The sequence below is a fragment of the Sphingorhabdus sp. M41 genome, from assembly GCF_001586275.1.
Taxonomy (GTDB): domain Bacteria; phylum Pseudomonadota; class Alphaproteobacteria; order Sphingomonadales; family Sphingomonadaceae; genus Parasphingorhabdus.
On the sequence record NZ_CP014545.1, the window covers coordinates 946143 to 1061485 of the forward strand.

Below are 115343 nucleotides of genomic sequence, written 5' to 3' on the forward strand. Positions count from 1 at the left end.
TTTGGCCAGCTCTTCCTTGCGTGTCTTTCCCTGCAGATCGATCAGATAGGCGTGGATTGCACCGACATCCTGAGGCGAGAGATGGTCATCCCATTTCGGCATGCCATTGGGTAACAGCAGTCCCTCCAGCACAATCTTGTCGAACACATCATGGGTGGCCGGCTGCATCCGGCGCAGATCAGGGGTGATCGAACGCGGCTGGTTGGAATGGCACAAGACGCAATTGCCGAAAAACAGGCCCTGACCCTTGGCGATCGTCGCCGCAGTCACACCGGGCTTCTGAGCAGGAGGTGCGTCCGCTACTTCCAGCGGCGGCAATTCATCCGGAATATCGACAGGTCCGCCGCCCAGCTTGAACACCAATAGGCGGCCCATATTGCCGCGCTTATAGGCTGCCGCATAGCTGGGCACATAAGGAAAGCCGCCGCCACCCCAGGCCGCCATCACCGCGACATATTGCACCCCGTCGACGCGGTAGGTCATCGGCGCGGCAAGGATGGTGGTTCCGGTTTCGATGGTTTTCAAAAGCTTGCCATCTGCCTTGTCAAAGACGCGCATCTGTCCGGCGAGATTGCCCTGGAACAACAGGCCGGATGCGGTCGTCAGCACGCCGCCGCGATCCTGCCAGCCTTCCATTGGCACCGCCCATTTGGTCTTGCCGGTTAACGGATCAATGGCGCGCAATTCCGATGAATATGGCTTGCGCTTTGCCTCGGCAAAAGCGGGTAGCGCCGCCACCGCAGCTGCGACGGGCGGTGGCAATGTGGGCAGGGCGGCCTCGATATCGGACGTGAAGATCAGCGCTGCATCATTGTTGAGCATCTTGGCCTTGAACGGCTTCTGCCCGGGCGTCATGAACAGCAAATTGCCCATATCCTGCACCGGGGCATAATAGAGGCCGGTTTCCGGATCATAGCTACCCGGATGCCAGTTTCGCGCGCCAGGCGTTGCCGGGAACACGATTTTCGGTCCCCTGGAGTAATCCGCAGCCTCGGGGTTCGGTATCGGTTTGCCGGTCTCCGGATCAATGCCCTTGTTCCAGTTCTGCCGGACAATGGCATTGGCTTTCAGCAGCTTGCCGTCGCGCCGGTCGATTATATAGAGAAATCCGTTCTTCGGCGCATGGATCACAACCGGCCGTTCTTCGCCGTCGATCTTCATGTCCGTCAGGATCATCGGCTGGGTCGAGGTGAAATCCCAGTCATCATTGGGGGTTTCCTGATAATACCATTTGACCCGACCGGTCTTCGCATCGAGCGCAACGATGGAAGCGAGGTACAGCTGGTCGCCGCCTTTGGGCGAGCGTTTCTGGCTATGATAGGGGCCGCCATTGCCGGTGCCGACCAGCACATAGCCGGTTTGCGGATCATAGTTGATCGCATCCCATGGGGTGCCGCCGCCGCCGATATCCCAGCGGCTGTCGGGATCCCAGGTCTTGACCGCCGCTTCCAGATCGGGATGGTCCTGCGGCCCCAGTTTGGGATCGCGCGGCACGGTGTGGAAGCGCCAGACGAGCTTGCCGCTGTCCAGATCATAAGCGCTGACATAGCCGCGCACATCATATTCGGCGCCGCCATTGCCGATCACCACAACATCGCCAGCGACTTCTGGCGCGCCCGTAGAATTGACGCCGCGAGCGGGGTCATCAACCGTGTCGGCTTGCCAGACTATTTCACCGGTCTTCGCATCAAGCGCGTACAATTGGGCATCAAGCGCGGCGACATAGACTTTGCCATTGGCGACAGCGACACCTCTATTGGCCATGTCGCAGCAAACTGTCCGGTTGACCTGCATGTCCACCTCCGGTTCGAAACGCCACAATTCCGCCCCGGTTGCCGCGTTGAATGCATAGGCCCGGCCAGCCACGCCGGATGTGTACATGATCCCGTCAATGACGACCGGTGTCGCTTCCAGAACGCGATTGGTGCCGAGATCCGCAGACCAGGCGAGACCGAGAGTTTCGACATTTTCCCGGTTAATGTCGGTCAGCGATGAATGATGGGATTTGCCGATGTCGCCTCCCGTCGTCACCCAGTCATCGGCGCTGGTTTCGGTTCCGTCCGGCTGGCCCGAGCAACTTGCCAATAGCAGCAGAAAAGCAGCGGCAAATTTCCTCATAACGCATCCCAGGGACTGGGCATATGGTAAGGCACGGTGATGAAATTGGCTTCGATCTGGCAGATCATCCCGTGGTCGATTTTGAAAATCTCCGCCAGATAGAAGCTGTGCGGACGGCGGATGAAGCTCTCGACCCATTTGCCATTGGTCAGCTGGTAGCGATCCAGCGCCCCGCAATGGTCGATAAAGCCATGGGCCATGACGATGCCGCGCTCCTCGTCAATCAGCGGGAACCGCCGGGCCCGCAACCGGTCATCATAGCGGTAGAAGCCCAATCGGAACTGTTCTTCACAACCCATTCCGGTGGTCGGAATGATCCCGGCATTTTCCGGAGCGTTTGTGCTCTGGAAACCATTTTCGACGCGGTTGCAATCGGGATGGAATCTGGTGTGGATTTCGCCATCATTCAGTTCGAGCGTTTCGAAATAGCCGTTGGAAAGGCGCTCCATTTCTGCACGGGACGAAGGGGCTTGGGCATTCGCCTCGAGAATCGGCTTGGTATAGAATTGCGGGTTGGGCAGGACCAGCCCGCTATCAGAATTGCGGACGATGACCATCTCGCTTTCCGACACCTTGCCATCATCATCGACCTTCAGGCGCAGGCTGAATGCCGATTCCTCCATCGGCTCGACTATGGTGCCGAAATATCCGATCCCGCCGGTTTGGCTATCGGCAAAGCGCAGCTGATATTCACCCAGACGGTCGATCGTTTGCCAGACTCCGTCACCGCGTTCGAGCATGACATTATTTTCCGATGTCAGCGGATGGTCGGACCAGTTGACGGCAGAGGCATCGCCTTTATCCAGCGCGTGCAGATAGTCATCAAGCACCTGATAGAGCGCATTCCGGTCCATTTTCATCCTCTCGTATTTTCTGAATTCCACCTTGCATATTCTAACAATTGTTACAATAGTCAAAGGCAGGAGGAGGAGCAAAATGGCGTATAGCGAACAGGAAAAGGCAAATCTCGATCGGGTGCTGGCAATGTACCAGGAGGTGCTTGTCGCGATGAACCCCGATGCCGTCGATGATCATCTTCCTCCCCATTATATCCAGCATAGCCTGCTCGCTGCGCCCGGACTGGAGCCGCTAAAACAATTTCTGGCAAAAGTTCGCGAGGAGAGCCCGGACGCGAAGCAAACGATCCACCAGAGCTTTGCCGATGACGATCATGTCATCGTCCATGTCCATGTAGAACGCTGGCCCGATGATCCGGGCTTGGCGGTAGTTGACATATTCCGTTGCGAAAATGACGAAATTGTCGAGCATTGGGACGTAATTCAGGAAATTCCGGCACAATCCGTCCATAAAAACGGGATATTCTGACCATGCGTTTCACTGGCAAATCGGTCGTCGTTCTGGGCGGCAATAGCGGTATCGGGCTGGCCGCTGCCAGGGCCTTTCAGGCGGAAGGCGCAGCGGTCGCGATCACCGGGCGCAATCAGCAAACACTGGACGCCGTCAGCGCCGAAACCGGCATGCTGGCGGTGCAATCAGACGTTAGCAATGTTGCGGATACAAAGGCAGCGCTCGCAACAATTGCTGCGCAACATGGCGGCATCGACATATTGTTCGCCAATGCCGGGGTCGGCGGTTTTGCAACAATCCCCGAAGTCACAGAGGAATTCTGGGACGGCGTCCATTCGGTCAATCTGCGCGGCATGTTTTTTGCGCTGCAAAATGCGCTGCCGCACATAGCGGACGGCGGCAATATCGTGGTCACGGGATCCATTGGATCGGTGATGGCGCTGCCCGGCAATGCGACATACGCCGCTGCGAAGGCGGGACTGCGCGCAGTGGCCCGGATATTTGCGACCGAGCTTTTGCCACGGAAAATTCGCGTCAATATGGTCTCGCCCGGTCCAACCGAGACGCCGATCGTTCACCGCGATACCAGCGCCGAAGACGCGGAAGCCTTGCTCGCCATCATGCGCGAGGCCGTGCCGATGAAACGGATGGGCGAGGCGGATGAAATCGCCAAGGCGGCGCTATTTCTGGCATCGGATGACGCCAGTTTCATCAATGGCGTTGACCTGTTTGTCGATGGCGGCTGCGTCGAGCTTTAGGCGAGTTCCAGGCCCTCGAATATCGCTTTATGCTCGGCGGACTTGATCGTATTTTCCAGCAGCATGGTCACGGTCATCGGACCGACGCCGCCCGGGACCGGCGTGATCGCCGAGGCTTTCTTGGAGACACCTTCGAAATCGACATCGCCGGCGATCGAGCCGTCGGCGAGCCGGTTTATGCCGACGTCAATGACCACGGCGCCATGTTTGACCATCTGCGGCACGATCAGATTGGGGACCCCCGCAGCGACGATCAATATGTCGGCCAATATGGTGAACTGGGCCAGGTCGCGGGTCTTGGCATGGCAAATTGAAACGGTCGCGTCGCGCGCCATCAGCATCAGCGCCATCGGCTTGCCGACAATATTGCTGGCACCGACGATGACGACATTCTGTCCCTCGATCGGGATATTCTCGTGCTCGAGCAGCTTCACGACACCAAAGGGAGTGCAGGGCGAGAATACAGTATTGCCGGTGACCAGCCCGCCGACATTGTAAAGGTGGAAGCCGTCGACATCTTTTTCCACCGCAATGGTTTCCAATACTTGCGCCATATCGATCTGCGGGGGCAGGGGGAGCTGAACCAATATGCCGTGAACCTCGGGATTGGCGTTCAGTTCGACGATCCGGCCGAGCAGTTCGGCATTGCTGATCGATTCCGGCAGATGTTGGGCGAAGGATTTTATGCCAACGGCTTCGCAAGCCTTTACCTTGCGGCCGACATAGACCGCCGATGCCGGATCGTCACCGATCAGCAGCACCGCAAGACCCGGCGTTACGCTATGTTCCTTCAACGCGGCGACGCGCTCGGCAAAACCTTTGCGCATGGCGGCAGCAAGGCTGCGGCCGTCAATAATCTTGGCAGTCATAACAGCTCCTAAATAGTAAGTAATACATACAATATAGGAGGCGAAGGTCAAACCTAATTTGGGGCGGATTCACGCCTATAACTATTTACCGCATTTCCCAGAAAAACAGTCCGTCCTGCAGTGTCTCGACGGTCAGCCTTTTGCCATGTTCCTCGAGGAAACCACGCGCCAGGACGAAGTCGCTCCAGCCGGTCATGCCGGCAATTTTCCTGCTTTCTGTACCGGAACGCAAATTGCGCCAGAAGTTCGCGTCTTCATGGGCGATATCGATTTTGTGTGCAAAGCGCGCGTTGGCGAAACCTGCGCTAACCGGGTGACGGCTGTCAAAGATGATCAAGTCCGCCGACCGGGACGCGAGCGCCGTGGTGGAACCGGCCGACACGGCAGCGACGGCGATCCCGCTTTTCAGGACATTGCGCCGGGAGATGCTCATTGGTCGGCCTTCGCAAGATATTTGGCGATTGCGTCCAGTTCGGCATCGGTTGCTTCTACCCGGGAAATTCGCGGCATCGCCATCTTGCCATCCCGAACCACGGCCTTTATATAATCAGCGGTCAGATCGGTCCGGTTGGTCAACAGGCCCGTTTCCGGTGGCTCGCCCGCTTTCATCCTTTGTACTGTCAACAGATTGGTCCCCATTCCGCCGGCAAGGTGGCAGGAGCCGCAGCGATTGGAAAACAGATCCGCACCGCTTTTGCCGGCAGTCAGCCTGTCACCCGGCGGCAGCTCTGCTCGCATCTGATAGGGTGGGGGAGGCGGCGGGCCGCCTTCCTGGCCGTTGGCGATCTGTTGGGTATCCGTCGCGCCGGAACCGCAAGCGGTCAACAGGGCAAGAGCCGCGAGACCAAGCCGTCTCATGTCTTGTCTCCTTCGGCATGGTCTCGATAGGCCGCTGGCCATACACCCTGTTTTCCGGGTGCCAATATGCCGTTGGGATCAATCGCATCTTTCAGTTTTTCATTCAAACGGCGTTGGGCACCATCGTTGAAATCATAGGTTTTATTGACCTCGTCCATCCAGCCGATATGGGTGCGATATTCGCCATAGCCCGCTTTGGCGGTGTCGCGGATCAGGGCATTGAACATCGTGCGGATATTCCTGACCTGCTCCGGCTTGTCACGATCATACATCAGCATGTTGATATTGGTCGCGAACCGCCCGCCAATGGTGAAGCTGGCATAGAAATCGACATCATGGTCGGCGATGATCTTGCGGCTGCGTTTCAACTGGCCCAGCACATGTTTGGAGGTCGCCGGCACGACCGGTGAAAAGCCCATATGCGCACCGCGGCCACCAACCCAGTCGCCCATTTGCAGCGCAATTGCCGATGGCATGCCCATGGTCGGATCATATTGATTGATCGGGTCGCCCTGTTTCCACCAGACTTCCATCGGCGGCGTATCGATATGGCGCTTGAACGCCTTTTTGACGATGTCCGCCTTGGCCTTATTGAGCGTCTCGTCGCCGTAGAAGCGGATCTGCACCTGCCAGTAACCGAGCTTATGCTCCTTCAGCAATTCCTGCACACGCCATTCCGGCATCGCGCTTTCCTTGTCCCAGAAATCATTGCGTTGCCCCTTGAGCACAATTTTCCCGAGCCATGACGGAATGAAAACATTCTGTTCGATGACACCGGCTGTCTTGAGCGGCGTAATCGTGTCAACAACCCAGCCGATATCTTCCTCGTTCGGAATATCATAGGTCAGTTGCAGAGACGTTTCCGGTGCTGGCTGCAGCCAGACGCCTGCCTTGGTCACGACGCCCATGTTGGACTGGGTGAACATATGGGTCCAGTCGGGACCATAGCTGAGCGGGAAAAGATGCCAGCTGTGATTATTTTCCATCGCTCCCATGCCGGTGCGCATGACTTCGCCATCGGGTAGCACGGCTTCGATCCCGCAGAGATTGCGCGCATGCTGGCCATAAGGCGTATAGCCCATCCCGTGATCAAGCGCATTGCCGAGGACGGATCCCCAGGCATTGCCGGGAACCGACATCCACAACGGCGCCTTTTCACGCTGGATATGCTCATAGAGATCGAAGAAACTGACACCGGGCTCGATCACGCAATAGCCTAGCTCGGTGTTGAGCTCTTCGATTTTCAGCATCCGGCTCAGGTCCAGCACGATCGAACCGGGCAGGCGCGGCGCGGCTGTGCCATAGCCCAGGTTTTTCCCGCGAGAGACGGGCCAGAGAGGGGTCTTATACTCATTGGCAATGCGGATGATCGCCTGAATTTCTTCGCGCGTCTGCGGCGCTACCGCAGCTGAAGCGGGCCATTCACTTTCCGGGCCGGGTGCGTAAATGTCGGAATAGGCGTCACGATCCTGATCCGTGGAAAGCACCCAATCCTCGCCAACGACGGCAGCATAGGCTTTCAGCGCATTATCAAATTGCGCGGGCGACACCCGCGGCGGCAGTTTGAGTTCCAAGAAACCTCTCCAATCTTATTCTAACAATTGTTAGCATAGTTTCTCGAGTTTGCACAATGTTGATTTGGAGTAAGCCGGCCTCCGTCTGCCAAAAAAAAGGGCGACCCGAAGGCCGCCCAGATTGTTTTGGATCAAAAATGAATGTCGTAAATCAGAATTTCTTTTTGACCGTAAGAGCCCATTCGCGTGGTCTCGCTGGCAGTGCCTTGTCGAAACCGCCACCCGCGCCGAGCAGATTGAACCGGCTGAGGAAATAATATTCATTGGTGATATTCGTAACCTCCAGTGAAATATCGAGATCTTCGTCAGCATTTCTCCAGGTCAGGCGTCCGTTGAGCGTGGTGAAGCTCGGCAGGAATGTTCTGCCGCGTGGTGTAACCGACGTATCTGGTCCGGTATATTGCTTGGCCTGATAAGTGAAATCCAGGCGCGGTGTGATACTGCCGCTGTCCCCCAGTTCTGCCTTATATTGCATGCCGAGATTGGCCTTCCACTTTGGAACCGTTGGCGGATCACTTGGATCGACGCCGCCAGGATTGGTACCAAATGGTGGGATGGCAGCAGCCGGATTGAGACTGCCTTCCTTGAGCTTCTGGTCGATGTAGCTCACTGCACCATCAATCAACAAACCGTCTACCGGTTCCGCTGACAACTCCAGTTCAACGCCCTTGACCACTGCATCACCAGCATTGAACCGCGCGGCACAAGGTGCGCCAGGGCAAGCATTTACCGGAATCTGCAGATCGGTATAGTCGTTGAGGAATACGGAGCCATTGAAGCGTAAGCGATTGTCGAGCAGATCGCTCTTGAACCCGACTTCATAGGCGGTGACCTTTTCCGGATTGAACGGGATCAACTGGTCCGCATTAAACGGCCGCGGATTCGTGCCGCCGCCCTTGAAGCCGGTTGAGACCGAGGCATAGCCAAGAAATGCATCCGAGAAGCGATAGTCGACCGCCACGCGATAATCGAGTCGATCCGCGCTATAATGTGCGGTGTTGCCGCTGAGTGCGCCAGGAGACCCGATCCCGTTTGCCGCGCCAACCGGATCAACAAACCGGTTTACGGTCCCGTCGAGATTGAGACGGAAATAAGTCTGATCCTTGGATTCATCTGTGTAGCGGACGCCAACGTTTATCGTCAGCAGATCGGTGACCTCCCACCCGACATTGGCAAAGACTGCCTTGGCTTCTGCGCTGGTCGGATCCGGCTGACGAAATTGCAGCGGAAAGACCGACACATAACGGATGTCCTGGAAAGAGTCATAGACCGAATCCTGCTCGAAATAATAGCCGCCGAGAGTCACGTTGACACCATCCGTCGGTTCCAGATTCAGACGCAGTTCCTGACTGAAGCTTTCGTTGGTGAGGAAGTTGCGGCCGAAATTTGTGTGGATCGGCGTCAGATCGTCATCGGTGAAGAACTCGGTATCAAACTCGCGATAACCGGTGATCGAAGTGAGCTGCATCCAGTCATTGAGTTCGATCTTCAGATTGGCAGAAACGCCCCAGCCGGTATATTTGCTCTGGTCGGTTCCGGACGTAGCGGAGAGAACGGTTCCGGCGGCACCCAGAGGATCAATGAAGACGCCCGGCGCCACTTCAAGTGCTGGCTGCCAGACAATGCCAGGCTGACCGGTTGTCGAATAGTTGCAGAACTTGCCGCAGATGAAATTATTGCTCAACGGCACGCCGTTGTTTGCTGTATTGGGAGCCGGCACCGGACCAGTGTTGAGCAGGACTTCACCAGCAATGGTGCGTTCGTCCTTCACATAGTCGGCGCTGACGGTCAGCTCGACGCGATCGCTGGGAGTCCACTGCATGATGCCGCGCAGTGCCTGATAGCCGATACCGCCCAGCTTGCTGACCACACAGTCGCCGCCGCCGGCATTGGTCGAGGGAATTCCACTGGTCGGGTTTTCGCATCCATAATCGATCCGATCGACATAACCGTCCTGTTCCTTGAACACGCCGGAGATGCGCATTGCGAGATTGTCGGTCAGGCCGAAATCTGCAGCAGCGCGAAGTCCAATGCGGTTGCGCGATCCGTAGGTCGCTTCCACAAATCCGCTATTATCGCCGGTTGGCTTGCGCGAGAAAAATTTGATGGCACCGCCGGCCGAGTTTCGACCGGTAAGCGTTCCCTGGGGGCCGCGCAGAATTTCTACCCGGTCGACGTCGAGCAAATCAAATATCGCGCCGGTCAGCTGAGGATAATAGACATCGTCGATATAGATGCCCACACCAGGTTCAAAAGCAGGGTTGAAATCATTTTGTCCAACACCGCGAATAGAAGCGGTAACCGAAGGTCCGAAAGAAGCGCCTTGCGGACGGATCGCGACATTCGGTGCAGTGTCGGCAACTTGCTGCAAATTGGTTTGACTTTTTGCCTCGATCATTTCTCCGGTAACCGCGGTAATCGCCAACGGAATGTCCTGCAGATTCTGTTCCCGAAACTGGGCTGTGACGACAATGATGTTTTTGCCTTCGTCGGCAGAATCATTGGCGTTCTGAGCCATCGCCGGTGCACTGGATAATGCGACGCCGATTATTGTAGCATATGACAATGTCTTGAATTGCGCGCGCCGTGGCTGTGTTACTTTTGACATAAGTTCATCCTCCCATTTCTTTACCCGAAAAGAGGCGTTTCTCGCCTTCTTGATTGTGTGTAATACATACAATTATCCAAACATCAAGATGCAAACAAATGTTAGGAAGAATTTTATCGAACTTTTCGTGAGCTGTGGCTTTTGAGTATCAAACAGATTAAGTTCATCTGTATGGAAAAAAAGGATGATTCCCAGGTCGCGTCGGATCAGGTCGAAATTCTTGTCGACTTATTGAAGGTCGCAACCAAAATCGGGCGGCCCATGCGCGATGGTGTCGCCGATCCGGAAGACGTCAGCGTGACAGAGCTTCGGATCCTTTTGGCATTGGGCGGAGAGGGGGCGCTAGCAGGAATAGATCTCGCCGAATTGATGGCAATGCAACCGATGAATGTCAGCAGGGCGCTGAACAGTCTCGAAGCCCTGGGTCTGGTTGAACTGACCGACAATGAAAATAACCGGCGCCGCAAGCCTTATCAGCTGAGCAAGGCTGGGCGCACCAAATTCAAGAAAATGAATGAAAGAATGTCGGAAGTGGCAACATTTGTTTTTGGTAAGCTGAACCAGTCGGAGCTTCGCCAGGTCGACAAAATATTGCGCAAAATTGAAGGCCGTCTGAACGAATGGGAATCGCCCCCCGAATTGCAGCATGTGCCGCGTGCCTGAATTTGCAATTCGCGATGTGGCCGTTCAGCTTCCGCGCATGATTCGGCTTTGTCGATAATCAGACACTCTTCGGCAGACGAAAAACATTTTCAGCATTTGTCTGCATCAGCATTTTCTTATGTTCTGCCGATATGCCGATATTGTCATAGACTGCGAGTTCATCTGACGATTGCTGATAGGGATAGTCCATCGCGTAAAGAACGCGCTCCGGTCCCATAACATCCATGCAGAATTTGATTGCCGGTTCCCACCCGACACCGCTCGTCGTGATCCAGATGTTATTGCGGAAATAGTGACTGACAGGATATTTTAGCGTCACCGCTGGCTGACCACCCCGAAAACCCGGGATGCCATCTGCATTGCTTTGCATCCAGTCAAAACGGTAAAGGTGCAGCGGCAGGCATTCACCCATGTGACCAATTACCAGCCGCAGTTTCGGATATTTGTCAAAGGCACCGGAAAAGATCAGACCCATAGTATGCAGCCAGACATCGTGCGGGAAGCCGCCGAGCGCTCCGAATAGTCCGCGATCCTTATAATGCTGCCCATTATAAGGGGCCGTAGGATGAATATAGAGCGCGGCGTCGAGTGCTTCCAATGCTTCCAATATCGGTTCGTAGGCCGGCTCGTCGAGATAGCGTCCCTGAAAATGGGAATTGAGCACCGCGCCGTTGAGGCCGAGCGTGGTATTCGCCCGTTCCAGTTCCTGCACCGATCCTTTCACATCGCGCGGATCAAAGGCGGCTAGGGCTGAAAATCTGTCGGGCCATCTGTTGCAGCTTTCTGCTGCCAGATCATTGGCTTGCCGAGCCAGGGCCGTGCCTTCACTCTCCCGCACGACTTGGACGCCGGGCGACGTCAGCAGCAGCAATTGCCGGTCAATGCCATATTCGTCCATATGGGCGATCCGGCCTTCCCCTATATCCTGCAACATACCTTGCAGTTTCGGCATGGAGGCGAACATGCCCGCCATCCCGAGAGAAGCGTCGTCCGGTCCTTCGCCGCTCTCCAGATAGTCCAGCTGTGCTTTTACCAGATCCGGAAAGGTCCACGCTTCCTCGGTGGCGATGCGTTTATATGGTGCATTGCGATCAACTTCACCGGCTGGCGGAGCCATGCCGATACGGGTGCGTATGCCGCGTTCTTCTGCATGGCCGCGCAGGCCTTTCTCGCTGCCGTCGGGTAGAAGCGTCATTGTTTGAGCTCCTGTCCCAACAGAAGAGCACCGAATTTGGGGTGAGCAAAATGCATCGGAACGTCCTGCCGACTCGGCCAGGTCTTGCGGATATCTTTTTCATCCAGCAGATAGTCGGGACCGATCGGATTGTCGGGATAGCATTCGGTCAGCGGCTGCAAATGGCTGACGGTCTTCGACCAGCCGGCTTCATAGTCGCCCTGCCATTGCATCATATAGTCGAGGCGTTTGATCTTCCAGACATCCCCTTCACGGACATAGTCATTTTCGTAAATGCCGGCTTCCATGAACTGCAGCGGCAGGCCTTCCGGTTTCCATTCGCGCGACTCGTGGCTACCGCCGAACAGCATGCCGCGGAAACGGCCCTTGGCGGTTTGCCGGTCAGGAGCAACGGTGATGATGTCCTGCATCTGGAAATGGTCGAGCAGAAATCCGTCGACTGGGCCTTCGCCGCCATTTTCGAGGAAAAGATTCTGGAACCAGGTGCCATAAAGCCGGAAAATACCTTCATGCCCTTTGAACACGCCGGAGAGAAAGGTGACTTCGCCATCTTCAGCAAATAATTGCGCGACATCGGCGGCCTTGTTGAAGTCAATATAATAGCCATAGGCCCAGTGAAGCCGGCGGATCGCATTGATATCCTCCAGTTCGCCAACACGGTTTTCCAGTTTCTCCAGACGCCCTTCAACATCAGACATTATCGACTCTCCTTGTTTTTATTTGTATGCAACACTAACAAATGATAGCGCAAAAGCGAGAGGAAATTTCATGGAATGGCGAGGTAAGACCGCATTCATTACGGGCGGGGTGTCGGGAATCGGCTTCGGCATTGCCCGGGCCTTCAGCAATGCCGGGATCAAGCTCGTTCTCTCCTATCGCAACGAAGATTATCGCGAGCAGGCCGAGCGCTGGTTCATTGATCAGGGGCGCGTAGCACCCCGATTTGTGAAGCTGGATGTCACCGACCGCCAGCGCTTTGCCGAGGTTGCCGAAGAAATTGGCGACATTCATATATTGGTGAACAATGCGGGGGTCAGCGTATTCGGTCCGACCGACGAAGCCAGCTATGCCGATTATGACTGGATCATGGGCGTCAATTTTGGCGGCACGGTCAATGGACTGGTCTCCTTGCTGCCGGGGATGAAGGCGCATGGCGAGGGTGGCCATGTCGTCAATGTCGCGAGCATGGCAGCGTTTTGCGCAGGACCGCAGGCAGGCATATATACGGCCAGCAAATTCGCGATACGTGGCTTGACCGAGAGCCTGCGATACAATCTGGCGCCTTATGATATCGGCGTCTCGCTAATGTGTCCGGGGCTTACCAATACCAATGCCTGGGATAGTGCGCTCAAGCGGCCGGCCGGATTCGCCGAAAGCGGCTTCGCTCCTCCTGACCGGGATGAGCTGGAGAATTTCGGCAAGGCCTTCGATCTGGGCATGGAGCCGCTGGAAGTGGGTGAAAAGACGTTGCGCGGAATCGTAGAAAATCGCAGTTTGATATTGACCCACCCGGATCATCGCGAGGATTTCGACGAAATATATCGCTGGATGGTTGATGCCCTGCCGGATGAACCGGTGCCCGAAGGCCGTGCCGAAATCGAGCGTCTGCGCCGGGAAGCCAATCGCGATGCCGAAGCGGGCATGCGTATTGGCCTGGATGATTTGACATGAACGAGAAGGAAATGACAGCATGACACCCGAAGGCGTTCTTATCAAAAATACCGACAAAATATGGATTGGCGGCGAATGGGTCCATGCTCATTCGAAACGCGAGATCGAGCTGGTGTCACCCAATAGTGAAGAAGTGATCGGTTCCGTCGCCGAGGCCGACGAAGCGGATATGGATGCAGCGGTCGCGGCGGCGCGCTTTGCTTTTGATGAAGGCCCCTGGAGCCGAATGCAGCCGCAAGAACGCATTGCGCTGCTCAAGAAAATGGCAGTACATCTGCACGGACGAACCGAGGAAATTGCGAAAGCGTGGACTTTGCAAATGGGCGGACTCGCCAGTTTCGCCGGACCAATGACCGGCGGTTCTACGATGAATTTCGACCAGATCATTGCCATGGCGGAGAAATTTGAATTTGTGGAGCAGCGGCCATCCCCGGTTGTTCACACCGCCTTGATTGCACATGAACCGGTCGGAGTCGTTGCCGCCATCGCTCCCTGGAACGGGCCCTATGGTATCATGCTCAACAAGGTCGCCTATGCGCTTGCCGCCGGCTGCACGTTGATCATGAAGCCGTCGCCGGAAACGCCGCTGGAGGCCTATATTATCGCCGAAGCCGCCGAAGCGGCAGGCCTTCCTGCCGGTGTTGTCAATCTCGTCTGCGGTCACCGCGATGCGAGCGATCATCTGGTTTGCAATCCGGGAGTCGACAAGGTCAGCTTTACCGGATCGACCATCGCCGGCAAGCGCATCGCCAGCGTCTGCGGTGAGAGAATTGCGCGCTGTACGCTGGAACTGGGCGGCAAGTCTGCCGCGATCATTGCCGATGACTTCGATATCGATGCAGCCGCGCAGATGCTGACCGGCACCATCACGATGATGAGCGGCCAGGTCTGCGCCATGCTCAGCCGCGTGCTCGTGCCAAAGGCTCGCCATGACCAACTGGCCGAGGCAATTGCCGGCGAAATGAAAAAGGTCGTGATCGGTCCATCGGACGATCCCGCAACACAGCTCGGCCCACTTGCCATGAAACGGCAGCTGGAGCGCGTCGAAATGTATATCGGGGAAGGCAGGAAAACCGCCGATCTTGTCACTGGAGGCGGACGGCCAAGCCATCTTAATCGCGGCTATTTCATCGAACCGACGCTTTTCGCCAATGTCGACAACGCATCGCGGATTGCACAGGAAGAGATTTTTGGTCCGGTGCTTTGCCTCATCCCCTTCGAGGATGAAGAGGATGCGATCCGCATAGCCAATGATTCCAGCTATGGATTGAACGGGTCGGTGCTGACCAATGATGTGGACACGGCCTACCGGATAGCGCGCCGGATCCGGACCGGTGCAGTCGGACAAAATGGTATGAGGATGGACTTTGGCCTTCCCTTTGGTGGCTTCAAACAGTCGGGCATCGGCCGCGAAGGCGGGATCGAAGGCTTGCTCGGCTATCTAGAAACCAAGACCATATTGCTCGATGGCACACCATCCAGCTTTTCGCCTTGACGGGTGGCTCGAGTATAGTAAGTAAAGCATACAAATAAACAGCCTTGGGAGAGGCCCCTATATGAACGATGTTACCCTTTACCATTGGGAACCCAATGCCAATTCGGGAAAACCGATGCTCGCATTGATGGAAAAAGACGTGGCCTTTGACAGCCACTATCTCGACCTCCTGAATTTTGATCAGCATGATCCGAAATATCTCGCGATAAATCCGCAGGGCACGATTCCGGCGATGACCCATGGCAAACTGGTGCTCACCGAATCGACCGCGATCATGGAATATGTCGACGAGGCTTTTGACGGCCCCCGCCTGATGCCAGAAGACGCGAAAGAACAATGGCGCATTCGTTGGTGGATGAAGTTCATGGACCAGTGGCTGGCACCCAGCTTCTCGATGTTCGGCTGGAAATTTTTCGTCGGGCCCAATGCGCGCGAACAGCGTGGTGAAGAAGAGCTGGAAGCCGCAATCAACCGCATTCCGCTACCCGAGCGTCAGGTGGCTTGGCGCAAGGCAGTCTACGGACTGTTCAGCGATGAGGAAATGGCCGAATCAGGGCGCCGCATTGGCGTGGGTATTCGCATGCTTGAGGACGAGCTGGGCAAAAGAGAATGGCTCGCCAGCGACAATTATAGCCTCGCCGATGTGAACGGCTTCAACCTGGCTTATGCGTTGCCCCTGTCGCAGCCGGAGCTTTCCAATGATGAACTGACGCCCAATATCATGCGCTGGTTGCGCGCAATCTATGCGCGCCCGGCAACGAAAGCCTGCTGGGCGATGGGCAAGACCGACATGGTGAAGCGTGTCGACATATTAGAGCAGGATTATATCGCATGAGCATGACCCTATATCACGGCCAGCCCAATGGTCCGTCGCTTACCGTATTGGCGGCATTGTTCGAAAAAGGCTTGGATGCCGACCTGCAATTTATTGATCTCGCGGCTGGTGAACGCCACGCCCAGCCTTGGGCCGGACAGACGGAAGTTGCGATGAGCATCGAAGGCGAAGGCCCGGTATTGCTGGTCGATGGCGAGGCAATGGCCGACAGCGTGTTTGTCGGCTGCTACCTTGATGACATCGGCAGCGGGCCGTTGCTGCGCCCGACTGACCCTTATGCTCGCTGGCAGGTAATGATGTGGTGCCGCCAGATGATCGAACGGCTGGCACCGGCTGCGGGTTATCTCGGTATCCATGAAGCGTCGGCACCGGACATCAGCGATGACGTGCTGGCCGCGATCCAAAGCGAAGACTTGCGCGCGCGCTGGGCGGATTGGCGCAGCGGCAAGTTCGAGGACGAAAAGCTTGAGGATTCGCGGGTCAAGGTGGCTCAGGCGGTCGAGAAATGCGAAGCCCAACTCGATGGCCGGGACTGGCTGTTCGGCGATTTTTCGCTGGCCGATCTGGAAACCTATGCCTGGCTTGCTGCTATGGCGGATATCGTGCCGGATGCCTTTGTCGACGCGCCTCGGACAGCGGACTGGCTGGCAAGGATGAAAGCACGGCCATCAATCGCGAAAGCGCTCGATCTGGCGACTACGGATAAGCCGGAAAAAGCCTGGGCCCCCGGCCCTGAAATAAATCGCTGGGGATAGAGCCGCGATCTTGGGAGAGACATATGCGAACGCCATTATTGTTGATATCTGCCGCGCTGGCACTGGCCGGTTGCGAGAAGGGCATGGATCTGGATGCGCCGGCTGCTATCACTGCGGAGAAGCTTGAGCAGGCTGCGACCAATGATCAGGACTGGTTGAGCTACGGCCGGACCTATGACGAGCAACGCCACTCTCCGCTGGCCAGGATCAACACCTCCAATGTCAAGGATCTGGGCCTCGCATGGTTCGCCGACATGGACACCGCGCGCGGACAGGAAGCGACGCCGATCGTTATTGACGGCAAGATTTATATCACCACCGCATGGTCGAAAGTGAAGGCTTATGATGCCGTAACCGGGAAGCCTCTATGGGAATATGATCCTGAAGTGCCCGGAGAAACGGCCGCGAATGCCTGTTGCGATGTCGTCAATCGCGGACTTGCGGCCTGGGGTGACCGGCTATATTTCGGTACTTTGGATGGCCGGCTTATCGCACTGGACCGGGCTACCGGCAAGCAAGTCTGGTCGAAGCTGACCGTTCCGGCAGGAGAACCTTATACGATCACCGGTGCGCCGCGGATCATCGACGGCAAGGTGATTATCGGAAATGGCGGCGCGGAAATGGGCGTGCGCGGTTATATCACCGCTTATGATGCGGAAGACGGCGAAGAGCTCTGGCGCTTCTATACTGTACCTGATCAGCCCGGCAAGAATACAGCAGCACATCTGAAAGCCGCCGAAGCGACCTGGAAAGGCAGGTGGTGGGAGCTTGGCGGCGGCGGAACCGTCTGGGATGCCATGGCTTATGATCCCGAGCTTGATCTGCTTTATATTGGTGTCGGCAATGGCTCTCCGTGGAACCAGTCTTATCGCTCACCCGGTGGCGGCGATAATCTCTATATCAGTTCCATCGTGGCCTTGCGTCCATCGACCGGTGAATATGTCTGGCATTATCAGACCACGCCGGGAGAAACCTGGGACTTTACTGCGACCCAGCATATCATGCTGGCCGATCTTGAGATCGACGGCAAGGCCCGCAAGATACTTATGCAGGCGCCGAAAAACGGCTTCTTCTATGTTCTCGACCGGGCGACCGGTGAATTGCTGTCGGCGAATAATTATGTCGCGACCAACTGGGCGACCGGCATCGATATGAAGACCGGTCGGCCAATCGAAAATCCGGAAGCGCGGATCGACCAGACGGGCAAGCCGTTTGTGGTGACGCCTGGCCCGGGTGGTGGGCATAATTGGCAACCCATGGCCTATAATCCAGAAGCCGGACTGGTCTATATCCCGGTACAGGAAGCAGCCTTTCCCTATATCCCGGAAGCGAACTGGAAAAGTGCTACCATCGGCTTCAACACCGGCATGGATTTTGCGGCTGGCGCCATGCCTGCTGACGCGAATATTCGCGCAGCCTCTCTGGCGGCAACCAAGGGGGCCTTGGTCGCCTGGGATCCGGTTGCACAAAAGGAGCGCTGGCGGGTGAAGTTTCAGGGACCGTGGAACGGTGGCCTCTTGTCGACAGCTGGCGGTCTGGTCTTTCAGGGCAATTCGGCTTCGAGATTTGCGGCCTATAATGCGGTAAGCGGCGAAATGCTGTGGGATACGCCGGTTCAGACCGGTATCATGGCACCGCCGGTCACCTATAGCGTGAATGGCGAACAATATGTCGCGGTGCTTGCAGGCTGGGGCGGTTCCTGGGCTTTGTCTCCTGGAATTTTCTCCGAGGTTGGCGGCCCGGTTCGCAATATCTCGCGGTTGCTGGTCTATAAATTGGGTGGCACAGCGAAGCTTCCTCCCGAGACTCCATTGTCGCGGCTCCCGATTGATCCGCCGGCTGAAAAAGGTACTGCCGATCAGATCTCTGCAGGTGGGCGTCTGTTTGGTCGCTTCTGCGGTGTTTGCCATGGCGATGCCGCATACGGCAGTACGCTGCTACCCGACCTGCGTCGCAGCGGATTATTGCACGACCCTGACAGCTGGAAAGCGGTCGTTTTCGACGGGATTCTCAAGGACAACGGCATGGTCAGTTTCAAGGAAGTAATATCTGCAGACCAGGCCGAAGCGATCAGGCATTATATCATCAGACGCGCCCACGAAGACAAAGCTCTGGGCGATAAATAGGACAGGAAAAGCACATGGGAATTACTCTATATACCGCCGCAACGCCAAATGGCTGGAAGGCATCTATCACGCTTGAAGAATTGGCATTGCCCTACGAACTCAAGACTATTTCCTTCGACGAGAATGAGCAGAAATCCGACTGGTATTTAAAGATCAATCCCAACGGCCGGATCCCGGCTCTGGTTGATGACGGCTTCCCCATTTTTGAATCGGGAGCGATCATGACTTATCTGGCGGAAAAAACCGGCAAGCTCATGCCGACAGACCTGAAGGGAAAGACCAAGGTCATGCAATGGCTGATGTTTCAGATGGGCGGTGTTGGGCCGATGATGGGTCAGGCCAATGTATTCTTCCGCTATTTCCCGGAGAAGATTCAACCGGCTATTGATCGCTACCAGCGTGAAACCCGGCGATTGCTGGAGGTGCTCGATGGTCATCTGGCCAATAATGAATATCTCGCGGACGACTATTCGATCGCCGATATTGCCAACTGGTCCTGGGTGCATTCCTATCAATGGTCCGGCGTAAACATCGAAGGTCTCGATCATCTGGCGCGCTGGATTGATCTCGTGGGTGCTCGTCCAGCAGTCCAGCGTGGCCGTGACATTCCGACACCGCGTGACCGGGCCGCCGAAGAGGCTGCTGCCGCAAAGACCGGCCCCCAAATGCTGTCATAACCAGATCATCGCAAGCTTTTATTGTATGCAAGGCAAACAATATTTGATAGCTATGCAGCATAATAATTACAGGCATGATCGCAGGAAAGGATGCTCTTATGAATGAGATGTCGACGATATCGCTGGCGCAACACGATTATTCGGATGCCGCAAAAAAGGCATTATCACGCAAGCCTTCGCTATTTATCAACAACGAGTGGGTGAGTTCGTCAGCGGACAAGAATCTGGCGGTTATCGATCCGTCTTCCGGCAAGGAAATTAGCCGGATTGTCGATGCGACCGACTCCGATGTCGACAAGGCGGTTGCTGCGGCGCGTGCCGCTTTCGATGATGGTCGCTGGACCGGTCTGCCTCCCATTGCACGGGAACAGATGATCCATGCTCTTGCGGATCTGGTCGAGAAACATGCCGGCGAACTGGCAGAGCTGGAATCGATCGACAATGGCAAGCCGGTCGGCATGTCTTCGACGGTCGATATTCCTGCTGCGGTCGGAATGTTGCATTATATGGCAGGCTGGGCGACGAAGCTTGGTGCCGATTCCATATCGCCGATGTCGACGCCAAATGGTGCGTTCCACAGCTATGTGCGGCGTGAACCTGTTGGCGTCGCCGGCCTGATCGTTCCATGGAATTTTCCGCTGTTGATGGCCGTTCTCAAGGTGGCTCCAGCGATGGCGGCCGGCTGTACGGTGGTTTTGAAGCCGGCGGAACAGACTTCGCTAACAGCACTGCGTCTTGCGGATCTGATCGCCGAGGCCGGTTTTCCGGCAGGTGTTATCAATGTCATTACCGGCAATGGTCATACGGCGGGTGATCGTCTGGTGCGTCACCGGGATGTCGACAAGATTGCATTCACCGGTTCGACCGAAGTGGGCAAGATCATCAACCGCACCGCAACCGACACGCTGAAGCGCGTCACGCTGGAACTGGGAGGGAAGTCTCCCGTCATCGTTCTGCCGGATGTGGATGTGGCGCAAGTTGCTCCCGGTGCTGCCGGAGCGATTTTCTTCAACGCAGGACAGGTCTGCGTCGCGGGTTCCCGCCTATATGCCCACAGCTCGATCTTCGACAAGGTGGTCGAGGGTATTGCCGAGACAGCAGCATTCTGGGCCCCGCGTCCTTCACTTGATCCTGCGGCCCATATGGGACCGCTGGTTTCGGAAGAACAATATACGCGGGTCATGGACTATATCGACCAGGGCAAGAAAGCCGGGGCATCGGTTGCCATGGGCGGCGATTGTCCGACTTCGGATGGCTATTATGTCAATCCGACGGTGCTGGTCGACGTGAAGCCGGACATGAGCGTTGTACGCGAGGAAATTTTCGGGCCGGTCGTCTGTGCACAGCGTTTTGACGATCTCGATGAAGTTGCAAAGCAGGCCAATGACAGTTGCTTTGGCCTAGCCGCCAGCGTCTGGACGAAGGACGTTTCCGCCATGCATCAAATGTGCGCGAAGCTGAAAGCGGGCACGGTCTGGGGCAATTGCCACGGCGTGATCGACCCGGCCCTGCCATTTGGCGGCTACAAGGAATCGGGCCTCGGACGGGAGCAAGGACGCCAGGGTGTCGAAGCCTATACCGAACTCAAGTCCGTTATCATCCAGCTCTGATAACAGATATCGGGGGAGGGGAAGCGGGCCTGATCTTTGGTCAGACTGCTTCCCCCATTATCCGAACCAGGAGACGATTTAGATGCCGATCGATTTAAGCAAGATCAAAGCCATTGATGTACACGTTCACGCGGAAGTGTCATGCCACGACCCTGAAGATCCGGTGATGGGCAAGTTTTTCGATGCCGCCAGCGCTTATTTCAAAGCCCCGCGCGAGCGTCCGAAAATCCCGGAAATCATCGAGATATATCGCGAGCAGCAAATTGCCTTCTGCCTGTTCACCGTCGATTGCGAAAGCGGGATAGGTGCGAAGCGGGTGTCCAATTACGAGATCGCCGAATATGCCGCCAAGAATGACGACATATGCATGGCCTTTGCCTCGATCGATCCGCACAAGGGAAAAATGGGCGCACGCGAAGCCCGTGACCTGATTGAAAATTACGGGGTCAAGGGCTTCAAGTTCCACGGCATCATGCAGGATGCCCATCCCGCCGACCGCGTTGCCTATCCGATTTACGAAGTGATCGCCGAATATAAATTGCCGGCGATTTTCCACACCGGCCATTCGGGCATGGGCACCGGAATGCCGGGCGGTGGCGGTGTCCGCCTGAAATGGGGTCAGCCGATGCTGATCGATGATGTCGCGGTGGACTTTCCGGATATGAACATCATTCTCGCCCATCCGAGTTGGCCCTGGGTCGACGAAAGCCTTTCGATGGCTTTGCACAAGGACAATGTCTTCATCGATCTGTCCGGCTGGAGCCCGAAATATTTTCAGCCGCAGATCATTCAATATGCCAACGGACAGTTGCGCAAGAAGATGATGTTCGGTTCCGATTTTCCGCTCATCCATCCGCAAAAATGGATTGATGCGGCAAAGACTGTCGGTTTCAAGGACGAAGTGATGCCGGGGATCATGAAAGATAATGCTGCAAAATTGCTGGGGCTGACGTGACAGGTATATCCGGTCGCCATTTCATCATAACCGGCGCATCCACCGGCATCGGTTTTGCGACCAGCCAGATGCTGAGCCGCCGCGGTGCATCTGTGTCCATGTTCGCACGGACCGAAAGCAAGCTTGCCGATGCCGCAGCAAAGATCAATCGCGATGGCGGAAGTACATTTTGCGTGCCGGTCGATGTGTCCGATAAAGACGCCTTGATGGCGGCGTTCACCAAGGCGGAAAGTGAATTCGGACCGGCGGATGGCCTATTTGCCAATGCCGGTTCCGGTGGCAAGTTTTCGATTTTGGCGGACTATGCGGATGACGATTTCGATGATGTCATTCGGACAAATCTGACCAGCGTCTACTGGGCGATCAAGCGGGTTTTGCCTTCTATGATCAAGCGTCGGCGCGGATCGATCGTGGTCACTGGCAGCCTCGCAAGCGAGCGAGGCATGCCGGGAAATATTGCCTATGTTGCATCAAAGCACGGGGTGTTGGGCGTAGCGCGCGCTGCAGCGATTGAAGCCGCGCCGCACAATGTTCGCGTCAATTGCGTCATTCCCGGCCTGATCGAAACACCGATGCTGATGGGGCTCGATCCCGATGCGTCGGCAGAAGCTATTCGCGACAAGCTGGGCAAGGCTGTGCCGCAGGGACGGGTCGGTTCGGCCGCCGAAGTGGCCGAAATGGTCTGTTTCCTGCTGTCCGACGCTGCAAGCCACGTCACCGCGCAATCAATAGCCGTCGATGGCGGCATTCTTGGAACCCAAACTCCTATCTGAGGTATATTATGACGCTCAAATATTATCATGCGGAACCCGCCGCAAACTCGCTGAAATCGATGATTCCGCTCAAGGAAAAAGGGCTGGAATTCGAAAGCATCTATGTCGATCTGCACAAGTTCGAACAGCATAGCGACTGGTTCATTGCGATCAATCCAGAAGGGCAGGTCCCGGTCCTCGATCATAATGGCGCGATCATCACCCACACGACCGTGATCAACGAATATCTGGAAGATGTGTTTCCGGAAATCCCGCTTCGTCCGCGCGATCCGGTCGGTGCGGCGCGGATGCGTTACTGGAATAAATTTGTCGACGAGCATGTAACCAACCAGGTGTCGATGCACGGCTGGCACCGGATGGTGGGTGTGATTGCGCGCAATATCGAAAGCGGTGAATTTGAAAAATTGCTCGAGAAAATTCCGCTTCCGCACCAGCGCGAGAAATGGAAGACCGCACGGTCCGGATTCAGCGAGGCGGATCTGGCGGAATCGACGCGCAAGATCATCTTCGCCTGTGACAAGGTTGAAGAACAACTGGCGGATGGCCCCTGGCTGGTCGGCGACATGTACACGACCGCCGATATCAATTTTTACAGCCATTGCGGCATGATGGTCAATCGCATGTTCCCGGAACTGGAAGTGGACGATAATTACCCGCGTCTTGCCAACTGGCGGGAACGGATGGAGGCGCGCCCGGGTGTCAAAGCGGCACTGGAAATGCCCGACCACACCAATCCAGAATTGAGAACCTTCACGGGTCATGCGAAATAGCGACAATCCGATCGGCCTTCGGGCAATCCGCGCAATGAGCAATATCTGATGGCCAGTTTTATCCTGATTCACGGTTCGTGGCATGGCGGCTGGTGTTTCGATGGCATCAAGGCCTTGCTGGAAAAGCAGGGGCATGAAGTGATTGCGCCTGATCTTCCCGGCATGGGCGGGGATGAAGAGGAATTGCGGGCGGTCACCCTGCAGGGCTGGGCTGATTTTGCAGCCGGACTGTGCAGGAAGGCTACGCAAAAGCCTGTGATATTGGCGGGCCATAGTCGCGGCGGACTGGTTGTCAGCCAGGCGGCGGAAACCGCTCCGGATGCGATTGACGCACTCGTCTATATTTGCGCCATGATGTTGCCCGACGGGATGTCGCGAGCGCAGTTCAAGAAGCTGGAAGGGCCGAACCCGGGCTTTGATGCGATTATCACTTCGGTCGCGAAAGGAGCGGGCACAGCGGTTGACGGGGAAGGGGGGCGAGACATATTCGCGCAGCTTTCACCGGAAGATCTGGTCGACAATGCCATGGAACGACTGGTCGTTGAACCGCATGGCCCGCGATCCGAGCCGCTGAGACTGACCGCCGACGGCTTTGGTTCCTTGCCCAGAACCTATGTCGAATGCACGGAAGATCGAACCATCCCGATCGACAGCCAGCGCAGGATGCAGAAATTGGTACCGGGTGCCACTATCGTCACGCTCGATGCAGACCATTCGCCATTTCTGTCACGACCGGAAGAGCTGGCGGCGGCATTGATCGCCGCCGCCGAGCAGGTCAGTTCTTGAAAACAACCGTCTTGTTCCCGTTCAGGAACACACGATCCGACAAATGATAATGTACCGCTTGCGCTAAAACCCGGCGTTCGATGTCGCGTCCCTTGCTGACCAGAGCTTCCGGTGTATCGGCATGGCTGATCGCTTCCACATCCTGATGAATGATCGGACCTTCATCCAGATCAGCGGTCACATAATGAGCGGTGGCGCCGATCATCTTGACGCCGCGCGCGTGCGCCTGGTGATAAGGCTTGGCGCCCTTGAAGCCGGGCAGGAAGCTGTGATGGATATTGATGCAGCGGCCGGACAGAAAGCTGGCAAGATCATCCGACAATATCTGCATATAGCGGGCGAGGACAACGAGATCAGCTCCGCTTTCGGTGACCAGCGCCTTGATCTGTGCTTCTTGCTGCGGCTTGGTGTCCTTGGTGATCGGAAGATGGTGGAAAGGGACGTCTCCGATCAGCGATATTTTCAGGGCGTCGCGCGGATGGTTGCAGATGATGCCAACCACATCCATCGGCATTTCTCCGATCCGGTGACGATATAGAAGATCGCCCAGACAATGGTCGAATTTGGATACCATCAGCATGACCTTCGGCCGTTCGTCGCTGCCACGAAGCTTCCATTCCATCGGCTTTTCTGTGGCGAAAACGCCCAGCTCGTCGGAAATGGCTGTGACATTGGAGCCTTCCGACAAGTCGAAGACAACGCGCATGAAGAAGTGTCTGGTTTCGCTATCGTTAAACTGTCGCGAGTCGACAATATTGCCGCCATTGTCGGCCAATATTTTTGCAACGCGTGCGACCAGTCCCGGTTGATCGGCACAGGACAATGTTAGAATTTGTCGGTTTGCTGACATGAATATCTCTCCCACCCTAATTTTCGTTTGTGTTACATACAAATATTGATATGGTCCAGCCAGCAAATTAAAAAAATAGGAGGGCGATTTGGCTCATAAAAATCTCGAGAGCGTTCTGGCGGCTGCAGGAAACACGGTGGATATGCTGCGGAACTCAAAAATTGGTGCATATGTCTATCCGGTTGTTGGTTATGAATTTTCAAACTGGCGCACCGAGCAACGGGCATGGCGGGAAACCGCCGTGCTGTTCGATCAGTCACATCATATGGTCAACATCTACGCCAAGGGCCCGGATGCTGTAAAGCTGATGAGCGATTTGTCGATCAACAGTTTTGCCAATTTTCCGGTCAACCGCGCCAAGCAAATGGTGCCGGTCAGTCATGATGGCCATGTCATCGGTGACGGTATCCTGTTCCACCTCGAAGAAAATCACGTCGTCTTCGTTGGTCGCAATCCAACCGCGAACTGGATTCAATTCCAGGCAGAGACCGGCGGCTATGATGTGGAAATCACTTATGACAACCGGTCTCCTTCCATCCCGGATGGCAAGCTGGTGACACGGGAAGAATATCGTTTCCAGATACAGGGACCAAATGCCTGGGAAGTGATCGAGAAACTGCATGGTGGGCCGCTGGAGAAGCTGAAGTTTTTCCATATGTCCCATATGAATATCGCAGGCCGCAAGGTGGCTACCTTGCGTCATGGGATGGCGGGTGCTCCGGGGCTGGAAATCTGGGGTCCCTATGCCGAGAAAGACGAAGTCCGTGATGCGATATTGCAGGCGGGCGCTGAGTTCGGGCTGATACCGGTCGGTTCGCGCACCTATGCCACCAACACCTTGGAGTCCGGCTGGATCCCATCGCCTTTGCCAGCGATTTATACCGGTGAGAAAATGAAATCCTATCGGGAATGGCTGGGCGCTGACAGCTATGAAGCCATGGGTTCGATCGGCGGCAGTTTTGTTTCGGACGATATCGAGGATTATTATCTCAGCCCGTGGGATCTGGGCTATGGAAATTTCATCAATTTCGACCATGACTTCATCGGCAAGGAAGCCTTGCAGGCGATGCAGGACAAGCCGCATCGCAAGAAAGTGACTCTGGCCTGGAACGGCGAGGATGTTGCCAAAATCTTCAACAGCTTTGTCGATGGCAGCGCCGAAAATTACAAATATTTCGATATGCCGCTCGCCAATTATGCGTCATCCAATTACGACGCGGTTTCGGTCGATGGCCAGCATGTCGGCTTCTCCATGTTCACCGGCTATACGATCAACGAACGGACGGTGCTCAGTCTGGCCACCGTCGATTCCGACATCGAGATCGGCAACGAAGTCACCGTAACCTGGGGCGAGCCCAATGGCGGAACCAAGAAAGCGACGGTAGAGCCGCACAAGCAGCTTGAGGTTCGCGCTATCGTCAGTCCGACCCCTTATTCGGAATCCGCGCGAAAGGAATATGCCGACAGCTGGCGCACCAAAGCCAGCTGATCGTCGCCAAAAAACGAGCTCCAGGAGTATCAATGTCCAAGCATCCCATCCATCCCAATTGGGAACGCGCCCCTGTCGGTGTCACCGAAGGCTATTCGCTGGAGATTACCGCAAAGGACATTGACTCCTTGCGCGATGCGGCTCCGCTGATTGCCGCTGACACACCGGTCGCGGTCACGTTTCTGCCAGGTGAAGAACAGGCAGCGCGCGTGGCCGCAGCGGTGGCTGTGCGGGCGCTTGGCTTTGAACCGATGCCGCATTTTTCGGCGCGACGGATATCTTCCAGTGACGAGTTCGAGGATTATTTGCAGGCTGTGGTTCGCAATGCGGGTGTGCAGCGCTGTTTCCTTGTCGCCGGCGATCCACCGGAGCCGGAGGGGCCGTATTTCGACAGCTCGGCGCTGATCGAAAGCGGTGCGTTCGAACGCGCCGGCATCAAGGCCATTGGCATTGGCGGCCATCCCGAAGGCCACCCGGTCATGAGCAAAGAGCAATGCTGGGAGGTGATCGACAAGAAAATTGCCGCAATTGAGAGCAGGGGCATGGCACCCCTGATCGTGACCCAGTTCGGCTTTGACCCTGATATTGTTCTTGCCTGGCTGGAGGAACTGCGTTCGCGCGGCGTTGAAGCTCCGGTGCGCATTGGTATTCCCGGACCAGCCGGCATCAAGCGACTATTGCGTTACGCCAAATATTGCGGCGTCGGTGCCTCCGCCAGCGTGCTGGCGAAATATGGCATTTCATTGACCAGATTGATGGGCAGCGCGGGACCGGACAAGCTGGTTGACCGCTTTTCTGCCGAATTGGGTAGCGAACATGGACGTGTCCGGCTGCATTTCTATCCCTTTGGCGGAATCGACAAGACGGTTGAATGGATCGCCGATTATAACAGGCGACATGATATTTGATGGGATGCAGCGGCGTTTGAGCCGGTCGGTCTAGTCTCCGAAAAAATTGAGCTCCAGCAAGATGCCGTTGGGATCCTGCGTGAATATCTGTTTGAGGCTGACGGCCTCTATTATATTGATCTGATATTCTGTTTTGCGCTCGTCCAGCCGAGCGATCATTTCATCAAATCCTTCACATTTCAGCGCCACATGATGGATGGACCCTGTCGGACCTTCCGTCACTTCGCGGTCAAAAGCACGCGGACAGTCAAGGCTGTTGATATGAAATATCGCGCGGTCGCAACTGTCGAACATCCACTGCGCATTGTCCGGTGTCAGCGGCGGCGGGGCATTGCGCCGTTCAAGTTCGAACATGTCTGCATAATATTCGGCCGTGCGATCCAGGTCGCCAGTGATGATGTTGACGTGATCTAGCGCCTGGACCTGCATTGTCGGATTCTCCTGAGAAAGGACCTGTTTGCTCTATATGGCGTGCTTGGCAGCTTCCCTTGCATCATCATAGCTTTTGCGCCGGAATTTCTCAAACTCGACACGCTTTTCATAGCCGGGGTCGTTCGGATAATCTTTGAAGTCACTCATATAAGTATCGAACAATGCAGCCAGTTCTTCCTTGTGCTCAGGATGCGAGAAAATATACATGCGGTTATCGCGCATGCCATCCAAGACGCGCTCGCCAATCACGTCGGGTTCCATTCCGAAATCATGAAACTCCGCCAGCCGCTTGACATTTTCATGGTCCACCGGCTTGGCACCGTCCATCAATTCCGTGGGACGAATGTCGTCACTGGCATAGATATAGGATTTCACCAGTGCCGGGCAAAGAACCGAAACGCCGATGCGGTGCTTGGCGAGGCTGCAGCGCAGGGATTCGCTCAATCCGCGGACCGCAAATTTTGAAGTATTATAGATGCCGGGCGATCCGCTGGCCTGCCATCCTGCCATTGACGAAGTATTGACAATATAGCCACCATTGCCCGCCTCGATCATCCGCGGGACAAAGGTCATGACGCCGTTAATAGGGCCATTCAGATTGACGCCCATCACCCAGTCCCAGTCAGAATAGCTCGAATCCTCAATGGTTTGGAACAGGTTTACGCCAGCATTGTTGAAGAGCAAAGAAACCGGACCAAATTGGGCTTCGACCTTGTCGGCCGCTTCGGCCATGGCTTCGCGGCTGGCAACGTCGACCTGCACGCCCATGACCTCATTATTGTCGAGCGTCGCCAGCGCCTTGTCGATCGCATCCTGCCTGATGTCCGCAATCGCAACCTTGCAACCTTGGGCGAGCAGCGCCCGGACGATACCGATACCGACACCATTGGCACCGCCGGTGACAAAGGCGGTTCTACCTGCAAAATCGATCATGCTTTCAACTCCTTCTGGCGGGCAATTTCATCGGCCCAGATCGGGCTGTTGAACAGCATCGCAAATGTCTTCTTATATTCCTCATTCTCCGGCAGGTTAGCCGGAACGGAGGCAATCATGGCATTGGCGCGGTCGGTGACGCCTTCCAGAAATTCGCTGTGCGTCAGAATATAGAGCTCATCGTCCAATATGCCGCGCAGCACCCGTTCGCCGACTTCCTCCTTGGTCTGATATAGGTGGAAGAGATTACCGCCGTCCTGCCGTCTTTTGTCCGCTTCGGCATAGCCGGTTTCCGACAGTTCTTCCGGTCGCGTCTCGCCGGCATCGGCAATATTCGATTGCACCGCTCCCGGACAGAAGGCGGAACAAATCACGCCGCGGCTTTCCAGTTCCGGACGCATACACTCCATCATCGTGACCAGCGCTGCTTTTCCGGTCGAATAGATTGTGGTCCCGCCGACCGGAACAATGCCGGACATCGAGCAGGTGTTGATGATATGGCCACCTTCGCCATGCGAAAGAATGCGCGGCAATAAGGTTGTGACACCATTGATCGCGCCGCCGACATTGACGTTCATCACCCAGTCCCAATCGGCAAAGGTCGCCAGTTCGGTCGGGCCAACCACAGCCACGCCGGCATTGTTGCAGAGAATATGGATTTTCCCGAACCTGTCTTCTGCAGCATCGGCCGCCTTGGTGAAATCGTCGCGATTGGTTACGTCGAGCTTGATCGCCAATATCTTGTCGGGCGATCCGAGTTCCTCTTTTGCTTCTGCAAGATGATCATCGCGAATGTCGGCGACGACAACATTCATGCCTGCGCCAAGAAGTGCCTTGGCAATGCCAAGCCCTATGCCGCTCGCGCCGCCGGTAACAAAGGCAGTTTTGCCTTGCAGATTCTGCATATTGGAATTTCCCTCTCTCAAATCTGACTGGTTGTTTCTGTTCCATTTCTTACAAAAGACTGGACAACCATGTCGAAACAATATTGTATCTAACACATACAAAAAAGGCTAGGTAAAAAAACAAAGCCGCTAAAAGTTTTGGGAAGAGGGATTAACGAATGGCAGGCGCATCAACGCCGACGACAGTCGGCATGGAACAACTATCAACAGCGCCGACATCCAAGCTTTGGCCTTCTCAGCCCGCCGCCTACTGGGCTTTGTTTGTCATTGTATTGGCGACTTTTCTTACATTTTTCGACTCAGTCGTTTTCGGCATGCTGGCTGAGCGGATAAAGGCGGATTTCGGACTGTCGGATTCGCAGCTGGGATTTCTCGCCGGACCTGCGAGCATTATCTGCTATTTGTTTGTCGGCATTCCTCTGGCGAGGCTGGCCGACATATTTCCGCGTAAATATGTGCTGGCTGGCGGCGTGACCGTCATCGGGATAGTAACTTGTCTCGGAGGGCTGGCACAGACATTTACCCAGTTCGTCGGTACCCGTGTATTTCTGGCAGCGGGCGGTTCCGCTCATGCTCCGTCGGCCTACTCGCTGCTTGCCGATGCCTTCCCTCCAAAGATCCTTACGCGAGCCTTCGCTTTGCTCCAGTTCGGTTTCATTGGCGGGTCCACTCTGGGGCCGTTTGTCGGCGGGTTGTTGATCGGCATTACCGCTGACTGGGGCCCATCGCATATCGGTAGCCTGACAATATTCGGCTGGCAGTGGATATTGATATGGACCGGCTTGCCCGCCTTCCTCGTCGCGCTGTTATTCTTCACGATAAAGGAGCCGCAGCGCATGCCTCCAGTCGAGGGCGCGCCGCTGCCACCGGAAAATGCATCGACCGGCCGGAATATCATCACCTTCATGGGCTGGGATGCGGCCAAGGCCATTCATGCCAATCGCCGGGTCTATTATCCGATGTTTGGTGCTCTGGCGCTCAGCGCGATCGAGACTTTCGGGCTCGCCTTCTGGCGGGTTCCCTTCATGATCCGGACCTTCGGCTGGAACGAAGTGGAAATTGGCGCCGCGCTGGGCATGACGATTCTCGTCGCCTCGCTTCTCGGCCTTTTCCTTGGCGGTATCTTTGTCGAATGGCTGGCCAAGCGTCATAAGGACGCCAATGTAAGGGCGGCTTTCATATTGTTCTGCGGTACCACCATCAGTTCGATCACCGCCGTCCTGATGCCGACCGGCTGGGGATCAATGATCGCATTCGGATTTGCCGGGATGTTTGGAATCGCCGGCGCGGTGCCGCAAAATGCTGCCATCCAGAGGGTCGCGCCCAATGCGATGCGCGGTCAGGTCACCGCTTTCTACCTCTTCATGTTCACCTTTTTCGGTGCAATGGGCAGCTTCGTAATCGGACTGGTTGCCCAATATGTCATCGGTGATCCGGCCAAGCTCTGGCAAGCGCTGTTGATCACGGCTGGCACGCTGCTGCCGCTGGCCACGTTCCTGATGTTCCGCGCGATCAAGCCATATGGTGAAGAGGTCGTAAGGCTGGAAGCCCTTGAACGGGTTGCAGCAACATCCTGACATCAATCACATCAAATATGTAAATGGAGATACCAAATGTCTGAACGAGAAATTGCAGCGCTGCAGGCGCAGGTCGCAGAACTGATGAAGCGTGTGACGATCTGCGAGGATGAGCAATCCGTGCGCAAGCTGCACCATCTTTATGGCTATATGATCGACAAATGCCTCTATAATGAAGTGGTGGATCTGTTCACCGACGATTGCGAAGTGCATTTCTTCGGCGGCATCTATCGCGGTAAAGCAGGCGCCGCGCGTCTCTATATCGACCGGTTTCAGGCCAATTTCACCCATGGCAATAATGGTCCGATCGACGGCTTTCTGCTCGATCATCCGCAGCATCAGGATGTGGTCGATATTCAGGACGACGGCATCACTGCATTCGGGCGTTTCCGCTGTACCATGCAGGCCGGCCGGCACAAGGATTATGCCGGGGAGGGCCCGATGGAGCAGGCGCGCCAATGGTGGGAAGGCGGTCTCTACGAGAATATCTACAAGAAAGTGGATGGCGTCTGGCGTATCCATGTGCTGAACTATGTACCGCAATGGCATGCCGACTATGAAACCGGCTGGGCGAATACACGCGAGCAATATGTGCCCTTTCTCGACACCGCTTTTCCGGAAGACCCGACCGGTCCGGATGAAATCAAGCCGCGCGAAGATCTGTGGCTCTGGCCGACGCACAAGGTCGTGCCGTTTCACAACACGCATCCGGTGACCGGCAAACCGATTCAACCAGAACGCTGGCAAGGCGATATTGACCGGGAGAAAGCAGCGAAATGACTAATTATCCAGAACTGCACATGATCATCGACGGTGAAAAAATTCCGGTTGGCGACCGGCGGGTGCACAAGGTCGTCAACCCGGCGACCGAAGAGGTTATCGGCGAACTGCCCTTGGCCGATGCAGCCGATCTGGACCGCGCGCTTGAGGTTGCGGAACGCGGCTTCAAGATCTGGCGCAACAGTTCGGCGCAGGAACGCGCTGCCGTGTTGCAAGGCGCTGCGCGGCTGATGCTGGAGCGTCAGGAAGACATCGCCCGCATCGCGACCATGGAGCAGGGCAAGACACTGGCCGAAACGCGTATCGAAGTGCTGATGAATGTCGGCCTGTTCAATTTCTACGCCGGAGAAACCCAGCGTATATATGGCCGGCAACTGGTGCGTCCTGCCGGCATGCGCTCGTCGGTTACCTATGAACCGGTGGGACCTGTGGCGGCTTTTGCGCCGTGGAATTTCCCGATCGGCAATCCCGGCCGCAAGCTCGGCGCGCCGGTCGCTGCCGGTTGTTCGGTGATTATGAAAGCGGCAGAAGAAGCGCCAGCGTCGGCGCTCGCCATATTGCAATGTCTGCTCGATGCCGGTCTGCCCAAGGAAGCCGGGCAAGCGGTCTTCGGCGTGCCCGATGAGGTGTCGCGCCATTTGCTGGCATCACCGATCATCCGCAAACTTAGCTTCACCGGGTCGACGGTGGTCGGCAAGCATCTGGCCAAGCTCGCTGCAGAAGATATGAAACGCACCACCATGGAACTCGGCGGTCACGGACCGGTTCTGGTTTTTGACGATGTCGATGTTGACGGCGTGCTCGATGTCATGGTGCCGGGCAAATATCGCAACGCCGGACAGGTATGCGTTTCGCCGACCCGGTTCATTGTCCAGGATGGCGTTTTTGATCGCTTCCGCGACGGCTTTATCGAACGGGCGAAGGCGATCAAGGTCGGCAATGGCATGGACGAAGGCGTGCAAATGGGGCCGATGGCCAATCCCCGCCGTCCCGATGCGATGCAGCGGATGATCGGCGATGCCGTGACCCGCGGTGCGAAGCTGGGAACCGGCGGCGAACGGATCGGCAATCAGGGCTATTTCTTTGCCCCCACCGTCCTCTCCGATGTGCCGCTCGATGCCGAAATCATGAATGAAGAGCCATTTGGTCCGGTCGCGCTGATCAACCGGTTCTCCAGCGAAGACGATATGATCGCGGAAGCAAACCGGCTGCCCTACGGGCTGGCCGCCTATAGCTGGACCAAGGATGCCGCTCGGCAGAAGCGACTGGCACGCGAAATCGAAACCGGCATGTTCTGCGTCAACACGACAATGCTCGGCGGACCGGACACGCCTTTTGGCGGCGTGAAATGGTCAGGCCACGGGCATGAGGATGGCCCCGAAGGGCTGATGGCCTGTATGGTCCTTAAAACAGTGCATGAAGGATAAGCGATGACGCATGAATTGAAAACCGGCGGCGACAGGGGTTATTTGCGCATCGCCACCGAAGAGGCTTTTGCCACACGCGAGCTGATCGACGTATATCTGCGGATGGTCGCCGACGGAACCGCTGACAAGGGGATGGTCTCCTTGTGGGGCTTTTACGCGCAGAGCCCGTCCGAGCGGGCCACGCAGATCATCGATCGCCTGCTTGATCTGGATGAGCAGCGTATCGCGCATATGGACGAGACCGGCATCGACAAGGCCATTCTCGCTCTGACATCGCCGGGCGTCCAGCCCCTGCTGGATGTCGATGAGGCAAAGGGCATTGCGACACGGGCCAATGACTATCTGGCAGATGCGGTGCAGAAATATCCGGATCGCTTCATCGGGATGACGGCGGTTGTCCCGCAGGACCCCGAATGGTCTGCGGCCGAAATCAGGCGCGGTGCCAATGAACTGGGTTTCAAGGGTGTGCAGATCAACAGCCACACCCAGGGCCATTATCTGGATGAACCGCAATTCGACCCGATATTCCGGGCGCTTTCGGACACCGGCCAGCCGCTCTATGTCCACCCGGCGACGCTGCCCGATGACATGATGGGCGGGATGGTCGATGCCGGCCTGGATGGTGCGATTTTCGGCTTCGCGGTCGAAACCAGCTATCATTTGCTGCGGCTGGTGACTTCGGGGCTGTTTGACCGCTATCCTGATCTGCAGGTCATGGCAGGCCATGGCTGCGAAGCTTTGCCTTATTGGCTGTACCGGACCAATTACATGCATCAGGCAGGGGTGCGTTCAAACCGCTATGAATCGATCAAGCCGCTGAAACATGATCTGTTTTACTATATGAAGAACAATTTTCTTGGCACCTGCAGCGGGCTGCCCTTTGAACCGGCAATAAAATTGATGATTGAGGTGATGGGAGAGGACAGGGTGATGTATGCGATGGATTATCCCTATGAATATGTCGCCGAGGAGGTACGGATGATGGATGATCTGGCAATCAGTCACGCACAGAAGAAGAAATTTTTCCAGAGCAACGCGGAACGCTGGTTCAAATTGTGAGTGAAGGCGCGCAGACGGACGCAAGCAGTCCGGTCATCATCCCGACCAAGATACCCAAGGGCGCTCATTATGCATTGACGCTGGTCGCTCTGACCGGTGCGGTCAGTCTGCTCGATCGTCAAATTCTGGCTATTCTTGCTCCGGCGATCAAGGCGGATCTGAATATCGGCGATGCCGAGATGGGCATGTTGTTCGGGACGGTATTCGCCTTATTTTATGCCGTTTTCTCGCTTCCGCTTGGCCGGCTTGCCGACGGCTGGGTAAGGACGCGGCTGCTGGCCATTTGCCTGACCTTCTGGTCAGGGGCCACGGCTTTGGGAGGGTTCGCAAACAGCTTCGGCCTTCTCGCCGTATCGCGTCTGGGAGTCGGTATTGGTGAGGCAGCCACTCAACCAGCGGGAACCAGCCTGGTCTATGATTATTGGCCCAAACATCGGCGCGGTTTCGTTATGGCGGTGCTGGCATCGGCCATAGCATTGGGTATCGGTGGCTCGCTGGCTCTGGGCGGGCTGGCTGCCGATTGGTGGGATCAGCTTGCCGCTGCAGGCAATGCGCCCGTTGCCCTGAAAGGCTGGCAATTTGCCTTTTTCGTGGCGTCCTTGCCCGGCTTCATTCTCGCGCTGTTCATGTGGCGACTGCGGGAGCCCGAGCGCGGCGTGATGGATGGAATAAAGACACCCCGTGATCCGCATCCGTTTCGCGCCAGCGCCGCGGTATTTGGCGCAATATTGCCAGGCTTCAACTGGTTCAATTTGCGCAGACAAAATGCCGGTCGTCGCGTGTGGAAATTTAACCTTGGCGCGCTGATCATCATCATCGGCCTGATGATGGGTCTCACCTATTTGTCAAACTGGATGTCGCCACGCCCGCCGCTTGAATTGGCTGGTCTGACGCTCAGTGCGCACGCGCTGCAATGGTGCGTTATCGGCTTTGGCCTGTTTGTCATCGTCAATCTTTTGCAGGGCATGAAGCTTTCCGACCGGCAGGCGTTTAACGTGATCAGCAAGTCGCCGACGCTGATCATGGCGATGGCCGTTGGTACACTGCAATCGGTGCTCAATTACGGCATGATGGCATTCAACCCCAGCTTCCTGATTGAAAGCTACGCTATTTCGATGAAGGAAGTCGCCTGGCAATTCGGTCTGGTGGCTGCTGGCATGGGCATTATCGGCCCGCTGATTTGGGGTCCGCTTTCGGATAAATTGCAGCAGACTTTCCCTGGCGCTGGTCGCGCCTATGTCGCGCTCTTTGCGATGGGCATATCACCCTTCCTGTCTCTCTGGGTCTATACCTCGCCGGATTCGGGCAGCTTCTATCTGCGCTTTGTCGTGTACAGCGTCGTTCTGACCGGCTGGATGCCGCCACTATACGCGATCATCTATGATCAGGTGCTGCCGCGCATGCGCGGCATTACCGCCAGTGTCTATTTGCTGGTCATGACGATTTTGGGAATGGGTATCGGACCCTATGCAGTCGGCCTAATATCGGATGCGACCGGCAATCTGCAAATGTCGATGATCAGCATCAACATCGTCGGGATCCCGATCATCATTTTGATGCTGATCATTGCCCGCAGAGCCCAGCGGGATGAGGACGATTTGCTGAAACGGGCGAATGAGGCGTCATAGCAGACGCGCATTGGCTGGGGTCGATTAAGCCGCGAGCCCGATGTCTTCGGCATTGGCCCAGTTGCCATGCAGTCCGAAGCGCATGCGGATCGGGAGCTTGATGGTCGCGATCGGGCCCTTGTCCACTTGCTGCGCATCAAAGAGCAGCAAGTCGCTGCGCTGTTCTTCCAGCCGGTTACAGATCATGACGATCCAGCCGTCGCCTTCGGGCGCGCTTTTGCTGCGCGGAATGAAACAGGGTTCCTGCAAGGATGACACCGGCCCGCACCACCAATGCTGTTCGGCGCCGGTTTCCAGATCCTTGTGGAAAAGACAGTTCATCAGCAATCCACCGGCACTGCCACCTTTCAGCTCCACCGGACGCTTCATGTCCATTTCCAGCATCCAGCCGTGGCGATGTTTCAGTCCGGCAACGCGATCATCGATGCGCGGAAATTCGCCAGCCGTGTCGGTTAGCCGGGTGATGCTGTCAAATTCATCTCCGTTGGACGCCATATCAACCGTCCAGCGGGTGAGATAGCTCATCGCTTCCATGCCGTTAAACGGTTCGCCATGCACATCGGGGAAGAAGGGGAACATATTGTTCTTGGCTTCGGGCGTGTCGAAATGGATTTTCGTGCCTTCCTGATAGGCATTGAGGACATGGCTGGCGAAGCAATTGTCACGCTTGAACCAGCGGATATCGTCTGCTGTTGCGCCTTCGCGGCGCGGCAACACGCCGAGATAGACCGGCATCGTCGTGTCAAAGCCGAAATGCGGCAGGCCTTTTTCAAGCCTGTCCCAGCTGCCGATCGACGGCACGATATGAAACAGCGCATAATCTTCGGTGATCGCGAAGTCGTGCATCATGCAGTAATAAGGCGCCTTGAACCAGATTTCCCGAATCAGTTCGCCTTCCGGCGTCACTTCGTAAAAGGTGCAATCATCGGTGCACAGTCCGGAAGCCGCATAACCAAAGGCGATCATATTGCCGGTGGCCGGATCGATTTTCGGGTGCGCGGTAAAGGTCTGGCCGGTCATCTTGTCATTGAACCAGGTATAGCCATCGGTTTCCATCGTGGCCGGGTCCATGACAAGGGCAGGGGAATCTTCCTTCAGTGCATAAAGCTTTCCGCCGTGAATCCAGGCATTGGTGTTGGCGGTGCCACGAATTTCGCCTTTCACCTCTTCGTCATCGGTGAGCGGATTGCGGTAGGCTCCGAACATCGCCTTTCCGGCCTCATTCTCGATCTTCCATTTGTCCGTTTTCGCCCAGCGCTGACGAAAATCGCACTGACCGTCGTGGATATGGAAACGCGTGATCATTCCGTCGCCATTGAAGGAAATATCATCATCGAGTCGCGGCGGAAATTGGGGGTCTGGCTGAACCCGGAAAAAAGCGCCATTGAGTTCGGGGGGGATAACGCCTTCATGAACCAAATCGACTATGTCGGCCTCAATTCTTGACGGACTGTTGAATCCTGTGAAGTTTAGCGTGTCAGGGAAATTGGCCATCAGTGATTCTCTCGACAATTATTGTATGTTAGACTAACTATCTACAAAAGGGGCAGATATGACAAGACCGAAAGAAATATTGGTGCCAACCACGCCGCATGTCGAAGGCGATGAAGATATTGGTGAAATCAAAAATATTGTCGGCTTCCACATTCGCTTGGCGCACGGCGCTGTCTATCGTCACTTTACCGAAACATTTTCCGATCTCGACCTGACCCAGAAACAGGTTTCGGTGCTCTGGCTGGTGGATGATCATCCCGATATTGCCCAGACTGGCCTGGCGAAACGGATGCGGATGGACCGGGCAACCACGATGGCGATCATCAACCGTTTGCAGAAGCGCGGATATCTGGTTCGCGGCAAATCGAAAACCGATGGTCGCAAGCAAACATTGAATTTGACCGACGAAGGCAGGACGGCTCTGGCTTCCGCGAAAGTGGCGATCCAGGAACATGAAAACTGGCTGAAATCGAGGTTCAAGCAAAAGGAAGTGGATTTGCTGATCGAATTGCTCAGCAAAATTCACGAATAACGAATAATATTGGGGGGGAGAATTTTGTGACGGGCACAGATCCGATAAAGACCATGGACGAAGGTCGCATGCAGACCTGGCAGTGGCTGGCTGTTGGTATGACCATCGCGCTCAATGCACTGGACGGTTTTGATGTCCTGTCGATCAGTTTCGCATCCCCGGGCATTGCCAAGGAATGGGGCGTCGATCAGGGCACTTTGGGATGGGTGCTGTCGATGGAATTGCTGGGGATGGCAATCGGGTCTGTCTTGCTCGGCGGCGTCGCCGACAAATATGGCCGCCGCCCCACCATATTGGGCTGTCTGGTCGCGATGACCCTCGGCATGTGGTTTGCCGGTCATGCGGATAGCGTCACCGAGCTGCTGATCTGGCGGCTCATTACCGGTCTGGGTATCGGCGGGATGCTGGCCGCTATCAACGCCACGGCAGCCGAATTTTCCAACGCGCGCTGGCGCAGCGTCGCCATGTCGCTGATGGTCATTGGCTATCCGATCGGCGGCGTAACTGGCGGCCTCGTTGTGCAGCAATTGCTCGCCGATGGCAGTTGGCGCGATATATTTGCATTCGGGGCCTATGCCACCGCGGCCTGTATTCCGCTGACCTGGTTCCTGATCCCCGAAACCCCTGCTTTTCTCGACCGCAAACGGCCTCCGGGCGCGCTTGAAAAGATCAACAAGACCTTCCGCCGCTTTGGTCATGCAGCTGTCAGCGGGTTTTCCCCGGAAACCGAGGAAACGGCAAAGCAGTCGGTCGCGGATATTTTCAAACCGGCAATGCTCGCGACTACGGTCTTGATAACCTTTGCCTATTTTGCGCATATCACCAGCTTTTATTTCATCATCAAATGGATCCCGCAAATCGTTGTCGACATGGGATATGAACCGCGCGCCGCTGCCGGTATCCTGACCTGGGCCAATGTTGGCGGAGCCGTTGGCGGAGCCGCATTCGGGTTTATCGCGATGCGGGTCGGATTGAAGCTGCTCACCATGATCACGCTGGTGGGTACTTCGATCCTTATCGTCTGGTTCGGGCAGGGAGCGGATGATTTGACCAGATTGGCTATCACCGTTGCCGTCGTCGGGTTCTTCACCAATTCCGCCATTGTCGGATTATACACGCTCTTCGCAAAGGTGTTTCCGACCCATGTCCGGGCAACCGGGACCGGTTTCGCAATCGGTGTCGGCCGTGGCGGCGCCGCGCTGGCGCCGGTATTGGCGGGCTATCTGTTCCTGGCCGGCTATGGATTGCAGACCGTTGCCATATTCATGGGAATGGGCTCGCTGCTCGGGGCGGTGGCGCTGTTGCTCCTCAAGGTGAGGGAAACCGACTAGCTCCCAACCTAGCTCGACTTTAATTCCTCGATCGCCTGCGCCTTGAGCAGATGCTTCTGGACCTTGCCCGAAGCCGTGCGCGGAATTGCGTCGGTTACCACGGCCGTTTTGGGCACCTTGAATTTGGCGAGCTTGGTCAGGCAGTGCTCGATCACCTGGTCGCCGGTGACAGATTGTCCCGGTACCGGGATAATATAGACCCGTCCGACTTCGCCCCAGCGCTCATCCGGTACGCCAACGACCGCGCATTCGCCAACTTCGGTCATTTCGGCAATCGCCGCTTCTACTTCCGCCGGATAGACATTTTCACCGCCGGAAATATACATGTCCTTCTTCCGATCGACGATATAATAGAATCCATCCTCGTCGCAGGTGGCGGCATCGCCGGTCACGAACCAGCCGTCGGGGAAGGCTTTTGCGGTCAACTCCGGCTGATGCCAATATCCGCTCGCGATGCTCGGGCCGCGCAGCCATAATTCTCCGCGCTCTCCGGTTGGCACTTCTTGGCCGTCATCCCCGACAATTTTTGCCTCGATCATCATCAGGGGAAGGCCACAGCTGCCGGCCTTGCTGAGCAGCATGTCCAGATCATGCGGTGGCATGGCGAAATTGGATCCGGTTTCCGACATGCCGAAACCTTCCGATATCCGGACGCCAGCACTGACAAAACGCTCGCTTTGCGCCTTTGGATTGGGCGCGCCGCCAATCGCCCAGGCAACGATATTGTGAAGTTTCGTGGCATCAAATTCGGGCTGATTCCACAAGGTCGCCGCCATTTGCGGAACCGAGAAATAATGCGAGACTTTCCATTCGGGATCGGACAGTCGTGCAAGGGTTTTTTGCGGATCAAAGCCGTGCGAGATAAGCACGGTGCCACCGGCCTGAATCGGCGTTCTGGCTGCTGCGAAAAGCCCGGCGGTATGAAAGAGCGGCATATCGCAAAGGAAGACGCTGCGGCTCGAAACATCATTGCCGTAGATCAGGTTGGAGCAGCCCCAGAAACTGTTGCATTCCGACAGCATGACACCTTTGGGCCGTCCGCTTGTTCCGGATGTATAGAGCAAGGTGGAGACAGATTCGAACGGGCGACGGGCGCTTGCTGGCGGTTTTGCGCCTTGGTTACCCAGTTCCAGCATCTCCTCGATCAGGATAGGCCTTGCGCCGGTTGGCGGTACCATGTCCGGATCATGAAAGACGATTTTTGGTTCTGCATCGGCGGACAGGGCTTCGATTTCCGCGTGGGCCAGCCGCCAGTTGAACGGCACGAAAATCGTTCCGGCACGCGCACAGGCCAGTTGCAGTACCAGCATCTCCGCACAGTTTTTGGCAAGGGTGGCAACGCGCGTTTCGCTCTGTTCGCCAAATTGGTCGACGATCCAGCTGCCCAGCCGGTCAATAACGACATTGAGCTCGGCATAGGTCCACTGGCGGCCGCTCTCGATATCGACAATCGCGAGCGATTCGGGTCGAGAATGCGCATAGGTGCGAACCGGATCAAATAACGTCATATTAGGTCTCCAAAACGTGAAATTGATGATGCGCCGCAAAGCGCTGAATGCGATTGATAGAGCAGGCCATGGTCCATTTCCTGCAAGGCTGATTGTCCGGCCGCCGCGAGATGGCTCGCAATCGGGTCGATAGTTTTTTGACTCTCCAGCCGCGCTCCAATCCAGCCGCAGGCCACATCCGATGCCAGTGCCAGAAAGGCTGTTGCTCCGGCTTCCTGATCGCGCCGTGTCACGCCCGGCGCGCTGAGTGCCAAGGCCACTTCCTCCAACCTGTCCAAAGCCGTTTCCAGCCGGTCGCAGCCGACGGCGTCTTTTCGGGCCGTGGCAATGAAGGCTCGGAAAGCCGCGCCATTTCCCCCGAGCAGGCGGCGGAACAGAAGATCCTGCGCCTGCATGCCCGTTGTCCCCTCGAACAGCGTCAGCACTCTGGCATCACGCAGACATTGTTCCACCGGCCATTCCTTCGTGTAACCGGCGCCGCCGAGGATCTGAATGGCGTCGCTGGCGCAGCTGAAAGCCACTTCTCCGCCCAGTGTCTTGACGATCGGCAGCAGCCATGATGCGAGCGCAGCATGATGATCGCGTGCAACTTGGTCAGGGGATTTTTCCGTCAGATCGAGGGCATTGGCGGTCGCGTGGATCAGCCCTCTCAATGTTTCGATCCGGCCTGCCATTTGCAGCAGCAATCGCTGGATATCGGCATGGTCTTCGATGACGACAGCGATGGTGCCGCTGCCACCTTGCCGCCGTTCGGCCGCATATTGGCGGGCAACGGCATAGGCTCTGGCAGCAATACCGGCCCCTTGGACGGCCGTCGCCAGTCGCATCTGGGCGATCATCACGAACAGCTGCTGCAATCCCCGGCCCGGTTCGCCGAGCAGGAAACCCGTCGCTTCCTCAAAACCGAGCGCGCAGGTTGGCGACAGATGCAGGCCCAGTTTTTCCTCGACCCGGCGGACAGTGATATTGTTCCTGCTGTCGCCAAAACGATCCGGAACCAGAAACAGGCTGATCGCATCGGGATTGCCGTCGACTTCGGTTTTTGCCAGCAGGCAATGACCAATCCGGTCGGTGATGTCCTGATCGCCAAAGCTGATCCAGCATTTTTCTCCGGTCACCAGCCAGTTTCCGTCATCATCCTGTGTGGCGCGCGTGCGGATGCGGCGCACATCGGATCCGGCATCCGGCTCGGAAATGCAGATCGTCGTGGACCACAGGCCCTGCGTCAGCGGATCGACCCATTCCTTCTGGATCGCCGGATCGCCAAACGCCTTGATCAGTCTCAGAGCCGCTCGAATAGGAACGGGCATCATCCCGAAGGCGGGGCAAGCGCTGTCCAGCATTTCCTGCACTGCGCTGGCCAGCGACGAGGGGAGGCCCATACCGCCATCTTCCGGTCTTGCATCGAGCAGCAGCCAGCCGCCTTCGCGGAAAGCGGCCCAGGCCTGCTTGTGTCCGGCAGGCGTCTTGACGCGGCCCTGCTCGAGCCGGCTGCCGACACGGTCCCCGACATGATTGAGGGCGACCAGATGATCGTCGGCAAAGCGGCTGACCGAATGCAATATGTCCGCGACCATCGCTTGATCATGCGCAGCGTCACTGGCCGCTTCAAGCTCGGGCGCGCCATATGCAATGGCGATATGCCTTGCCAATATTTCAGGATTGCTCATGACTTGTCCGTCAAATGTCAGCCCGCTTCGGTCTTCGTCTTGTCATATTCACCAAGGCCCGGCTTGAAGCTCTTGTCATCGAGAAATTGCTTCATGCCTTCATGCCGGCCGTCGGTCTTGTCATGGAAGTTCAACGCTTCCTGCGCGCGGATCAGATAATCTTCGGCATTGTCGAAGGTCATTTCGATGACGCGCTTGACCGCATCCTTCGAAGCCTTGAGCGTATCGAGATTTTTCTTGAGCAGCTTGTTCGCAACTTCGGTAACCCGCGCTTCCAACTGGTCAAGCGGCATGGATTCGTTGACCAGCCCGGCTTCCGCCGCTTCCTGCCCACTCAGATTCTCGCCCATCAACGTATGATACATGGCCTTGCGCAGGGGCATCAGATTGGTAGCCACCTTGGTCGCGCCGCCGCCCGGCAAAATGCCCCAGTTGATTTCGGACAGGCCAAATTGCGCTTCATCCGCACAAAAGGCGAGGTCGCACGCATATAAAGGTCCGTAACCGCCGCCGAAGCACCAGCCATTGACCATGGCAATCGTGGTTTTCTGATACCAGCGCAAACGCTCCCACCATGTATAGGCCTCGCGCTGGCTCTGCCGGATACCGGGAAGGCCTTTTTCCTCGGTTTCGCGGAAATATTCTTTCAGATCCATGCCCGCCGACCAGCTGCTGCCTTCTCCGGTCAGGACGAGGACACCGACATCATCATTGAATTCCAGCTCATCCAGCACCCGCAGCATCTGCCGGTTCAGCTTGGGGCTCATGCAGTTGCGCTTTTCCGGGCGGTTGAATTTCACCCAGGCAATGCCATCCCTGATTTCATAAGCCACGGTATCTTCTTCTTTGCGGTCGGACATGACGACTCCCTGTTGCTGTTTAATTGCTATGATGCATAGCGTTTCACATTGCTATTGCCAATAGCATTTCTTATAGTCGCAAAATGCTGGACCCACTTTCATCATTGCCGGGATATGTCTTGAGCCGAGCTGCCGCTGCTTCTCTTGGCGAATTGAACCGGGGGCTCGCGAAAATAGGCTTGCGACACAGCGATGTCTCGCTGCTGATATTGGTCCAGGCCAATCCCCGGATCACGCAAAGCGATGCCGGCAAATTGCTCGACATACAGCGCGCCAATATGGTGCCGCTGGTCTCCAGGCTGCTGGAGCTTTCCCTGATATCGAAGGAACCTGTCGACGGTCGTTCGCAGGGTCTGCTGCTCACCAGCAAAGGGAAAAAAATATTGAAAGAGGCGCAGGCCGTCGTCGATCATCACGAGGTTAAATTGCTGCTATCGATTCCCGAACGTTTACGGCCTCATCTATTGCCGATATTACACGCACTCTGGGATTCCGGCAGGTCCAAAACCGGCTAAGCCTGTTTTTGGTGGTTGCTTGCAACTAAGCTGTTTATCTTACGGATTATCGTATGTATAACATACAAATATGATCGACTGGTCAGAAGAAGGAAATTAGCAATATGAAGACCCGCGCAGCCGTAGCATTTGAAGCCAAAAAGCCACTCGAGATCGTCGAGCTTGATCTGGAGGGGCCGAAGGCAGGCGAAGTGCTGGTTGAGATCATGGCAACCGGCATTTGTCACACCGACGCCTACACGCTCGATGGTCTCGATAGCGAAGGCAAGTTCCCGAGCGTCCTCGGCCATGAAGGTGCCGGTATCGTCCGCGAAGTGGGTGCCGGTGTGACCTCGGTGGCGCCCGACGATCATGTGATTCCGCTTTACACGCCGGAATGCCGCCAGTGCAAAAGCTGCCTGTCCGGCAAGACCAACCTGTGCACCGCGATCCGCGCGACCCAGGGGCAGGGGCTGATGCCAGACGGCACCAGCCGCATGTCCTACAAAGGCGAAGCAATTTATCATTATATGGGCTGCTCGACCTTCTCCAATTTCATCGTCCTGCCGGAAATTGCGGTTGCGAAAATCCGCACCGACGCGCCCTTCAATACCAGCTGCTACATCGGCTGCGGCGTCACCACCGGTGTCGGCGCAGTGGTCAACACGGCAAAGGTGGAGCCCGGCGCCAATGTCATCGTCTTCGGACTCGGCGGCATTGGTCTGAACGTGCTGCAGGGCGCGCGGATGGTTGGTGCTGACAAGATTATCGGCGTCGACATCAACGACGACCGCGAAGAATGGGGCAAGAAATTTGGCATGACCCACTTCGTCAACCCGACCAAGATCAAGGGCGATATTGTCGAGCATCTGGTGGCGCTGACCGACGGCGGCGCGGACTATACGTTTGATTGCACCGGCAATACCGATGTCATGCGTCAGGCGCTGGAAGCCTGCCATCGCGGCTGGGGTGAAAGCATCATCATCGGTGTGGCCGAAGCCGGCAAGGAAATCTCGACGCGACCATTTCAGCTGGTTACCGGACGGGTCTGGAAGGGCACGGCCTTCGGCGGTGCCCGCGGCCGGACCGATGTGCCGAAAATTGTCGACTGGTATGTGAATGGCAAGATCGAGATTGATCCGATGATCACCCACACGCTGTCGCTGGAAGAGATTAACAAAGGCTTTGACCTGATGCACGCCGGCGAAAGCATCCGCAGCGTCGTGGTCTTCTGATGGACACCGTTTCCGCCAACAGAAGTTTTGCCGGAACGCAGGGGGTCTATTCCCATGCGTCCGTCGAAACGGGCACCGAGATGACCTTCGCGGTCTATGTTCCCGATCATGAGCAAGGCGCAAAGTTGCCGGTGGTCTGGTATCTGTCCGGCCTGACCTGCACCCATGCCAATGTCATGGAAAAGGGCGAATATCGGAGAGCCGCCAGCGAACTGGGCCTGATCATCGTCGCACCCGATACGTCGCCGCGCGGCGAAGGCGTGCCCGATGTCGATTCCTATGACATGGGGCAGGGCGCCGGCTTTTATGTCGACGCCACCGAAGAGCCATGGGCCAAGCATTTTCGCATGCGCAGCTATATCGAGAAGGAACTGCCCGCCTTGATCGCCAGGGAATTTCCGGTCGATATGAGCAGGCAGGCGATATTCGGGCACAGCATGGGCGGCCATGGCGCGCTGACCATCGCGCTGCGCAATCCCGACCGCTATAAAAGTGTTTCCGCTTTCTCACCGATCGTCTCGCCGCTCAACTGCCCCTGGGGTGAAAAGGCGCTGGGCGGCTATATCGGCAGCGATCGGACGGCGTGGCAGGAATATGACGCCTGCGCGCTGATCGAGGATGGGGCGCGCGTCGCCGACATATTGGTCGATCAGGGAACCGCCGACAATTTCCTCGAGGAACAGCTGAAACCGGAATTGCTGGCGGATGCCTGCGACAAGGCCGGAATAAAGCTCAGCCTGAATATGCGCGAAGGCTATGATCACAGCTATTATTTCATCTCCACATATATGGCCGACCATTTGCGCTGGCATGCCGAACGGCTGTGATGGACAAAACGGCACGCCTTGATGAAATTGTCGCGGCCCATGCCGGACGCGATGGGCCGTTGCTGCCGATATTGAATGACATTCAGGCAGAATTTGGCTGCGTTGATGAAGCCGCAAAACGGCATCTCGCTGCCGCGCTGAATTTGAGCCGGGCAGAAGTCCACGGCGTCGTCAGCTTCTATCATGACTTTAAATCTGTGCCTTCGAAACTGCCGGTTCTGAAACTATGCCGCGCCGAAGCCTGTCAGGCGCGCGGCGGCGAAGCTTTGGCTGCAGATATTGCCGCTGCAGCGAAAGAAAAATGCGAAATCGAGGCCGTTTACTGTCTTGGCCTGTGCAGCGTTGGCCCCAATGCGATGATCGGACAGGATGTGCACGCAAGACTCGATGTCCAAAAACTCACGCGCCTGATTGAAAGCCTGTGACTTTGCGCATTGCCATATCCGACGATGCGCTGGCACTGGCCTGTGGCGCTGATGCGGTGGCTGAAGCGATTGCGAAGGCCGCGCCCGATGCAGAGATTATGCGCGTTTCGAGCTGGGGCATGTCCTGGCTAGAGCCGCTGGTTGAAGTCGACGGTATTGGCTATGGACCGGCGACAGTGAGCGATGTTGCAGCGATATTGGACGGATCATCCAGTCTCAATATCGGCAAGATTGCGGACTATCCCTTCATCGCCAGACAGCAGCGCCTGACCTTCGCGCGGGCCGGCATAACGCAGCCGCTTGATCTGGAAGATTATCAGGCGACAGGCGGCTGGCTCGGTCTGGCACAAGCGCGCGAAATTGGTCCGGATGCCATCATCGAAACCGTCACCGGGTCCGGCCTTCGCGGTCGCGGCGGTGCTGGCTTCCCGGCCGGGATCAAGTGGAAGACCGTCGCCGGCGCTGATGGGCCTCAAAAATATATCGTCTGCAATGCGGACGAAGGCGACAGCGGAACGTTTGCCGACCGGATGCTGATGGAAGGCGATCCCTATTGCCTGATCGAAGGCATGGCGATTGCCGGCCTCGCCGTCGGCGCCGACAAGGGCTTTATCTATGCCCGCAGCGAATATCCGCATGCGATTGCCAAGCTGAACGCCGCGATTCTGGTCAGCGCGCATATCGTCGCGCCCTTTGAGATCGAGGTCCGGGTGGGCGCGGGCGCCTATGTCTGCGGCGAGGAAACATCCTTGCTCGAGAGTCTCGAGGGCAAGCGTGGCGAGGTGAGGGCAAAGCCGCCACTACCGGCTCTGGAAGGGCTGTTCGGCATGCCGACGGTCGTCAACAATGTTCTGACCCTCGCGGCCGTGCCCTATATACTGGCCAATGGTGCCAAGGCCTATGCCGATTACGGCATGGGCCGTTCGCGCGGCACCATGCCGATCCAGCTGGCGGGGAACATCAAACATGGCGGCCTGTTCGAGACCGCCTTCGGGATTACGCTCGGCGAACTGGTCAATGACATTGGCTGCGGCACCGAAAGCGGCCGGCCGGTCAAAGCCGTGCAGGTGGGCGGTCCGCTCGGCGCCTATCACCCGGCCAGCGATTTTCATCTGCCCTTTGACTATGAAGCCTTCACGGCAGCGGACGGACTGATTGGCCATGGCGGCATTGTCGTTTTTGACGAGAGTGTCGACATGTTGTCCCAGGCCCGTTTCGCAATGGAATTTTGCGCCGTCGAAAGCTGCGGCAAATGTACGCCCTGCCGACTGGGGTCGGTGCGCGGGATGGAAGTGCTGGACCGGATCAAGGCGGGCGGACGCGCGACGGCGGACCCGATCGAGAGCCTGCCGCAAATGCACAATGCTCCGAAACAGGGACGCAGCGTGGACGAGGAACTGTCGCTCGTTACCGATCTTTGCGAGACGATGAAATTCGGATCCCTGTGCGCGCTCGGCGGTTTCACGCCCTATCCGGTGATGAGCGCCATAAAACATTGGCCCGAGGATTTCGGAAAAGCCGCAGATATGGTAAAGGACAAGTCATGACCTATCAGCCGCAAAAGGATTTTGGCACACCCGCCTCTAAGGCCAGCGATATGGTAACGCTATCAATCGATGGCCGCGACGTCAGCGTTCCCGCCGGCACCAGCGTGATGCGCGCGGCAGCGGAAATCGACAATAATATCCCCAAGCTCTGCGCCACCGACAATGTCAAAAGTTTCGGCTCCTGCCGCCTCTGCCTGATCGAGATCGAAGGCCGCAGGGGCACCCCGGCAAGCTGCACCACGCCAGCCGAAGACGGCATGGTCGTCAGGACCCAGACGCCGCATCTGCAGAAATTGCGCAAGGGCGTGATGGAGCTTTATATTTCCGATCACCCGCTCGATTGTCTGACCTGCAGTGCCAATAATGATTGCGAGTTGCAGGATCAGGCCGCCAATGTCGGCCTCCGCGATGTCCGCTATGGCTATGAAGGCGCCAGCCATCTCGGCGAGGCGAAAGACACGTCCAACCCCTATTTCGACTTTGATCCATCCAAATGCATCGCCTGTTCGCGCTGCGTGCGGGCCTGCGATGAAGTGCAGGGGACATTTGCGCTGACCATGGACGGTCGAGGCTTTGCGTCAAAAATCTCGGCTGGTCTGCCCACCGACGATTTCCTGTCGAGCGAGTGCGTCTCCTGCGGTGCCTGTGTCGAAGCCTGCCCGACGGCAACGCTGCAGGAAAAGACGATGACCGAAATCGGCAAGCCCGACCGGACCGAGATCACCACCTGTGCCTATTGCGGCGTCGGTTGCACCTTCCGCGCCGAAATGCGCGGCGAACAGCTGGTCCGCATGGTGCCGTGGAAAGACGGCAAGGCCAATCGCGGCCACAGCTGCGTCAAGGGACGCTTCGCCTGGGGCTATGCCAATCATCAGGACCGGATCACCAGGCCGATGATCCGCGAAAGCATCGATCAGCCCTGGCGGGAAGTCAGCTGGGAAGAAGCTGTGGGTCATGCCGCCAGCGAGATCAAACGTATCCAGAAAAAATATGGCCGGCTCAGCGTCGGCGGGATTACTTCGTCGCGCTGCACCAACGAAGAAACATTTTTGGTGCAAAAGCTGATCCGCGCCGGTTTCGGCAATAACAATGTCGATACCTGCGCCCGCGTCTGTCACTCGCCAACCGGCTACGGGCTGAAAACCACATTCGGCACCAGCGCCGGCACCCAGGATTTCGACAGCGTCGAGCATAGCGATGTCATCCTGGTAATCGGCGCCAATCCGACCGATGCCCACCCGGTCTTTGGCAGCCGGATGAAGCAACGCTTGCGCGGCATTGACGGCAGACCGCCGGCGCAACTGATCGTCATTGATCCACGCCGGATCGATCTGGTCAAATCCCCGCATATCGAGGCGGCGCACCATCTGCCGCTGCAGCCCGGCACCAATGTCGCCGTATTGACCGCAATGGCCCATGTCATCGTCACCGAAGGTCTGGCTGACGAGGCCTTCATTCGCGAGCGCTGCGACTGGGACGAATATGCCGAATGGGCCGCCTTTGTTTCCGATGAGCGCCACGCGCCGGAAGTGTTGGAGCCGGTAACCCGCGTGCCGTCCGAAGAACTTCGCGCCGCCGCGCGGCTGTTCGCAACCGGCGGCAATGGCGCAATCTATTACGGGCTGGGCGTGACCGAGCACAGCCAGGGCAGTTCCACCGTGATGGCGATCGCCAATCTGGCGATGGCGACCGGCAATATCGGCCGGCCCGGCGTCGGCGTAAATCCCTTGCGCGGCCAAAATAATGTCCAGGGCGCCTGCGACATGGGCAGCTTCCCGCACGAATTATCCGGCTATCGCCATGTTTCTGATGCGGCCACCCGCGCCTTGTTCGAAGCCGATTGGGGCGTGCCGATCGATTCAGAACCCGGTCTGCGCATTCCCAATATGCTCGATGCCGCCGTCGATGGCGAATTCAAGGCGCTATATGTCCAGGGCGAGGATATCTTGCAATCCGATCCCAATACCAAACATGTCTCCGCTGGTCTGGCGGCGATGGAATGCGTGATCGTCCACGACCTGTTCCTCAACGAAACCGCGAATTACGCGCATGTCTTCCTGCCCGGCTCGACCTTTCTCGAGAAAAACGGCACGTTCACCAATGCCGAGCGCCGGATCCAGCTGGTCAACAAGGTGATGACGCCGGTCAATGGCATGGAGGACTGGGAAGTCACCCAGGCTCTGGCCAATGCGATGGGGCTGGACTGGAACTATTCCCACCCGTCCGAGATCATGGACGAGATCGCGCGCCTGACCCCGACTTTTGCCGGTGTGAATTTCGATCGTCTGAAAGCAGAAGGCTCGCTGCAATGGCCGGTCAATGAAGCCGCGCCCGACGGCTCGCCGATCATGCATGTCGACGGCTTTGTCCGCGGCAAGGGGCAATTTGTGGTTACGGACTATGTGCCGACCGACGAGAAGACCGGTCCGCGCTTTCCGCTGCTGCTGACGACGGGCCGGATATTGTCGCACTATAATGTCGGCGCGCAGACAAGGCGCACCGCCAATGACGCCTGGCATCCGGAAGACCTGCTGGAAATGCACCCGACCGACGCGGAAAATCGCGGGCTGAAAAGCGGCGACTGGACCAGATTGTCGAGCCGCTCCGGAGAGACCACCTTGCGCCTGGCCGTGACCGAGCGGGTCGCCCCGGGCGTCGTCTATACAACCTTCCACCACCCCGCGACCCAGGCCAATGTCGTGACCACCGACTATAGCGACTGGGCGACAAACTGCCCGGAATATAAAGTCACCGCCGTGCAGGTAGGCGCTTCCAACGGGCCGACCGACTGGCAGGAAGATTATGAAGAGCTGTCGGAACAGTCGCGGCGCATAGAAACAGTCGTGGCAGCGGAATGAACACACTCGATCATCTGGTCTATATGGCCAACCAGATTGCCCGCAATTTCGGCACATTGGACCGCGATGCCGCTGCTGAAGCGACAGCCGAGCATATCCTGCTCTTTTGGGCCCCGCGGATGAAGAACCGGATCATTGCCCATGTTGCCGAAGGGGCAGCAAATGACCTGTCCGAAGTCGCCGCTCTTGCTGTCGGCATGGTGACCAAGAAGGCGCAGCCGGTTGCCGCTGATCCCGTCGCCACCGGGGCCTAGATGGACAGCTATCAGGCCACGGTCATTCGCCCCGGCAATGCCGCCCCGGAAAAAGAGTCCCGACAGGTCGCCATCGAAGCACCGGTCTCGATCGAGTTTAACGGTATCGGCTATGCTGTAATGATGGCGACGCCCTCAGATCTGGAAGATTTTGCCACCGGATTTGCCATATCCGAAAGGCTGGTCGAGCGGGCCGATCAACTGGGCGTGATCGACGTGCATCGCCATGAAAACGGCTGGATCATCCGGGCCAATGTCGCGTCGGAAAAGGCCGATACGATCTTCGAACGGGCGCGCACCCGCGTTGCCGAAAGCAGCTGCGGGCTCTGCGGTCTGGAAAATCTGGAACTGGTCGCCCAGCCGCTGCCAAAGGTCAGCGCGCACCAACCGGTCCACAAAGACCATATCTTTGCCGCGCTAGCCGCCTTGCATGACCATCAGCCCCTGAACAAGGCCACCGGCGGAGTCCATGCGGCGGCATGGGTCGACGAGACGGGCGCCATTGCCAGCGTCCGCGAAGATGTCGGTCGCCACAACGCGCTCGACAAGCTGATCGGTGCAATGGCCAGGGAAAACAGACCGCTAGCAACCGGTTTCGTCCTGACAACATCCCGCTGCAGCTACGAGATTGTCGAGAAATCGGTGATCGCAGGAGCCACAACGTTGGTCACGATCTCGGTACCCACCAGCATCGCAATCGAACGCGCGCGATCCTGCGGCCTGACGCTGATATCGCTGGCCCGCGATGACAGTTATCTCGACTATAGTGGTGGCTGAGGTTTAACTGGCATTGGCTTGGAATTGCGTCATCACACGGCAATCCTAGGGGTCATTGCACCCGTCACTTCATTATCAATCAACATTTTTAGATAGATATTATCTATCAAAAATTCCATAGTCATTCGATTTGATCAATGTCTCTAGCCAGTGCATATCGGCTTGGCAACAAAAGGAGGCAAGCGATGAAAAATTACCTGAATGAACTCGTCAGACGCCATCGAAGGCTGAACCGCCAGATCGACAACCGCAAAGCGGCCGGTTGGCAAGTTGACATGAAGCAACTCAAACGCCTGCGGTTGCGGATCAAGGATGAAATCCAGGTCATTCGCAAGCGTCTGCGACAATCACCCTCATAAAGCCGACAAAATTGAACCGGACGGCGCGCACCTCCCCCGAGCCATATGCGCCGTCCAAATCGCCTTGAAATGGCCCGATATCCAGGCCAGCTGGCTTTAATCAAAGGAATGAATGCAATGCATATCGCACCAACTATGAACTGCCCGCTTTGCTCGGTTGCATTGGTCATCAGTGAACGCCAGAGCATCGAGATTGATTATTGCCCGCAGTGCCGCGGCGTTTGGCTTGATCGCGGCGAACTCGACAAGTTGATTGAACGCTCCGCCCCGCCGGTACCGCAATTCGAGGAGCGACGGCCTGCTGGCAAGGACTATGGCGACAATCGAGGCCATGTTGATGACCATGATCGCGGATATAAAAAGAAACGCCGGAAATCCTTCCTGGAGGAGCTGTTCGACTAGGGACTATATTGTCTTCCCCGGTTTCTCGAGAGAATGAGATGACGACGATGTTTCGCGTTCGTACTTCCAGGAAAAATATATGATTGAATCTATAATCTATCTGACGCTGGGCCTGGTGGCGCTGCTGGTGGGCGGCGAGGTGCTTGTGCGCGGCGCTGTCCGGTTGGCTTCGCGCGCCGGAGTGACGCCGCTTATCGTCGGTCTTGTGATCGTCGGTTTCGGGACATCCATGCCGGAATTGGTCACCAGTGTCGAAGCGGCGTTGCTGGATGCTCCGGGAATCGCATGGGGCAATATCGTCGGTTCCAATATTGCCAACGGCTTGCTGATATTGGGCGTCGCCGCGCTTGCTTCACCCATCATCATCACCAATGCCAATTATTTGCGCGACCCGGTGATCATGATCGCTGCCTCATTCGGCCTGATTGCGGTTGCCATGACCGGGCTCGGTCATGGACTCGTCGGCATAGCCATGGCCGGATTGCTTGCCGCCTATATCACCTATTGCTACCGGCAGGAGAAAGTTGCTGTCCTTCAAATCGCTGCTGATCATGATCCGACATTCCACAATGCGCCGCATGACAAGGCGGCGGCGCTGGAACTGGCTGATCCCTTGCTGCCTCATCCGCTATCGCAGGGCGCCGTCAATGGCTGGCTCAAACCGATCGTCCTGACACTCGCAGGGCTTGCCATTCTCATCATCGGCGGACGGATGCTGGTGTCAGGGGCGATAGACCTGGCACGCATGGCGAATCTGTCGGAAACACTGATTGGGCTGACGATCGTCGCCGTCGGTACGTCGCTGCCGGAACTGGTGACTTCCGTGATCGCAGCTATCCGAAAACAGTCGGAAATCGCCTTTGGCAATGTGATCGGTTCAAACATCTATAATATTCTCGGGATCGGCGGTGTCACAATGATGTTTGCACCAAGCGGCGTTCCGAATGACCTGATCAGCCGCGACTTGCCGATCATGCTGGCAAGCAGCATTTTGATCATTCTTATCTTGATGAAATGGCGCAGATTTGGACGGATCAGCGGCGCATTGCTGGTTAGCGGCTACTTTTTCTATCTCGGTTTTCTGATATATGGAAGCTTGGACGTTGCATAAGCGGAAATCGACGGTGCGGTCTTCCCAGCGATTATCCCACTCGGACGGCAAGGGACAGTGACCAACAATGACTTTTGCAGATATTCTGGTCCGGCTTCTCGATTTTTCGATAATCGGTTTTGCTCTGGCATCGGGCTGGCTTTGGCTGGCCGCCAGCCGCCGCCGACTGCGGCGCGTGAGCAAGCATGAAACGCTCGATGCCGCCGATTATAACCGGATTATAACGGCGCTCAATCGCACCCAAATCCTCAATTCCCGTGCAGCGCTGGCTACGGCATTGGCCGCGTTTATGGCTGCGCTGCGCATCATTTGCTACGAGATTTTCGGGACCTGAATTGCCGTAAAGCGAGATGAAATTGACAACCAGTGCGCTGTCACCGAAATTCGCGTAATGGCTCAAAGGCGCACAGCCCCTTCTGGAGATTTGATCATGACCACAGCATCGCGACCGCCTTCAATCGGCAAAGCCGAACGCGAACAGCGGCTGGACCAGCTGCGCAAAGCGATGTCGGCAAGCGGCGTTGATGCGATCATCATCACGCCGGGCAGCAATATGCGCTATTTTTTCGCCGAGGCTTTTTATGAAAGCGAACGCTTCGTTGGCGTGCTGATCACGGCAGACAGCAATATCTTCATTTGCCCGAAATTCGAGGAATCCGCGATCCGTGCCAAATTCCCGATGGCCGCGGAAATGGCCTTCTGGGAGGAGCATGAAAGCCCCTTTGCGTTGATTGCTTCTCTATTGGCGGATCACGACTGCCAGCGATGCGCGCTTGACCCGGAATGTTCCTATGGCCTGGCCGCGCGCCTGATCGAAGCGCTGGCACAGCTCGAAAAGCCGGTGCTCCACGGCTCCGCCGCCCCGATCATCGCGCCATTGCGCGCGAGAAAATCACAGGCTGAAATCGATCTGATGATCGCAGCCATGCAGCTAACGCTCTCTGTCCATCAAACGGTGTTCGAATGGATCAAGCCGGGCATGAAGGCCAGCGCCGTGATCGCCGAAATCGACCGTCTGCACCGCGCCGGTGGCGCCGATGGCGGCAACAGCTTTTGCGCCGTCCAGTTCGGCGAAGCGACCTCCCATCCGCACGGCGTCCCGGGCGACCCGGCGCTGAAGGAGGGCGAGCTGATCCTGATCGACACCGGCTGCACCATCGACGGCTATAATAGCGACATCACCCGCACCTATGCCCTGTCGAAACTGGACAGCGAGATCGAGAGATTGTGGCGGGTCGAAAAACAGGCCCAGCAAGCCGCTTTCGACCGCGCCGCCATCGGCACAGCCTGCGAAGACGTCGACAAGGCCGCTCGCGATGTACTGATCAGCCACGGCCTCGGCCCCGACTATGACCTGCCAGGCCTTCCCCACCGCACCGGCCACGGCATCGGGCTCGACATCCATGAAGGCCCCTATCTGGTCAAGGGTGACCAGACGCCGCTGGCGGCCGGCATGTGTTTCTCCAACGAACCGATGATCGTGGTGCCCGGCGCATATGGCATCCGGCTGGAAGACCATTTCTATATGACGGCGTCGAGGGCGGAGTGGTTTACTGAGCCGCAAGCAGATCTTTACCGGCCGTTTGGGTAGAGTCGAATGGGAATGACCCGCGCTTTTTTAAGTCGCGGTAGCTGCGACCAAATTACTTAAAAATATCGGAACTCTCAACGATGCGCTATTTTCTTGATACGGAATTCAACGGCTTTTGCGGAGACCTGATCTCGATCGCCCTGGTTCCCGAAGATGACGGCCACGCGCCCTTTTACGCGGCAATCACATGCCAGGACCCTACGCCATGGGTTGCCGAGCATATCATTCCGGTACTGGATGTGGAGCCAGAGACGCGCAGCCACGTTGCTGGCCAGTACGCCGAATATCTGAACGACGATCCCGAACCTGTGCTGGTTGCAGACTGGCCGGAAGACATTGCCCACGCGGCGCGCATGCTGGTCATTGGCCCGGGCCTTATGAAACCGGTGCGCAATATTCGGTTTGATCTGGTCGATGCCGCGCTCGTAAGCTCGGGTGCGGGCAGTGCCGTTCCGCATAATGCCTATCATGATGCACTCCGGCTTCGCGCCGACGTGCTTGCCTATGAAAAACGATTGGCAACGTAGACATCGCGAGAAACCCTGTCCTACTCCCCACTTAATCGTTTATTGTATGGCCCGCTCCCGCGAAGGGCGCGGGGCAGGTTCTTTGACAATCTGGATATAATCACGGCACCGCCTGCTGTCCGGATGCTTCTACTGGACCGTTTGGAGTTGCAATCTCAAAGATTACACTAGACGCCAGACTCGCGGCACATAAAGACAGGAAATCTGCGGCTTCGGAGCAAAGGTCACAGAAAACAAAACCGAGCTTCTGTGTCTAGTTCGCCGGGAGTTGCAGCAATGGCCGGGTTCGCACGTTGGCGCAAAGCCACACAAGCTTGAAGAGAGCGCGCAATCGCTTTGCGTCTTCGAGGCTTCGCGCGAGTCAGATCGGTCTGATCGCTAAAAACGGGAACGCGATAACCGCTCATTGGCCCGAACTTTGACGAACTTTGACGAACTTTGAGATCGACAGAGCCGGTCATTTAGGGAGCTTTGCTGCGGATATCGGCAATCCCGGCATGTGCGCTCGGGCGTTTCTCGGTCGCTCGTCCATCAGGCGCTACATGAGCCTGAAAAACTGGTCGGGACGAGAGGATTCGAACCTCCGACCCCCACACCCCCAGTGTGATGCGCTACCAGGCTGCGCTACGTCCCGACCGAGGCTGCGCATATATGGAGGTCGGTGGGGCTTGGCAAGTCGTTTGCGTCATGCTTGCAACCTTTCCCCAATACGGATTTCGTTGCACCTGTGACAAGCGCGTGATAGGCGCGCGCATCATCTGGGTTGGCTGTTTGAGGGCTTGAAACACGGACCCGGGCACCACACATAAAAAATTGCAATAATCGGGACGATTTCATGACAACAATTTCTATTTTATCTTCAGCAGCTGGCGCTGGTGGCGCCGGGGGCTTTCTGATCTCGGTCATGCCACTGGTGCTGATCTTCGCGGTTTTCTATTTCCTACTCATTCGTCCTCAGCAAAAGAAGATGAAGGAACATCAGGCAAAGGTCGGTTCGGTCAAGAAGAATGACGAAGTCGTGACCGGCGGCGGACTGGTGGGCAAAGCGGTCAAGGTTGACGACGAATATGTAGAAATCGAGATTGCCAACGGTGTCCGCGTCAAAGCGGTCAAGGCAACCCTGACCGATGTCATGCCGCGCGGCGGAGCCAAACCAGCGAACGACTGAACGCGGTGATATAGAAAGTTAGTTTCAATGCTCGATTTCCCGCGCTGGAAAGTCATTTCCATCTCTCTGTTGCTGGCCTTTGGCGTGCTGATGTCCATACCCAGCCTGATTGGCGAGAGCGGTCAAAAATATTGGCCGAGCTTTTTACCGAATGAAACCATCAATCTGGGGCTCGATCTGCAGGGCGGCAGTCATATCCTGCTCGAGGCGGATCCGGCTGATGTCGCGACCATGCGGCTCGAAACGATGGAAGAATCGGTGCGCGCGGAAATGCGCCGCGCCAATCCGCGGATCGGCATTGGCGATATTTCCCGCAAAAACGGCGTGTTGAGCTTCATGGTGCGCGACAGCACCCAGGTTGATGCCGCGCGCGAAGTAATCCTGCCGCTTACCAGCGGCGCCGGCCTTACCGGCCAGCGCGACTGGGATATCGAAGTGCGCGACGATACGCGCTTTGTTTTGACTCCGACCGCAGCGGGCCTGGAAAATGCCGTCGAAAATGCCATGGAAACGGCAACCGATGTTATCCGCCGCCGTATCGATGAAATGGGTACGCGCGAGCCGACTATTTTGCGGCAGGGCGACAACCGGATCGTGGTGCAGGTTCCTGGTCTGGATGACCCCGAAGCGCTGAAGGCTTTGCTCGGGCAGACCGCGAAGCTGGAATTCAAACTGGTCGATTTCGAAGCCGATCCCAATGCCGTAGCCGCAGGCCGGGCACCGGTCGGCAGCCAGATTTTCCCTTATCCCGACAATCCGGCCGGATTGCCGAATATTGCGGTCAAGCGCCTCGGCGGGATCAGCGGTGACAAGCTGACCGATGCCGGGCAGGGCTTTGACCAGCAAACCAACGCAGCAGTGGTCAATATCACCTTCGACAGCGAAGGTGGTTCGAAATTTGCCCGTCTGACCCAGAACAACGTCGGTCGGCCATTCGCGATCATTCTTGATGGGCAGGTGCTTTCGGCTCCCAATATCAATGAGCCGATCCTCGGTGGCTCGGCTCAGATTTCCGGTAATTTCTCGGTAGAAAGCGCCAACCAGCTGGCGATCGCCTTGCGCTCCGGTGCATTGCCGGTGGAACTGAAAATCGTCGAGGAACGCACCGTCGGTCCCGATCTTGGCAAGGATTCGATCGACAAGGGCATGATTGCCGCGATCATCGCTACCGTTGCCGTGCTGACTTTCATGGTTGTCACATACGGACGCTTCGGCATGTACGCCAATATTGCGCTGGCCCTGAACCTGTTCATCATTGTCGGGGTCATGGCGATGTTTAACGCCACGCTGACGCTGCCAGGGATCGCGGGCTTTGTTCTGACTGTCGGCTCTGCCGTCGATGCCAATGTGCTGATCAACGAGCGAATACGCGAAGAGCGCAGGCGAGGGCGAAGGGTCATTCAGGCGATTGAGGTCGGTTACAAGGAAGCATCAAGGGCGATCATGGACGCCAATGTAACCAATATCATCGCCGGTGTGCTGCTGTTCATGTTCGGCTCCGGACCGGTCAAAGGCTTCGCGGTCGTGCTGATGATCGGCATCGCATCATCCGTCTTTACCGCCGTGGTCGTAACCCGGATGTTTGTAGCGCTCTGGGCAAGAAGAGCCCGTCCGCAGGAGTTGGTGATATGAGACTGATCAAACTTGTTCCCGACGATACCAACATCAGCTTTCTGAAATGGCGCAATATTGCCATGGCTTTCAGCATATTGACGATCATCGCGTCAATCGGGCTGGTTGCTGCCAAGGGTCTGAATTTTGGTGTTGATTTTATCGGTGGCCAGATGATTCAGGCGACCTTTACCGAAACCGAAACGGCGCCGATTTCCGAGTTGCGCGACAGTATTGGCGGGCTCGGCTATGGCGAAGCAACGATCCAGCGATTTGGCGATGCCAACGAAGTGTCGATCCGGATGCGGCTGCCGACCGAAGCGGAGTCGCGACCCGAAGCGGCCAATGAAATGACCGAAAAGATCGTTTCAACGATCAGGACCGATCATCCCGATGTCCGCATCGACGGTGTGGAGTCGGTGTCCGGCAAGGTCTCGTCGGAACTGTTCGAAACCGGTGCCTATTCGCTGCTGTTCGCGATGATCGCGATTTCCATCTATATCTGGATCCGTTTCGAGTGGCAGTTCGGTGTCGGTGCCCTGTTCGCGCTGGTGCACGACGTCGCGCTGACATTCGGGCTGTTCGCGCTGACCCAGATGGAGTTCAATCTCAATATCGTCGCGGCTTTGCTGACCATCATCGGCTATTCACTCAATGACACGATCGTCGTGTTCGACCGTATTCGCGAGAATCTGAAGAAATATCGCAAGATGGATATCATCGCCTTGCTCGACCTCTCGGTGAACGAGACTCTGGCGCGGACGGTGATGACCAGCTTGACCATGTTGATCGCGCTGGGTGCCCTGATCCTCTGGGGTCCGGATGTGATTTTCGGTTTCTCCGTAGCGATGTTCTTCGGCGTATTTGTCGGAACCTATAGTTCGGTCTACATGGCGGCTCCGATCCTGATCTGGCTCAAGGTCGGCCCGGACACATTTGTCCCCGCCGAATCCGACAACCAGAGTGCGGAGAAGGTCGGCGGGCCGGAGCAGATTGGCTGACCCTTGGTAGAATTACGCAAGGATGTCGAGTTTGCGGGTCCGGTCATTACCGGCTTCACCGCCAGTGGCTTCAAGAGCGGCGACCAGCGGTTCGAACAGGGCCTGCTGATTTCGCCTGAACAGGTAATTGCCTGGGACGGATTGGCTGTCGACAGCCTCGATCTTGGTGCGATATTGTCGGGCCTGAACCTGTCTCCCAGGCCGGAATTCCTTCTGCTCGGCAGCGGGCCTTCGATGCAGCAGCCACCAGCGGCTTTCCGGCGGGAAGTGGAAGCGGCCGGCATGGGTCTGGAAGTCATGGACAGCCGCGCTGCGGCGCGGACATGGGGCGTGCTAAGGGCAGAAGAACGCTGGATTATCGGCGCCTTTCTGCCGCTAGCCTAACGCTTTTTGGCGGCCTGCTGCAATATTGCCAGCAGCTGATCGCCATTATTCTGCCAGCTGAACTTGCTGACCGATGATCGCACCGTTTCCTGTGTTGGTGGTTCTGAGAGGATGGCCTGCGCTGCCTCAACTATCGCTTCGACAGTCGAGTCAACGATCCGCCCTGCATCTGTGCTGCTCACCAATTCCCGTGCGCCACCAGCCCCGCTGATAATCACCGGCGTGCCACAGGAGAGGGCCTCGACCCAGGCATTGGCCAGGCCTTCGGATTTCGACACGAGAATGGCGATATCGGCCGCGGCAGTCAGCTGTGGAAGTTGATGATGCGGTACGCTGCCGAGAAAACGGACGCGACCGGCCACGCCAAGTTGATCAGCGAGAGCACGGTAAGTCTGTTCTTCCTCACCCGATCCGGCGATCAGCAACTCGGCGTCAGGTATATGGGCCAGGGCGCGGATCACCAGATCCTGGTTCTTGCGCTTGATCAGCGCGCCGGTGGTGATGAACAGCGGTCCGCTGACACCCAGTGCCTGCTTTGCCGCTGTCCGATCGACAGGTACAAACTTCTCCTGATCCAGCCCGGTATAATGAACCGAAATCTTGCTTCCATCCATTCCAAGCTCGAGCATGTCCTGCTTCAGCGCTTCGGACACCGCCAGCAAGGCGCTGGCCTTCTCCGCTGCCATAAGGATCTGGGAGAGGCATTTCGGATCAACGCCCCAATGATGGATGTCCGCGCCACGCGCCTTGATCGTGAAGGGGATACCGAGCGCAGCGGCCAGCGCCATCGCAGCCGGCCCATCGGGATAGAAAAACTCGGCGTCGATGACGTCGAACGGCGATGCTTCGTGCAGTTCTTTCACCAGGGGCAGGATTGCATCAGCGATCCGGCGCGGATTGCCGGCACCACCGATCTTCGGGATCAGCCTGAACCGGGGCCGGTGCACATCGAGGTCGCGCCACTCTTCATGTTCGGCCAGCGTTTTCAGCTCCCGATATTGCGCCAGCTTGCTCAATGGCCATGGCGGTATCCCGACGGGACTAATGACCGTTACGCTGGTTTCGGGGCGGCTTGCCAGTTGGCCGGTCTGCCGCTCGACGAATATGCCGAAATTGGGCGCTGAAGCATTGGGGAATAATGTCGACAAGGTCAGGATGTGCAGCGGCTTGGTCATGGCAGTTGTCCTGGCATCGGGTCCCTAAAGCTCCCTTACCAGTCGCACCGCGACGCCGATCCACTCGGGGTCGCTGACAATCTTTTGCCGCGCGCCGCTGCCGAGCGGGAGTATCTGCAGCTTGTTGTCATCGCGCCCGATCAGGCGACCAAATAGATAGCGTCCGGCGGGGCGAGGGACCAGCACGTCACGGTTGAGCGCGCCGCTAAATTGGTCTGCAGTACGCCGTGACAGCCAGACATCGTCTCCCGCGCGATAGTCGCCGATGCTGCTTTTGACTCGCAGCGCAACCATGGCGGGTTCGATGGCGGGTTGATAAATATGCTCGACCTTGGCCAGCGCATGAGCGCCCTTGTGGTCGAGTATCGCGGCCACCGGCAGTTCTTCCCGATCGGGCAAAGACAACAGCGCGGCGCTGTCCACGCCCAGAGCGTCGGCAATCCGGTTCAGCCAGTCCAGCGACAAGGTCCGCGTGCCGGTCTCAAGCCGCCCGATGGTTTGCGCGGTTGTCGGCGGTTCGCACCGCCCGGCAACATCGTCCAGCGTCAATCCCTTGGCCTTGCGTACCTCTCTGATGCGGCTGATCATTTACTATCTCCAAACCTATATGGTTTTATTCTTTCCTACATCATTGCCAAAATGGCAAGAGTATACTCGTGCCAATACGGAGATAAGATGTCGAACAATACAACCAAAGCAGATAATTCTCTACCCGACCCACGTTGGCTGGCCGAACGGGCATTGCCGCAGGACGGGGAAGAGCGCAGAGAAAGCGTACCAAAGCGCAGGCGAGCGCGGAGCGTTACAGTCAATCTGGCGGAATCGCCATTGGGCTGGCTCCACGCAAGAGGCCATTTGACCGACCGTCAATTTGACGCTGGAGAAAAGCTGCGGGCCGACTGGGAAAGAGCCAATCTGGCACCCAGCGTTACGATGCGCTGGGATGCAGCGTCGGTTGCTGGCGGAAAGCGTGCGGCACCGTTGATCTTGAACGAGACCGAAGCGCAACTTGCTGCCAGGCTGCGCTTCGATCAGGCCATCGACCATCTGGGCAGCGACCTGTCCGACATTGCCTGGCGGATTATCTGCGGCGGAGAGGGAGCGCCGGTCGCGGAGAAGAATCTTGGTTGGCCCGCGCGTTCGGGAAAGCTGGTGCTGAAGATTGCACTGGACCGGTTGGCGAATTTCTATCGTCTGCCGGGTTGATCAGTTGTCGGCCAGCCGCTCGACTTCTTCCGCCAGTTCCAGCCAGCGCATTTCGGCTTCGTCTTTCTCGTCGATCAAGGCGCTATTCTCTTTGCTCAGCGCATCAAAGCGCGGGAAATCGCGCGTATAGAGATCGGGATCCGCGAGCGCCTGTTCGATCTCTCCCATACGCTGGTCGATCGCTTCGATCCGCTCCGGCAAAAGGTCATAATCGCGCTGGTCCTTGTAGCTCAATTTCTTGACCGGGCTTGCGGTTCGGGTGGGTGCCTTGTTGGCAGGCTGCGTCGATTTTGCTGGCACTTTCTGGCCCGGTTCGCCCTGTTTGCGCCTGGCTTCCCATTCGGCATAGCCACCGGCAACAATATCGACCGTGCCGCTGCCATCGAGCCCGAGAGTCACCGTCACCGTACGATCAAGAAAATCGCGATCATGGCTGACCAGCAGCACGGTGCCTTCATAGTCGGCGATCACTTCCTGCAGGAGATCAAGCGTCTCGAGGTCGAGATCGTTGGTAGGCTCATCAAGCACCAGCAGATTGGACATCCGTGCAAATTCCCGCGCAAGCAGCAGCCGGGACTGTTCGCCGCCCGAAAGCGTGCCGACCTTGGCGTCGATCAGCGACGGCGCGAACAGGAATTCCTTCAGATAGCCCTGCACATGTTTCTTCTCGCCGCGTACATCAATCCAGTCGCTGCCATCGGCGAGCACATCGCGGACAGATTTATTGCCTTCGAGCAGGCTTCGCTGCTGGTCGATGAACACACCGTTGAGCGTTTTGGCCAGAGTTACTTTGCCTGTATCCGGTTCCAACTCGCCGGTCAGCATCTTCAGCAACGTGGTTTTGCCAGCGCCATTGGCGCCAACAATGCCGATCCGGTCACCGCGCTGGATGCGCAGCGAAAAGTCGCGGATGATCTGGCGCTGATTCTCGCCTTCGCCAAAGGACTTGGAGATATGCTCGGCGGTGATTACCGATTTTGTCCGGCTGTCGTCATTCTGGATCTTGAGATTGGCGGTGCCCGCGGGGCCGATCATCGCCGCCCGCGCTGCCCGCATTTGCCACAATTTCTCAAGTCGGCCCTGATTCCGCTTGCGCCGGGCGGTGACACCGCGTTCCAGCCAGCGCGCTTCGAGCTTCAGCTTGGCGTCAATTTTGCTGGCAGCCTGTGCTTCGTCCGCATGGATTTTCTCCATCCAGGCGTCATAGCCGCCAAAACCGACTTCCTGCCGCCGCAGCGCGCCACGATCCAGCCAGATCGTCTGTTTGGTAAGCCGGGTCAGGAAGGTTCTATCGTGCGATATGGTGATGAAGGCGCCTTTATAGCGGCCGAGCCAGTCTTCCAGCCAGTCAATCGCTCCAAGATCAAGATGGTTTGTCGGCTCGTCGAGCAGTAGAAGATCGGGGTCGGAGGCCAGCGCCCGGCAAATCGCCGCGCGGCGTTTCTCGCCACCGCTGGCTTTTGCCGCACTTTTGGAAAGGTCGGTGCCGAGTTGATCGGCAATGGCTTCTACCTCGTGGAGGGGAGGGCCTTGCTCGCCCGATATCGCAAAGTCGCGCAAGGTTTCAAACGGCGTAAAATCGGGCTCCTGTTCGAGATAGACGATATTGGTGCCAGGCTGGATCATCCGCTGGCCCTTGTCCGCTTCAATCTGGTCGGCAATCAGGCGCAGCAGCGTCGTTTTGCCGGCACCGTTACGGCCAATCAGGGCAAGCCGGTCGCGCGGCCCGACGTGCAGATCGAGATTTTCAAACAGCCAGCCTTCTCCTTGATGGAGCGACAGATTCTCATATGCGAAGATTGGGGGTTGAGCCATGGTTCTCGCGCGTTAGGGCCAAGCGGCCTCCGGCTCAAGCCTTCTCTTTTAACAAAGGCCATTGACCTGCCGGGCCATATCGGATTGTTAGGGATGCACATGGCATTCTGGGGATAGGTAAGCGATTTGGAAACAGTCTATCTGAACGGGGCATATGTCCCCAAGTCCTCCGCCAAAATCTCTGTATTTGACCGGGGGTTGCTATTTTCCGACGCGGTTTATGAAGTGATTTCGGTCATTGATGGCAGTTTGATTGATATGGAGCGCCATATCTCCCGTCTGGAGCGATCGCTCGGTGAACTTTCGATCAACGCTTTTGCCGATTGGTCCGCCATAGCGGCCAATCTGGTGGCTGAAAATGATTTGCACGAAGGGCTTATATATCTTCAGGTGTCGCGCGGCGTGATGGACGAGCGCGAATATCGCTGGCCGGCACCGGATACGGCCCCGACAATATTTGCCTTTGCGCAAGAGCGTGTGCTGATCGAAAATCCTTTGGCTGATCGGGGCATGACGATCATCACCCGGCCGGATCTGCGCTGGCAGAGATGCGATATCAAGACCACGCAGCTGCTTTATGCTTCGCTGATGAAAATGGAGGCGGTCGCAGCCGGAGTCGACGATGTCTGGATGACGCAAGGCGAGATGATAACCGAAGGCACGTCCCAGAATGCGCATATCATCAGTCAGGACGGCGTCCTTATTTCGCATCAGCTCGACCGCCGCATCTTGCCCGGCGTCACCCGGGTCGAAATGCTCGAACAGGCAAAATTCATGGAACTATCGGTCGAGGAACGCGCTTTCTCGATTGACGAAGCCAAAAACGCGGCTGAAGCCTTTGTGACATCGTCAACCTTGCTGATCATGCCGGTCATCGAGATTGACGGCCACAGGATTGGCGACGGACAGCCGGGTGAACGAACCAGAAAAATCCGGCAAAACTATTTAGCTGCCGTTCAGAGAGCATCGTCTATAAAGAATTGAATTTATGGAGATTAATATGAAATATTCGATTTTACTGGCTGGAGCAGCCCTGATATTTACCCCGATGAACATCGCGCAAGCCGCGAATGTCGAGATCGTTGCCCAGAATCCGGTCATTGAACTCAGCGTATCGGAACAGGTGGACAGCGCGCCGGACACGGCTACTTTCAGCACCGGCGTCGAAACCAGGGCAAAAACCGCCACGGAGGCGCTGCGCCAGAACTCGGTGCAGGCGCGCGCGGTGATCGACCGGCTCAAATCGCTCGGTATTGCCGAGAAGGATATCCAGACCACCGGCATCAATCTTCGGGCGGATTATGACTATGATCAGGAAAGCCGCGAGAACCGTTTTGTCGGCTATGTTGTGTCCAATCAGGTTTCAGCGACGGTGAATGACATATCAAACCTCGGCAAGATTCTCGATGCGATCGTCAGCAGCGGTGCAACCAATTTGAACGGCCCGTCTTTCTCGATCAGCGACGACAGCAAGCTGAAGGATGTGGCGCGCGAGCGGGCGCTCGCCAATGGCAAGGCGCGGGCAATGAGCTATGCGCGCTCCGAAGGATATAGTGGCGTTCGGGTTCTGTCGATCAGCGAAGGCATGTCGCACCAGTCCGAGGCACCCATGATGCGGATGGAGGCTTCGGCTTCCTCGTCGGCGCCACCTCCGGTTGCTCCGGGACAGGTTGGCACGGTCGTTTCGCTCAACATTACCTATGAGATGACACGCTAGCTCGGGGACAGAGTCCAAAGCCTGACGGTCTGTAGCCTGAACCCGCCATTCACCTCTTGTTAAAACCGCCGAGCCTAGAAAGGGAACCATGTTGAAGAAATTCGCCTTTTTGCCCTTTCTAGCGCTCGGCTTGCCGATAGTTGCGCCGCAGATTGCTGCGGCCATGGATCGCCGTGGCGAGCAGAATGAAGCGCGCTCTCAGATGATGGCGGGCAAGGTGAAGTCGATCCGCTCGATTGAAAACCGGGTTTTGCCAAGAATGTCGGACAGCGAATATATCGGCCCCGAATTTGATCCTGGCGCCCAGGTTTACAGGCTGAAATTCATCCGCGATGGCCGCGTGATATTTGTTGACGTCGATGGCCGGACCGGTGCGATCTTGCGTCAGACCCGCTAAGCCGGATCCGCCATTTCCCGATTTTCTGAATCCCGCAATTTCTTATATCATTGTGCGTTCATGGGATGGTGATATAGGCTATCCCACAGAATTAAGCATTATTTCGGAGGACAAGCATGCGCGTCTTGATCGTTGAAGACGAACCCACGCTGGGGCAACAGCTCAAATCGACATTGGAGGCCAATGGCTATGCCATCGACCTGTCGACGGACGGCGAGGACGGCCATTTCATGGGTTCGACCGAAGATTATGACGCGGTCATCCTTGATCTCGGATTGCCCGAAATTGACGGTCTGACCGTGCTCGATCGCTGGCGCAAGGAAGAGCGCAACTTTCCCGTGCTGGTGCTGACCGCCCGCGACAGCTGGTCCGACAAGGTTGCCGGACTGGATGCCGGTGCCGACGATTATCTGGCAAAGCCATTCCAGACCGAAGAGTTGATCGCCCGCCTGCGCGCGCTCATCCGCCGCGCTTCGGGCAATGCCTCGTCCGAACTCACCGCCGGTGCCGTGCGTCTCGATACCCGCTCGGGGAAGGTCACGCTCGACGGCAGCCCGGTCAAGCTGACGGCGCAGGAATATAAATTGCTCTCCTACCTGATGCACCACAAGGGCAAGGTGGTGTCCCGGACGGAATTGATCGAGCATATTTACGATCAGGATTTCGACCGCGATTCCAACACCATCGAAGTATTTGTGACCCGCATCCGCAAAAAACTGGGTGCGGAAGTTATCTCGACGATCCGGGGGCTTGGCTATAGTCTAGAGGATCCCGAAGCCTGAATGAACCAGTCCAGATAGACAATCCGGTCGATGAAAAGGCTCCGCCAACCCATGCTCGGCTAGGTACGCAGACCACCGGCTCTCTGGGCCGGCGGATGATCGGGATTGCTGCGGCGTGGATTGTCATCCTGCTGTTCGTTGGCGGGTTTGCGCTGGATCGAGTGCTCAATGATGCGGTAACCCGCAATTTCGACAATCAACTGGAATATGTACTGACGGCCATGATCGCCTCGGCCGAAATCGGCCCCGATGGCGAGGTTTTCCTGAACCGGCCGTTGGGAGACCAGCGCTTTCTCGAACCCAATAGCGGCCTCTACTGGCAGATCAGCGGCAAGGGGCATGATGATTTTCCGTCCCGTTCCTTATGGGATCGTACGCTGGAATCGAATATCAGCCATGATGATCGGGAAACCCATATCTACGACAGCAAGCAGTTTGTGGATGAGCCGCTGCGGGTGCTCGAACGCACGATAATATTGCCGGACTCCAACACAAAATGGCTGTTTCAAGTAGCGCAAAGCCGCGATGGCCTCGATGCGCAGATCGCCAATATCCGCTCGATACTGGTCAACAGTTTCCTGATTCTCGCGCTTGGCCTGATCGGCATGGCGGCGCTACAGACACTTTACGGCCTGTGGCCGCTTCGCAAGATCCGCATTGCCATCGCGGCCATGCGGACGGGCCAGCAGCGCAGAGTGGTCGAACCGATGCCGAACGAAGTCACCCCGATGGTCGATGAATTGAACGCCCTGCTCGATCATAATGAGAAACAGGCAGAGGAAGCGCGGCGGCATGCCGGCAATCTGGCCCACGCGCTGAAAACGCCACTCACCGTGATCATGAACAGTGCCACCGCCAAGGCGGATGATCTTGCCGATACGGTGATTCGCGAAGCCGGTGTCATGCGGCGTCAGGTTGACCATCATCTTGCCCGCGCACGGGCGGTGGGCAGGCGCGGCCATGCCCATAGCCGGGCGAGGGTATGGCAGAGCCTGCAAGCGGTCGAACGCGCGGTCGGGCGACTCTATCCGCACGTCCGGATCGACATTGATGGCGACAAGGATGCCGTTGCTTCGGTCGAGCGTCAGGATCTTGATGAAATGATCGGCAATCTGGTTGAAAATGCCGCCAAATATGGCGGTGGCAGCGTGTTTGTCACCGTCGAAAGCGATGATCAATTTGTCGAGCTACAGATTGAGGACGATGGCCGTGGTATTCCCGAAGAGGAACGTCAGCGGATATTCGATCGCGGCGTCCGTCTCGACAGCGGCAAGCCGGGCACCGGTCTTGGTCTCGCCATCGTCCGCGATGTCGCGGAAATCTATGATGGCTCGGTAGCGCTGGAAGAGAGCGAGGATCTTGGCGGTCTGCTGGTGCGGTTGCGCTTGCCCCGGTCGGAAGGAACCGATTCTTAGTCGGTCTCTTCCCGAATCCGCTCGTGGTGCCGAATCACTTCATCAATGATGAAGCGCAGAAATTTTTCCGAAAATTCAGGATCGAGATTGGCATCGCTGGCCAGTTGGCGCAGCCGCGCGATTTGTTCCCGTTCACGCGCGCCGTCGGCCGGTGGCAGGCTGTTCTTGGCCTTATATTCGCCAACCGCCTGGGTTACCTTGAATCGCTCGGCCAGCATGAAAACCAGCGCTGCATCGATATTGTTGATGCTTTCACGATATTGTTTCAGCTTTTCATCCATAGTTCGCCGCCCGATTTTCGCCCGTCTGATATTTCATCCCACTTCTGCAGGACGCAACCCTATCAGGCCTTATTTCACTTGCCTTATCCCTAGTGACTTGCCACATCCGGTGCAACATGTCAGCAACGGTCCATCATCTCGGGCGGGACACCGCGCCTTCACTAGAACCCATCATGTCGCTGGTCGCCAGCGACATGAATCAGGTCAACAGCGTGATATTGGACCGGATGCAATCGGAAATCCCCCTCATTCCGGAGCTCGCGGGGCATCTTATTGCCGGTGGTGGCAAGCGGATGCGTCCGATGCTCACCCTGGCGGCGGCAAAGCTGATCGGCTATCCGGGTGATCGCCATTACAAGCTGGCAGCGGCGGTTGAATTTATCCATACCGCAACCCTGCTGCATGATGATGTTGTCGACGGTTCCGACATGCGACGCGGAAAAACCGCAGCGAATCTCATATTTGGCAATCCGGCGACCGTGCTCGTCGGAGACTTTCTGTTCAGCCGGTCATTCGAGCTGATGGTCGAGGACGGCTCGCTGAAAGTATTGAAAATATTGTCCAATGCTTCTGCTGTGATAGCCGAAGGGGAAGTCAATCAATTGACCGCGCAGCGCAAGATCGAAACCAGTGAAGACCGTTATCTTGATATCATCGGCGCCAAAACAGCAGCCCTGTTCGCTGCGGCGAGCCGGATATCCGCCGTGGTGGCGGAATGCGATGATGAAATCGAACTGGCTCTGGACAGCTATGGTCGTAATCTCGGCATAGCCTTTCAGCTGGTTGATGACGCGATTGACTATTCATCCGATCGCGAGACCATGGGCAAGGATGCCGGCGATGATTTCCGCGAGGGCAAAGTAACCCTGCCGGTGATTCTGGCCTATGCCCGCGGCAGCGAGGAAGACCGGAAATTCTGGAAAGATGCGATTATCGGGCATAAATCCTCGGATGAAGATCTGGCCCGGGCAACAGATTTGATTCGCTCGACCGGCGCGATGGATGATACGATGTCGAGGGCTCGGCACTATGGCCAACGGTCAATCGATGCGCTGGGAATTTTTGCATCCGGAAAAGCGAAAGAAGCGATGACCGAAGCGGTTGAATTTGCTATTTCCCGCGCTTATTGAGCCGGTTCAAGACAGGAACAGAAAATGGCCGCACGAATTTATCAAATCCCCAGAAATGCCATGCAGTCGGGCAGGGCGCTGACCGACAAATGGGTGCTCGAATTTGAACCGGCAGAGCCGCGCAAACCCGATCCCCTGACCGGTTGGGCCGGGTCCGGCGATACCCAGCGGCAGGTAGAGCTGACCTTTGATTCCTGCGAAGCGGCAAAAGCCTATGCTGACAAACATGCAATTGCCTACGCGGTGATTCCAACCCCGCACAAGACGCTGAAAATCCAGGCTTACGCGGACAATTTTCGCTAGCTATATCACTGCTCTCGCAGCGGGACGATGAGGGCTCATTCAAACCAGTTGCAGAAACATCAGCAGCTTGACGTCGATACCGGTGCCTTGCTGACGCTTTTCTTCTAGAAAGTGGGTCATTTCGCTCAACGGAACGCGGTGAACGGTGATATTCTCTCCATCCACGCCCCCGCCTTCGCTGACTTTGGTCAGTCCACTGGCCTTGAACAGTGAAAAGCTCTCCGACACCATTCCCGGTGAGGAATAATATTCACCGAAGTCCTCCATGGTTTCCGCGCGATAACCGGTTTCTTCTTCCAGTTCGCGGATAGCCGCGATGGCCCCATCCTCATCGGCATGGGCATCATGGTCTCCAACCAGCCCCGCCGGCAGCTCGATACAATATTTTCCCAGTGGCACGCGATATTGCTCGACCAGAAGTACATGGCCTTCATCAACCGCGAGAATGACCGCAGCCTTGATGCCGCGGCTGCGCGAGACATATTCCCACTTGCCTTCGCGCTTGGCCGTGATGAAATGACCTTCCCACATGATCTCGATATTTTCGGACATTCCTACCCCGTTCGTGCTGAGCCTGTTGAAGCTCGACCTGCCGCAAAAATCATCCGCCGACAAGCTCAGGGCGTATGGGATGTCACAGTTCGATCAGCCGGTCGGGCAGTTCGTTGGGATTCTGGTCGGTCTTGGGGAAATGTTCGGCCAGAACAATGCCCATCTGGCGGACGGCTTCGGCCATGCCTTCACCGGGAGTGCCAGCGCGCACCAGATCGATCATGCCGACCATCGCTTCTCCCCAGACCGCAGGTTCAACTTTCGCCACAATGGCTTCGTCAGCCACAATTTCGGCCCGGTGTTCGCGCATAGACAGATAGAGCAAGATACCGGTCCGGCCGACCGTGCGATGATCCGTGGACACCCGGAACAGGGATATCGCCCGTTTGCGCACCCGCGCTTTCTTGATGGGTGGCGGGATAAGCAGGAATAGCAAGGGCTTCCAGATCAGTATCAAGCGCGTGCCGAAAAATTTCAGCGCTGCGAATATGAAAAGAGTCCAGTAGGGCAGGGCAGTGATGCCGCTCCAGCCGCCGGCCAGCCAGTCAATGATGCCAAGATAGATTTCCGGGAACAGGCTGATGACCAACAACGCGGTCAGCGCCACCAGTCCCGATATTGCCCAGGCGACATCGCCATAATGATCGGATTCGCCGGTGACGATGGTGACAATTTCGCCGTCGGTCGATTGCTCGGCCTGCGAGACTGCGGACGTAACGATCTTGTGATCGTTCGGGGTGAATTGATTGACCTTAGCCATTACCAGCCCCCCGATGCGCCGCCGCCGCCGAAGCTGCCGCCGCCCCCGCCAAAGCCGCCGCCACCAAATCCGCCGCCAAAACCGGAGCTGCTGCCGCCGCCGAATCCGGATCCGCCACCCCAGATCACGACCGGACCGGCGCCATGACGATAGCGTTTGCCGCCGCGGTTCGAGAACATCGGGATGATGACAAAGAAGATCAGAACGAAGATCCAGAAGACCATCAGGCCGATATTTCCGCCATCGCCTTTGCTGGCTTGCTGGCTAGCCTGCTGCGCAACCTCAAGAGCTTCTTCCTCTGGCAGGGCCAGTTGGGTCGATATCCGGTCTACGCCTGCAATAATCCCTGCTGCCATATCGCCATTACGGAACTGGGGAAGGATATCATTCTGGATGATGATGCTCGACAGAGCGTCGGTCATGATGCCCTCCAGGCCATAGCCGACTTCGACCCGAACCTTGCGTTCATTCGGCGCGACCAGCAGGATCAGGCCATTGTCCTTTTCCGTCTCGCCTTCACCATCCTGTCCGATGCCCCATGTCCGGCCAAGCTGATAGCCATAGTCGGCGATATCATAGCCTTCGAGACTGTTGACCGTCGCAACAACCAGCTGGCGATTGGACTGGTTTTCCAGAGCCTCCAGCCGGGCTGTGAGTTCTGCTTCCTGCGCAGGATCAAGCAAATCCGCCTGATCGACGACGCGGCCCGTGAGTTCCGGAAAGCTTTGGGCCAAAGCCGGGCTGGCGATCGCCAAAAAGGCGACCGCCAAGCCTGAAAGGACCGTTTTCAACGGTATGAAGGATCGAAGTGCAATCACCCTTAAAAGCTGACTTCAGGTGCTTCGTCGGCGCCTTCGGTTGTGGCAGCAAATGGCTCCATCGGTTCGGCACCATGGATGATCTTGGCACCGATAATGTCCGGGAACGTCCGGATGGTGGTGTTATATTCGCGGACCGCCTCATTATAATCGCGTCGCGCGACATTGATGCGGTTTTCCGTGCCTTCCAGCTGGCTTTGCAGAGCCAGGAAATTCTGATTGGATTTCAGATCGGGATAGGCTTCGACCGTTGCCATCAGGCGCCCGAGCCCTTGCGAGAGTGCACCTTGTGCCGCAGCAAATTCCTGAACCTTCGCGGCATCGCCGAGGTCATCAGCGCTCAGTTGGATCGAGGTTGCTTTAGCCCGGGCTTCGACCACAGCGGTCAGCGTGTCCTGCTCCTGCGTAGCAAAGCCTTTGACGGTCTCGACGAGATTGGGAATCAGGTCGGCGCGGCGCTGATAGGTGCTTTCGACATCGGCCCATTTGGCTTTCGCATTTTCTTCTGCCGTCGGCACGCTGTTGATTCCGCAGGCGCTCAGCGACAAGGCCACGGCCGGAACCACCAGAAATTTGATCAATTTATTCAGCATGTTTGAAATCCCTCCATCCACACGGCAATAGGCCGTACCACTTTGTAAAAATAGGTATCAATGGTCGCGTTTGCAACGACTTCCCTCGACAATTTCGGATTTTTCACACATTTACACGCCTTTAGAAATGGGAAGGGAATATATATGTTAAACGAGTTTAAGGCGTTCATCCTGAAGGGCAATGTGCTCGATCTGGCTGTTGCCGTCATTATCGGAGCCGCTTTTGCAACCATAACCACATCTTTGACCGAAGACGTGATCATGCCGATTGTTAGCGCCTTGATTGGCGCTCCCGATTTCTCGGGCATGTTCATCCTGCTCGGTTCGCCACCTGCCGACTATGCCGGTGCGATGACCGATTATGCGGCGCTCAAGGAAGCCGGCGTGCCGATGCTCGGCTGGGGCCAGTTCCTGACCGTGGTGATCAATTTCATCATTCTGGCGTTCATCATCTTCATGATCGTTCGCTATGCCAACAAGGTGATGAAGAAAGCCGAAGAGGAAGCGGCAGATCCGGGGCCAAGCGAAATTGACCTGCTGATCGAAATCCGGGACAGCCTGAAGAAGTAAAATTCGGGATCGCCAATATCGCCCCTTTTGCCGCCCGGTTTATGGAATATAAAACAGGCACCGCGAAGGGGGCGATTTTTATGTCCAAACTCTGTTATTTTTTCGTAATTTTTTTCGTAAAACCGGTGCTATCATCCGCGAAAATGAATAATAAGAAAATTATAACAATAGCTTAGTAACAACCTTCATTTTTTGAGATACATTCGGATTTTTCGATCCTATAGGCTCGCTCGGCTGGATTGATTCTCAGCCGATTTGAACGACGATATGGGGACTAATTATTATGCGTAAATTCGCTGTTTTGGCTGCATCCGCAGCTGTATTCGCTTTGTCTGCTTGCAATGCTCCAGCTGAAGATGCTGTTGTAACCGACGAAGTTGCTACCGAAGAAGTTGCACCTGCTGAAGACGCAATGGTTGCTGAAGAAGTTGCTCCTGCAACTGCTGAAGTTGCTCCTGCAGACGAAGCTGCTGTACCTGCTGAAGAAGCTGTTGCTGAGTAAGCTTTAAATATCTGGAATTCCCTTTTGGGGAACTAGAGAAGGGTCAACCGGGAAACTGGTTGGCCCTTTTTTTAATATTTTTTATCCTCTCGGGAACCAATTCAATCCCGACTGGTTAAGTCGACGAGGGGCTTTTTTTCTGCTCCTTCAAATATACGAGGGACTATTATGCGTAAATTGATGATTTTGACCGCTACTACCGCTGCTCTGGCACTGAGTGCTTGCGCTCAGGAAGACACCAGTGGTGCGGAAACCGAAACCGAACTCCAGGCTCAGGAAGCTGAGATGGAAGCCGATCGTTTGGACGATGCTGCTGATGCCGCTCCGACCGAAGCCGGCGAAGAAATGATGGAAGACAAGGCTGCGGCAATGGAAGACAAGGCTGATGCCCTGGAAGACAAAGCCGATGCTGAAGAAGGCGTTCTCGCCCAGTAATCACGAATTCCCTTTGGGGAACTAGAGGAGGGTCAACCGGGAGACCGGTTGGCCCTTTTTCTTGTCTGTGCACTGTTCATTCAGAAATATATCCCTATATAGGACCTGTCTGTTTCGACGGACTATGGTGATAAATGATGACGTGTAATAGACACTACGGACCCGGGGGCAGTACCCGGCGGCTCCACCAATTCAGGCGATTTGCAGCGATGCAGGACGCCTTTGCTGATGGGGCCGAACCAGGATCGACGGGTGTTCAAAGGCGTTATTTTTGCCCGGCCTGAGTATGCCGTGATTGCTCAAAACCTATAAGTGCAAACGATAATGAAGCACTCGCTATCGCTGCCTAACCCATTGACCTCACGGTCATAAGTTAGAAAGCTACGCGCGGTTGAACCCACCGGGCAACAGAAGGGAATTCAGCGGTTTGGAAGGCACCGGGCAACAGAAGCCTTCCACTTCATTCAAATAGACCGCAAAATTTGACAATATGCGCCTGTGATCGGCCGGTCGGATGGGTGCGTCATTGCGCATATGTGCCGATGGAAGCGCCGGTTCAATATTCGGAACTGTAAATCCGGTTGAGGTCGACGGCCTCGATCATCTTGGCGCCGGCCATGAACACCGCGCCCGTCGCAGCCAGAAACAGCATTTTCCCGCCCCATCCCGGATATTCAACCAGATAAAGCTGGCCACGCTGGACCGCACCAGTGGCAAGGGCATAGGTGATGAGGAAAGCCTCGAACTTGGTCTTGATCACAAACAGCCGTTTGAATTTCTTCCACATGTACGGAGCCTAGCAAGCCCTGTGCCAAGCGCAGAAAACCGGCAATCCCTTCAAAAAAACATGGTAAATTGTAAGTTAACCCGACAGTCGGAAACAGCGACTAGCCGCGCAAGCCGCTCAGGCCGCAGGTGTCGAGCAGCCTGTTTCTCGCCTTGCCGATGGCCTTGGTCAATGCCGGATCGGTCAGTTGACCGGGGCTGATCGCTTCCGGCCAATATTCCGTCACCACCTGCGCGATTGCATCCAGCTTTTCCGGTGTCGCCATGAATCGTGGATCAACCGTCCCGGGATCCGCAACCACTCGCAATCGCAGGCAGGCCGGGCCACCCCCATTGGCCATCGACTGCCGGACATTGACCGGGCAGAGCCTCCGGATTGGGCCATTTCCCGCAACCAGGTCGGTCAGATAGGCCCAAACGGCCTTATTCTCCCGTGCCTCGCTCGGCAGGATCAGCGCCATGCCGCCGCCGTCCGGCAGGCTCACCAGCTGGGCGTTGAACAGATAGGATTTTATCGCATCGGCCAGACTGACCTTGTCCGCTGGAACGATGATAATCTCTGCGTCGGGCAGCTTGCCCCGGATGGCATCATAAAGCGCATCGGGCTGCTCAAACGCCTGTTCATGCGTGAACAGCACCTGCTCGTTGGCGACGGCCACGACATCATTGTGAAAGGCCCCGGCGGCGATCGCCATTTCCGCCTGTTGCGCGAAAATCACGCGCTGCTCGTCCAGCCCGTGCTTGCGCGCCACTGCCTTGCTCGCCTCGATATGCTGACGGGCGGGGAAGGGGCCACCACTTTTGCCATAGACAAATATCTCGACACCCGGCGTGCCATGGCCGGAACAGAGCCGCATATGATTGGCTGCGCCCTCGTCGCCGAACGGGGAGGGAACAGGAGCGTGCACCGAAAAATGATCGCTGTCGGCAAAAGCCAGTCGCAGTTGCGCCAGCGTACCCGGCCATTCATGGCTGCGGTGCGGCATGGTTTGCAGATTGGCGACGGTGAGATGGCATTTTCCGTCGGGCGCATCCGGTGCGGGAGAAACGGTCGCGGCATTGGCCGCCCACATCGACGATGCGGAAAAAGCAGCCGCCCTCAAATGCGGCTCGGCGTCAGCAACATTTGTCCCGAGCGCCTCCAGCCAGCCTGTGTTCGGCCGATCCAGCGGCATGAAAAAACCCTGCGCCAGCCCCAGCTCCAGATTGTGCCGCATCTTGGCAATGCCCTGCAGCGCCGCTTCCCGCGGATAGGCGGTTGCGCCGGCATTGGTTGAGGAGGCGATATTGCCCAGGCTAAGCCCGGCATAATTATGGCTCGGCCCGATTATGCCGTCGAAATTAATCTCGATCAGCGCGCTCATCGCGGGATATACCAGATTTCGTCACCGACCGAGAGGCCGATATTGACCGCCGCCTGTTCATCGATCGTGACGCCGTCGTCATTTTCGTCGAGCATTGCATAGGTGGCCTGAAAATCGCTCAGCTTGCCGTGCGAAATGATCACCTTCGTTCCGCCTTCGGCGAGAGCGCTGATCTTGGCCGATTTTGCATTGCGGATGCTCGTCACATCATCGGTCTTGGCAATCATCGTCGGGCCACCGTCAAAAATATCGACATAGCCGTCATAGGAGAAATTCTCGTTCTCCAGCATCCGCATGGCAGCCCGACCATTGGGATGGGGCACACCGATAGCGGCCCGCGCGGACTCGCTGAGCATAGCGGTATAGATCGGATGTTTGGGCATCAGGTCGGCGATAAACTGGTTGCCGTGGATGGCGTTGAAATAATCGGCTTCCTGAAAGCTCATGCCAAAGAAGCGGCCGGCAAGGCCGTCCCAGAAGGGCGACCCGCCCGCCTCGTCAATGATCCCGCGCAGCTCGGCAAAAATCTTGTCGCCGAAGCGGTCGCGATGCTCCTTGATGAACAGATAGCGGCTGCGCGCCAGCAACATGCCGAGGCCGCCGGCGCGTTCGCCGGGGTGCAGGAACAGACCGCCGACTTCGCTTGCCCCTTCCAGATCGGTGACCAGGCTCAGCATCTGGGCGCTGAACGTCCGGTCGAGTTCCTTGCTGGTTTGCGACAGGGTGCTCAGGCGATAGGAATAGAAGGGCCAGGTCTGCCCGACCTTGGTGAACAGTTGTGAAGTGCCCCGCACCGCACCGGTTTCGACATTTTCCAGCACCATGACAAACAGGTCATCGCCATGTTCGTTGCTGTCACTCTGATAGGCGCGTTCGGAGCGCTCCAGTTTCTGGGTCAGCGAGTCCCGGTCGGCCGGCAGGTTGGTAAAGCCGCCGCCGGTCAGTTTCGCCATTTCGTAGAGATGCTGCAGATCATCGACCCGCGCCGCGCGTATCCGGAAACTCATAATCCTCCTTTTTCGGCGATCCGCATGATCGTCAGCGCCGATAATTGTGTCCGTTCGACCAGACTGTCCGTGATCAGAAATTCATCGGAGCTGTGAATGGCCCCGCCGCGCACGCCCATCGTATCCACCACCGGGATACCGCAGGCCGCGATATTATTGCCGTCGCATACGCCGCCGGTGCCGCGCCAGCTGATATCGAGGCTCAGTTCTGCGCCGCATTGCTTCACAAGGCCGAAAAGCTTTTCTGCCTGTGGATCAATCGGCTTGGGCGGGCGGCCAAAGCCGCCGTGGCAGTGGACGCCGAGATCGTGCAGCTTCGCGATATCTTTAACCATCTGGTCCAGAGCCTTTTGCGCCACAGCTTGATCTTCCAGCGTCTTGGGCCGGAAGTTGACCCGCAATATGGCCTGATCGGGAACCGAATTATTTGGTCCGCCACCGTCGATCTTCGCCGGGTTTACGCTCAGCCCCTCGCGGTGCAGCGCTTTCAGCCGCACCGCCATGTCTGCCGCCGCGACCAATGCGTTGCGCCCTTCGTCGGGATTGCGTCCGGCATGCGCGCTCTTGCCGGTAAAGATGATCGAAAAATTGCCGCTGCCGCCGCGCTCGCCGGCCAGCGTACCGTCGGGCAGCGCGGGTTCGTAGGTGAGGGCGGCGGTCTTGCTTTCGGCCAGTCGCCTGATCAGCGCTGCCGATGATCCGGAGCCGACTTCCTCGTCGCTGTTGATCATCACGTCATAGCCGATCCTGCTGGCATAGTCGCTTTGCTCGAGCAATTGCAGCGCGCCGAGCATGACCGAAAGACCGCCTTTCATGTCGGCAAGGCCGGGGCCATTCAAAATGCCATTTTCCAGCTCGATGATCTGCTGGAACGGGTGATCCGCCGCAAATACAGTGTCCATATGACCGGTCAGCAGCAGGCGCACCGGCGCCTCCGGCCGTACCGAGGTGACCAGATGCCGGCCGCGCCGGACCTGGTCAACCGAGCCGTCCGCGCGCACCGCCTCGACCGGTTCGGGATCGACCAGGCTGGTTTCTCCGGGTAAAACCGAAAAGGCATCCGCGAGCATTCCCGCGACGGTCGCCAGGCCATCGAGATTGGTGGTGCCACTGTTGACCTTTGCCCATTCGAGCGTGCGCGGCAAAAGCGGCAGGTCTGTCGCGCTTTCCAATATTGCTTTCTCAGAGGAGGAATTAGCTTTCATTTGAAACCGATAGCATTTGTCGTGAGTCCTTGCCAGCCGCTCTGTGATCGGGAAAATGCTGTCCTACAAGGGATGGGGCTATTATCATTCAGATATGGGTCCCAGTCCCTCGTTACCAAAGGAGTATCCCATATGGATCTGAGCAGAAGTCGAGCCGAACTGTCCTTCACTGGAAATCAGGAATTATCTAAAAATCCATTTAATCTCAGTCTATTTGGATAGATTTCTTGCAAAAATTCTCGGGAGAAGGAAAAATTTTCATAACAGTGTAAAGTTTGTAAAGTTCATCTCCGGGAATATCCTTTTTCGCCGTTCCGATTGCCCATCCCATTTACAGGGCGAAGAAGAGGCGTCATAGACGGCTGCGATTCCTCCCCGGAACATTTTGAACGTCTATAGTGTACGCTGTACGCTCCGGATAAATGCATTTGAACGAGGAAGATTTATGTCCGAATATGTCAGCCAGAACGATATCCAGATCGCGCGGGAACTGTTTGATTTTGTCAATGACCGTGCCTTGCCGGGAACCGGCGTGGACGGGACGAAATTCTGGGCAGGCTTTGCCGAACTCCTCGGCAAGTTCGCGCCACGCAATGCGGAACTGCTGGCCACAAGGGAGAAGCTGCAGGCGCAGATTGATGCCTGGCATATCGACCACAAGGGCCAGCAGATTGATCAGGCTGAATATCAGACCTTTCTGAAGGACATCGGCTATCTGGTTGAAGAACCGGCGGCTTTTTCCATCACCACGGAAAATGTCGATCCCGAAATCGCGACCATGGCCGGACCGCAACTGGTGGTACCTTCGCTCAACGATCGCTTCGTTCTGAATGCCGCCAACGCGCGCTGGGGCAGCCTTTATGACGCTTTCTACGGCACTGATGCATTGGATGCACCACCGGCCAAACCCGGTGGCTATGATCCCGAGCGCGGCGCTGCGGTGATCAAGGCAGCCAAGGCTTTTCTCGACGAAACCTTCCCGCTTTCGAGCGGATCATGGACCGATTTTGCCGGAGGCGAGCCCGCCTTGGTCGATCCGTCACAACTGGTTGGCCGCAACGGTCAGTCGCTGCTGCTCAAACATAACGGACTGCACGCCGAAGTCGTCATCGACCCGGCGCACCCGATCGGCAAGGATGACCCGGCCCATATCGCCGATGTCCTGATGGAAGCGGCGCTGACCGCGATTATCGACATGGAAGATTCTGTCGCGGCGGTGGATGCCGAGGACAAGGTGCTGGCCTACAGCAATTGGCTCGGTCTGATGCGCGGCGATCTTGACGCGTCCTTCGAAAAGGGCGGCAAGACGGTCGAGCGCAAGGCCAATCCCGATCGCGATTATGTCGATCTCGACGGAAGATCCTTCACCCTGCCGGGCCGCAGCCTGATGTTTGTCCGCAATGTAGGCCATCTGATGAGCAACCCCGCGGTCCTGCTGGCTGATGGATCAGAAGCACCGGAAGGATTGCTCGACGGCGTGTTTACTAGCCTGATCGCGATGCACGATATCAAGGGGCTCGGCGAACTGCGCAACAGCCGCGAAGGTTCCATCTATATCGTGAAGCCGAAAATGCACGGGCCGGAAGAATGCGCGTTCACCAATGATCTGTTTGATGCGGTCGAAGATCTGCTGGGCCTCGACCGTCACACCATCAAGGTCGGCGTGATGGACGAGGAGCGCCGGACGTCGGCTAATCTCGCCGCCTGTATCCACGCAGTGAAGGACCGGGTCGTGTTCATCAACACCGGCTTCCTCGACCGGACCGGCGACGAAATCCACACATCGATGCAGGCGGGCGCAATGCTGGCCAAGGGCGATATCAAGACAAGCGACTGGATCACTGCCTATGAGCAGCGCAACGTCGCCATCGGTCTCGCTTGCGGCATGTCCGGCAAGGCGCAGATCGGCAAGGGCATGTGGGCCGCGCCCGACATGATGGCCGACATGATGGAGCAGAAAATCGGTCATCCGATGACCGGCGCCAACACCGCCTGGGTGCCAAGCCCGACGGCGGCCACGCTGCACGCGATCCACTATCACCGGGTCGATGTCTTCGACCGTCAGAAGGAAGTCGCGGCGGACGGCATTGCGCCGCTCGACAAATTGCTGACCATTCCGCTGGCGGATGGCCACAACTGGTCGGATGCCGAAATTGAGCATGAGCTGGACAATAATGCACAGGGCATATTGGGCTACGTGGTTCGCTGGATCGATCAGGGAATCGGCTGTTCCAAGGTTCCGGACATCAATGATGTCGGCCTGATGGAGGACCGCGCGACGCTGCGGATTTCCTCGCAGCATATGGCTAACTGGATGCTGCACGGCGTCTGCTCGGCCGAGCAGGTTGATGCCGCCTTGCTGCGCATGGCGGCCAAGGTCGACGGCCAGAATGCGGGCGATCCGCTCTACCGGCCCATGGCCCCCAATCCGGATGCCAGCCTGGCTTTCCAGGCGGCGCGCGATCTGGTGTTCAAGGGTGTCGAGCAGCCAAGCGGCTATACCGAGCCCTTGCTGCATGCCTACCGGCGGAAACTCAAGGCTGCTGGCTAGGAGAGCAGCCGTGCGAGTTCGACGAACTCGGAAACGGCAAGGGTCTCGGGCCGGCGCTGGCTGTCGATGCCGGCCTGTTCCAGCGCTTCGAGACCGCCGGGAAGCTTCTTCAGGCTTTGCCGCAGCATTTTGCGTCTCTGGCTGAAAGCGGTCTGCGTCAGTGTTTCCAGCTTGGCAAAATCGACGCCTTCGGGCTGTGCGGCGGGAACAATATGTACGACCGCTGACATGACCTTGGGCGGCGGCGTGAAGGCCGACCGGTGGACCGTCATGGCGAGCTTCGCGGTGCTGCGCCACTGCGCCAGAATCGACAGGCGGCCATAAGCGCCGGAGCCGGGCTGGGCGACAATCCGGTCGGCGACCTCGCGCTGGAACATCAGGGTCAGCGATGCCCATTGCGGTGGCCATTGCGGTGCCGACAGCCACTTGATCAGCAGCGCCGAGCCGACATTATAGGGCAGGTTGGAGACGATATGGAAAGGCCCGTCAAACAGACTGCCATGATCCAGCGCGAGCGCATCGTCGTTGATCAGCTTCAGCTTGTCCGGAAAATAGCCGGACAACTCGTTCAAAGCTGGCAGACAGCGTTCGTCCCGTTCAACGGCGGTCACATTGGCACCGGCCTGCAGCAACGCGCGTGTCAGGCCGCCAGGGCCGGGGCCGACTTCGAAGACGGACTGGCCATCGAGGTCACCGGGAACCGCAGCAATCCTGCCGAGAAGCTGCATGTCGAACAGGAAGTTCTGGCCCAGCGCTTTGCTGGCGGTCAGACCGTATTTCTTGATCACCTCCCGGAGCGGGGGCAGGGCAACAGGCTGGCTCAATGGCCGTGAATCTGTCGATTGGTGACGGCGGTGGCTGCCATCTGGATTGCGGCAATCATCGATCGCGGATCGGCAATGCCTTGTCCGGCGATATTGAACGCGGTGCCATGATCCGGCGAAGTCCGCACAATCGGAAGGCCGAGCGTGATGTTGACTCCATCAAAGAAATGCAGGGTTTTCAACGGTATCAAGGCCTGGTCATGATAAGGGCACAGCGCGACATCATATTTGACCCGTGCTTCCTCGTGGAACATCGTATCGGCGGGAAGCGGATCAGTGATGTCCATACCGTCTTCACGCAACTCATCGATCGCTGGCTGCATGATCCGCTGCTCTTCGTCGCCCAGATTGCCATTCTCGCCAGCATGCGGGTTGAGGCCAGCTACGGCGATGCGCGGGTTTTCTATTCCGAAATTCCGGATCATTGCCTTCTCCGCAGCGCGGGCGCGAGCAATAATCAGCCGGCAGGTAAGCTGTTCGGGGACATCCTTCAGCGGGACATGCACGGTCAGCGGCACGACGCGCAGCGAAGGGCCTGCCAACATCATCACCGCATTCTCTCTCGCAATTCCACAGCGTTCCGAAACAAATTCGGTCTGGCCAGGATAGCGAAAGCCAATCTTGTAAAGCTGGGACTTGGAAACAGGTGCGGTGATGACCGCTCCGGCATCCCCGGAACGGGCCAGACCGCAGGCAATCTCGAGCGCATGCAACGAACATTGCGCCCCGTCCAGCGTCGCCTCGCCAGGAATTGCGGCGGCGGCCTCATGGATATGGAACACGGGCAAGGCATCGTCGAAAGCCTCGCCGGCTTCCATCGGCTGATCGATTTTGCGGACCGGAACGCCCGCGAGATTTTCGAAATCGGCAAAATTGCCGATGGCAAAAAACGGCTTCAGACCAGCTGCCGCTCGTTGTTTCCAGCTCTTGCCGATGATTTCCGGCCCGACACCGGCGGGGTCTCCGCAGGAAATCGCAAAGGGCTTGGCAGTCCAGTCGGCCATTAATTATATTCGATGATGGCGTCGCGTCTCAGATCGCGCAGATAGATTTGCGCCCGTTTGTTGACACGTTCATTTTCCAAACGAGACATGATGGCATCGAAGGAAGGAGCCGCAGCGGTCTGGGGATCATCACGTCCGCACAATATCAATACCCGGACACCATCTTCGACCGAACCAAATGGCTGGCTGGCCTGACCGATTTGCAGTTCCGCGATAGTACCTTGTAAAGCAGCAGGAAGATCGCGAAGTTTGACCTGATCATTGTCTACCACGCTGGCGCCCAGTCGAGCAGCGACTTCATTGGCAGCGCCGCAACCTTTGATGCCCCGTGTTGCTGTGGCAAATTTGGCCGCCTGAGCAGAAGCTTGGGCTTCGGTGATGCCGGCGGGAAAGCTGATCGCCAGTTGCTTGAGGCTGAGCAGCGCGTTGCGGGGGTCAGCCGTCAGAACTTGCCGGGAATCAATCAGATAGAGAATGGAGAATCCGCCAGGGACTTCAACCGGACCGACTACCTGTCCGACCTGCATCTGCTCGGCTGCATCCGCAAGGCTTTGCGGCAACTGGGCGGGACGGACCCAGCCCAGATCACCACCGGTTGCGGCGGTCGAGGCTTCGGAAAACTGACGAGCATAAGCGAGGAAGGAACCGCCAGCGCGAATCTGTTCCAATATCTTGCGCATATTCTCGGCAACTTGCGGAGCAGTTTCCTGCGACGCTGACATATAGATTTCACCGATCCGAAATTCGCTTGTGCCCTTGGAGGCATTCAGGCGCTCGATGATCGCATTCACCTCTTCATTGCCGACATTGATGAATGGCTGGATATTGCGGCGAAGCAGGCGGCTCCATGCCAATTCGCCCTTGATCTGGCGCTTGAGCGTATCCGTGGAAGAGCCCTGCGTGCGCAGATATTCGTCGAACGCATTGATGTCCTGCTTGAAATTCTGCTGGGCTACCTGACGGAAAGTTGCCTCCACTTCTTCTTCTGAAATGACAATTTCATTGGCTTCAGCTTCCTGAATTTGCAGCGTTTCATCGATCAGGTTTCGCAACACCTGAAGGCGAAGGCGCTGTTTCTCTTCTTCCGAAACTTCGCCGCCATTGGCCGCAACGATCAAGGCCAGGCGCTGGCCGACATCGGTCCCGGTGATGATGTCGCCGTTCACGATCGCAGTGGCCCGGCGAACATTGGGATCGTTTTTGCCGAATATTGTCAATTCGTCAGGAATATCCAGCCCGGTTTGTGGCAGTGAGGTATCTGCAACCGTCTGGCTGACAGACGGTGAAGCGCCTGCAACGGCAAGCGCTGTAATCAACGCAGCCTTGGTTTTAAAGTCGCGGAATTTCATGCTCAATTGGTTCATTTCTTATTTCTTCTCAACTACAAAGAGTAAATTTTAGGCAGCAAATAGCAAATATCTGCTGAACCCAATATGAGCGGGCCGACCCGTTTGAAAATCCTTTACACGCCCAGATTGCGCAAGGCCAGCCGGAACAGAAAAGTACTACCGCGCCGTGCATCGCCAGTATCTTCATAGTCGTAGCGCCAGGTCACACCCATTGAGAGGCAACCATCGTCATAGGCGACACCGAGGCGATGCCTCACCGGATCAAAGCCATCGGCTGCCGAGATCGGATCTTCGCTGCCATCAGTCAGGTCGATAATCGTAGAGCCAAAAACGGACCAATATCTATCAATCTGATAGCGGCCCCCGACCCGAACTTCTTCGCGGTCTCTCAGGTCTTCAAGTTGAAGCCCTATATTGCGGTTCAGGCGCAGATAGCCGATTTGGGCGTAAGTGTTCTTCGATCCGACCGTCGCGTCGATCTCGTTGCGCCTTACCGCAAGATTATCCTTGTCCAGCCGGAAACGGTGAGTGAATTTCACAATATCCTTGAACCGAACGTTGGTGCGGCCAACAATGTCGGAAAAACGATCGGAAAGTCCGGTTCCTTCCGGTACAATATTACTGTTGTTTTCAAGCCGATAGCTTTGGCCGACGATCGTATTTACCTGCAGGTTAGGACGATTGATCTCCCATTCCACACCATAAGTTGCCCGGACATTATCTTCATAGCGGTCGTAACCGGGAAAACGGTTCAGAGAGAAGAGATTTGTGTCCTCGAGATCTACAGCGCGCGAGTCTTCATTCGGAACCGAGAGATTGGCCAAGCCAGGTGTCGCAACAATCTGAAAGCGTGGCGTGATCGTTTGCGTGCCGCCAAAGGCCTCGCCGATCAGTGGCCACTTCACGTCAATCGCAGCCGTTGCGATTGCCCGCGTCTCCCACCCGCTTTGCCCGCGATAGATAGCCGTGTCATTGAGATCATTGTCATCGCTATGATAAACGTCGCCGCGAACAAGTCCGGTGAAGGTGATTTCCTGACCCCAGTCGGTAAGCTTGCGCATGTCCCAGCGGGCTGATCCGAAGGCACGTTGCGTGTCTTGCCCCTCGCTGCGTCCGATCGCCAAGCTGTTTGCCTGCAGTTCAAGCCTACCGCCCAGGATGGGGTCATCGAACCGCTTGCGATAGTCAATCACCGGCAGAGCGACCGGGACACGGTTTTGCGGATCGTTTACCCGCAATGTCTGGAACGCCCAGCCGGCCAAAGAAAAATAGCTGCTATTGCTGATCCGTTCGACGTTGATCGTAGACCGAAGGCTATCGTCGTCGCTGATATCATAGCGCCTCAGGAATGTACGATCTGATACGATGCGCGCCGATTGGGAGACCGTCCATTTGTCATCGAGCCGGAACCGGCCGCTGGTCGCAAAATATCCGCGAAAATCCTCCTCCGCATTGGGCAGGAGCTGAGAAGCGCCTGTAGGAATGCGGGAGCCATAAGTGGCATAGCCGGTCAGCTGGAAGGCCCCTTTCTGATCAAGGTTGCGATATGTCCCGCTGACCAGCGGTGCGACATCCGTGAATATCTGCGTGGTAAGGGTAGCGTCCTGATTGGGCGCGATGCTGAAATAATAAGGCACTGTCACGCCAACGCCGTTCACCGTATCGAATTTGATGTCCGGAACCAGAAGGCCGCTCCGATTTTCGTCGCTGACCGGATGCGAGAGACCGGGCAACGGAATGACGGGCAAACCAAAAATCTCGATGCGCGCGCCTTTATATTTCACCCGCTTCTTGACCGGGTCATAGATCACCTTCACGGCCTTGATCTGCCAGCTGGGATTTTTCGGGCATCCATCCTCGGTCGTGACCGCGCAAGCAGTATAAGCCGCATTATCCAGTGCGAGCGAGCCATCGGCATAGCGTTCGCTGCGGCGAGCCGCCAGTCGACTACCGTCATCCAGCACGAGCAGAAGATTGTCCACAGCACCATCGCGCAGACTATCGGTCAGTTCGATGCGATCACCATAGGCAACATCGCCATCGGGACTGATTGATCTAATATTGCCTTCTGCCACAACCACGCCGGTTTTCCGATTCCAGACAACCTGATCGGCCCGCAATTTATATATCCGTCGCGATTCAGAACCACATTGCCTTCAGCAGTGATGAAGTCATTCTCAAAATCATAATCTAGGCTATCGGCACTAAATTCGATTTCATCATCTTGCTGATCAGCGGCAACGGGGGTGTCGCTTTGTGTTTGGCCCATAGCAGATGCAGGCGTCACAGCAGCCAAACTTAGGGTAAAAAGGGCGAGTGAGGATTTCATCGACTGGCTCAACCTGCTTTTAGTCCCATTTTGAACAGCATCAAATATCGCACTGTCCACCTTCCGATCGCCTATTGCACCAGTTTGCCTTGTCTGCAAATTTTCTTTGACAGATTCTGATGAACAGGTGCTTGACCGGAAACCCAGGACGGTGCAGCAACGCCCGATGATAGGATAAATGTCGGCCCGTTGAGAAATGAGTCGGATCGACGAGTGAGCCACTGAGGCTTGCCACTCCTCAAAACAGAAAAATAGGGACAGTTTTCCAATGAATTTCAACTTTGCCAACGAGCGGCCCTCTAATGCTGACACAATCATTTTCGCAATCGCCAAGCATGGACTAGGTGATTTCGAGCTTAAGCTTGAACAAGAGAATACAGTGAAGGCGGGAGCGAAAGCCGCCCGGTTTGACGGTAAGCAGGGCGAGGTTTTTGAAGTTTTTGTCACCGAATCAGGGAAAGCCTTGCGGGTTATTCTGACAGGATTGGGCAAGGGCAAGGCAAAGGACGCCGAATCTGCAGGTGGTTCAGCGATCGCCCGCATTCTGGCATCCGGAGCGAAGCATGCCGTCATCGACCCATCGGGTCTGAATGAGGAACATTTGGCAAGATTTCTCTTCGGTGCAAAATTGCGAAGCTGGCGGCATGATAAATATCGGACGACCATGCCGGAAAAGCAAAAGGTCACGCTCGAGAAAATAACGATACTTGATCAGGATCTGGAAACCGCCAAGGCTTGGACTGATTTGTCCGCCGTGGCTGACGGCGTTGCCTTGACCCGCGAACTGGTCGCGGAACCGGCCAACGCCATTTATCCTGAAAGCTTTGTGGCTCGTTGCGAAGAATTGAAAGATCTTGGCGTGGAATTCACAGTGCTCGGCTGGGATGAAATGGAAAAGCTCGGGATGGGCGCACTGCTAGGCGTTTCGCAGGGTTCCGAGCGTCCACCGCGTTTACTCGCAATGCGTTGGGACGGCACCAATGGCGAACAGAAGACTCCGCTGGCCCTGGTCGGCAAGGGCGTCACTTTCGACACTGGCGGAATTTCGCTGAAACCGGGCGCTGGCATGGAAGAAATGAAATGGGACATGGGCGGTGCTGGAGCCGTTGCCGGAACCATGAAAGCACTCGCTGGCCGGAAAGCCAAGGCCCATGTGGTCGGCGTTTGCGGACTGGTAGAGAATATGCCTGATGGCAAGGCCCAGCGTCCAGGCGACGTGGTGACCAGCATGAATGGTCAGACCATCGAGGTGATCAATACTGACGCAGAAGGGCGGCTGGTATTGTGCGACGCGATGCACTGGACGCAGGAAACGTTCAAGCCGGAAATATTGATCGATCTGGCAACCCTGACCGGTGCGATGATTATCGCTCTGGGCAATGAACATGCCGGTTGTTTCAGCAACGATGATGATCTGGCCGAAGACTTGATCGATGCGGGCAAGGATTCCGGTGATCCGCTGTGGCGGCTGCCGATTGGTCCTGCTTATGACAAACTGATCAACTCGCCGATTGCCGACATGAAGAATGTCGGACCACGCGGTGCAGGATCCATCACGGCGGCGCAGTTTCTCAAGCGTTTTGTCAAGGATGGCGTGAAATGGGCGCATCTCGATATTGCCGGCATGGTCTGGGCCGACAAGCCGAGCCCGGTCTGGGACAAGGGCGCTACCGGCTATGGTGTGCGCTTGCTCAACCAATATGTCGCTGACCATTTCGAAGATTGATTCGGCTGTAGCAATGCGGCGAAGCCTGACTCGAAAGTCGCGCGGTGCGGGTTGATTTCTATCATCTGACCCGCGATCCGGCGGTCAAGCTGGTGCCGATGCTGGCCAGCAAATCGCTGGATGTTGGAAAAAGGCTGTTGCTGCTGTCGCAGGACGAAGGCCGCCGTTCCGCGCTCAGCGATGCTTTGTGGAGCACTGATCCGGCCAGCTTTCTGGCTCATGATCTTGCTGGATCCGAGGGGCAGGCGGAGCAGCCGATCCTGATCTCCGATCAGTGCGAGGCGCTGAACGGTGCGCAATATATCATCCTGTCCGATGGCTCGTGGCGGGAAGAGGCGCTGAATTTCGAGCGCGCCTTCTTCCTGTTTACCGCCGACCAGATCGACCATGCGCGCACTGTTTGGCGGGATTTGGCTAACCGGGAAGCTGTCACCCCGCGCTACTGGAAGCAGGATGGCGGTCGTTGGGTAGAAGGCCCCTGATTTGCCAAACCCGGTGATTTCCGGTACATTCGGATAGTGGTCGCGCCTCAAAATCCGGAGCTTAGCTCATGTATAAATATCTGCTTCTGCCCGTCACATTTGTCATTGCCGCCTGCGGCAGCAACGATAGCGAAATGGCTTCCGGTTCCTTTGATGATGGAGACGGCAATGAGGGCAGCTATTCGGTGCGTGGCGATGACGAGAATAGCGAAACGTTGATCAAGACCGAAAAGGGTGAAGTGCGCATCGCGACGGGCGACAAGGTGACCAAGGATCTGCCGATGGATATCGGCCTCTATCCTGGAGCCGAAATCCAGTCCAGCATGACGGGCATGGGTGAGGGTAAATCCGGCGCGATGGTCGTCTTCAAGACTGCAGATGGCCTTGACGATGTGATTGCCTTCTATCGGAAGCAGATGGCAGCAAAAGGGATCGCGGTAAAAACCGAGGTCAAGGCCGGGGACATGCAGATGATCGGCGGCGAACGGGCGGATGGTGAAGCTGTTCACATCTCGGTGACCAAATCTCCCGATGGAGGCGTGACCGGGACGATTGTCGCGGGCGGGAATAGCTAGGACCCAATCGAAAACTTGCCATGGTGCAGTGCAGCGGCTAAGGGCGGCGCAACTTTCGACTATCCCTAAATTTATGGAGCTTTATCATGGCCGTGACACGGACATTCTCGATCATTAAACCCGACGCAACCCGCCGCAACATCACTGGTGCTGTCATCAAAATGCTGGAAGAAGCAGGACTGCGCGTCGTCGCTTCCAAGCGCATCCACATGACCCGTGAACAGGCCGAAGGCTTTTATGCGGTACACAAGGAACGTCCGTTTTTTGGCGAACTGGTTGATTTCATGATCAGCGGCCCTTGCGTCGTCCAGGTGCTGGAAGGCGAAAATGCGATGCAGGCCAACCGCGACATCATGGGCGCGACCAACCCTGCCGACGCGGCTCCCGGCACGATCCGCAAGGAACTGGCTGAAAGCCTCGAAGCCAACACCGTTCACGGTTCTGACAGCGAAGAAAATGCAGCGATCGAAATCGCCTATTTCTTCAATGAAGACGAAATCGTCGGCTAGGCATTTCGCCTAAACTTCGCCTATTCAAGCGCCCGGTTGCAGATCTGCGGCCGGGCGTTTTGATATGTGCTCGCTAAGCGTGTGAGGGGGATATGCGAACTCTCCGTCTGCCCCGCGCGGCAACAGCAAGCTTTATATTTTGGCATGTTCGCTTTCCGGGATGTCTTCGATCCGCCTGTTCGTCTCTTACAAGCCCTTACGTCGAAAACATCGGTCCAAGCGCGACCATATGCCCTAAACAGCTGCGGCCTGGCCCATGGATCTCATGATGATTTGACGATTCGAGCGGTCGGCCTCGAAGCGGGCTAGCGGCACGTCACCGGCTAATATGGCAGCGATGATGCGTTGGCGGCCAGCGCGCCATAGCTCGGGTGAAATGAGGCCTTGAGCAGAGACCTCCGGTGGATTTGATAGTGAAAAGTGCAATGTGACTCGTGTGAGAAGTTCGAACAGCGGACGATTGACCATCCGAAAGAGCATGTTCTGAAATTTCTCTTCGAATAGGCTCAGTTCGGATTGCGGATCGCAATCATCAATCTCCCTTCCAAGTGCAAGCATCTCCTCTCGTAGCTCCCCCGGAATATCGACACTGGCGGCGGCGGCGCATAGCTCGTTAAAAAGCAACGAGGTCATATCGAGGGCCTCTTCCCAGGACGCGGGCTGGCTTCGCATATATGCCGCTAAAATGCTCTCAAGCGTATCGATATCGGGTCGGCGACCGAAATAGCCGCCACCCGGTCCCCGGCGAACTTCAAGCAAGCCTTCATGCTCCAGAATTCGAGCAACCTGCTGAATCGTGACGATGCCTACATTGAAAACCTCGGCAAGCTCGCGAAGAGATCCAATCTGCGCGCCTGGCTCGTTGGCGAAGACGCGTTGCCGCAATGTTTCGGCCGTGGCCTGAACCAGCTGCCCGCGCTGTCGTGTCTTTTTAACCATTTCCTGCGCCTCTCAATGACTGACGATAATTAAACCTATATAATTTGCATCAGTCAACAGATAAGGCCTCGAAAATTGCTTTGACTCTCGATATATGTGCATATTATAGCGTGATTCATGGAAATCAGGATCAACATGGATGGCAAGGTTGCATTGGTGACGGGGGCTGCTTCTGGTCTTGGCCGCGCCACCGCAATCAAGCTTGCGTCGGCCGGTGCGAAGCTTTGCCTTGTCGATGTTGACGAGACGGGGCTTGCAGAGACTTCCGCTATCATTGGTGACAGTGGCGGGGTCGCGATAGTGCAAGTTGCCGACTTGACTGATCCGGTAGCGTGCAGCGCGCCGGTCGATCATGCAGCAGATACATTTGGGCGATTTGATGCGCTGTGTAATGTGGCGGGGCTCATCTATATGGCCAAAACGCCCGATATGCCGGTCGAACAACTCCAGCGCACCATTGCGGTCAACTTGACCGCGCCGTTTCTGCTTTCCCAATCGGCAATCCCCCATTTGCTCAAGACAGAGGGAGCCATCGTCAATGTCGCTTCTTCGGCAGCCTTTCTGGGCGAGGCTTATGCAGCGGCTTATTGCGCCAGCAAGTCCGGGCTGGTGGGCATGACCAAGGCGATGGCGATGGAATATGCCAAGCAGCCGATCCGTATCAACGCCGTCGCGCCTGGTGGCATGATGACCAATATCGCGACGAACATGAAATTTCCGGATGATGCCGATGTGGAACTGATCCGGCGCTATACAGGATTGCGGGGGCTGGTCGAGGTGGACGATGTTGCCGACATGGTGTGCCTGCTCGCCAGCGATGCCGGGCGCGGTTACCACGGTGCGTGCATAAATATCGACGCAGGCATCACGGCGGGATGATCGTGGATATTTCAATGCTTCGCGGCCGCAGGAGCCAGGACTCCAGACATTCCAACTGAGCAAAAATTGTCTGGCGAACCTCGAATAACAGGAGTGCGGGTAAATGGCATTTGAACTTGATCAATTTCGGCTCGACAACAAGGTGGCAATTGTCACCGGCGCTGGTGGCCGTGGCAATTCTATCGGCCGGGCATATGCCCTGGGCCTGGCCAATGCCGGGGCTTCCGTTGTGGTGGCCGATCTCAATGAAGATGGGGCACTGGCGGTCGCGGAGGAAGTTATTGCGGCTGGGGGCAAGGCACTGGGCGTCAAAGTCGATGTTGCAGACGAGGCGTCAACTCTGGCGATGGGGGCAGCGGCGATCGAGAAATTCGGCGGCGTCGATATATTGGTGAATAATGCCGCGCTGATGGTCGATGTCAGCTATGACAATTGTGAAACCGTCAGCATGGATGCTTGGAACAAGGCCTTTGCAGTCAATCTCAATGGCGCCCTGCTTTGCGCACGCGCTTGCATTCCTTCGATGCGCGAGCGTGGTGGTGGCCGCATTATCAATCAGACCAGCGGTGGCGCCTTTCCGGCAACCGGTCTTTACGGCATTTCAAAAATCGCTCTGGTGGGTTTGACGACCACGCTTGCCAAGCAATTTGGCAAAGAGGGTATTACCTGCAATGCGATCGCACCGGGCAATGTGACTTCTGATGCGGGAAAGATGCTGGTCCCCGATGACTCTCCCTTCATACAGCACCTGCAGGCGACCGTTGCCACCAAGCCCCGCGGCGAACCGGATGAACTTGTCGGCGCACTGATGCTGCTATGCTCCAAGGCCGGAGAGTGGATCACGGGTCAGACCATTCATGTTGATGGCGGCTGGATCATGCGGCCATAATTGCTGCGCCGCACCGTGAAGCTTTTGCCGATGCGTCAGGCATCGACCGTGCCAGATAAATTTCCGGGAGTATGATGAAATGCAACTTAGCGATTACGAAACAAAATATAGCACAATCCGGTTTGAGCGGGACAAGGGTGTTCTGATCATGACCATGCACAGTCGTGGTGGGCCGCCGATGTGGGGCATGTCCCTCAACAGCCTGCACGCCGAACTCCCAAATGCCTTTCTTGACGTGGCGCGCGACACGGAAAACAAGGTCGTGATCCTGACAGGGGAGGGTGACAGTTTTCTGACCAAATTTGATGCGGAGGAAATGTTCCACGAAGGCAGTCAGGCTGAAATGTGGCCGCGCATTTATGAAGAAGGCGTCGGGCTGCTGAACAACCTGCTGGCGATTCCGGTGCCTGTAATCGGTGCAGTTAACGGGCCCGCCCATATTCATGCCGAACTGCTGATATTGTCGGATATCGTGCTCGCAGCCGAACATGCCGAATTTGCGGATCTGGCTCACGTCCCGGGTCGAACCGTGCCGGGCGATGGCGTGCATGTGATCTGGCCGATGTTGCTCGGCCCCAATCGCGGACGCTATTTCCTTTTGACCGGCGAACGCATCGGTGCGGCCGAAGCCAAGCAACTTGGGGTCGTGGGCGAAGTGCTGCCTGCCGCCGAATTGCTGACCCGCGCCAGGGAGCTCGGATCGCAACTGGCGCAATTGCCGACCCCTGTTCTGCGTTACACGCGTCAGGTTCTGGTGCACGATCTACGCTGCCGGATGATGAACGGTCTGGCCGGTGGCCTTGCCCATGAAGCACTCGGCTCGCTCACAGCGGCAGCGGCCAAAGGCTGACGGCAGTATAAGCTTGGCAGCCCTCGACGACCTTCCCAAATTTGCTCGTCACAGAATGGAGTCAGTCCCTATTGGCGTACCGCTATGACCATTGGAGGAGATTGGCACTTCCCGACGGGCGGCATAGGTCAGGGCACGGCCGCATGCCCCCTCCGCCAGGGCTAGCTGCTGCCCTTCGCGCACCCAAATCTCTTTACCCTAGCGAATTACCACCAACATGATGCCCCACCGTCACTGCTGAACTACTCGCCTCCGCTGATCGTTCCCAGTCGTGGAAGGCTTCCCGCTTGACGATGATCCAGCTGCCATTGCGCCGTTCAAGTCTGTCACAATAGCGACCGGCAACGATCCAGTCCGTTGCCTTGCCACGGGTTTCGCACGGAGCGAAGTCGGGATTGCCCGCTTCAATATAATGATAGGCGACAAAATTGGCCTCGGTGGTGGCGCTGTTGCCGTCGTCCGACAGGTCGATGTGTACATTGGAGATGGAGTGGTGGGTGCCAGGGATATTTTCCAGCGTCTGGCTGGCAAAGCCGATGAACTCGTCCGGCGGTCCCTCATATTCGGCATGCTTGTGGACATGATCATCGGCAAAACAGGAGCGGACCAGCGGCCAGTCGCGGCGATCAATCCCCTTGCAATAACGATGCAGGATATCGCGAATCTCTTCGCGTGCCGACAGCTGCTCCAATGTGTACATCCCTGATATCTCCTAATTTTGTCAGTCGTTATAATTTGACTCTGGCCCTAGCCTTCACCGCAATGACTGTTGAGGAGATAAAGCATGGGCAGACTGCAAGGCAAAGTGGCAATAATAACAGGCGCGGCCAAGGGACTGGGCGAAGCTGATGCCCGGATGTTTGCGCGCGAGGGCGCGACCGTCATCCTCACCGACATGGACGAAGAAAATGGTCAGCGGGTTGCCGGAGACATTGGTGATGCGGCTGAATTCCAGATTCAGGATGTCCGCGATGAACAGGGCTGGGAGGACTTGGTTGCCGATGTCGTTTCTCGCCATGGCAAGCTCGACATATTGGTCAATAATGCCGGTGTGGTCGAACCGGGAACGATCGAGACGCAAACGGCCGAGGAATATCGCTTCGTCATGGCGGTGAGTGCCGATGGCGCCTTTTTTGGCTGTAAATATGCGGTGCCCGCGATGAAAGCCTCTGGTGGAGGGACGATCATCAACATGTGCTCGATCGCTTCGATCATCGGTGAGCCGATCGTCGTCGCTTATGCGATGGCCAAGGGTGCAATCGAGAGTCTGACCCGCAGTGTCGCGGTCCATTGCGCGAACAACAAATATAATATTCGCTGCAACAGCGTCCACCCTGCTGGGATATTAACGCCAATGGTCGAGGCCATCGGTCCCAAGGTCATGGGCCGCGACGATCTCCGCCCTTCCAGCGAAGGGCCAGCACCAAGCGCGCTGGGCGAACCGGATGATATCGCCAATACCATATTGTTTCTGGCATCGGACGAAAGCAAGTTCATCAATGGCGCCGCCATCAGGGTCGATAATGCGAAATCAGTGATGGAGGGTGTGGTGCCCTGACCATTTGATGGGGTCGGTCTTCCCATATTGGAAGAACGATATTATCCAAATCCATGCTGTCAGAGACATCACAACGGGCGATGTCTCTGCTTGGAGATGCACCAATTTGCGCTGGCAAGGCGAAAAGGAAAATATGGTGATAATCGCAACGGCTACCCAATTCTTGGAAACCGCTTTCCTACACCCGCGCCGAATGTTTATTCTCTCGGTCGGTCCATCGCTGCGCTCGGGTCAGGCTCTTTGACAATTTGGAGAGAAGAACACCCCTTCCGCACGCCTGCAGAATGGAACCGGAGCGATTGCCGGTGAGAATCGAAAGTTTACACTCGCCGCATAGATGCTGTCTCGAAAGTCCAGGATATCTCTGGCTTCGGGGGAAAAGTCACGGAAAATAAAACCAGTCATTTCTGTAAAGTTTGCGGCGCGGTACGGGATTCGTTGGGCGCGCACGACGTCCGCGCGGCAGCGACCCATATTTCTTTGTCTCTGGATTGCGGTGACCTCCTGATATTGAAATGGAAAATCGCGCCGATCAGGCGACAAAGGTTGCGTTTGCAACCGGAAGTGAGATATTCGGTGGTCCTCGGCCAACTGATCAACAGGACAAAGCAACGATCATTGTCCGGTCTCACAATGACATTTGATCCCCCAAGCGACAAAAATGTCGGCAATTTTGTTAGGAAACCTCTGATCCATGAATACTCTGATGGACTACCGGGAAAAGATTCGCACGCATCACCGCAGTGATGAAAATGAAATTCTGGAACATCTGATCTCGAATTTCGGCCCGGATGAGCAGACACGCGAGCGGATTCAGGAGCGGGCGATTCAGGTTGTCCGGGATGTGCGGAGCGCTTCCGGGCCGACATTGACCGAGAGTTTTCTGGGCGAATATGGTCTTTCCACCGACGAAGGGCTGGCGTTGATGACGCTGGCCGAGGCGCTGTTGCGCGTACCGGACAATCAGACGATTGATGCACTGATCGAGGACAAGATCGGACCGTCCAACTGGCGCGACCATATCGGCCAGTCGGAAAGTTCGCTGGTCAATGCATCGACCTATGCGCTGGAGATGACGCGCAGCGTGATCAACAAGCCGGAAAGCCGCGGCCCGCTCGACGCTTTGCGGGGCGCCATAAAGCGGCTGGGCGAGCCAGTGATCCGGGTGGCGGTGCGTCAGGCGATGAAGGAACTGGGCAATCAATTCGTGCTCGGGGAAGATATGAAGCTGGCGCTGAAGCGAGCGGAGAAGTGGAAAGCCAAGGGCGCGACTTACTCCTATGATATGCTGGGAGAGGCCGCGATTACCCAGGAAGGCGCGGACGAATATTTCGCCGCTTATGCCGATGCGATCAAGGAAATCGCCAAGGTCGCTATTTCCGATGACTTGCGGGAAAACCCGGGTCTCTCGATCAAATTGTCAGCGCTCTATCCACGCTACGAGATGAGCCAGCAGGCAAAGGCGGTTCCCGATCTCGCCGAACGCGTCGGCGAACTGGCGCGCGCCGCGCGAGACGCCAATGTCGGGCTTAATATCGATGCTGAAGAAGCCTACCGCCTGGGCATATCGCTCGACATGATCGAGATGGTGCTCAGCGATCCGCGGCTTGCCGGATGGGATGGCTTTGGCGTTGTGGTCCAGGCCTTTGGCAAGCGGGCCAGCTTTGTGCTCGACTGGCTTTATTCGCTGGCGACCCAGCTGGACAGAAAGATCATGGTTCGCCTGGTCAAGGGCGCCTATTGGGACAGCGAGATCAAGCGGGCGCAGATGGACGGTGTCCCCGATTTTCCGGTATTCACAACCAAATCTGCGACCGATATCAGCTATATCTGCTGCGCGTCCCAGCTGCTGAAAATGACCGATCGCATCTATCCGCAATTCGCGACCCACAATGCCCATAGCGTTGCCGCCATTCTCGAAATGGCTGGAAACCAGCAGGATTTCGAGTTCCAGAGGCTGCACGGCATGGGCGAGACATTGCACGATGCCTTGCTCCGCAATGAAAAAGTGCGCTCACGAATCTATGCTCCCGTCGGAAAACACCGTGAATTGCTCGCCTATCTTGTCCGGCGCCTGCTGGAAAATGGTGCGAACTCGTCCTTTGTGAACCAGTTGGCCAATCATACGGTGGCTGCCGAAATGATCGCGACCGATCCATTCGAGACGCTGAAGGCCGATCAGCAATCAAGCCGGTCGAAGATCATCAAGCCTGGCGATCTGTACCAGCCGGACCGGGTCAATTCGCGCGGCTGGGATCTGGCCAATCGCACCGACATGAATGAATATGTCGGCGAGCGCGCGCCCTTCGCCGAAAAGCTTTGGCGTTCGTCAGCTATCACCGTGCGGCCGGTAACCAGTGGAACCACTCACAAGATATTCAATCCGGCACGCGTGGATATTCAGGTCGGAGAAGTGATCGAGGCTGACGAGAACCAGGCTCTGCAAGCCATAGAAGACGCCCGCGTCTGGGATGCTCCGGTAGCCGAGCGGGCTGCGATCCTGTGCAGAGCCGCCGATCTTTACGAGCACCATCATGGCGAAATTTTCGCATTACTGGCGCGCGAAGCGGGCAAAACCCAGTTCGATACGATCGCCGAATTGCGGGAGGCGGTCGACTTCTTGCGCTATTATGCCAAGGAAGCGGAGAAGCATCCGGAGAGCAAGCCGCGTGGCATAATCAGCTGCATCTCGCCCTGGAATTTCCCGCTGGCGATTTTTACCGGTCAGGTGGCCGCCGCGCTGGCTGCAGGCAATGCGGTATTGGCGAAACCCGCTGACCAGACGCCGCTTATTGCGGCTCTGGCTACCAATTTGCTGCACGAAGCCGGCGTTCCCGTTGCTTCTCTGCAGTTGCTGCCGGGCGCTGGTGCGACCGTGGGAGCAACGATCAGCGGCGATGCTCGGATCAATGGTGTCTGTTTTACCGGCTCTACCGCGACCGCGCAGACGATAAACCGGAATATCGCCGAAAATGGTCAGGCGGACTCGCTGCTGATCGCCGAGACCGGCGGTCTGAACTGCATGATCGTCGATTCGACCGCTTTGCCGGAACAATCGGTTCGCGATATCATCACCTCGGCATTCCAGTCCGCCGGGCAGCGTTGTTCGGCGTTACGGGTCCTCTATTTGCAGGAAGATGTCGCCGAGCCATTTCTGAACATGCTCTATGGTGCCATGGATGCAACGGAGATGGGCAATCCCTGGTGGCTGTCGACCGACATCGGCCCCGTTATCGATCAGGATGCGCAAGATAAAATCAGCGCACACATAGCGAGGGCAGAGAAGGACGGCAGATTGCTCAAGCAACTCGACTGTCCGGATGAGGGCTATTTCGTCGGACCGGCGGTCATCAGGATCGATGGGATCGACGATCTGGCAGAAGAGATATTCGGTCCGGTCCTGCATGTTGCCACGTTCAAGAATGACGAGCTCGACAAGATCATCGACGATATCAACAGTCGCGGATACGGACTGACCTTCGGCCTGCAGACCCGGATCGAGCGCCGCATCGACAAGCTGACCAGTGCCTTGAAGGTCGGAAATATTTACGTCAATCGTAACCAGGTTGGTGCTGTGGTCGGGTCGCAGCCCTTTGGCGGAGAGGGTCTTTCCGGCACCGGCCCCAAAGCCGGCGGCCCGCATTATCTGCCGCGCTTCCATGCAGGATCCAGGCCGGTATCGATATTGACTCACGGCGAAGAGTTGAATCTCGAAAGGATTCAGACAGCACTCGACGATCTGCCTCCGGTCGACACGCGACCACGCAGTTCCGAGATCATGCCCGGACCAACCGGTGAATCGAATGAGCTGTTAACCTATGCGCGGGGGACGATATTGTGCCTCGGCCCAACGCGGGAGGATGCTGCAAGGCAGGCGGAGACGGCACATCGGCAAGGTTGCGTAGCGCTGATCTGCGTTCCCGGCGCTACCGGAGAACATACGCTCGACGGATTTGTGCCTCGGGAAATTCTGTCTGCGTTGACCGGTATGGATGCCGTTGTCTGCTGGAGTGAAATCGAGGATATCCGCGCCATCCGCAAGGCGCTTGCCATGCGCGACGGGCCGCTGATCCCGATCATCACCGAAGAGAGTTTCGGCCACCAATGTCTGGTCGAACGCCACGTCTGTATCGATACAACTGCTGCGGGAGGAAATGTGTCGCTACTGACCTAGGGGCCTTGGAGAGACGGTTGCGGCGCTCTCAGCTGCTTGTCAGCGCGTCGACAAACCGATCAATGGTGCTGTCGAGCAAGGCGAGGGCCGCCGTGTCGAGTGTGTCCCGGCCGAGTATCTGGAGCGAGACATCGCGCCCGGTGTTGAAGGCCAGCAAGCTGGAAATCAGCATCAGCGCTTCTGTCCGATCGCTTTCGGTCGCTTCGCGCTTGGCTTTTCCGCCGGCCAGCAAGCGGGCGACGATGTCGACGCCGGGCTGCCAGAGCCGTTCATAGAGGATGACAAAAGCTGGCCCGCGCTCGCGCATTTCGCGGGCAATGAAATCAGCGCGCGACTGGGCGCTTTCGGTTTCGGCAAAGATCCGCAAGACCATGTGCAGCAAGCGCTTGAGCTCGGCGCGGCAGCGTTCCGGGTCGCCGCTCGCATCAAGCGTGAACTCGCCGGCCGATATCATGTCGGCAGCGCTGCCTTCATAGCGTGCGACGATATCCTCGGCACAGGCGATATACAGCCCTTGTTTGCCGCCGAAATGATAGGCGATAGAGGGCAGGGTAACCGCCGCCTGTGCCGCGATACCCCGCGTCGTCGCTCCGGCAAAGCCGTGCGCACCGAAGGCCGCCAGTGCTGCATCAAGGATCGCGCTGCGAGTGCCGTCGCTTTTCGCATAGCCGTCCGGGCGGGCGGCAGGTGAAGGGGTTTTGGCAGGCTCAGCCATGTGTGGCTCTATAACTGTCGCCATCTGACACAAATTCGGCATGGCCATAGCGTTCGAGCAGCCGGTTCAGCTTGCCGACGAGGCGTCGGTCCGCAGTTTCGCGAATGATCGGAATCCTGGCAAGCAGGTCATAGAATCCCAGTCGCGAATAAATTCTCCCGGCCGCAGCAAGCGCGAGCAGCTTGTCGCGCAACCTGTAGCGCACCCCGATTGTTTCGGCACGCTCGGTATCGCCCTGCAGGAACTGACGGATGAAAAAGGCTTTGGAGAAACCCCGTTCCAATGTGCGGTCGATCCGTCCGGCAACTGACTGGTCATGTGACAATTGGGTGTTCATCGTGCCGCGCACTAGCGCGCCGCAGGTTTCGTCGTCAAACGCATTGCGCAGCGTTGCCTGGCGCGCCAGCATCAGGCGCGTGATCGCGCGCGGTGTTTCTCCGAGCAGCTGTTCTGGCAGGCCGAGCAGGAAACAGCGATAGCGGGCGATCTCGATGCGGGCTTGCTCTGCGGGTGTGAATTGCTCCCGCCCCTCGCGCATCGCCTGAAAGGCGATCAGAAAGGAACCGATTTGTCCTGCGGGCATCTGGTCGACCTGCGGGATCGGGATGCCATAGGTTTGGGCGTCCCAGACGCCATCGCGCTGCATGACATTGTAGCGGACCATCGAATGCATCAGCCGGACCATTGCCGCTGCCTTGAACGCCGCGCCATGGCGTTCGAGCGCGCCGGGGATGACTGTCAGGGTGAAGAAAGTTGCCGTCTCGTGGACGCGCCTCGCGGCCAGCTTGTCGGACAGCGCCCCGGTCAGTGCCATTGGTAGCGCCGAATAACGGTTCATGAAGGTCGCGAGAAAAGCACCGCGGATCGCGAAGGGCACGAGATGGGCATATTGGTTGCGCTCGACCCGCGCGCCTTCTCGCACCAAATCCATATCGACCCAATCGGGCCGGTTTTCCATCGCAGCGATAAAGACAGCCAGTTCGGGCGGTGCATCGGGAACCGCAGCCAGATCGTTGTCACAGGCGGTCTGCAACATGTCGATCAGCGTGCGAAATCCAAAGTCGGGGATACGTGCTGCGTAGGCGTCCGCAACCGGATCGCCCATGAACGTATAGGCTGCCATCATCTCTACCAGCGCTTCATCCCCCATCAGATCGGGGATCATATCGGTGAATCCCGACATATTTTCTCCAGAAGGCTCCGTTGTGAAACGCTCGGGCATGGTGCCGAAATCAAAGCTGCCAAAAATTGCGGGCGTATCCACTGCCTGTTGCTCAACCCGGCTCCAAAGCTCCGGATGATGATGACGACTCTCCATGGGCACACTCCTTTTATACTTCCTATCGTAAATAATATCTATCGATCGATAGGTATTCAAGTGGGAATTGCATAATGGTGCCGCGCGCGGGAATCCACTCTGGCGCGATAACCCCTTGGCTCTATTACTTGCCTTTAACTACGTATGTCGGGTAGCTTGGCACCATGGATCACGAGCAAGATACAGGCGCGCAAAATCAGCTGACGATTTCAAAATCGGATTTGCCAAAGACGACCGTCATGAGGTTGATCGAAAATAGCCCGATTGCCTCTGTGGTCAGCAATCCCCGGCTGACCGATAATCCGATTGTCGCGGTCAACGATGCTTTTCTGGCGCTGACCGGTTATGATAGGGATTTCATTGTCGGTCGGAACTGTCGGTTTCTGGCGGGCGAGGCGACCGAGCCTTGGCTGACCGAAGAAATTCGACGCGGCGTGCGACAGCAAAAGTCCGTGTTGGTTGAGATATTGAATTACAAGAAGGATGGCACAGCCTTCCAGAACGCCGTTCTGGTAGCCCCACTGTTTGACGAAGAGGGCGAACTGGAATATTTTCTCGGCTCACAGATTGAAATCGATGCCGATATTCCGAGCCTTGCCAAACCGCGCCGGATGCGCGCCGTGGCGATTGTGAAGGATTTGTCGAAACGGCAGCGGGAAGTGCTGCAATTTATAGCCAAGGGCCTCCTCAACAAGCAAATTGCTCATGAATTGGGCCTCAGCGAACGAACTATCAAAATGCATCGTTCGATTCTGATGAAACGGCTCGATGTCCCTAGCGCCGCGGATATGGTCCGGCTCGCCGTAGAAGCGGGTATGTAAGCTTATCTTTCATACGGTCCAATGGCCGTATCGATTCTGGGCCTATTCGCGACTATCTATTGAAAGGCATCGCGGGTTGGAGCTTCTTTTCCCAATTCGGGCCGCAGACATTGTTTGGGCAGCATTTTTCCCTCCTCCTTGTTGTCCAAGGATTTTCAGTCCGTGATGCACTTTTTTTAGAATTGATCCGCGATTTCGACCATTTTGGTGAGCCGCCTTGGGGCTACCTGACACCAGCTTTTGTAAAGCCTTTCAGTGATATGGTCCCAATCCGTGCTACCGGTATCCAGCCGGATCGCTATCCAGCCAGACTTTCCATAAAATTTGGGTGAATAATAAAGCTCTGGGTCGGCGTCGATCAGGGCCGCCTGCTCGTCCGTGCCAGTGGTTTTCACGAGTAAGGCAATACTAGCCTCGCCATGATGACTCTGGGCGAAATAAGCGAAATATTTGCCCGTCCTTTCGCTGCCGACCCGCCAGCCGGGGGCACCGAAGCTTGGCCGTTCGTGGGTTTCCGCAAGCGCCATAGCGCGCTCGCGAACCTGTCCCAAAATCCAGTCCGGATCATTCTCGCGGGTAACATATCTGGCTAATGTAGCAGGATAGAGCTGATGCTCGGCAATCAATATCCGGCCGGCTAGAGTGTCGGCATCGTCGTCGGACAGGATGGCGACTTCGGTCTGAGCCAGTACCGGGCCATCATCCAGTTCTGCGGTGACCAGATGAACGCTGCATCCCGCTACTCTGTCTCCGGCATCTATAGCCCGCTGATAAGTATCAAGGCCCTTATATTTGGGGAGCAGGCTGGGATGGATGTTCAGCATATGATTTGTCCATTTTCTGACAAAGCCATCGCTCAAGATCCGCATATAGCCTGCCAGCACGACATATTCGGCCCCTGACTGGACTATAGCGTCATGCATGATTTCATCATGCGCTTCACGGGCCAGGCCTTTGTGTCGATGAGCGAAGGTTGCGATGCTCTCTGCTTCTGCGAGCCGCAAGCCGGGGGCATCGGGGTCATTGGATGCCACGAGCATGATTTCAAACGGGCAGTCGGGTGTTTTGGCTGCGTATACCATCGCCGCCATATTCGACCCGCGACCGGAGATTAATATCGCGATTTTGGCTTTGTCAGCCATTGTGGGTGGCGGTCCAGTCGTTCGTTGCCGACCATATGCCGCGTGTTCCGCTGACCGAACAGCCCGTGGTTCCATTGCGCACATCGCCGATTCGGTGGACTTTTTCGCCGGCGGCTAGAAGATCTGCCGTAATCGACTGTGCTTCGTCGGGCGATACCGCCAGTACCATCCCGATCCCGCAATTGAAGGTCCGGGCCATTTCCTCGGGCTCGATATTACCCTGGGCCTGAAGGAATGCCATCAAACGGGGTTGGTCCCAGTTCGAAGCATCGACATGGGCGTGCATGCCATCGGGTAATACCCGCGGGATATTTTCCAGCAAACCGCCTCCGGTGATATGGGCGAGAGCCTTCACCCGACCGGACTGCATCAGCGGCAAGAGCGATTTTACATAGATTCGGGTTGGCGCGATCAATGCTTCGATCAACAATATGTCGGGATTGAAAAGGGCAGGGCGATCCATTTTCCAGCCCTTGTCTGCGGCCAGTCGCCGGACCAGCGAAAAGCCGTTCGAATGGATGCCTGAGGATTCGAGGCCGAGCAGGATATCGCCCGCTTCGATCGTCGCTCCGGTAATCGCTTTCTTGCGCTCCACTGCGCCGACACAGAAACCGGCAAGATCATAATCGCCTTCGGCATACATGCCGGGCATTTCCGCCGTTTCGCCACCGATCAGTGCACAGCCTGACATCTTGCAGCCTTCGGCAATCCCCGCCACAACTCGCTCGGCAATACCGTTTTCAAGCTTGCCGGTGGCGAAATAGTCGAGGAAGAACAGAGGTTCCGCGCCTTGCACGATCAGATCATTGACGCACATCGCGACAAGATCGATTCCAACACTGTCATGTCGGTCATAGTCAATCGCAAGTTTCAGTTTTGTGCCAACGCCGTCATTAGCGGCAACCAGCAGAGGGTCTTGATAACCTGCTGCTTTCAGATCAAAAAAACCTCCGAAACCGCCTAGTTCCGCATTTGCGCCCGGACGCGCCGTGGCTTTGGCCAGTGGCGCAATCGCTTTGATCAAGGCGTTACCTGCCTCAATAGATACACCGGCTTTCGCATAGGTGTAAGAATCCGGTTCATTTTGCTTTTCACTCATAACTTGTGCGATTAGACAAGTCGCGGCTGGATTTCTACGCCATAATCGTCAAAAGGGCGCAAATGAGTTTTTTGAGTGACTTCCGGATCAAGATTGCCGCCGCCGTTGCCGTTGTGACTATGCTCGCGGGAACGGTCGTCTATGCGCAGCTGGAAGGGACCGAGCGCGGGGTTGCGCCGCTGGCCAGCACAGGTGATTTCGAAGTCATGGGCGTCGAGGTCGATGTCCACGGTGACAATGCTGTTGATGCGCGCAAAAAAGGCTGGGAGGAAGCTCAGCGCAAGGCTTGGCAAATGCTTTATAAGCGCACCCAAGGTGGCGAAACCGCCGGTCTGCCGGATGATAGGCTTAACACGATCGTCTCCGCCATCATTATCGAGCAGGAGCAGATCGGGCCGAAACGCTATATCGCAACGCTTGGCGTTATGTTTGATCGGGCCAGAGCAGGTTCAATTCTGGGCGTTGGCGGACGGCGATTGCGGTCCCCGCCACTGCTGGTCCTGCCAGTCATGTGGAGCGGCGGGTCAGCCCAGGTATTTGAAAGTCGGACCGAGTGGCAAAAAGCCTGGGCGCGCTTCAGCTCCGGCGATAGCGTTATCGACTATGTTCGCCCGTACGGATCAGACAGCGAGTCGCTGGTATTAACCGCGGGGCAGGCAAATCGTCCGAGTCGGCGCTGGTGGCGAAATATTCTCGATCAGTTCGGTGCAGCGGATGTTATCATCCCGATTGTCCGGCTGACCTATAAATATCCCGGCGGCCCAGTCACCGGGCGCTTTACCGCCCGCTATGGCCCCGATAACCGCTTCATCGACAGTTTTACCCTGAAAGTGAGCCGCAGCGAAGATGTTGCCAAGATGATGGATCAGGGAATCGCACGATTGGACAATATCTATTCCAGCGCCTTGTCGCGCGGCGTTTTGAAAACTGATAAGTCTCTGATTATCGAGGACCCCTTCAATCTGGATGAACTGGATCTTGAGGATTTCAATCTTGACGATGATTTGGCCGTGGAGACTGGCGAGAGCGATGCGTCTGCAATTCCGGTCGGTACCATCAGCGCATCAGAAACAGGCGGCGAGACGCCAGTGACGGCGCCGGCTGCGATAATCAGCATTTCGCTGCAATTTGATACGCCAGACGTTGGTGCGGTCGGTCGCGGCGAATCATCTGTGCGTTCAATACCGGGTGTGACCTCTGCTTCGACATCCAGCCTCGCGCTAGGCGGCGTTTCCGTTATGAGCGTGAATTACCGCGGCGATATTTCTACCTTGGCCCAGGCGCTTCGGGCGCAAGGCTGGCAGGTCCAGCAAGGAGCGGGCGCCCTGCGTATCAGTCGTTCCGGACAATGATGTAGCGAGACAGTGAGTCAGATACCTCTCCCTCTTGAACAAAAACCGTCGCAGGAACAGGGAGGATATCTGGTGACTGCCGCCAATGCGGAGGTGCATCGTCACCTGGGGAACTGGCAGGACTGGGTGCACCACACGTTGATTTTGACTGGCCCTGAAGGCTGCGGTAAATCCACCATGGCGGCGGCGTTCGAGACGGAGAGTGGTGGGCTGTGCCTCGATGATGCTTCTGAACATGAGGATACGGAGCTATTCCACCTCTGGAACCGGGCCAACAGCGAACATAAGCCGTTATTGCTTTTGTCGTCAAAACTGGTCTCGGAGTGGGGGATCAACCTTCCCGATCTGAAATCCCGGCTCGCAGCATCACTGCATCTTGAAATCGGTCCGCCCGATCAGGCGATGATCAACGGGCTGTTTCAGAAATATTTTGCAATGCGCGGGCTTACCATTTCCGAAGACGCGCTGCGCTATCTGGAAAAACGCATGGTCCGCTCCTATGCTATGGTGCGTCAATTGGCGCAAAAAATGGATGCGCTTGCGATCGAGAGCAAGAAGCCAGTCAATCTGGCTATCGCGAAGTCAGCGCTCGTTTTTTTGGATGATGATCAAAAGGTGGATATTTAACCGATGGAAAATCCTGCTGCAGAGTCGCTGGATGCGGACATATCGACAGCGGACGATGCCAATGGTGCTTTTTCGGAAGATGGAAGCAAGCGCTATTTCAATCGCGAAATAAGCTGGCTCGGGTTTAATGAGCGGGTCATCGAAGAGGCTGAAAATACCGCACATCCGTTGCTTGAGCGGTTGCGCTTCCTGTCCATTTCCGGAAGCAATCTCGACGAATTTTTCATGGTCCGCTTTGCCGGGCTCGTGGGGCAATATCGACAGAATATCGAGGAACGTTCAGCCGACGGTCTGACCGCCACGCAGCAACTGGAAGCAATTGCAATCCGGGCCGACGCGTTGCTGGAACATCAGCAGCGGGTCTGGTCATCTCTGTCCAAGACGCTTGCCGCAGAAGATATATATGTTTCGACGGTGAGCGAGCTTTCCGATGATGGGAAGGCCTGGTTCCGACAGCATTTTCTCGATCAGATATTCCCGGTGCTGACGCCGCAGGCTCTCGATCCGGCTCATCCTTTTCCTTTCATTCCCAACAAGGGACTCAGCCTTGTTTTCGATCTGGTCAGATTGTCGGATAATCAGGGTATTCGCGAATTGGTGATGATACCGTCGGGTCTGCCGCGTTTCATTCGCTTGCCTGGCGAGTCCGCGATCTATGTGTCTGTCGAAACCGTCATTCAGCAATTTTCCGATATTCTCTTCCCTGGCTACGCCGTGAAAAGCAGCGGCCTGTTCCGGATCATTCGCGACAGTGATATCGAAGTGGAAGAAGAGGCGGAGGATCTCGTTCGCTATTTCCGCAGTGCTATCAAACGTCGCCGACGCGGGGATGTGATCCGGTTGGAAATGGGGCCGAAACTGGCGGAGCCCGTTGTTGCAATGCTGCGTGAGAATCTGCTGCATGACGGCGCAACGGAAAGCCGGGTCAACGGTCTGGTAGGAGTTAGTGATCTTGACATCCTAGTCGACGAAGACCGCCCTGATCTGAAATTCACGCCGTATAGTCCGCGTTTTCCGGAGCGTATTAGAGAGCATGGCGGCGATTGTTTCGCCGCTATTCGTGATAAGGATATCCTCGTCCATCACCCCTATGAATCATTCGAAGTGGTGATCGAATTTTTGCGGCAGGCGGCTGCCGATCCCGATGTCGTCGCGATTAAACAGACCCTATATCGCGCCGGCAAGCAATCCGCCGTCATTCGGGCACTTATCGATGCCGCAGAAGCCGGCAAATCTGTGACTGCAATCGTCGAGCTCAAGGCGCGCTTTGATGAAGAGCAGAATCTGCTCTGGGCTAGCGCACTGGAACGAGCTGGAGTGCAGGTCGTATACGGATTTATCGAATGGAAAACCCACGCGAAAATCTCGATGGTCGTGCGCAAGGAGCAGGAAGGCTATCGCACCTATTGCCATTTCGGCACCGGCAATTATCATCCGATTACCGCTAAAATCTATACCGATCTGAGCTTCTTCACTGCTGACCCGAGGGCGGCGCGCGATGCGGCGCAACTATTCAACTATATCACTGGCTATGTCGAACCCAAGGAACTGGAACTTATTTCCATGTCTCCGCGCGATATGCGCAAGGACCTAATGGGGCTAATCGATCAGGAAATTGTCAATGTCCGTGCGGGCAAGGCCGGTATGGTCTGGGCGAAGATGAATTCACTTGTCGACCCGGCCCTGATCGAGAAACTATATCAAGCGAGCAATGCCGGTGTTGAAATTGATCTGGTGGTCCGGGGCATTTGCTGTCTGCGGCCAGATGTGCCGGGCATGTCGGATCATATCCGGGTCAAGTCTGTGGTCGGCCGTTTTCTGGAGCACAGCCGTATCTGGGCGTTCGGCAATGGCCAGGAACTACCAAATGACGGGGCTAAACTCTATATTTCATCTGCTGACTGGATGCCGCGCAATCTTGACCGCCGCGTTGAATATATGATGCCTATTACCAACAAGACCGTACATGATCAGATATTGGATCAGGTCATGGTGGCCAATTTGATCGATGACGAGCAGAGCTGGGAATTAAATGCTGATGGCAGTTATACAAGGGTGAAACCTTCTGACAAACCGTTCAATCTGCATCGCTATTTCATGACCAATCCGTCACTGTCCGGCCGCGGCAAGGCGCTCAAGAAAAGCAATGCGGTTCCCCGTCTCAGCTTGCGCCGCCGCAAGAAAAAGGCGTGACCCGGGTGTTGGTGGCAAAAGGTGTTGCAGCCAATTCTGTGCAAGTGAGAAATAAACACAGCAGCCAGCGGACGGCGATCGTGGATATTGGGTCAAACTCCATCCGGCTGGTTGTCTATCAGGGCCCGGTCAGGGTTCCGGCAATCCTGTTCAATGAAAAAGTGATGGCCGGCCTGGGTAAGGAATTGTCGACGACCGGCGCGATTGCAAAGGATTCAATGGCGCTTGCCATACGTGGCCTAAAGCGTTTCCATCGCCTGTGTATGGAAATGGAAGTCGACAGCATCAAGAGTTTCGCCACCGCGGCGGTACGGGATGCAAGCAACGGCAAGGAGCTGCTGCAAGCCGCGCACGAGATTGGCTACGATGTTGTGGTGTTGCAGGGTGAAGAAGAAGCGGAGTCGGCAGCACTGGGCGTCATCTCCGGAATACCAGATGCCAAGGGTATAGTGGGTGATCTGGGCGGAGGCAGCCTGGAACTGGCGATGGTTGATAAAGGCAAGGTGCTCGAACGATATTCCTTTCCGCTCGGCGTGTTGAGGGTCGCGGACCTGCGCGCCAAGGGCCAGGACGCGCTCAAGAGTCAAGTGCGAAAGATGCTCAAAAAAACCGGATGGGAGAAGCAAGTGCAAGAACTTCCTTTCTATCTGGTGGGTGGATCCTGGCGGTCACTGGCTCGGCTCGATATGTTTGACAGCCACTATCCGCTCCCCGTGATTCACAACTACGAAATGGAGCCGCGGCGCGCACAAAGGCTAGTCAGCCGGTTGGCGCAACTGAACCGAGACAAGCTCAAAAATGTCCCCGGCCTCTCTACGTCGCGGATACCGACACTGAAGGATGCCGCCTGGCTATTGTCAATGCTGGTGCGTTATCTGAACAGTAGCAAGATGGTGGTTTCCGCTTATGGGGTACGGGAAGGCCTGTTGTACCAAGCTATCAGCAAGCAGGAAGCGGCTCGTGATCCGTTGTTGCTGGCAACCGAAGACGCTGGAGCTGCACAAGCGCGTTTTCCGGCGAACAGCAAATTGCTCGGTGAATGGATAACCGATATTTTTTCTGACGATCCGGTCGAATGGCACCGCATCCGTCAGGCTGCCTGTAATCTGGGCGATGTCGCTTGGCGAGCAAACCCCAATTTTCGGGCAGAGCGAGGATTAGAGATTGGCTTGCATGGCAATTGGGTCGCAATCAGCGGCCCGGAACGCGAGATGCTTGGGCAGGCACTCTATACCAGTTTCGGCGGCGGAAATTATATATTCCCCGGAGGTGGCAAGCTCGCCAGCGAGCAGGCAACCCAGCGCGCGATCAGCTGGGGACTTGCGATGCGGCTGGCGCAGCGGCTCAGTGGTGGTACCCGTAATCCGCTGGAACAAACGCAAATCCGCAAGTCTGGGAAAAAGCTTGAGCTGACAATAGCTGGTGATCTGGTCCATCTTTATGGCGATGCGGTTGCCAAACGGCACGGCCATCTCGCGAACATGATGGGTCTGGAACCGGTGATGACCACCGTCTAGCTATTCCGCTTCAGCGCTGTCACCTTCTTGCTGGTGGGTCATTTTGAGCTTGCCATCTTTCACGGTGAAGCTCACCCGGCCTTCAACCAGATCCAGTGCGTCCCGGCCAAATTCTTCATAGCGCCAGCCTTCGAGTAGAGGCACGTCTTCGCGTTCTCCGGCGACGATGCGTTCCAGGTCATCGGCACGAGCAAGTAGGCGGGATGCGACATTCATCTCCGCCGAACGAATCTTGAGCAATAATTTGAGCAGATCCGTGACCAGTGCGTTGGATTTGCCATTTTTCGGGCGCCGCCCGATTTTGAGCGGCAGATCGTCCCGTGACAGCGGTTCCGCCTGTTCGATAACATCCATCAAACGGGCGCCAATATCGTTGTTTTTCCAACCAGCCGAAAGTCCGCGGACCTGCCCCAGCTTTGCTTGATCCTTGGGGGGATGGGCGGCGATGTCTGCCAGTGTTTCATCGCGCATGATCCGTCCGCGCGGCAGGTCTTTGGACTGGGCTTCTCGCTCCCGCCAAGCGGCCAGCGCTTTCAGTCTGCCGAGCATGTCCAGATTTCTTCCCTGCGACTTGACCCGCAGCCAGGATTTTTCCGGATCATTCACGTAATTTTCGGGATCTGCGAGTTTTTCCATCTCGGCATTAATCCATCTGCCCCGTCCCGTCTCTCGCAATTTTTCCAGCATCATCGGGAAAATTTTGGCCAGATGGGTGACGTCAGCCACGGCATATTCGAGTTGGCGTGTGTTGAGCGGTCGGCGTGACCAGTCAGTAAATCGGGCGCCTTTGTCCAACGTGATTCCCAGCCAGCTGTCAACCAGATTGGCATAGCCGATCTGTTCGCTCTGGCCGATCGCCATGGCAGCGATCTGGGTGTCAAATATCGGGTGAGGAGTCTTGCCGGTCAGATTGTGGATGATTTCTACATCCTGCCCGCCAGCGTGGAAAATCTTGAGCACATTCTCATTGTTGACCATCAACTCAAGCAAGGGGCCAAGATCGACGCCTTTTGCCAGAGGGTCAATCGCGGCGGCTTCCTTGCCGTCGGAAATCTGGATGAGGCAGAGAATGGGCCAATATGTGTTCTCGCGCATGAACTCTGTATCAACCGTGATGAAATCCGCCGTCGCAAAGCGAGCGCAGATATCGGCGATGTCCTGATTGTCTGTCAGCAAATTGTGGATGTGCATTTTTATGCTATACAGCGGGCGGCTCATCCCGCAAACAATTCGTGGACAGAGGATACAATTTGGGGGAAATCATGGCATTTTGGTCACTGATTATGATCGGCGTACTGACGTTGCTCTTGCTTGGGCAGATTATGGCGCTGTGGGGTGATGCCTGTCTAGCGATAGCCGACCCGCGGCCGATTGGCGGCAAGACAATCGAGATCACGATATTGGCCTGGGGATTTGCCTCGCGGAGAGGGCGATCCCTGCAGGTCGATGATTGTTCTCAGCTCGGCATCAACGATATGCGTTTTTTCATGACCGGAAAGGCAATTCTGATCTGTTTGGTAAGCTTTGGCTTCGTCCGGAAAGTGAGCATTGCCTATCGCTGCTATGCCGGTGACCATGATGTGGGAGAGGCCTGATGGCGCGGGTTATCCATCTCGGTCACCAGGTCTGGAAGAACTATCACGAAACGGCAGAATGCAATCTCAAGGACCGGATCGAACTGGCGAACGGTGACGAGAGGAATGGCCGTGCGCATCTGAAAGGTGTGGCGGAAACTGTACGGGATTTGCTCAGGGAAGCCAGGCAATATCACATTCCGGTACGGCCGATTGGCGCTGGCTGGTCGCCGTCGCCGATCAACGTGGTGGAGGACGGTTGGCTGGTCGAGACTCTGCGGCTCAACCGGACCTATAAATTGTCGGCCAAGGATTTGCATGAAGATTGCGAAGTTGCCGCGGAAGCGCTGTTGCTGGTGCAGGCTGGTGCTACGGTTGATGAAGTTTACGAAAGTGCCGAAGAAATTGGCCGGTCGCTGCGGACTGGCGGGGCCAGCAACGGCCAGAGCTTTGCCGGCGCCTGTGCTACCGGAACCCATGGCAGCGTCTGGCAGGCGGGCGGTATCCAGGATCATGTTCGGGCGGTGCAATTGGTGACACCGGAACGGATATTGTGGATTGCTCCGAAGAAAGCGGTGCTGTCGGATGCGTTCATTGCCCAGACCGGTTCGGAGATCATGCGCGATGACCGGATATTTGCCGCTGCCCAGATTCATGTTGGTGCGATGGGTTTTGTCACGGCGATGCTGATCGAAACCGATCCGATCTATATGGTGCAGAATATCCAGAAAGCAGCGAAGATCAAACGCGAGCATATCGACTGGCTGTGCCGCGGCGAGTTCCAGAAATTTTCCTGCGAGTTCGGACTGCATGAAGAGCCTTATTTTCAACAGCTTATAATGAATCCTTTCGATCCTTTCGACAAGAAGACTCTGTTGCGCTTCCTTTACAAGCGTCCTTATGATGCCAGCGTCCTGCCGCCACCTCCAGGCGATATGGGGGCCGGCTATGACGCCCTGACCCTGCTTGGCAAGGCGATGGCGGAAAGTGACTGGTTCAAGGGAGAGATATTGCAACTGGCGATGGAGCAAGCCTATCCGGACAATCGTGATGTTGACGATCCGCCGGCCATTGCCACCTGGGGCCATACGACCGAAGAGCATATGCCGATTGCCAGCCTGTTCAACGGATCAGTAACAATGGATCGCAGTAAGCTTAGTGAAGCCTTTGATTTAATTATTGATAGTTTCAGGAGCGGGGGAGGGGGCACAGTCGTCACCCTGCGTTTCGTACGACAAGCCCAGGGTCTGCTGGCGCCCGCGCACTGGCCGGATAATGTCGTGATCGATTTTGACGGCCCGAATCTCGAATCCAGTCACAACGGCTACAAGAAAGTCGTCGAGGCGCTTGATGATGCGGGTATCGCCTTCACTCGGCACTGGGGCAAAACCAACAATCTCGACGAGCGGCGGGTGAAGCGGGATTATGAACAGAATTTCGCCAACTGGAAATGGGCGCAGGCGCAAGTCATGCCGGATGCGGCCGACCGTCGGGTTTTCGCGAATGACGAATTGGTCAAACTGGGGCTGATATAGGCTTTAGTGTCCCATCACCACTCGGGTGTTCAACGATCCGCGGCGGCTATAGGCGCTTTGACGCCGGGGAAATCACCTGTGGCCCTCTCCTCGGTGGACAGCTCTTCCGAATGCCATTGCTCCCCTTCGAGGGAAAATCCGACGTGGCTTGCGCGCTGAAATTCTTCGCCATTCCAGACGATCACTTGCAATTCCATCCGGTTGCCTTGCTCGACGTGGAGCCAGTTGAAACTTTGCGGTTCCTGATTGCGCAGACGGGTCGAGGTGGCCGTGCCCGCCTGAATTACCAGAGTCGGCCCCGCTTTCGCCACCATTTTGCTGGCGGCCTCGGCATAGGTGCGGTGGAAATGGCCCGCCAGCGTCAAATGAATGCCGGCGTCGGCTATCGCCTGAAGGGCGTCTTCGTGCCGGCCCACGGCTTCGCTCAGTTCATTGCCCCAGCCAATTGGCAATGCAAACAACGGGTGATGGGTAACCAGAATTCGCGTTTTATCGGGCGCAACGCCTTTGAAGCGTTGGCGAATGAGCTGCATTTGCTCCTCGTTTATACGGCCATCCTTGATCGTGAGGGAGCGGGCAGTATTGATTCCCAACACGGCGGCTTCGTCCGTTTCCACCCAAGGGCACAAATCCTCTGCAATATGACGTTTGTACCGGCCTAGCGGCGAAAGGAAGCGCCTGAACACATCATATAGAGGAATGTCATGATTCCCGGGAATGACCAGCAGTCTGTGCCCGTTTTCCCGCAGTGACCGGAGATATTCGGCAGCATCCTGAAATTGACCCTCGCGCGCGCGTTGGGTCAGGTCACCGCTGATGATGACGAGATCGGGTTGTTTGTCGTTCACCCAATCGATCGTGGCCGCAACGATGTTCGGGTCATTTGCGCCAAAGTGAATGTCAGAGAGATGTGCGATCCGGGCCATGAAGGTCTAACTGCTGACTCCTAAATAAGTTTCACCGTGCATCCAAACATCCGCCGCAGCGTAGTCTCATCATGAAAAGCAATTCTCTCCCTCGGGACGCCATTCTTGTCATTAACGCCGGATCTCGGAAGGGAGAGGATTTGTTCGAAGAGGCGAAAGCAAAACTGGCGGAAGCTGGCGTTAATCTCCTCGACGCACAGGCCGTCGAGAATCCTGACGATATTCGCAATATTGTTCGGCAAGCCGTCAAGAAAGCACCGATGGTCATTGTCGGCGGCGGTGATGGTTCGCTTTCGGGCGTCGTCGACGAATTTGTCGGCACCGATTGTGTCTTCGCCCTATTGCCTCTTGGTACCGCCAACAGTTCGGCGCGAACGCTGGGCGTGCCTCTTGATCTTGAAGGGGCCATTGAGGTCATTGCGCACGGGCATCGCAAGCCAATAGATCTTGGCATGATCGATGACGATTATTTTGTAAACGCTGCATCCTTAGGCCTTTCTCCAATCATCGGGGAAACGGTTCCGCATGAATTGAAGCGCTATCTCGGTCGTTTTGGCTATCTGTTCTGGGCCCTGAAATGCCTCATCGGCTTCCGGCCCTTCAGGCTGACGATTGATGATGGCGCAGAAAAGCACGCATTATGGTCGACCGAAGTGCGGATATTGAACGGATCCTATCATGGTGGTCTGGAATTGTCTGACAATGCGGAAATCGA

At 56.6% G+C, this 115343-nt stretch carries 110 protein-coding genes, 1 tRNA gene, 1 other RNA gene and 1 pseudogene (2 of these 113 cut by a window edge); 71 read left to right on the top strand and 42 right to left on the bottom strand.

Features of this window, described 5'->3' with window-relative positions; genetic code table 11:
* Both AZE99_RS04575 and AZE99_RS04580 read right to left on the bottom strand, forming a co-directional pair.
* Window positions 1–2118: the 5' portion of a PQQ-dependent dehydrogenase, methanol/ethanol family gene (locus AZE99_RS04575; protein ID WP_067198447.1), read on the bottom strand. 57 nt of this gene lie to the left of the window's left edge; only the first 2118 of its 2175 coding nucleotides appear in the window; the start codon lies at window positions 2116–2118; its stop codon lies beyond the left edge, outside the window.
* Entirely contained in the window at window positions 2115–2972 is an 858-nt protein-coding gene (locus AZE99_RS04580) for a hypothetical protein (protein WP_067203274.1), read from the bottom strand. The genes AZE99_RS04575 and AZE99_RS04580 overlap by 4 nt, the downstream gene beginning before the upstream one ends.
* Window positions 2973–3054: 82 nt before the next feature.
* On the opposite strand from AZE99_RS04580, the gene AZE99_RS04585 reads away from it, so the two are divergent.
* Together AZE99_RS04585 and AZE99_RS04590 are read left to right on the top strand one after the other, a co-directional pair.
* Window positions 3055–3444, top strand: a complete 390-nt coding sequence (locus AZE99_RS04585) for a nuclear transport factor 2 family protein (RefSeq protein WP_067198449.1) — start codon at window positions 3055–3057, stop codon at window positions 3442–3444.
* 2 nt (window positions 3445–3446) lie between these two features.
* Window positions 3447–4184, top strand: a complete 738-nt coding sequence (locus AZE99_RS04590) for an SDR family oxidoreductase (protein ID WP_067198450.1) — start codon at window positions 3447–3449, stop codon at window positions 4182–4184.
* On the opposite strand, the gene folD is transcribed toward AZE99_RS04590, so the two are convergent.
* The 5 genes from folD to AZE99_RS04615 all read right to left on the bottom strand — a co-directional run bounded on the left by folD (window position 4181) and on the right by AZE99_RS04615 (window position 10093).
* On the bottom strand, window positions 4181–5053 hold the full coding sequence (gene folD / locus AZE99_RS04595; protein ID WP_067198452.1) for a bifunctional methylenetetrahydrofolate dehydrogenase/methenyltetrahydrofolate cyclohydrolase FolD: 873 nt from the start codon (window positions 5051–5053) through the stop codon (window positions 4181–4183). The two genes, AZE99_RS04590 and folD, sit on opposite strands and share 4 nt — an antisense overlap.
* Window positions 5054–5138: 85 nt before the next feature.
* Window positions 5139–5486: a hypothetical protein gene (locus tag AZE99_RS04600; protein ID WP_067198454.1), complete on the bottom strand. Its 348-nt coding sequence runs from the start codon at window positions 5484–5486 to the stop codon at window positions 5139–5141.
* A complete protein-coding gene (locus tag AZE99_RS04605; protein ID WP_067198455.1) occupies window positions 5483–5911 on the bottom strand; it encodes a c-type cytochrome in 429 nt (142 codons plus the stop codon). The genes AZE99_RS04600 and AZE99_RS04605 overlap by 4 nt, the downstream gene beginning before the upstream one ends.
* The gene (locus AZE99_RS04610) at window positions 5908–7485 is read right to left on the bottom strand and encodes an FAD-binding oxidoreductase (protein WP_067198457.1); all 1578 of its coding nucleotides are present in this window, start codon (window positions 7483–7485) and stop codon (window positions 5908–5910) included. The genes AZE99_RS04605 and AZE99_RS04610 overlap by 4 nt, the downstream gene beginning before the upstream one ends.
* 151 nt (window positions 7486–7636) lie before the next feature.
* A complete protein-coding gene (locus tag AZE99_RS04615; RefSeq protein WP_067198459.1) occupies window positions 7637–10093 on the bottom strand; it encodes a TonB-dependent receptor in 2457 nt (818 codons plus the stop codon).
* Window positions 10094–10264: 171 nt separating this feature from the next.
* On the opposite strand from AZE99_RS04615, the gene AZE99_RS04620 reads away from it, so the two are divergent.
* Window positions 10265–10756 carry a MarR family winged helix-turn-helix transcriptional regulator gene (locus AZE99_RS04620; protein WP_067198460.1) on the top strand — a complete coding sequence of 164 codons (492 nt, stop codon included), beginning with the start codon at window positions 10265–10267 and terminating at the stop codon, window positions 10754–10756.
* 58 nt (window positions 10757–10814) lie between these two features.
* Here AZE99_RS04620 and AZE99_RS04625 read toward each other — a convergent pair whose 3' ends face one another.
* Together AZE99_RS04625 and AZE99_RS04630 are read right to left on the bottom strand one after the other, a co-directional pair.
* The gene (locus AZE99_RS04625; protein ID WP_067198462.1) at window positions 10815–11951 is read right to left on the bottom strand and encodes an amidohydrolase family protein; all 1137 of its coding nucleotides are present in this window, start codon (window positions 11949–11951) and stop codon (window positions 10815–10817) included.
* The gene (locus AZE99_RS04630; protein ID WP_067198464.1) at window positions 11948–12649 is read right to left on the bottom strand and encodes a nuclear transport factor 2 family protein; all 702 of its coding nucleotides are present in this window, start codon (window positions 12647–12649) and stop codon (window positions 11948–11950) included. Before AZE99_RS04630 ends, AZE99_RS04625 begins: the two co-directional genes overlap by 4 nt.
* A gap of 70 nt (window positions 12650–12719) precedes the next feature.
* Between AZE99_RS04630 and AZE99_RS04635 the strand changes: the two genes are divergently transcribed.
* The 11 genes from AZE99_RS04635 (at window position 12720) to AZE99_RS04685 (ending at window position 24404) form a co-directional block, all read left to right on the top strand.
* Window positions 12720–13622, top strand: coding sequence for an SDR family NAD(P)-dependent oxidoreductase (locus AZE99_RS04635; RefSeq protein WP_067198465.1), 903 nt, complete (start codon window positions 12720–12722; stop codon window positions 13620–13622).
* 19 nt (window positions 13623–13641) lie between these two features.
* The gene (locus tag AZE99_RS04640) at window positions 13642–15117 is read left to right on the top strand and encodes an aldehyde dehydrogenase (protein WP_067198467.1); all 1476 of its coding nucleotides are present in this window, start codon (window positions 13642–13644) and stop codon (window positions 15115–15117) included.
* A 61-nt stretch (window positions 15118–15178) separates the two neighbouring features.
* Complete coding sequence (locus tag AZE99_RS04645; RefSeq protein WP_067198469.1) at window positions 15179–15952, top strand: glutathione S-transferase family protein; 774 nt, start codon at window positions 15179–15181, stop codon at window positions 15950–15952.
* Window positions 15949–16707, top strand: a complete 759-nt coding sequence (locus AZE99_RS04650) for a glutathione S-transferase family protein (RefSeq protein WP_067198471.1) — start codon at window positions 15949–15951, stop codon at window positions 16705–16707. Before AZE99_RS04645 ends, AZE99_RS04650 begins: the two co-directional genes overlap by 4 nt.
* A gap of 23 nt (window positions 16708–16730) precedes the next feature.
* Window positions 16731–18833, top strand: a complete 2103-nt coding sequence (locus AZE99_RS04655) for a PQQ-dependent dehydrogenase, methanol/ethanol family (RefSeq protein ID WP_067198473.1) — start codon at window positions 16731–16733, stop codon at window positions 18831–18833.
* A gap of 14 nt (window positions 18834–18847) precedes the next feature.
* Window positions 18848–19510 (top strand): glutathione S-transferase family protein, encoded by a 663-nt coding sequence (locus AZE99_RS04660; protein WP_067198475.1) that lies wholly within the window; start codon window positions 18848–18850, stop codon window positions 19508–19510.
* Between the two features lie 98 nt (window positions 19511–19608).
* On the top strand, window positions 19609–21120 hold the full coding sequence (locus AZE99_RS04665) for an aldehyde dehydrogenase family protein (RefSeq protein WP_082788237.1): 1512 nt from the start codon (window positions 19609–19611) through the stop codon (window positions 21118–21120).
* An 82-nt stretch (window positions 21121–21202) separates the two neighbouring features.
* Window positions 21203–22075, top strand: a complete 873-nt coding sequence (locus AZE99_RS04670; RefSeq protein WP_082788238.1) for an amidohydrolase family protein — start codon at window positions 21203–21205, stop codon at window positions 22073–22075.
* Complete coding sequence (locus AZE99_RS04675) at window positions 22072–22848, top strand: SDR family NAD(P)-dependent oxidoreductase (protein WP_067198477.1); 777 nt, start codon at window positions 22072–22074, stop codon at window positions 22846–22848. Before AZE99_RS04670 ends, AZE99_RS04675 begins: the two co-directional genes overlap by 4 nt.
* 8 nt (window positions 22849–22856) lie before the next feature.
* Window positions 22857–23618, top strand: a complete 762-nt coding sequence (locus AZE99_RS04680) for a glutathione S-transferase family protein (RefSeq protein ID WP_067198479.1) — start codon at window positions 22857–22859, stop codon at window positions 23616–23618.
* Between the two features lie 48 nt (window positions 23619–23666).
* Entirely contained in the window at window positions 23667–24404 is a 738-nt protein-coding gene (locus AZE99_RS04685) for an alpha/beta fold hydrolase (RefSeq protein WP_067198481.1), read from the top strand.
* Here the strand turns inward: AZE99_RS04685 and purU are convergent.
* Window positions 24394–25254, bottom strand: coding sequence for a formyltetrahydrofolate deformylase (gene purU, locus AZE99_RS04690; RefSeq protein WP_067198483.1), 861 nt, complete (start codon window positions 25252–25254; stop codon window positions 24394–24396). The genes AZE99_RS04685 and purU overlap by 11 nt on opposite strands.
* Before the next feature lie 88 nt (window positions 25255–25342).
* Here purU and ligM point away from each other — a divergent pair, with 88 nt between their 5' ends.
* Together ligM and AZE99_RS04700 are read left to right on the top strand one after the other, a co-directional pair.
* Window positions 25343–26743 carry a vanillate/3-O-methylgallate O-demethylase gene (gene ligM / locus AZE99_RS04695; RefSeq protein ID WP_156472111.1) on the top strand — a complete coding sequence of 467 codons (1401 nt, stop codon included), beginning with the start codon at window positions 25343–25345 and terminating at the stop codon, window positions 26741–26743.
* A 32-nt stretch (window positions 26744–26775) separates the two neighbouring features.
* Window positions 26776–27651, top strand: a complete 876-nt coding sequence (locus tag AZE99_RS04700; RefSeq protein ID WP_067198485.1) for a methylenetetrahydrofolate reductase — start codon at window positions 26776–26778, stop codon at window positions 27649–27651.
* A gap of 30 nt (window positions 27652–27681) precedes the next feature.
* Here AZE99_RS04700 and AZE99_RS04705 read toward each other — a convergent pair whose 3' ends face one another.
* Genes AZE99_RS04705 through AZE99_RS04715 form a run of 3 tightly spaced genes read right to left on the bottom strand, consistent with a single transcriptional unit; the run spans window position 27682 to window position 29921 of the window.
* Window positions 27682–28080: a glyoxalase/bleomycin resistance/extradiol dioxygenase family protein gene (locus AZE99_RS04705; protein WP_067198486.1), complete on the bottom strand. Its 399-nt coding sequence runs from the start codon at window positions 28078–28080 to the stop codon at window positions 27682–27684.
* A gap of 33 nt (window positions 28081–28113) precedes the next feature.
* Window positions 28114–29016, bottom strand: a complete 903-nt coding sequence (locus AZE99_RS04710; RefSeq protein ID WP_067198488.1) for an SDR family NAD(P)-dependent oxidoreductase — start codon at window positions 29014–29016, stop codon at window positions 28114–28116.
* Complete coding sequence (locus AZE99_RS04715; RefSeq protein WP_067198490.1) at window positions 29013–29921, bottom strand: SDR family NAD(P)-dependent oxidoreductase; 909 nt, start codon at window positions 29919–29921, stop codon at window positions 29013–29015. Before AZE99_RS04715 ends, AZE99_RS04710 begins: the two co-directional genes overlap by 4 nt.
* A gap of 158 nt (window positions 29922–30079) precedes the next feature.
* Between AZE99_RS04715 and AZE99_RS04720 the strand changes: the two genes are divergently transcribed.
* The 5 genes from AZE99_RS04720 to AZE99_RS04740 are packed head-to-tail and all read left to right on the top strand — an operon-like array spanning window position 30080 to window position 36392.
* The gene (locus AZE99_RS04720) at window positions 30080–31498 is read left to right on the top strand and encodes an MFS transporter (protein ID WP_082788239.1); all 1419 of its coding nucleotides are present in this window, start codon (window positions 30080–30082) and stop codon (window positions 31496–31498) included.
* Window positions 31499–31534: 36 nt separating this feature from the next.
* Window positions 31535–32278, top strand: a complete 744-nt coding sequence (locus AZE99_RS04725; RefSeq protein WP_067198492.1) for a nuclear transport factor 2 family protein — start codon at window positions 31535–31537, stop codon at window positions 32276–32278.
* Entirely contained in the window at window positions 32275–33705 is a 1431-nt protein-coding gene (locus AZE99_RS04730) for an NAD-dependent succinate-semialdehyde dehydrogenase (protein WP_067198494.1), read from the top strand. Before AZE99_RS04725 ends, AZE99_RS04730 begins: the two co-directional genes overlap by 4 nt.
* A gap of 3 nt (window positions 33706–33708) precedes the next feature.
* On the top strand, window positions 33709–34764 hold the full coding sequence (locus tag AZE99_RS04735) for an amidohydrolase family protein (protein WP_067198495.1): 1056 nt from the start codon (window positions 33709–33711) through the stop codon (window positions 34762–34764).
* A complete protein-coding gene (locus AZE99_RS04740) occupies window positions 34761–36392 on the top strand; it encodes an MFS transporter (RefSeq protein ID WP_231862688.1) in 1632 nt (543 codons plus the stop codon). The genes AZE99_RS04735 and AZE99_RS04740 overlap by 4 nt, the downstream gene beginning before the upstream one ends.
* A 24-nt stretch (window positions 36393–36416) precedes the next feature.
* Here AZE99_RS04740 and AZE99_RS04745 read toward each other — a convergent pair whose 3' ends face one another.
* Window positions 36417–37886, bottom strand: a complete 1470-nt coding sequence (locus AZE99_RS04745; protein WP_067198497.1) for a carotenoid oxygenase family protein — start codon at window positions 37884–37886, stop codon at window positions 36417–36419.
* Between the two features lie 58 nt (window positions 37887–37944).
* On the opposite strand from AZE99_RS04745, the gene AZE99_RS04750 reads away from it, so the two are divergent.
* Together AZE99_RS04750 and AZE99_RS04755 are read left to right on the top strand one after the other, a co-directional pair.
* A complete protein-coding gene (locus tag AZE99_RS04750) occupies window positions 37945–38418 on the top strand; it encodes a MarR family winged helix-turn-helix transcriptional regulator (RefSeq protein ID WP_067198499.1) in 474 nt (157 codons plus the stop codon).
* A 26-nt stretch (window positions 38419–38444) separates the two neighbouring features.
* Complete coding sequence (locus AZE99_RS04755; RefSeq protein ID WP_335339230.1) at window positions 38445–39749, top strand: MFS transporter; 1305 nt, start codon at window positions 38445–38447, stop codon at window positions 39747–39749.
* Window positions 39750–39757: 8 nt separating this feature from the next.
* Here AZE99_RS04755 and AZE99_RS04760 read toward each other — a convergent pair whose 3' ends face one another.
* Genes AZE99_RS04760 through AZE99_RS04770 form a run of 3 tightly spaced genes read right to left on the bottom strand, consistent with a single transcriptional unit; the run spans window position 39758 to window position 43787 of the window.
* Complete coding sequence (locus AZE99_RS04760; protein ID WP_067198501.1) at window positions 39758–41257, bottom strand: AMP-binding protein; 1500 nt, start codon at window positions 41255–41257, stop codon at window positions 39758–39760.
* Window positions 41254–42927, bottom strand: a complete 1674-nt coding sequence (locus AZE99_RS04765; RefSeq protein ID WP_067198503.1) for an acyl-CoA dehydrogenase family protein — start codon at window positions 42925–42927, stop codon at window positions 41254–41256. The genes AZE99_RS04760 and AZE99_RS04765 overlap by 4 nt, the downstream gene beginning before the upstream one ends.
* Window positions 42928–42944: 17 nt before the next feature.
* On the bottom strand, window positions 42945–43787 hold the full coding sequence (locus AZE99_RS04770; RefSeq protein WP_067198505.1) for a p-hydroxycinnamoyl CoA hydratase/lyase: 843 nt from the start codon (window positions 43785–43787) through the stop codon (window positions 42945–42947).
* A gap of 119 nt (window positions 43788–43906) precedes the next feature.
* Here AZE99_RS04770 and AZE99_RS04775 point away from each other — a divergent pair, with 119 nt between their 5' ends.
* From AZE99_RS04775 to AZE99_RS04835, 14 genes are all read left to right on the top strand, one after another.
* A complete protein-coding gene (locus AZE99_RS04775; protein WP_067198507.1) occupies window positions 43907–44302 on the top strand; it encodes a MarR family winged helix-turn-helix transcriptional regulator in 396 nt (131 codons plus the stop codon).
* A 104-nt stretch (window positions 44303–44406) separates the two neighbouring features.
* Entirely contained in the window at window positions 44407–45516 is a 1110-nt protein-coding gene (locus AZE99_RS04780) for an S-(hydroxymethyl)glutathione dehydrogenase/class III alcohol dehydrogenase (protein WP_067198509.1), read from the top strand.
* Window positions 45516–46343 carry an S-formylglutathione hydrolase gene (gene fghA / locus AZE99_RS04785; protein WP_067198511.1) on the top strand — a complete coding sequence of 276 codons (828 nt, stop codon included), beginning with the start codon at window positions 45516–45518 and terminating at the stop codon, window positions 46341–46343. Before AZE99_RS04780 ends, fghA begins: the two co-directional genes overlap by 1 nt.
* Window positions 46343–46768 carry an NAD(P)H-dependent oxidoreductase subunit E gene (locus AZE99_RS04790; protein WP_067198512.1) on the top strand — a complete coding sequence of 142 codons (426 nt, stop codon included), beginning with the start codon at window positions 46343–46345 and terminating at the stop codon, window positions 46766–46768. Before fghA ends, AZE99_RS04790 begins: the two co-directional genes overlap by 1 nt.
* A 2-nt stretch (window positions 46769–46770) precedes the next feature.
* Window positions 46771–48315 carry an NADH-ubiquinone oxidoreductase-F iron-sulfur binding region domain-containing protein gene (locus AZE99_RS04795; RefSeq protein WP_067198514.1) on the top strand — a complete coding sequence of 515 codons (1545 nt, stop codon included), beginning with the start codon at window positions 46771–46773 and terminating at the stop codon, window positions 48313–48315.
* Window positions 48312–51173, top strand: a complete 2862-nt coding sequence (gene fdhF, locus AZE99_RS04800; protein WP_067198516.1) for a formate dehydrogenase subunit alpha — start codon at window positions 48312–48314, stop codon at window positions 51171–51173. The genes AZE99_RS04795 and fdhF overlap by 4 nt, the downstream gene beginning before the upstream one ends.
* On the top strand, window positions 51170–51427 hold the full coding sequence (locus AZE99_RS04805; protein WP_067198517.1) for a formate dehydrogenase subunit delta: 258 nt from the start codon (window positions 51170–51172) through the stop codon (window positions 51425–51427). Before fdhF ends, AZE99_RS04805 begins: the two co-directional genes overlap by 4 nt.
* Window positions 51428–52204: a formate dehydrogenase accessory sulfurtransferase FdhD gene (gene fdhD, locus AZE99_RS04810; RefSeq protein WP_067198519.1), complete on the top strand. Its 777-nt coding sequence runs from the start codon at window positions 51428–51430 to the stop codon at window positions 52202–52204.
* Window positions 52205–52389: 185 nt separating this feature from the next.
* Window positions 52390–52563 (top strand): YdcH family protein, encoded by a 174-nt coding sequence (locus AZE99_RS15920; protein ID WP_197460251.1) that lies wholly within the window; start codon window positions 52390–52392, stop codon window positions 52561–52563.
* 117 nt (window positions 52564–52680) lie between these two features.
* Window positions 52681–52965, top strand: a complete 285-nt coding sequence (locus AZE99_RS04815; protein ID WP_197460252.1) for a TFIIB-type zinc ribbon-containing protein — start codon at window positions 52681–52683, stop codon at window positions 52963–52965.
* 79 nt (window positions 52966–53044) lie between these two features.
* A complete protein-coding gene (locus AZE99_RS04820) occupies window positions 53045–54076 on the top strand; it encodes a calcium/sodium antiporter (protein ID WP_067198521.1) in 1032 nt (343 codons plus the stop codon).
* A 67-nt stretch (window positions 54077–54143) separates the two neighbouring features.
* Complete coding sequence (locus tag AZE99_RS04825; protein ID WP_067198522.1) at window positions 54144–54410, top strand: hypothetical protein; 267 nt, start codon at window positions 54144–54146, stop codon at window positions 54408–54410.
* 96 nt (window positions 54411–54506) lie between these two features.
* Window positions 54507–55667, top strand: coding sequence for a M24 family metallopeptidase (locus tag AZE99_RS04830; protein WP_082788241.1), 1161 nt, complete (start codon window positions 54507–54509; stop codon window positions 55665–55667).
* Window positions 55668–55747: 80 nt separating this feature from the next.
* Window positions 55748–56194 (top strand): hypothetical protein, encoded by a 447-nt coding sequence (locus AZE99_RS04835; RefSeq protein WP_067198526.1) that lies wholly within the window; start codon window positions 55748–55750, stop codon window positions 56192–56194.
* Window positions 56195–56751: 557 nt separating this feature from the next.
* On the opposite strand, the gene AZE99_RS04840 is transcribed toward AZE99_RS04835, so the two are convergent.
* Window positions 56752–56828 (bottom strand) — tRNA-Pro (locus tag AZE99_RS04840).
* A gap of 201 nt (window positions 56829–57029) precedes the next feature.
* Between AZE99_RS04840 and yajC the strand changes: the two genes are divergently transcribed.
* The 4 genes from yajC to AZE99_RS04860 are packed head-to-tail and all read left to right on the top strand — an operon-like array spanning window position 57030 to window position 60358.
* Window positions 57030–57362: a preprotein translocase subunit YajC gene (yajC, locus tag AZE99_RS04845; protein WP_067198527.1), complete on the top strand. Its 333-nt coding sequence runs from the start codon at window positions 57030–57032 to the stop codon at window positions 57360–57362.
* Window positions 57363–57389: 27 nt separating this feature from the next.
* Window positions 57390–58994, top strand: a complete 1605-nt coding sequence (secD, locus tag AZE99_RS04850; protein WP_067198529.1) for a protein translocase subunit SecD — start codon at window positions 57390–57392, stop codon at window positions 58992–58994.
* Complete coding sequence (secF, locus tag AZE99_RS04855) at window positions 58991–59974, top strand: protein translocase subunit SecF (protein WP_067198531.1); 984 nt, start codon at window positions 58991–58993, stop codon at window positions 59972–59974. Before secD ends, secF begins: the two co-directional genes overlap by 4 nt.
* Window positions 59975–59977: 3 nt before the next feature.
* Window positions 59978–60358 (top strand): Mth938-like domain-containing protein, encoded by a 381-nt coding sequence (locus tag AZE99_RS04860; RefSeq protein WP_082788242.1) that lies wholly within the window; start codon window positions 59978–59980, stop codon window positions 60356–60358.
* On the opposite strand, the gene AZE99_RS04865 is transcribed toward AZE99_RS04860, so the two are convergent.
* Both AZE99_RS04865 and AZE99_RS04870 read right to left on the bottom strand, forming a co-directional pair.
* Window positions 60355–61533 (bottom strand): glycosyltransferase, encoded by a 1179-nt coding sequence (locus tag AZE99_RS04865; RefSeq protein ID WP_067198533.1) that lies wholly within the window; start codon window positions 61531–61533, stop codon window positions 60355–60357. The two genes, AZE99_RS04860 and AZE99_RS04865, sit on opposite strands and share 4 nt — an antisense overlap.
* A 24-nt stretch (window positions 61534–61557) precedes the next feature.
* Entirely contained in the window at window positions 61558–62121 is a 564-nt protein-coding gene (locus AZE99_RS04870) for a helix-turn-helix domain-containing protein (protein WP_067198534.1), read from the bottom strand.
* Between the two features lie 87 nt (window positions 62122–62208).
* Here AZE99_RS04870 and AZE99_RS04875 point away from each other — a divergent pair, with 87 nt between their 5' ends.
* Window positions 62209–62739, top strand: a complete 531-nt coding sequence (locus tag AZE99_RS04875) for a DUF6456 domain-containing protein (protein WP_067198535.1) — start codon at window positions 62209–62211, stop codon at window positions 62737–62739.
* Here AZE99_RS04875 and AZE99_RS04880 read toward each other — a convergent pair whose 3' ends face one another.
* Window positions 62740–64554, bottom strand: a complete 1815-nt coding sequence (locus AZE99_RS04880; RefSeq protein WP_067198537.1) for an ABC-F family ATP-binding cassette domain-containing protein — start codon at window positions 64552–64554, stop codon at window positions 62740–62742.
* 126 nt (window positions 64555–64680) lie between these two features.
* On the opposite strand from AZE99_RS04880, the gene AZE99_RS04885 reads away from it, so the two are divergent.
* The 5 genes from AZE99_RS04885 (at window position 64681) to AZE99_RS04905 (ending at window position 68865) form a co-directional block, all read left to right on the top strand.
* Window positions 64681–65538 (top strand): aminotransferase class IV, encoded by an 858-nt coding sequence (locus tag AZE99_RS04885; RefSeq protein WP_197460253.1) that lies wholly within the window; start codon window positions 64681–64683, stop codon window positions 65536–65538.
* 16 nt (window positions 65539–65554) lie between these two features.
* Window positions 65555–66271, top strand: coding sequence for an SIMPL domain-containing protein (locus AZE99_RS04890; RefSeq protein ID WP_067198539.1), 717 nt, complete (start codon window positions 65555–65557; stop codon window positions 66269–66271).
* Between the two features lie 88 nt (window positions 66272–66359).
* Window positions 66360–66668: a PepSY domain-containing protein gene (locus AZE99_RS04895; RefSeq protein ID WP_067198541.1), complete on the top strand. Its 309-nt coding sequence runs from the start codon at window positions 66360–66362 to the stop codon at window positions 66666–66668.
* 116 nt (window positions 66669–66784) lie between these two features.
* Window positions 66785–67450: a response regulator transcription factor gene (locus AZE99_RS04900; RefSeq protein ID WP_067198543.1), complete on the top strand. Its 666-nt coding sequence runs from the start codon at window positions 66785–66787 to the stop codon at window positions 67448–67450.
* A gap of 95 nt (window positions 67451–67545) precedes the next feature.
* Window positions 67546–68865, top strand: a complete 1320-nt coding sequence (locus AZE99_RS04905; RefSeq protein ID WP_067198545.1) for a sensor histidine kinase — start codon at window positions 67546–67548, stop codon at window positions 68863–68865.
* Here the strand turns inward: AZE99_RS04905 and AZE99_RS04910 are convergent.
* The gene (locus AZE99_RS04910) at window positions 68862–69146 is read right to left on the bottom strand and encodes a chorismate mutase (RefSeq protein ID WP_067198546.1); all 285 of its coding nucleotides are present in this window, start codon (window positions 69144–69146) and stop codon (window positions 68862–68864) included. The genes AZE99_RS04905 and AZE99_RS04910 overlap by 4 nt on opposite strands.
* A gap of 116 nt (window positions 69147–69262) precedes the next feature.
* Here AZE99_RS04910 and AZE99_RS04915 point away from each other — a divergent pair, with 116 nt between their 5' ends.
* Complete coding sequence (locus tag AZE99_RS04915) at window positions 69263–70276, top strand: polyprenyl synthetase family protein (RefSeq protein WP_067198548.1); 1014 nt, start codon at window positions 69263–69265, stop codon at window positions 70274–70276.
* Window positions 70277–70300: 24 nt separating this feature from the next.
* Window positions 70301–70579 carry an ETC complex I subunit gene (locus AZE99_RS04920; protein ID WP_067198550.1) on the top strand — a complete coding sequence of 93 codons (279 nt, stop codon included), beginning with the start codon at window positions 70301–70303 and terminating at the stop codon, window positions 70577–70579.
* A 39-nt stretch (window positions 70580–70618) separates the two neighbouring features.
* On the opposite strand, the gene AZE99_RS04925 is transcribed toward AZE99_RS04920, so the two are convergent.
* The 4 genes from AZE99_RS04925 to AZE99_RS04940 all read right to left on the bottom strand — a co-directional run bounded on the left by AZE99_RS04925 (window position 70619) and on the right by AZE99_RS04940 (window position 73302).
* Window positions 70619–71131, bottom strand: a complete 513-nt coding sequence (locus AZE99_RS04925) for an NUDIX hydrolase (protein ID WP_067198551.1) — start codon at window positions 71129–71131, stop codon at window positions 70619–70621.
* Window positions 71132–71213: 82 nt separating this feature from the next.
* Window positions 71214–71891, bottom strand: a complete 678-nt coding sequence (locus AZE99_RS04930) for a TPM domain-containing protein (protein ID WP_067198553.1) — start codon at window positions 71889–71891, stop codon at window positions 71214–71216.
* A complete protein-coding gene (locus AZE99_RS04935; RefSeq protein ID WP_231862689.1) occupies window positions 71891–72646 on the bottom strand; it encodes a TPM domain-containing protein in 756 nt (251 codons plus the stop codon). Before AZE99_RS04935 ends, AZE99_RS04930 begins: the two co-directional genes overlap by 1 nt.
* A 65-nt stretch (window positions 72647–72711) precedes the next feature.
* The gene (locus AZE99_RS04940; RefSeq protein ID WP_067198556.1) at window positions 72712–73302 is read right to left on the bottom strand and encodes a LemA family protein; all 591 of its coding nucleotides are present in this window, start codon (window positions 73300–73302) and stop codon (window positions 72712–72714) included.
* Between the two features lie 144 nt (window positions 73303–73446).
* On the opposite strand from AZE99_RS04940, the gene mscL reads away from it, so the two are divergent.
* The 4 genes from mscL to ssrA all read left to right on the top strand — a co-directional run bounded on the left by mscL (window position 73447) and on the right by ssrA (window position 75231).
* On the top strand, window positions 73447–73872 hold the full coding sequence (gene mscL / locus AZE99_RS04945; protein WP_197460254.1) for a large conductance mechanosensitive channel protein MscL: 426 nt from the start codon (window positions 73447–73449) through the stop codon (window positions 73870–73872).
* Window positions 73873–74155: 283 nt separating this feature from the next.
* Complete coding sequence (locus AZE99_RS16255) at window positions 74156–74374, top strand: hypothetical protein (RefSeq protein ID WP_197460255.1); 219 nt, start codon at window positions 74156–74158, stop codon at window positions 74372–74374.
* Between the two features lie 168 nt (window positions 74375–74542).
* Window positions 74543–74809 (top strand): hypothetical protein, encoded by a 267-nt coding sequence (locus AZE99_RS04950; protein ID WP_067198558.1) that lies wholly within the window; start codon window positions 74543–74545, stop codon window positions 74807–74809.
* A 69-nt stretch (window positions 74810–74878) separates the two neighbouring features.
* Window positions 74879–75231, top strand: a transfer-messenger RNA (tmRNA) gene (ssrA, locus tag AZE99_RS04955).
* A 134-nt stretch (window positions 75232–75365) separates the two neighbouring features.
* Here ssrA and AZE99_RS04960 read toward each other — a convergent pair.
* From AZE99_RS04960 to AZE99_RS04975, 4 genes are all read right to left on the bottom strand, one after another.
* Window positions 75366–75596 carry a hypothetical protein gene (locus tag AZE99_RS04960; protein WP_067198559.1) on the bottom strand — a complete coding sequence of 77 codons (231 nt, stop codon included), beginning with the start codon at window positions 75594–75596 and terminating at the stop codon, window positions 75366–75368.
* Window positions 75597–75696: 100 nt separating this feature from the next.
* On the bottom strand, window positions 75697–76959 hold the full coding sequence (locus AZE99_RS04965) for an N-succinylarginine dihydrolase (RefSeq protein ID WP_067198561.1): 1263 nt from the start codon (window positions 76957–76959) through the stop codon (window positions 75697–75699).
* Window positions 76956–77966 (bottom strand): arginine N-succinyltransferase, encoded by a 1011-nt coding sequence (locus AZE99_RS04970; protein ID WP_067198563.1) that lies wholly within the window; start codon window positions 77964–77966, stop codon window positions 76956–76958. The genes AZE99_RS04965 and AZE99_RS04970 overlap by 4 nt, the downstream gene beginning before the upstream one ends.
* The gene (locus tag AZE99_RS04975) at window positions 77963–79171 is read right to left on the bottom strand and encodes a hydrolase (RefSeq protein WP_067198565.1); all 1209 of its coding nucleotides are present in this window, start codon (window positions 79169–79171) and stop codon (window positions 77963–77965) included. Before AZE99_RS04975 ends, AZE99_RS04970 begins: the two co-directional genes overlap by 4 nt.
* Window positions 79172–79616: 445 nt before the next feature.
* Between AZE99_RS04975 and AZE99_RS04980 the strand changes: the two genes are divergently transcribed.
* Window positions 79617–81722: a malate synthase G gene (locus tag AZE99_RS04980; RefSeq protein ID WP_067198567.1), complete on the top strand. Its 2106-nt coding sequence runs from the start codon at window positions 79617–79619 to the stop codon at window positions 81720–81722.
* On the opposite strand, the gene rsmA is transcribed toward AZE99_RS04980, so the two are convergent.
* From rsmA to AZE99_RS05000, 4 genes and pseudogenes are all read right to left on the bottom strand, one after another.
* Window positions 81719–82546, bottom strand: a complete 828-nt coding sequence (gene rsmA, locus AZE99_RS04985) for a 16S rRNA (adenine(1518)-N(6)/adenine(1519)-N(6))-dimethyltransferase RsmA (RefSeq protein WP_067198569.1) — start codon at window positions 82544–82546, stop codon at window positions 81719–81721. The two genes, AZE99_RS04980 and rsmA, sit on opposite strands and share 4 nt — an antisense overlap.
* A complete protein-coding gene (gene pdxA, locus AZE99_RS04990) occupies window positions 82543–83550 on the bottom strand; it encodes a 4-hydroxythreonine-4-phosphate dehydrogenase PdxA (RefSeq protein WP_067198571.1) in 1008 nt (335 codons plus the stop codon). The genes rsmA and pdxA overlap by 4 nt, the downstream gene beginning before the upstream one ends.
* Window positions 83550–84914, bottom strand: a complete 1365-nt coding sequence (locus AZE99_RS04995; RefSeq protein WP_067198573.1) for a peptidylprolyl isomerase — start codon at window positions 84912–84914, stop codon at window positions 83550–83552. The genes pdxA and AZE99_RS04995 overlap by 1 nt, the downstream gene beginning before the upstream one ends.
* Window positions 84915–85012: 98 nt before the next feature.
* Window positions 85013–87228, bottom strand: a pseudogene (locus AZE99_RS05000) (LPS-assembly protein LptD).
* 268 nt (window positions 87229–87496) lie between these two features.
* Between AZE99_RS05000 and AZE99_RS05005 the strand changes: the two are divergent.
* The 4 genes from AZE99_RS05005 (at window position 87497) to ndk (ending at window position 90520) form a co-directional block, all read left to right on the top strand.
* Window positions 87497–88954: a leucyl aminopeptidase gene (locus AZE99_RS05005; protein WP_067198575.1), complete on the top strand. Its 1458-nt coding sequence runs from the start codon at window positions 87497–87499 to the stop codon at window positions 88952–88954.
* A gap of 44 nt (window positions 88955–88998) precedes the next feature.
* Window positions 88999–89436 (top strand): DNA polymerase III subunit chi, encoded by a 438-nt coding sequence (locus AZE99_RS05010; RefSeq protein WP_067198577.1) that lies wholly within the window; start codon window positions 88999–89001, stop codon window positions 89434–89436.
* 68 nt (window positions 89437–89504) lie between these two features.
* Entirely contained in the window at window positions 89505–90011 is a 507-nt protein-coding gene (locus AZE99_RS05015; protein ID WP_067198579.1) for a hypothetical protein, read from the top strand.
* An 86-nt stretch (window positions 90012–90097) separates the two neighbouring features.
* The gene (gene ndk / locus AZE99_RS05020; protein WP_067198581.1) at window positions 90098–90520 is read left to right on the top strand and encodes a nucleoside-diphosphate kinase; all 423 of its coding nucleotides are present in this window, start codon (window positions 90098–90100) and stop codon (window positions 90518–90520) included.
* 234 nt (window positions 90521–90754) lie between these two features.
* Here the strand turns inward: ndk and AZE99_RS05025 are convergent, their stop codons facing one another.
* Window positions 90755–91459, bottom strand: a complete 705-nt coding sequence (locus AZE99_RS05025) for a FadR/GntR family transcriptional regulator (protein ID WP_067198583.1) — start codon at window positions 91457–91459, stop codon at window positions 90755–90757.
* Window positions 91460–91576: 117 nt separating this feature from the next.
* On the opposite strand from AZE99_RS05025, the gene AZE99_RS05030 reads away from it, so the two are divergent.
* The 3 genes from AZE99_RS05030 (at window position 91577) to AZE99_RS05040 (ending at window position 94077) form a co-directional block, all read left to right on the top strand.
* Window positions 91577–92338: an SDR family NAD(P)-dependent oxidoreductase gene (locus AZE99_RS05030; protein ID WP_067198585.1), complete on the top strand. Its 762-nt coding sequence runs from the start codon at window positions 91577–91579 to the stop codon at window positions 92336–92338.
* 103 nt (window positions 92339–92441) lie between these two features.
* Window positions 92442–93227, top strand: coding sequence for an SDR family oxidoreductase (locus AZE99_RS05035; protein WP_067198587.1), 786 nt, complete (start codon window positions 92442–92444; stop codon window positions 93225–93227).
* 79 nt (window positions 93228–93306) lie between these two features.
* A complete protein-coding gene (locus tag AZE99_RS05040; RefSeq protein ID WP_067198588.1) occupies window positions 93307–94077 on the top strand; it encodes an enoyl-CoA hydratase/isomerase family protein in 771 nt (256 codons plus the stop codon).
* Window positions 94078–94270: 193 nt separating this feature from the next.
* Here AZE99_RS05040 and AZE99_RS05045 read toward each other — a convergent pair whose 3' ends face one another.
* Window positions 94271–94777 carry a nuclear transport factor 2 family protein gene (locus AZE99_RS05045; protein ID WP_067198590.1) on the bottom strand — a complete coding sequence of 169 codons (507 nt, stop codon included), beginning with the start codon at window positions 94775–94777 and terminating at the stop codon, window positions 94271–94273.
* A gap of 84 nt (window positions 94778–94861) precedes the next feature.
* Between AZE99_RS05045 and AZE99_RS05050 the strand changes: the two genes are divergently transcribed.
* Window positions 94862–95635, top strand: a complete 774-nt coding sequence (locus tag AZE99_RS05050) for an SDR family oxidoreductase (protein WP_067198592.1) — start codon at window positions 94862–94864, stop codon at window positions 95633–95635.
* A gap of 694 nt (window positions 95636–96329) precedes the next feature.
* Window positions 96330–99809, top strand: a complete 3480-nt coding sequence (putA, locus tag AZE99_RS05060) for a bifunctional proline dehydrogenase/L-glutamate gamma-semialdehyde dehydrogenase PutA (RefSeq protein ID WP_067198596.1) — start codon at window positions 96330–96332, stop codon at window positions 99807–99809.
* Window positions 99810–99837: 28 nt separating this feature from the next.
* Here the strand turns inward: putA and AZE99_RS05065 are convergent, their stop codons facing one another.
* Together AZE99_RS05065 and AZE99_RS05070 are read right to left on the bottom strand one after the other, a co-directional pair.
* Window positions 99838–100524, bottom strand: coding sequence for a CerR family C-terminal domain-containing protein (locus AZE99_RS05065; protein ID WP_067198597.1), 687 nt, complete (start codon window positions 100522–100524; stop codon window positions 99838–99840).
* The gene (locus tag AZE99_RS05070) at window positions 100517–101842 is read right to left on the bottom strand and encodes an oxygenase MpaB family protein (protein ID WP_067198598.1); all 1326 of its coding nucleotides are present in this window, start codon (window positions 101840–101842) and stop codon (window positions 100517–100519) included. Before AZE99_RS05070 ends, AZE99_RS05065 begins: the two co-directional genes overlap by 8 nt.
* Before the next feature lie 239 nt (window positions 101843–102081).
* Between AZE99_RS05070 and AZE99_RS05075 the strand changes: the two genes are divergently transcribed.
* Window positions 102082–102663, top strand: coding sequence for a LuxR C-terminal-related transcriptional regulator (locus AZE99_RS05075; RefSeq protein ID WP_067203293.1), 582 nt, complete (start codon window positions 102082–102084; stop codon window positions 102661–102663).
* Window positions 102664–102839: 176 nt separating this feature from the next.
* Here AZE99_RS05075 and purN read toward each other — a convergent pair whose 3' ends face one another.
* Both purN and purM read right to left on the bottom strand, forming a co-directional pair.
* Entirely contained in the window at window positions 102840–103805 is a 966-nt protein-coding gene (gene purN, locus AZE99_RS05080; protein WP_067198600.1) for a phosphoribosylglycinamide formyltransferase, read from the bottom strand.
* Window positions 103798–104904 (bottom strand): phosphoribosylformylglycinamidine cyclo-ligase, encoded by a 1107-nt coding sequence (gene purM / locus AZE99_RS05085; RefSeq protein ID WP_067198601.1) that lies wholly within the window; start codon window positions 104902–104904, stop codon window positions 103798–103800. Before purM ends, purN begins: the two co-directional genes overlap by 8 nt.
* Before the next feature lie 62 nt (window positions 104905–104966).
* Between purM and AZE99_RS05090 the strand changes: the two genes are divergently transcribed.
* The 4 genes from AZE99_RS05090 to AZE99_RS05105 all read left to right on the top strand — a co-directional run bounded on the left by AZE99_RS05090 (window position 104967) and on the right by AZE99_RS05105 (window position 110593).
* Window positions 104967–106256, top strand: a complete 1290-nt coding sequence (locus AZE99_RS05090) for a hypothetical protein (RefSeq protein WP_067198603.1) — start codon at window positions 104967–104969, stop codon at window positions 106254–106256.
* A 72-nt stretch (window positions 106257–106328) separates the two neighbouring features.
* Window positions 106329–106883, top strand: a complete 555-nt coding sequence (locus tag AZE99_RS05095; protein WP_067198605.1) for a DnaA ATPase domain-containing protein — start codon at window positions 106329–106331, stop codon at window positions 106881–106883.
* Window positions 106884–106886: 3 nt separating this feature from the next.
* Window positions 106887–109076, top strand: coding sequence for an RNA degradosome polyphosphate kinase (locus tag AZE99_RS05100; RefSeq protein WP_082788245.1), 2190 nt, complete (start codon window positions 106887–106889; stop codon window positions 109074–109076).
* Window positions 109073–110593, top strand: a complete 1521-nt coding sequence (locus AZE99_RS05105; protein ID WP_067198607.1) for a Ppx/GppA family phosphatase — start codon at window positions 109073–109075, stop codon at window positions 110591–110593. The genes AZE99_RS05100 and AZE99_RS05105 overlap by 4 nt, the downstream gene beginning before the upstream one ends.
* Here the strand turns inward: AZE99_RS05105 and rnd are convergent, their stop codons facing one another.
* Entirely contained in the window at window positions 110594–111784 is a 1191-nt protein-coding gene (rnd, locus tag AZE99_RS05110; RefSeq protein ID WP_067203297.1) for a ribonuclease D, read from the bottom strand.
* Window positions 111785–111855: 71 nt separating this feature from the next.
* On the opposite strand from rnd, the gene AZE99_RS05115 reads away from it, so the two are divergent.
* Both AZE99_RS05115 and AZE99_RS05120 read left to right on the top strand, forming a co-directional pair.
* Window positions 111856–112188 carry a hypothetical protein gene (locus tag AZE99_RS05115; protein WP_067198609.1) on the top strand — a complete coding sequence of 111 codons (333 nt, stop codon included), beginning with the start codon at window positions 111856–111858 and terminating at the stop codon, window positions 112186–112188.
* The gene (locus AZE99_RS05120; RefSeq protein ID WP_067198610.1) at window positions 112188–113702 is read left to right on the top strand and encodes an FAD-binding protein; all 1515 of its coding nucleotides are present in this window, start codon (window positions 112188–112190) and stop codon (window positions 113700–113702) included. The genes AZE99_RS05115 and AZE99_RS05120 overlap by 1 nt, the downstream gene beginning before the upstream one ends.
* A 29-nt stretch (window positions 113703–113731) precedes the next feature.
* Here the strand turns inward: AZE99_RS05120 and AZE99_RS05125 are convergent, their stop codons facing one another.
* Window positions 113732–114628 carry a metallophosphoesterase family protein gene (locus AZE99_RS05125; protein WP_082788246.1) on the bottom strand — a complete coding sequence of 299 codons (897 nt, stop codon included), beginning with the start codon at window positions 114626–114628 and terminating at the stop codon, window positions 113732–113734.
* 71 nt (window positions 114629–114699) lie between these two features.
* On the opposite strand from AZE99_RS05125, the gene AZE99_RS05130 reads away from it, so the two are divergent.
* Window positions 114700–115343, top strand: the 5' portion of a protein-coding gene (locus AZE99_RS05130) for a diacylglycerol/lipid kinase family protein (RefSeq protein ID WP_067198612.1). Its footprint extends 241 nt past the window's final position; 644 of the gene's 885 nt are visible here — the first part of the coding sequence; its start codon is at window positions 114700–114702; its stop codon lies off the right edge, out of view.

Coding starts and splice junctions, on each gene's coding strand:
- AZE99_RS04580 (WP_067203274.1), bottom strand. CDS start 2,972: ATGGACCGGAATGCGCTCTATCAGGTGCTTGATGACTATCTGCACGCG.
- AZE99_RS04585 (WP_067198449.1), top strand. CDS start 3,055: ATGGCGTATAGCGAACAGGAAAAGGCAAATCTCGATCGGGTGCTGGCA.
- AZE99_RS04590 (WP_067198450.1), top strand. CDS start 3,447: ATGCGTTTCACTGGCAAATCGGTCGTCGTTCTGGGCGGCAATAGCGGT.
- folD (WP_067198452.1), bottom strand. CDS start 5,053: ATGACTGCCAAGATTATTGACGGCCGCAGCCTTGCTGCCGCCATGCGC.
- AZE99_RS04600 (WP_067198454.1), bottom strand. CDS start 5,486: ATGAGCATCTCCCGGCGCAATGTCCTGAAAAGCGGGATCGCCGTCGCT.
- AZE99_RS04605 (WP_067198455.1), bottom strand. CDS start 5,911: ATGAGACGGCTTGGTCTCGCGGCTCTTGCCCTGTTGACCGCTTGCGGT.
- AZE99_RS04615 (WP_067198459.1), bottom strand. CDS start 10,093: ATGTCAAAAGTAACACAGCCACGGCGCGCGCAATTCAAGACATTGTCA.
- AZE99_RS04620 (WP_067198460.1), top strand. CDS start 10,265: ATGGAAAAAAAGGATGATTCCCAGGTCGCGTCGGATCAGGTCGAAATT.
- AZE99_RS04625 (WP_067198462.1), bottom strand. CDS start 11,951: ATGACGCTTCTACCCGACGGCAGCGAGAAAGGCCTGCGCGGCCATGCA.
- AZE99_RS04630 (WP_067198464.1), bottom strand. CDS start 12,649: ATGTCTGATGTTGAAGGGCGTCTGGAGAAACTGGAAAACCGTGTTGGC.
- AZE99_RS04635 (WP_067198465.1), top strand. CDS start 12,720: ATGGAATGGCGAGGTAAGACCGCATTCATTACGGGCGGGGTGTCGGGA.
- AZE99_RS04640 (WP_067198467.1), top strand. CDS start 13,642: ATGACACCCGAAGGCGTTCTTATCAAAAATACCGACAAAATATGGATT.
- AZE99_RS04645 (WP_067198469.1), top strand. CDS start 15,179: ATGAACGATGTTACCCTTTACCATTGGGAACCCAATGCCAATTCGGGA.
- AZE99_RS04650 (WP_067198471.1), top strand. CDS start 15,949: ATGAGCATGACCCTATATCACGGCCAGCCCAATGGTCCGTCGCTTACC.
- AZE99_RS04655 (WP_067198473.1), top strand. CDS start 16,731: ATGCGAACGCCATTATTGTTGATATCTGCCGCGCTGGCACTGGCCGGT.
- AZE99_RS04660 (WP_067198475.1), top strand. CDS start 18,848: ATGGGAATTACTCTATATACCGCCGCAACGCCAAATGGCTGGAAGGCA.
- AZE99_RS04665 (WP_082788237.1), top strand. CDS start 19,609: ATGAATGAGATGTCGACGATATCGCTGGCGCAACACGATTATTCGGAT.
- AZE99_RS04670 (WP_082788238.1), top strand. CDS start 21,203: ATGCCGATCGATTTAAGCAAGATCAAAGCCATTGATGTACACGTTCAC.
- AZE99_RS04680 (WP_067198479.1), top strand. CDS start 22,857: ATGACGCTCAAATATTATCATGCGGAACCCGCCGCAAACTCGCTGAAA.
- AZE99_RS04685 (WP_067198481.1), top strand. CDS start 23,667: ATGGCCAGTTTTATCCTGATTCACGGTTCGTGGCATGGCGGCTGGTGT.
- purU (WP_067198483.1), bottom strand. CDS start 25,254: ATGTCAGCAAACCGACAAATTCTAACATTGTCCTGTGCCGATCAACCG.
- AZE99_RS04700 (WP_067198485.1), top strand. CDS start 26,776: ATGTCCAAGCATCCCATCCATCCCAATTGGGAACGCGCCCCTGTCGGT.
- AZE99_RS04705 (WP_067198486.1), bottom strand. CDS start 28,080: ATGCAGGTCCAGGCGCTAGATCACGTCAACATCATCACTGGCGACCTG.
- AZE99_RS04710 (WP_067198488.1), bottom strand. CDS start 29,016: ATGATCGATTTTGCAGGTAGAACCGCCTTTGTCACCGGCGGTGCCAAT.
- AZE99_RS04715 (WP_067198490.1), bottom strand. CDS start 29,921: ATGCAGAATCTGCAAGGCAAAACTGCCTTTGTTACCGGCGGCGCGAGC.
- AZE99_RS04720 (WP_082788239.1), top strand. CDS start 30,080: ATGGCAGGCGCATCAACGCCGACGACAGTCGGCATGGAACAACTATCA.
- AZE99_RS04725 (WP_067198492.1), top strand. CDS start 31,535: ATGTCTGAACGAGAAATTGCAGCGCTGCAGGCGCAGGTCGCAGAACTG.
- AZE99_RS04730 (WP_067198494.1), top strand. CDS start 32,275: ATGACTAATTATCCAGAACTGCACATGATCATCGACGGTGAAAAAATT.
- AZE99_RS04735 (WP_067198495.1), top strand. CDS start 33,709: ATGACGCATGAATTGAAAACCGGCGGCGACAGGGGTTATTTGCGCATC.
- AZE99_RS04745 (WP_067198497.1), bottom strand. CDS start 37,886: ATGGCCAATTTCCCTGACACGCTAAACTTCACAGGATTCAACAGTCCG.
- AZE99_RS04750 (WP_067198499.1), top strand. CDS start 37,945: ATGACAAGACCGAAAGAAATATTGGTGCCAACCACGCCGCATGTCGAA.
- AZE99_RS04760 (WP_067198501.1), bottom strand. CDS start 41,257: ATGACGTTATTTGATCCGGTTCGCACCTATGCGCATTCTCGACCCGAA.
- AZE99_RS04765 (WP_067198503.1), bottom strand. CDS start 42,927: ATGAGCAATCCTGAAATATTGGCAAGGCATATCGCCATTGCATATGGC.
- AZE99_RS04770 (WP_067198505.1), bottom strand. CDS start 43,787: ATGTCCGACCGCAAAGAAGAAGATACCGTGGCTTATGAAATCAGGGAT.
- AZE99_RS04780 (WP_067198509.1), top strand. CDS start 44,407: ATGAAGACCCGCGCAGCCGTAGCATTTGAAGCCAAAAAGCCACTCGAG.
- fghA (WP_067198511.1), top strand. CDS start 45,516: ATGGACACCGTTTCCGCCAACAGAAGTTTTGCCGGAACGCAGGGGGTC.
- AZE99_RS04790 (WP_067198512.1), top strand. CDS start 46,343: ATGGACAAAACGGCACGCCTTGATGAAATTGTCGCGGCCCATGCCGGA.
- fdhF (WP_067198516.1), top strand. CDS start 48,312: ATGACCTATCAGCCGCAAAAGGATTTTGGCACACCCGCCTCTAAGGCC.
- AZE99_RS04805 (WP_067198517.1), top strand. CDS start 51,170: ATGAACACACTCGATCATCTGGTCTATATGGCCAACCAGATTGCCCGC.
- fdhD (WP_067198519.1), top strand. CDS start 51,428: ATGGACAGCTATCAGGCCACGGTCATTCGCCCCGGCAATGCCGCCCCG.
- AZE99_RS15920 (WP_197460251.1), top strand. CDS start 52,390: ATGAAAAATTACCTGAATGAACTCGTCAGACGCCATCGAAGGCTGAAC.
- AZE99_RS04815 (WP_197460252.1), top strand. CDS start 52,681: ATGCATATCGCACCAACTATGAACTGCCCGCTTTGCTCGGTTGCATTG.
- AZE99_RS04820 (WP_067198521.1), top strand. CDS start 53,045: ATGATTGAATCTATAATCTATCTGACGCTGGGCCTGGTGGCGCTGCTG.
- AZE99_RS04825 (WP_067198522.1), top strand. CDS start 54,144: ATGACTTTTGCAGATATTCTGGTCCGGCTTCTCGATTTTTCGATAATC.
- AZE99_RS04830 (WP_082788241.1), top strand. CDS start 54,507: ATGACCACAGCATCGCGACCGCCTTCAATCGGCAAAGCCGAACGCGAA.
- AZE99_RS04835 (WP_067198526.1), top strand. CDS start 55,748: ATGCGCTATTTTCTTGATACGGAATTCAACGGCTTTTGCGGAGACCTG.
- yajC (WP_067198527.1), top strand. CDS start 57,030: ATGACAACAATTTCTATTTTATCTTCAGCAGCTGGCGCTGGTGGCGCC.
- secD (WP_067198529.1), top strand. CDS start 57,390: ATGCTCGATTTCCCGCGCTGGAAAGTCATTTCCATCTCTCTGTTGCTG.
- secF (WP_067198531.1), top strand. CDS start 58,991: ATGAGACTGATCAAACTTGTTCCCGACGATACCAACATCAGCTTTCTG.
- AZE99_RS04865 (WP_067198533.1), bottom strand. CDS start 61,533: ATGACCAAGCCGCTGCACATCCTGACCTTGTCGACATTATTCCCCAAT.
- AZE99_RS04870 (WP_067198534.1), bottom strand. CDS start 62,121: ATGATCAGCCGCATCAGAGAGGTACGCAAGGCCAAGGGATTGACGCTG.
- AZE99_RS04875 (WP_067198535.1), top strand. CDS start 62,209: ATGTCGAACAATACAACCAAAGCAGATAATTCTCTACCCGACCCACGT.
- AZE99_RS04880 (WP_067198537.1), bottom strand. CDS start 64,554: ATGGCTCAACCCCCAATCTTCGCATATGAGAATCTGTCGCTCCATCAA.
- AZE99_RS04890 (WP_067198539.1), top strand. CDS start 65,555: ATGAAATATTCGATTTTACTGGCTGGAGCAGCCCTGATATTTACCCCG.
- AZE99_RS04895 (WP_067198541.1), top strand. CDS start 66,360: ATGTTGAAGAAATTCGCCTTTTTGCCCTTTCTAGCGCTCGGCTTGCCG.
- AZE99_RS04900 (WP_067198543.1), top strand. CDS start 66,785: ATGCGCGTCTTGATCGTTGAAGACGAACCCACGCTGGGGCAACAGCTC.
- AZE99_RS04905 (WP_067198545.1), top strand. CDS start 67,546: ATGATCGGGATTGCTGCGGCGTGGATTGTCATCCTGCTGTTCGTTGGC.
- AZE99_RS04910 (WP_067198546.1), bottom strand. CDS start 69,146: ATGGATGAAAAGCTGAAACAATATCGTGAAAGCATCAACAATATCGAT.
- AZE99_RS04915 (WP_067198548.1), top strand. CDS start 69,263: ATGTCAGCAACGGTCCATCATCTCGGGCGGGACACCGCGCCTTCACTA.
- AZE99_RS04920 (WP_067198550.1), top strand. CDS start 70,301: ATGGCCGCACGAATTTATCAAATCCCCAGAAATGCCATGCAGTCGGGC.
- AZE99_RS04925 (WP_067198551.1), bottom strand. CDS start 71,131: ATGTCCGAAAATATCGAGATCATGTGGGAAGGTCATTTCATCACGGCC.
- AZE99_RS04930 (WP_067198553.1), bottom strand. CDS start 71,891: ATGGCTAAGGTCAATCAATTCACCCCGAACGATCACAAGATCGTTACG.
- AZE99_RS04940 (WP_067198556.1), bottom strand. CDS start 73,302: ATGCTGAATAAATTGATCAAATTTCTGGTGGTTCCGGCCGTGGCCTTG.
- mscL (WP_197460254.1), top strand. CDS start 73,447: ATGTTAAACGAGTTTAAGGCGTTCATCCTGAAGGGCAATGTGCTCGAT.
- AZE99_RS16255 (WP_197460255.1), top strand. CDS start 74,156: ATGCGTAAATTCGCTGTTTTGGCTGCATCCGCAGCTGTATTCGCTTTG.
- AZE99_RS04950 (WP_067198558.1), top strand. CDS start 74,543: ATGCGTAAATTGATGATTTTGACCGCTACTACCGCTGCTCTGGCACTG.
- AZE99_RS04960 (WP_067198559.1), bottom strand. CDS start 75,596: ATGTGGAAGAAATTCAAACGGCTGTTTGTGATCAAGACCAAGTTCGAG.
- AZE99_RS04965 (WP_067198561.1), bottom strand. CDS start 76,959: ATGAGCGCGCTGATCGAGATTAATTTCGACGGCATAATCGGGCCGAGC.
- AZE99_RS04970 (WP_067198563.1), bottom strand. CDS start 77,966: ATGAGTTTCCGGATACGCGCGGCGCGGGTCGATGATCTGCAGCATCTC.
- AZE99_RS04975 (WP_067198565.1), bottom strand. CDS start 79,171: ATGAAAGCTAATTCCTCCTCTGAGAAAGCAATATTGGAAAGCGCGACA.
- AZE99_RS04980 (WP_067198567.1), top strand. CDS start 79,617: ATGTCCGAATATGTCAGCCAGAACGATATCCAGATCGCGCGGGAACTG.
- pdxA (WP_067198571.1), bottom strand. CDS start 83,550: ATGGCCGACTGGACTGCCAAGCCCTTTGCGATTTCCTGCGGAGACCCC.
- AZE99_RS04995 (WP_067198573.1), bottom strand. CDS start 84,914: ATGAACCAATTGAGCATGAAATTCCGCGACTTTAAAACCAAGGCTGCG.
- AZE99_RS05005 (WP_067198575.1), top strand. CDS start 87,497: ATGAATTTCAACTTTGCCAACGAGCGGCCCTCTAATGCTGACACAATC.
- AZE99_RS05015 (WP_067198579.1), top strand. CDS start 89,505: ATGTATAAATATCTGCTTCTGCCCGTCACATTTGTCATTGCCGCCTGC.
- ndk (WP_067198581.1), top strand. CDS start 90,098: ATGGCCGTGACACGGACATTCTCGATCATTAAACCCGACGCAACCCGC.
- AZE99_RS05025 (WP_067198583.1), bottom strand. CDS start 91,459: ATGGTTAAAAAGACACGACAGCGCGGGCAGCTGGTTCAGGCCACGGCC.
- AZE99_RS05030 (WP_067198585.1), top strand. CDS start 91,577: ATGGAAATCAGGATCAACATGGATGGCAAGGTTGCATTGGTGACGGGG.
- AZE99_RS05035 (WP_067198587.1), top strand. CDS start 92,442: ATGGCATTTGAACTTGATCAATTTCGGCTCGACAACAAGGTGGCAATT.
- AZE99_RS05040 (WP_067198588.1), top strand. CDS start 93,307: ATGCAACTTAGCGATTACGAAACAAAATATAGCACAATCCGGTTTGAG.
- AZE99_RS05045 (WP_067198590.1), bottom strand. CDS start 94,777: ATGTACACATTGGAGCAGCTGTCGGCACGCGAAGAGATTCGCGATATC.
- AZE99_RS05050 (WP_067198592.1), top strand. CDS start 94,862: ATGGGCAGACTGCAAGGCAAAGTGGCAATAATAACAGGCGCGGCCAAG.
- putA (WP_067198596.1), top strand. CDS start 96,330: ATGAATACTCTGATGGACTACCGGGAAAAGATTCGCACGCATCACCGC.
- AZE99_RS05065 (WP_067198597.1), bottom strand. CDS start 100,524: ATGGCTGAGCCTGCCAAAACCCCTTCACCTGCCGCCCGCCCGGACGGC.
- AZE99_RS05070 (WP_067198598.1), bottom strand. CDS start 101,842: ATGGAGAGTCGTCATCATCATCCGGAGCTTTGGAGCCGGGTTGAGCAA.
- AZE99_RS05075 (WP_067203293.1), top strand. CDS start 102,082: ATGAGGTTGATCGAAAATAGCCCGATTGCCTCTGTGGTCAGCAATCCC.
- purN (WP_067198600.1), bottom strand. CDS start 103,805: ATGGCTGACAAAGCCAAAATCGCGATATTAATCTCCGGTCGCGGGTCG.
- purM (WP_067198601.1), bottom strand. CDS start 104,904: ATGAGTGAAAAGCAAAATGAACCGGATTCTTACACCTATGCGAAAGCC.
- AZE99_RS05090 (WP_067198603.1), top strand. CDS start 104,967: ATGAGTTTTTTGAGTGACTTCCGGATCAAGATTGCCGCCGCCGTTGCC.
- AZE99_RS05100 (WP_082788245.1), top strand. CDS start 106,887: ATGGAAAATCCTGCTGCAGAGTCGCTGGATGCGGACATATCGACAGCG.
- rnd (WP_067203297.1), bottom strand. CDS start 111,784: ATGCACATCCACAATTTGCTGACAGACAATCAGGACATCGCCGATATC.
- AZE99_RS05115 (WP_067198609.1), top strand. CDS start 111,856: ATGGCATTTTGGTCACTGATTATGATCGGCGTACTGACGTTGCTCTTG.
- AZE99_RS05120 (WP_067198610.1), top strand. CDS start 112,188: ATGGCGCGGGTTATCCATCTCGGTCACCAGGTCTGGAAGAACTATCAC.
- AZE99_RS05125 (WP_082788246.1), bottom strand. CDS start 114,628: ATGGCCCGGATCGCACATCTCTCTGACATTCACTTTGGCGCAAATGAC.